This is a genomic window from Micromonospora sp. DT15, assembly GCF_049841475.1.
GTDB lineage: Bacteria > Actinomycetota > Actinomycetes > Mycobacteriales > Micromonosporaceae > Micromonospora.
On sequence record NZ_JBNCKJ010000004.1, the window covers coordinates 223,952 to 337,023 of the forward strand.

Consider the following 113,072-nt stretch of genomic DNA (forward strand, 5'->3'; position numbering starts at 1 on the left):
AGCTCGATCGTGATCATCGGTGCCTGGCTCTCGCCCGCCAGCCGCACCAGCGTCTTCGCCACCCGACCGGGCAGGTCGAGGAAGACGTGGTCGGCGTTCTGCTCGGTGAGCCGGCGGATCAGCCCGCCCAGTGAACGCATCACCGCGTCCAGGATGCGGGGGTTGGAGTGCACCAACTCCATGAACGCGCCCCGCGAGAGCGCGAGCGCCGCGCAGTCCTCGATGGCCTCCGCCGAGGCGGACCGGGTGGACGCGTCGAGCAGGGAGACCTCACCGAGCACGTCCGGTGGACGGATAACCGACAGCACGGCCCGCTCGCCGGTGGGTGCGGTCCGAAAGACCGCCACCGCGCCGCGGCGCAGCACGATCAGGGACTCGCCGGGATCGTTTTCCACGAAGAGCAGTTGGCCCTTGCGGTAGGTGCGCGGGACGGCGGCCGCGATGACGCGCTGCCGCACCTCGGGCTCCAGCCCAGCGAACATCTCGACACCCGTGAGCGCGTCACCCGGCTCCGGCAGGCGAACCTCCACGGCCCAACCCCTCCCCCGGTCATGGACCACAATTCGCTCACCGGGCGAACCTGATGGGCCCCGACAAGGTGAACTGACACCGATTCGGCGTCCGGTAGCGGTACACATCAGATCATGACGGTCCGGTCGCTTGCTGTACACCCCTCGAAGCACTTCCGTGACCGTCACGGTCTGCGACGCGCCGTACGCGAGGTGTCGCGGCGGCGTGCTCCACCGTCGGACGGGCCCCGCCGGACGCGGCCGGGCGGCGGTGGGCGAGGATGCCCGGAATGGTCTACCGCTACTTCTACGACTGCGAGTTCATCGAGGACGGCACGACCGTCGACCTCGTCTCGATCGGTGTCGTCGACGAGTACGGCCGCGAGTTCTACGCGGTCTCCACCGAGTTCGACGACTCCCGCGCCGTGCCCTGGGTTCGACGCAACGTGCTCGACAAGCTGCCCTCCCCGGCGGACCGGGCCTGGCGCTCGCGTGAGCGCATCCGCGACGACCTGTACGACTTCCTGATGGAGCCGATCCGGGACCGGCCGGGGGAGCAGCTGGAGCTGTGGGCCTGGTTCGCCGCGTACGACCACGTGGTGCTCGCCCAGCTCTGGGGCGCGATGCCGGCGCTGCCCCGGGAGATCCCCCGCTACACCAAGGAGCTGCGGCAGCTCTGGGACGACCGGGGCCGGCCGCCCCTGCCAGACGCGGACGCGGCCCGGCACGACGCTCTGGTCGACGCCCGGCACAATCTGGCCCGCTGGCGGGCGATGACCGCCCGTTGAGTGGTGGCCGCGCCGCCGTAGGTTTGACCGGTTCTGTCCCGGGCAACGGTTCGACCAGCCGAGCCGAGGGAGATTGCCATGAGCCACCAGCCGAGCAGCGCCGCGGAGGCACGCGCCCGTGTCACCGGCCTGGCCCGGGCCGCGCGGATCTGCATGCTCACCACGACTGCTCTGGACGGGCGCCAGGTGAGTCGCCCGATGGGGCTCCAGGAGGTCGAGTTCGACGGCGAGCTGTGGTTCTTCGCCTACGCCGACTCGGCCAAGGTCCGCCAGCTCCGGGTGAACCCGGAGGTCAACGTCGCCTTTTCCGACCAGAAGCACAACGCGTGGGTGTCGATCTCCGGCACCGCCACCGAGGGGTTCGACCGGGACCGGGCCGAGCGGCTGTGGAACCCGCTGCTCAAGGCGTGGTTCCCCGACGGGCTGGACACCCCCGGTCTGACGCTGATCAAGGTGCACGCCAGCTCCGCCGAGTACTGGGACTCGCCGAACAGCACCGTGGTGAACCTGCTCGACTACGCCAGGGCCGCGGTCACCGGCCGGCCGCCGCAGGCCGGCGAGAACCATGAGGTGACCTACTGACCGGGGGCGGGTGCCCGGGGCGCGCTGTCGTCGTACCGGCGGGCCGACTACAGTTCGCAGTGACGGCCCGCCCCGGGCCGGCAACGGCGCCGATGGTCTGACCTGACACATACCCTGGGGCATATCGGGCTTTACCTGATGCTCCAGGAGGATGAGCGGATCATGCGTATCGGCGTGCTCACCGGCGGCGGCGACTGCCCCGGTCTCAACGCGGTCATCCGGGCGGTGGTCCGCAAGGGCGTCGCCACTTACGGTCACGAGTTCGTGGGCTTCCGGGACGGCTGGAAGGGCCCGCTCGAGGGTCTGTCCCGCCCCTTGGACATCGCCGACGTTCGCGGCATTCTGCCCCGCGGCGGCACCATCCTCGGCTCGTCCCGGACCAACCCGTTCAAGATCGAGAACGGCGTCGAGCGGATCAAGGACAACCTCGCCGCCCAGGGCGTGGACGCGCTGATCGCGATCGGCGGCGAGGACACCCTCGGCGTGGCCACCAAGCTCTACGAGCTGGGCGTGCACGTCGTCGGCGTGCCGAAGACGATCGACAACGACCTGGGCGCCACCGACTACACCTTCGGCTTCGACACCGCGGTCAACATCGCGATGGAGGCCATCGACCGGCTGCACACCACTGCGGAGAGCCACCACCGCACCCTGGTCGTCGAGGTGATGGGCCGGCACGCCGGCTGGATCGCCCTGCACGCCGGCCTGGCCGGTGGCGCCAACGTGATCCTGCTGCCCGAGCGTCAGTTCGACGTCGACCAGGTGGCCGGCTACGTCGAGAAGCGCTTCCAGCACCAGTACGCCCCGATCGTCGTGGTCGCCGAGGGCGCCCAGCCGCTCGACGGCCAGATGGTGCTCGCCAACCAGGAGCTCGACTCGTTCGGCCACGTCCGCCTCGGCGGCATCGGCCAGTGGCTCGCCGAGCAGCTGGAGGCCAAGACCGGCAAGGAGGCCCGCACCGTGGTGCTGGGCCACATCCAGCGCGGTGGCACCCCGACGGCCTTCGACCGGGTGCTCGCCACCCGCCTGGGCCTGCAGGCCATCGACGCTGTCAACGACGGCGACTGGGGCAAGATGGTCGCGATGCAGAGCACCGACATCGTCCGGGTGCCCCTCGCCGAGGCCACCCGCGAGCTGAAGACCGTGCCGCTGGAGCGGTACGCCGAGGCTGAGGTCTTCTTCGGCAGCTGATCGATCGTCGGCGGCGCGGCGGGCCTGCGGGTCCGCCGCGCCGCGACCCAATGCGAGGGGGTACGGGCCGACATGTCAGCCGGAGTGCACACGGTCGCGGTGATCGGCGCGGGCAAGATCGGTGAGCTGATGCTCTCCGGGCTGCTGCGCTCGGGATGGCCTGTGGACCGGCTGCTGGCCACCGCCCGCCGACCCGCTCGCGCGGAGGAGCTGACCGCCCGGTACGGCGTACGGGTGGTCGACAACCTGACCGCGGTGGACGAGGCCGCTGTGCTCGCGGTCTCGGTCAAGCCGCAGGACGCCGCCGCGCTCCTCGACGAGATCGGCCCCAAGGTGCCGGCCGACAAGCTCGTCATATCGCTCTGCGCCGGTCTGCCCACCAGCTTCTTCAGCCGCCGGTTGCCCGAGGGCACCCCGGTGGTGCGGGTGATGACCAACACCCCGGCGCTGGTGGACGAGGCGATGACCGCGATCTCGGCCGGCGAGCACGCCACCGGGGCGCACCTCACACTGGCCGAAGAGATGTTCAAGCCGCTCGGCCAGACGATCCGGGTGCCCGAATCACAGCAGGACGCTGTCACCGCGCTCTCCGGCTCCGGCCCGGCCTACTTCTACCTGCTGGTCGAAGCCATGATCGACGCGGGGATCCTGCTCGGGCTGCCCCGTCAGGTGGCGCACGAGTTGATCGTGCAGACCGCGATCGGGTCGGCGGTGATGCTGCGCGACTCCGGCGAGCACCCGGTCAAGCTGCGCGAGGCGGTCACCTCGCCGGCCGGCACCACCATCTCCGCGATTCGTGAGCTGGAGAAGCACGGCGTACGCGCGGCGCTGCTGGCCGCGCTGGAGGCCGCCCGGGACCGCGCCCGCGAGTTGGCCGCACAGGCCGACTGAGCGATCGGGGCGCCTCACGAGGCCGTGCGTGCCGCATACTGGCCCGGTGTTCACACTTGCCCAGGCCCGGCACCTGGTGGCCACCCTGCAGCCGCGCGTCGACGAGTTGATCCGGGTCCGGGCCGACCTGGCCGAGTTGCGCGCCGACCTGGGCGACCACGGCATGAGCGCGCTCGGCGGTCTGGCTGAGGTCAAGGCACTGGAAGCTCGGTTGCACGCCGTCGTCGACGAGCTGCACCAGCACGACATCCAGGTCAAGGGCATCGCCCCGGTGCTGCTCGACTTCCCCGGCGAGCGGGCCGGCCGCGCCGTGCTCTGGTGCTGGCTGGAGGGCGACTCCGACGTGCGCTGGTACCACCGGGCAGAGTGCGGCTTCGCCGGCCGCCGCCCCCTCTGACCCCTCGCGCCTCACCCGCTTGATCCACTCGGGTTCATGGAAACCGCGGTGTTCGAGCGCGGCGGACGCCTCGACTTCCGTGAACGCGAGTGGATCAAGGTTGCGCGACTCAGCCTGCGGCGGACGTCGGCAGGACCGGGTCGGGGGCATCGGTCACCGCGAACACCACAACGTTGTCGACGTAGTGGCCCCGCCGCCGGTCGAAGTCGCCCCCGCAGGTGACCAGGCGCAGCTCCGCCCCGGGCGTCGGGCCGTACACCACCGCTGTCGGAAACTGGTCCTTGCGGGTACGCAGCGACCCGGTCACCCGGAACGGCAACCGCTGCCCGCCGCGCCACACCTCCACCAGGTCGCCGGGTCGTAGCTCGCCGAGCCGGGCGAAGACCGCCGGGCCGCGTCGGGAGTCCAGGTGCCCGGCGAGGACGGCCGGACCGGTGTCGCCCGGGGCCGGGCCGCCGCCGTACCAGCCAGCGGTGTGGAAGTCGGTCGGCGGAATCAGCACGCCGGCGCGGTCCAGACCGAGCACTGTGAGCGGTGAGTCGACGTCGATGCGCGGTACGCGTACCCGCGTGGGTGGACCGTGTGGCGTGGGCGCGGCGGCCACCGACGGGCAGTCGTCGCCGCAGCCGGGGTGCCAGCTCGCCACCGGTGGTGGCGGGCCGGTGGTGGCCAGCCCGACCCCGGTGCCGGCGGCCAGGCAGACCGCCGCGCCGGCCGCGACCAGCGCGGCCAGCGGTGTCCGGCGCTCACGGTGCCGCCGGATCGACGGGTCCGGCCCGGCGCTCACCAGGTGGTGCGCCGCCGCCGACGCCAGAGCAGCAGGGCCACCGCGCCGGCCGCCGCGGCCAGACCGCCGGCCACCAGGGGGTACGCGTCGAGCCCGCCCCCGGCGGTGCCACCGGCGCCGGTGTCCACCCCGCCGGCCGGGACGACGGTGCCGCCCTCGGCGTCGCGGCGCAGCTCGGCGGTGAGCCCGCCCTGTTTCGCGTCGAGCACCAGCAGCGAGTAGACAGCGCCGCCGGTGAGCCGCACCTCGGCGTCGGTGCTCGGCCCGCCGGCGCCCGTCAGCTTCAGCCGCCAACTGCCCGGCTCGACCTGCTGGTAGTCGGTCGTGGTGGCGAACTGCACCCCGTCGGCGATCGTCGGACCGTTGGCGGCGGCCACGTCGAGCACCGGGGTCCGCACCGAGGCCTGTACGACCCGAACCTTGGCGCGGCCGTCGGTGGGGGCGCTGAGATCGTCGTTGAGCACCCGCAGGCCGAGGTCGGCGTGCCGCCCGACACCGGCCACGGTGAACGCGTCCCCGCTGGTCACCGCGACCTCGGTGGTGAGCACCGGGGGGGCGCTGGCGGGCGCGCCGGCCTCGCGCATGGCCACCGCGTACCGGCCCGGCGCGAGTTCGAGGTAGTCGGAGACCACGCCGTAACCGACCCCGGGGAAGACCTGCGGCTTCGCCGCGCCCGGCGCGGCAAGGTAGACGTCCACCGCCGGGGTGTCCGGGGACAGGTGCGCGAGCCGGACGTATCCGACGGTGTCCGCACCGGTCGCGGCGTTGGCCGGCACCGGAATGGCGGCGGTGGCGAGGGCGGTGCCGAGCAGGAGCGCGCCGGAGCCGGCCAGCAGCCGGCGGGGCACGGTACGGAGCGTGTGCATGTCGCCTCCGGGGGGCACGTTCGGTGAGCGGGCGGCAACCCAGAGAACAGGGTCCCGTGAACAGGACTGTGACGCAAGTTGCCACAGCGATCTTTTTGTCGCTCGCACTGCTGTAACCCCCACCCCGCGCCCCCGCGCCGCCGCTCCCTCAAGATCCGCGCAACTCCGGGGATATTGCTGTGTCTGGTCGTCTTGAGGCAGCAACATCCCCGAAGTTGCGCAGGTTCAGGGCCCACCCGTGAAACCCGTTCTTCCGGAGGCAGAAGTGAGGGCGTTTGCGTCTGCTCACGTGTGGCTACTGAGCAGCAGTGGTGACGAAGGTCGATGCGGCAGGGGACACCTGGTTCCGGCGATCCCGCTGGCGGGTGCTGGCCCGGGTGGCCTGCGCGGGACTGGTGGTCCTGCCGGCCTTCGCGGTGCTCAGCGTCGTGTTCGGCAACGCCTGGTACCACCCGCTTCCGCACGGGCCGATACTCCTGTGGGCGGCGATCCGCTACCCCCTGCAACTACGACGTCAGGGCGGGCTGCCACTCCGGCTGACCCGCGACTTCCTCGAACTGACCCTGCCTTCCGGCGGGACGGTGCAGGTCGACTGGGCCGGCCTGACCCGAGCCGAGGTACGCGGCCGGATCAGCCCGACCCTGATCGTCGACATCGCTGATCGGGATCGGACCCGGCCGGTGCTGGACCGCTGGGGCTGGGGTCGCGTGGGCGTGTGGAACCGGGCGCGCGGGCGGAACTCGCAGGAGGTCCACCTGTCAGTGGTTGCCGTCACGCCGAACGTCGACCGCTTGCGCACCGAACTGGCGCACCGGGTGGCCGGCGTCGCGGAAGAGTCGTCGCCCGACCCCACGACCTGACTCCGCGCAAGCCCCGCGCCGGCCGTTGCCGGGCCCCCGGGACACGCGACGACAAACTCGCCGCCGCCCTCCGCACGACCACCAGGTAGGCGGTCGCGGGCAGGGCGGCGGCTGGCCCTGCTCAGCGGGTGGCGGCGGCCACGGCGGCGCGTACCTTCGCGGCGTCGCCCGGGGCCGGGTGATCCCAGTCGGTCGGGCTCGCGGAGTAGAGCGTGCCGTACGCCGGGGTGTCCGGCTGGTAGCGCCACCCCTCGGCCAGCGGGCCGACATCCACCGCGTCGTAGCCGATCTGGTCCAGGAAGGCGGTCACTTCGGCCTTCGCGGCGGCGTCGTCACCGGCGATCGCGAGGGCGCTGCGGTCGGCCGCGCCGGTCGGCCGGGAGAGCGCGGCCAGGCCCTTGAAGTAGATGTTGTTGAAGACCTTGACCACTCGGGAGTCCGGCAGGTGTCGCTGGAGCAACTCGCTGCTGGTGGTCTCGCCGGAGTCCAGTTCCGGGAAGGTGCCATCGCGCTGCGGGTAGTAGTTGTTGGTGTCGATGACGACCTTGCCGGCCAGCGGTTCGACGGGCACCGCCCGGTACGCCTTCAGTGGGACGCTGACGACCACCAGGTCGCCCACCTGCGCGGCGTCCTGCGCGGTGCCGGCGCTGGCGTGCTCGCCCAGGGTCTCCACCAGGTCGGTGAGGGTCTCCGGGCCCCGCGAGTTGCTCAGCACCACGTCGTAGCCGGCGTCGACGGCCAGCCGTGCCACGGTGCCGCCGATGTTGCCACTGCCGATCAGTCCCACAGTTGTCATGCTCGTTCCCAACTCCGTCCACCCACGACGCATTCCCGACCAGACTGGTGGGTTATTCTGGTCACCCGCTGCCGGTAGCTGCGCAGCCTGCTCGCGATCGTCGCCGGCCCGGCGGATGCCTGGTCGCGCTGCGGGCCCGCCCGCCCAACGTACTGCTCACGCCGACCGCGAACCGGCTCTCCGAGGACCTGCCACCCTCCGGTGCGTCCCGGCGTCGGGAGGCCCGGCTCAGGGGGTGGGGAGGGTCTTCTCGATGGCTGCGCGCAGGTCGTCGGAGTCGGGCGCGACAGTGGGGGCGAAGCGGGCGGCGACCGAGCCGTCCGGGGCCACCAGGAACTTCTCGAAGTTCCAGCGCACATCGCCGGTGTGCCCGTCGGCGTCCGGGGTGTTCACGAGCGCGGCGTAGAGCGGGTGCCGGTCCGGGCCGTTGACGTCGACCTTCTCGGTCAGCGGGAACGTGACCCCGTAGTTGACCTGGCAGAAGTCGCTGATCTCGGCGGCGCTACCCGGCTCCTGCCCGGCGAACTGGTTGCACGGCACGCCGAGTACCACGAGGCCCTGGTCGGCGTAGGTGTCGGCGAGCGTCTGGAGGCCGGCGTACTGCGGGGTGAGGCCGCAGCGGGAGGCCACGTTGACGACCAGCATCGCCTTGCCGCGGTGGCGGGCCAGGTCGGCGGGGCCGCCGTTGAGGGCGTCGATCGGGATGTCGAAGACGGTCATGGGCCGAGGTTACGCGTCGGCCGCCCGTCGACCCGGGGTGGGCGCAGCGTACGCACTCCGTGCACCAGGAGAAATCGAAACATGCGCATCTTGACGAACTGATGACGGCGTGAGTACCGTCTCACCATCTCTTTTGGAAAGTTTCCTAACAGTTCGGGAGACGCCGCATGAAAAGATCGCTCCGCCGGGCCCTCTGGGCCGGTGCCGTGGTCGCCGTGACCGTCGCAGCGGTGCCGGTGACCACCGCGTTCGGCGCCGGCACGGTCACCACCTCCTTCACCAAGGCGCAGGACTGGGGGACCGGTCACGAGACGAGGGTGACAGTCACCAACGGCTCCAGCGCCACTGTCACCACCTGGCGCATCGAGTTCGACCTGCCGTCGGGCACCACCATCAGCAGCGCGTGGGACGCCGACGTCACCAGCAGCGGCAACCACTACGTCGCGGTCAAGAAGAGCTGGGCCGGCGGCATCGCGCCCGGCGCCTCGTTCAGCTGGGGTTACAACGGCACCGGGGCCTTCAAGGCGCCGCTGAACTGCACCATCAACGGTGCCGCGTGCGGCGGCGGAACGACCCCGCCGACCACGACTCCGCCGACCACCACCCCGCCGACCACGACGCCCCCCACAACGCCTCCACCCACCACTCCGCCGCCGACCACTCCGCCGCCGAACACCGGCGGCAAGAAGGTCGTCGGCTACTTCGCCGAGTGGGGCGTCTACGGGCGCAACTACCACGTCAAGAACATCCAGACCAGCGGCTCCGCCGCCAAGCTGACCCACATCCTGTACGCCTTCGGCAACACCACCGGTGGTCGCTGCTCCATCGGCGACAGCTACGCCGACTACGAGAAGGCGTACACGGCGGCGGACAGCGTGGACGGCGTCGCCGACACGTGGGACCAGCCGCTGCGCGGCAGCTTCAACCAGCTGCGCAAGCTCAAGCAGCTCAACCCGCACCTCAAGGTGATCTGGTCGTTCGGTGGCTGGACCTGGTCCGGCGGCTTCACCCAGGCCGCGCAGAACCCGGCCGCGTTCGCCGAGAGCTGCTACAACCTGGTCGAGGACCCGCGCTGGGCGGACGTCTTCGACGGCATCGACGTCGACTGGGAGTACCCCAACGCCTGCGGTCTGACCTGTGACACCAGCGGCCCGAACGCGTTCAAGAACGTGATCGGCGCGCTGCGGTCGAAGTTCGGGTCCAGCGCCCTTGTCACCGCCGCCATCACCGCGGACGGCAGCAATGGCGGCAAGATCGACGCCACCGACTACGCCGGCGCCATCGGTAACCTCAACTGGCTGATGCCGATGACGTATGACTACTTCGGCGCCTTCGCGGCCCAGGGTCCGACGGCACCGCACTCGCCGCTCACCTCGTACACCGGCATCCCGCAGCAGGGCTTCAACTCCGATGCGGCGATCCAGAAGCTCAAGAGCAAGGGCGTCCCGGCCAACAAGCTGCTGCTCGGCATCGGCTTCTACGGCCGGGGCTGGACCGGTGTCACCCAGGCCGCTCCGGGTGGCAGCGCCACCGGCGCGGCGCCGGGCACCTACGAGGCCGGCATCGAGGACTACAAGGTCCTGAAGAACACCTGCCCGGCCACCGGCACGATCGCCGGCACCGCGTACGCCAAGTGCGGCAGCAACTGGTGGAGCTACGACACCCCGTCGACCATCAACGGCAAGATGACGTACGCGAACAACCAGGGCCTCGGTGGCGCGTTCTTCTGGGAGCTCTCCGGTGACACGAGCAACGGCGAGCTCATCGGCGCCATCAAGGGCGGTCTCGGCTGAGCCGAGGGCCGACGCACCACCCACACGGCGGGAAGGGACCCGCACCGTCCCTTCCCGCCCGTGACACAGCGGCCCGGCCGACGCCCAGCGCGTCGACCGGGCCGCCGCCGTTGGGCTCGTACAGCCGGATGTGGCAGACTCGCGGCTCGGCACGTCTCGATCTCACCGCCGACGGAGGTGATCATGCGACCGATACACAGCAGGCTGGCGGCGACCGCCGCCGGGCTGATGCTGCTGCCGGTTGCCCTGGTCGGCTGCGGGATCGGCGACAAGGACGAGGAGAAGTCGGCCCCCAAGCCGGCCCGGGCCCCCGCCGAGGAGGCCGCCACCCGCTCCCGTGAGCGCGTGCAGGCGTACCTCGACGCCATGACGGCCAAGGACGTCGCTGCCGGCCGCAGCCAGCTCTGCGCTCTGCTGCACGACGGCTTCGACCGTGGTGCCACCGGCCCCAACGGTGACTTCGCCGACCACTTCCAGGTGCCGGAGGCGGCCATCACGGACATCCGGTCCGGTCCGCTCGGGCAGGAGGTCCGCGTCTCGGTCTCGGTCGCGGTCGGCAAGCGCACAGTCGTCCGGCCGTTGGTCTTCACCGTCACCCGCGACGGCAGCGACTGGTGCATCGCCGGGGAGGCGCCGGACAAAACGACGGTCGCCAGCCCGACGCCGACCGGTGTGGTCCCCTCGCCCGCGTCCTGACCAGCGCCCGGCAGATTGATCTCCCATCTGCCGGAACCGTCCCCCTCGCCGCCCGGTCACCCCGACCGTCGCCGTACGCTTTCTGTCATGCGCCATGAGTGGCATCAGCTGAGCCATCCCGCGGTGGGCAGCCCGGGCCTGCAGACCAGCCGACCGACGATCGATTCCGCCGAGGACGCCGCGCTCGGTCTGGACCGATGGCGGGAACTGCCCCGCGAGCAGGTCCCGCCGTGGTCCGACCCGGCCGCCGTGGCCGCGGTCTGCAAGGTCCTCGACACAGTGCCGTCGGTCGTCGCGCCCTACGAGGTGGACCAGCTCCGGCAGAAGCTCGCCCTGGTCTGCGAGGGCAAGGCGTTCCTGTTGCAGGGTGGTGACTGCGCCGAGACGTTCGTGGACAACACCGAGAGCCACCTGCTGGCCAACGCCCGCACCCTGCTCCAGATGGCGATCGTGCTCACCTACGGCGCGTCGCTGCCGGTGGTCAAGGTCGCGCGGGTCGCCGGGCAGTACACGAAGCCCCGCTCGCTGCCGACCGACGCCCGCGGCCTGCCCGCGTACCGCGGCGACATGATCAACTCGCTGGAGGCCGACCCGGCCGCCCGGGTCGCCGACCCGCAGCGCATGATCCGCGCGTACGCGAACTCGGCGGCGGCGATGAACATGCTCCGGGCGTACCTCGCCGGCGGGCTCGCCGACCTGCACGCCGTGCACGACTGGAACAAGGGCTTCGTGAAGAACTCCCCGGCGGGGGAGCGTTACGAGGCGATCGCCCGGGAGATTGACCGGGCGCTGGCCTTCATCCGGGCCTGCGGCATGACCGACGACGAGGCGCTGCGCACCGTCACGCTCTACTGCTCCCACGAGGCCCTGGCCCTGGAGTACGACCGGGCGCTCACCCGGGTCTCCGACCGTCGGGCGTACGGGCTCTCCGGGCACTTCCTGTGGATCGGCGAGCGCACCCGGCAGATCAGCGGCGCGCACATCGACTTCATCTCCCGGATCGCCAACCCGATCGGGGTCAAGCTCGGCCCGACCACCTCCCCGGACGAGGCGATCGAGTTGTGCGAGAAGCTCAACCCGGACAACATCCCCGGTCGACTCACCCTGATCAGTCGGATGGGCAACCACCGGGTACGCGACGCGCTGCCGCCGATCGTCGCCAAGGTCACCGCCGCCGGGGCCAAGGTGGTCTGGCAGTGCGACCCGATGCACGGCAACACGCACGAGTCGTCCAACGGCTACAAGACCCGGCACTTCGACCGCATCGTCGACGAGGTGCTCGGCTACTTCGAGGTGCACCGAGGGCTGGACACCCACCCCGGCGGCCTGCACGTCGAGTTGACCGGCGAGGACGTCACCGAGTGCCTCGGCGGCGCCCAGGGGATCGAGGATCTCGACCTGCCCGACCGGTACGAGACCGCCTGCGACCCCCGACTGAACACCCAGCAGTCGTTGGAGTTGGCCTTCCTCGTAGCGGAAATGCTGCGTGGCTGAGCTTGCGGGCCCGCAGTCGGCAGTCGGAGGATGACCATGGCTGACGCGAGGAGTGAGCTTGCGAGCCGGCAGTCGGCAGTTGAAAGGGATGACAGTGCCTGATTTTTTCGTGGACCTGCGGTCCGACACGGTGACCCGACCCACCGCCGGGATGCGGGAGGCGATGGCCGCCGCTGAGGTCGGTGACGACGTCTACGGCGAGGACCCGAGCGTCAACGCGCTGGAGGCCGAGGTCGCCGCGTTGTTCGGGCACGAGGCGGCGCTGTTCGCCCCGAGTGGCTCGATGGCGAACCAGATCGCCCTGCAACTGCTGGTCCCGCCCGGCGACGAGTTGCTCTGTGACGCCGACGCGCACGTGGTCACGTACGAGATCGGCGCCGCGGCCGCGTACGGCGGGATCTCCTCGCGGACCTGGCCCTCGGTGGGCGCGGACATCGACCCGGAGGTGGTGGCCGGGATGATCCGGCCGGACGGTTACTTCGCCGTCCCCACCCGGGCGATCGCCGTCGAGCAGACCCACAATCGCGGCGGCGGCGGGGTGATTCCGCTGGCGACCCTGCGGGATCTGCGCGGGGTGGCTGACGAGGCGGGCGTCGCGCTGCACTGTGACGGCGCCCGGATCTGGCACGCGCACGTCGCCGACCGGGTGCCACTGATCGAGTACGGCCGGCTCTTCGACACGCTGTCGGTGTGCCTCTCCAAGGGTCTCGGCGCGCCGGTCGGTTCGCTGCTGGTGGGCAGCGCGGACAAGATCGAACGTGGCCGGCTGATCCGTAAGCGGATGGGCGGGGGCATGCGCCAGGCCGGCATTCTCGCCGCCGCCGGTCGCTACGCGCTCGCGCAGCACATCGACCGGTTGGCCGACGACCACGCGAAGGCGGCCCGGCTCGCCGAGGCGGTGGCGCCGTTCGGTGTGCTGGCCACCACTGTCCGTACCAACCTGGTCGCGCTGGACCTCACCAAGCACACCCTGGACGCCCGGGCCCTGGCCGCCGCGGCGCGGGCCGAGGGCGTACTGATCTCCGTGCTCGGCCCTCGTACCGCCCGCCTGGTCACCCACCTGGGCCTCAGCGACGCGGACATCGACCGCGCCCTGGCAGCCCTACCCCGCATCCTCGCCGCCGCCTGAAAACCCCACCCCACCCACCTCGGCCCCTCCCACCCCCGGTGATCATGAAGTTGTTGCCACTCGGATCGGCGTGTCATGGCAATAACTTCATGATCACCGGGCGGGTGGGGGCGCCGGGGGAGGGGAGGGAGGCGCTGGGGGCGGGGCGGGGCGGGGCGGGGTGGGGTGGGTCAGGGGTGGGACAGGCGGGTGAGGGTGGCGATGTCGGCGGCGTGGCCCACGTGCTTCTCGCTCGGGGTTTCCACGACGATCGGGACGCCAGCGGTCGCCGGGTGCGCCATCAGCTCGGCAAAGGCGGGCTCGCCGATGCTGCCCTTGCCGATGTTCTCGTGCCGATCCCGGGTGGAGCCGCACAGATCCTTCGAGTCGTTGGCGTGAATCAGCCGCAGCCGGTCCGCGCCGACAGTGGCCACCAGGGTGTCCAGGGTCGCCGTCATGCCGCCCTCGGCCGCCAGGTCGTGGCCGGCCGCCCAGGCGTGGCAGGTGTCGAAGCAGACCCCGAGCATGGGGTGCCCGTCTACCGCGTCCAGGTAAGGCCCGAGCTGCTCCACCCGGGAAGCCAGTGAGCGGCCACCGCCGGCGCTCGGCTCGACCAGCAACATCGGCCCGCCGGCGTCGGCAGCCCAGTCGAGCAGCGGCAGCAGCACCTCGCGGACCTGTCCCATCGCCGCCTCGGCGTGCCCCTCGTCCACCGAACTGCCCGCGTGGAACACCACCCCGCGCGCACCGATCGCCACGCCCCGACGAAGCGCGTGCGCCAGCGTCTGGCCCGACTTCTCGACAGTGGCAGGGGTGGGCGAGCCGAGGTTGACCAGCAGAGCGGCGTGGATGAACGCGGGAATGCCCCGCTCGGCGCAACCGTCGCGGAACAGCGCGTCCTGCACCGGGTCGCCGTCGGGCAGTGCCCAGCCTCGCGAGTTGGAGACGTAGACCTGCACCACCTGCGCGCCGGTCGCGTCGGCGTACGGCAGGGCAGCCTTCGCCAGCCCACCCGAGGTCGGAGTGTGCGTGCCCACCGGCCGCACGGAGATCGTCGGCATCAGAAGCACGTCAGGGTGACCGGGGTGCCGGGCGCCACCTGCGAATTCTCGCCCGGGATCTGGATCCGGACCACGGCGTTCGGGTTGATCGCCATCGTCACCGGGAAGCCCTGGCCCTCCAACGCCTGCTTGGCCTGCTGGCACGGCAGGTCGATCACCCGCGGCATGGCGAGCAGCGGTGGCCCCTTGCTGACGTCCAGCTTGACCTCGGTGCCCTTCTCCACACCGGCGCCATCGGCCGGGCTCTGGCCGAGGATCTCGTCCCTCGGCTTGTCGGATTCCTTGTAGGTCTCCTTCAGCACCAGGTTGAGCTGGGCCAGGGTCGTCCGGGCGTCGGTCAGGCTCTTGCCGACCAGGTTCGGCACCGTCACCGGCGCCCTGCCCCGACTCAGAATGAGCGTGACCTTCGCACCGGGTTTGACCTCGGTGCCGACCTTCGGTGAGCTGTCCACCACGACCCCGGCCGGCAGGCTGTCGTCGTAGCGGGGGGTGCCCTTGGCCACCACCAGCTTCACGTTGACCAGGTCCGCCTCGGCGAGCTCGAACTCCTTGCCGATCACGTCCGGTACGGGGAAACGCTCCGGACCGAGGGAGAGGGTCAGGGTGATCGTGCCACCCTTGAGGATCTCGGCGGCGGAGGCCGGGTTCTGCTCCAGCACGCTGTCCTTCGGGGCCTTCTCGTCGAAGCGCGGCTCAGCGTACGCGACGAGAAGCCCGGCGCGGTCGGCCCGCGCCTGCGCATCGGCCTTGCTCAGGCTCACCAACTGCGGAGCGTCCGTGTAGCGGCCGACACCGAACCACCAACCCCCGAGCGCGGCCACCAGGCCCAGCGTCACGACCACGGCCGCGACGGCCAGCCGGCCACGAGGGCTGCTCAGCAGCGTGCTGCGCAGCTCGGCGAGCCGGGCGCCCAGGCCCTCCGCCGGCTCCGGGGCAGCCCGGCGCCGCCCCGGCCCCTGGCTGCTGGCGCCCTCGGGCAGGCGTGCCCACGACGGGCGGTTGGGCGGCTGGAGCGTCGCGACCATCATGGTCGGCTGAGAGAGCGACGGTGCGTCACTGACCGGGCTGAGTACCGCGGTGTGGCTGTTGGCGTCGCCCAGACGATCCCGGGCCACCTGCACCTCGGTCAACAACGCGCCGGCGTCCGCGGGCCGTGCTCCCGGGTCGCGGCGGGTGGCCCGCTGCACCAGGTCGTCGAGGACCGACGGCAGGCCCGGCACCAACGTCGAGGGCGCCGGCACGTCCCGGTCGACGTGCTGCCAGGCGACGTCCACCGGGCGGTCCCCGTCGTACGGCACCCGACCGGTGAGCATCTCGAAGAGCACGATGCCGGCCGAGTAGACGTCGGTGCGCGGATCGGCGCGGCCCTCGGTGACCAGCTCCGGGGCGACGTACGCCACGGTGGCCATCAGCTGGTTGCCCTGCTCCTCGTCGGCGCTCGCCTCGACCGCCCGGGCCAGCCCGAAGTCGGCCACCTTCACGACGCTGTCGACCAGGTTGGCGACGCCACCGGTAGGCGCCTCCGCGACCAGCACGTTCTCCGGCTTGACGTCGCGGTGCACGAGACCGGCCCGGTGAGCGGCGGCGATCGCGGCGAGCATCTGCTCGGCGATGGCCAGCGCCTCGTCCGAGTTGAGCCGGCGTCGCTCGGCCAGCACGTCCCGCAGCGTGCGGCCACGGACGTACTCCATGACCAGGTACGGGAGGCCGGCGTGCGTGCCCTGGTCGTAGACCGCCACCACGTTCGGGTGGGTCAGCCGGGCGATGGTCTTCGCCTCGTCGGTGAACCGGGCCACGAAGTTGGCGATCCGGGCCCGTGCCTCGCTCGCCTGGGTCGGGTGAATGATCTTGACAGCGACGGTGCGCTCTAGGCGTTCGTCGGTGGCGGTGTACACGGTCGCCATGCCACCACGGGCCACGCGACCGCGAATGCGGTAGCGCCCGTCGATCAGCGAGCCCAGCAACGTGTCGGCGACCTGAGTGTCCATCGGCAGGCAGTCTATGTGTCCAGAGGGTGAAGGATGAACAGGATGCTACAGCCGTACGCCGAACCGGTCCGTCCCGCCGCGTTCCCCGCCCCTTGTTCGCTGGTCAGCGGCGATCAGGAAAGAGGACGCGGAGGGGCCGCCCGGGGTGCCGGTGGCTCGTCGCGGCGGCGGCGTGGCAGGGTGGTCGGGTGACCGAACCCGTACCCGACCAGGCCGCGCCCGGCCTGGAGCTCGCCGGCCCCACCGACCCGGCCGACTGGTTGACCCTGCCCGACGTCGCCGAACGCCTCGACGTGTCGATCAGCAAGGTGCACCAGATGATCCGTGACCGGGAGCTGTTGGCGGTCCGCCGCGACGGCGTCCGCCGGATCCCAGCGGACCTGGTTGCCAACCAGACCGTGCTCAAGCACCTGCCCGGCGTGCTCAATCTGCTCTCCGACAACGGCTACGACGACGAGGCAGTCCTGCGCTGGCTCTACGAGCCGGACGACACCCTGCCCGGCGCCACCCCGGCCGCCGCCCTCTCCGGCGACCAGGCCCGCGAGGTGAAACGCCGAGCCCAAGCCCAAGGCTTCTAGCCCCCACCCCCGCACCCGCCCCACCGCGCTTCGCGCCTTCCGGCGTTGATCATGGGGTTGGCGGCGCGGTACGCCGAGGCGAAGGTCGCCAACCTCATGATCAACCCGGCGAGGCGGCGGGTGGGGGGCGGCCCGGTGGGGCAGCCCGGCGGGGCGGGTGGGGGCGGGTGGGATTAGTCGGCTCGGCGGGTTGCGGCTATGGCCAGGTCGACCAGGGCTTGGCGGGCCTCGGTGTCGAGGTCGACGGCGGTCAGGGCGGCCAGGGCGGCGTCGGTGAGTGTGGCGATCCGCTGTTCGGTACGGGCCAGCGCCCCGCTCCCCGAGATCACCTCGCGGAGCCGGGCCACCCCGTGCTCGTCCAGCTCCGGGTCGCCGAGGTGGCCGAGCAGCAGCTCGCGGCCCGCGTCGTCGGTGGCCTCCACGGCCGCCGCCACCAGGTAGGTGCGCTTGCCCTCGCGCAGATCGTCCCCGGCCGGCTTGCCGGTCAACGTCGGGTCGCCGAAGACCCCCAGCACGTCGTCGCGGAGCTGGAACGCCTCGCCCAGCGGCAGCCCGTACGCCGAGTAGGCCGTCCGCACGTCCTCCGGCGCGTCGGCCAGCGCGGCGCCGAGCAGCATCGGACGCTCGACGGTGTACTTCGCGGACTTGTACCGGGCGACCTTGCTGGCCCGCTCCACCGAGGTGTCCCCGGTGACCTGCGTCAGCACGTCGAGGTACTGCCCGACGGTGACCTCGGTGCGCATCTCGTCGAAGACCGGCCGGGCCCGGGCCAACGACCACAGGTCCAGGCCGGCGGAGTGCAGCAGTTCGTCGGACCAGACCAGACACAGGTCACCGAGCAGGATGGCCGCGGCGTCGCCGAAACCGTCCGGGTCACCGCCCCAGCCGGCCTCCCGGTGCCGGGTGGCGAACCGTCGGTGTACCGCGGGCTCGCCGCGTCGGGTGTCGGAACGGTCCATCAGGTCGTCGTGGATCAGGGCGCTGGCCTGGACGAACTCCAGCGCGGCCAGGGCGGTCAGCACCTGGTCGCCGTCCAGCCCGCCGGCCCCCCGGAACCCCCAGTAGGCGAATGCGGGACGCAGTCGCTTGCCGCCGCCGAGCACGAACGCCTCGAGCGCCTCGGCCACCGGACCCAACGCGTCGTCCACGGCGGCGAGCCGGACCCGTTGGCCGGCCAGGAACTCGGTGAGAGCCTTGTCGACCCGCTGCCGCAGGCCGGCGCGGTCGACGGGGGACACGGGAGCAGCGTGGGTCACGCCCCGACGCTAGCCGGTCGTCCGTTCTCGTGCTCCACCGCCACGCGTAGTCCCGCCGGTGCGGCCGGTGCGGCCGGGACCCGTCCGCCCAGCCGGACGCGCGCCGGCCGCCGCGGTGCGGCCCGGCCCGGTGGCCCGCGTCGAGCCGGCCCGACGGGTGGCCGCGGCGGCCTCCGCGAGCACCACCAGCGGCACGTCCAGGACGACGGCGAGCCAGCCGAGCCAGAACCCGCCCGGCACGCGCCGCTGTCGTTCCCACCGGGAAACCTCGTGCCGACTCAACGTCGGCACCCCGGCGGCGGCACACAACTCGGCGGCGGCTCGCTGCTGGCTCCAGCCACGGGCCAGTCGGCACCGGGCCAGCAGCGGCCCGAGCTGCGCGGGACGCGGCGATGCGGGCGGGATCATGAGTCCTCCTGGCGGGCGTCGGTGCGGCGACGACCCACCCGTCCGACCGGACGGACCGGCGTCACCGCTCGGTTGCTGACCCCCGCGCGAGACCTGGCCACCCCCGCCGCCCCTCCCGCACCGTCCCTTTCTACCTCGGAGGTACGACGCCTTCCGCCGTCAGGTCGGGGGCGCGCGGTGCGCACCCTCCGCCGGCTCACGGCGGACTCGGCGACACCGCTCACCGGCTCCCGGCGGGCCGGACGACGCAGCTCCCCAGGCCGGGCGACGCAGCTCCCCAGGCCGGGCGACGCAGCTCCCCGGGCCGGGCGACGCAGCCCACCGGGCCGGACGACGCCGCCCTCGGGGCCGGGTGGCACCGCCGCTGGGTGGGAAGGGCCTGGGTCCTGGTGCCATCGACCGCTAGAGTCGGGTCGTGGCGCTCGGTCTTCCCTCGACACTCCCCAATCCGCAGCCGGCGATCGGGGAGCTCATCCGTGAGCGCCAACCGACCTTCTCGTTCGAGTTCTTCCCGCCCAAGACCGAGGCGGGGGAGCAACTGCTCTGGCAGGCCATCCGCGAGCTGGAGTCCCTGCGCCCGTCGTTCGTGTCGATCACGTACGGCGCCGGCGGCTCGACCCGGGACACCACAGTGGCGGTGACCGAGCGGATCGCCACCGAAACGACACTGCTGCCGATGGCCCACCTGACCGCGGTCAACCACTCCGTCGCCGAGCTGCGGCACGTGGTTGGCCGGCTCGCCGGGGTGGGGGTGCGCAACGTGCTGGCCGTTCGTGGTGACCCCCCGGGCAACCCGGGCGGTGAGTGGATCCGCCACCCCGAGGGCGTGGACTACGCCGAGGACCTGGTCCGGCTGGTGCGCGACGCCGGCGACTTCAGCGTCGGCGTGGCGGCCTTCCCGTACAAGCACCCCCGTTCGCCCGACGTGGCCAGCGACACCGCCCAGTTCGTCCGCAAGTGTCGGGCCGGCGCGGAGTTCGCGGTCACCCAGATGTTCTTCGACGCCGACGACTACCTGCGGCTACGTGACCGGGTGGCCGCTGCTGGCTGTGACACCCCGATCCTGGCCGGTGTGATGCCGGTGACCCAGTTCAGCACCATCGAGCGGTCCGTGCAGCTGTCCGGTGCGCCGTTCCCGCCGGCGTTGGCGGCCCGCTTCGAACGCGTCGCCGACGACCCGGACGCCGTCCGTCGGCTCGGCATCGAGCAGGCCAGCGAGATGTGCCGCCGACTGCTGGACGAGGGCGTGCCGGGGATCCACTTCATCACCCTCAACCGGTCCACCGCGACCCGCGAGGTCTGGCAGAACCTGAAGGCCGGCGCCCGCGTGTGAACGCTGCGCTTGCGACACCTGTTGCCCGGCACGACGGTTGATCCGTGGTGGGCACACAGCTGAACTGGGATCAGTACGCCACGGCGTGGGCGCGGTTGCACGGCGGGTTCGACCCTCGGGTCGCCGCGCCGGTGGTGCGCGCCTGGCTGCGATTCGCGTACCACGTCGGATACGTGCTGGGTCGACTGCGGGTCAGCCCCACCGCGGTCACCGTGGCCGGGGTGCTGCTCTGCTTCTGCGTACCGTTGCTGGTGGGCCGGCCGGGGGACGGGCCGTTCCTCGGCGCGCTGTTCGTGCTGCTCGCCGCCGTGGCGGACAGCGTGGACGGTGCGGTGGCGGTCGCCACCGGCCGCACCACCCGGCTCGGCTACGTCTACGACTCGGTCGCCGACCGGCTCGGTGAGGTGGCGTGGTTGCTGGCCTTCTGGCTGGTGGGCGCGCCAGGTGGGTTGGTGGTCGCGGGCGGCGCGCTGTCCTGGTTGCACGAGTACGTCCGGGCGCGGGCGGTCGCCGCCGGCATGCGGGAGATCGGCGCGGTGACGGTGGGCGAACGCCCCACCCGGGTCTCGGTGGCGCTGGCCGGCTTGCTGGTCGCCGGGCTGGCCGGGCTGATCGAGCCGGACCTGGCCGCTGGCACCATCACCATGGCGACAGCGGTCTGGGTGCTGCTGGCCGGTTTCGGCCTGGGGCAACTGCTCTCCAGCATCCGTCGCGCCCTGCTCGACGCCGACTGAGCGGCCGGGCCAGCCCGGCTCGACGCCGGGTCTACCAGGCGGGGCCGATCTCGTCGGCGACGATCTGCGCGGAGAGGGTCACCATCGGCAACCCACCGCCCGGGTGGGTGGATCCGCCCACCAGCCACAGTCCGTCAACCGGGCCCCGGTTCGCCGGGCGCAGTAGCCCACCGGCGGTGCCGTAGATCGACCCCCCCGGTGCGCCGGTCGCCACGTCCAGGTCGGCCGGGGTGCGGATCTCGCGGAACAGCAGCCGGTCGCGCACGTCCACGCCGCGCCGCGCCAGCACGTCCAGGATCCGGTCGGCGTACGCGTCGGCCAGCCCCGGGCGTCGCCAGTCGACAGCGCCCGCCGCAGTGCCCTGTCGGGCGGCGTTGACCAGCACGAACCACGCCTCGTGTCCGGCTGGGCGGACCATCGGGTCGTCGGCGACTGTGACGAACACCGCCGGGTCGGCCGCCGGCCGGGCCCGTACACCGCGCCCGGGGTCACCGAAGACCGCGTCGAACTCGGCGTCGTAGTCGTCCGGGAAGAAGACGTTGTGGTGGGCCAGCCCGGTGCTGCCGGAGACGCCGAGCAGCAGCACGAAGCCGGCGAGGCTGCGGTCGGTCAGCGTGGCCAGCCGACGCGGGTGCGGCAGCAGGTCACGGTAGACGGTGAGCGCGTCCACGTTGGCCACCACCACGTCGGCGGGTACCGGGGTGGTGACGCCGGCGAGGCGTACCCCGTGCACCCGGCCGCCGGTGGCGTCGATCCGGGTGACAGTGGCGTCGGTCTGCACGACCACGCCGAGGTCCAGGCAGCGGGTCAGCAGCGCGTCGGCGAGCGTGCCCAGACCACCGCGCAGGTACCAGCCGCCGAAGGCCAGCTCGGCGTAGGGGACCGCGACCAGCGCCGCCGGTGCCCGACGTGGGTCGGCACCGGTGTAGGTGGCGTACCGGTCCAGCATCATCCGCAGCCGCGGATCGGACAGGTGCCGGCGGCCGAGGCCGCGCAGACTGCGGCCCGGGGCGATGGCGGCCAGGTCGCCGACGCGCCAGGCCAGCGACGCGAGGTCGCGGGGAGAGTCGACGGTACGGCGCAGGATGTCCCGTGAGGAGGCGTTCCACACCCGCGCCGCCCGGCGCCACAGCCGCTGCCAGTCGGCCGCCCCCCGGTCACCGAACGCGGCCCCGATCCGGGCGGTGAACTCCTCCGGGTCGGCGCACGAGTCCAGGGTCGGGCCACCATCGGGAAAGACGTGCCGGACGATCGTGTCCAGTGGAACCAGGTCCAGGTATTCGTCGAGCTTCGCCCCGGTCGCCTCGAACAGGTCGTGGAAGACCTCGGGCAGGGTGAGCAGGCTCGGCCCGGTGTCGAAGTGGAACGACCCGGCCGGGGTGTCGTGCGTGTAGCGGCCGAGCTTGCCGCCGACCGTGTCGGCCCGCTCGAAGACGGTTACCTGGTGCCCGGTGGCGGCCAGCCGGGCGGCGGTGGCGAGGCCACCCACCCCGGCGCCCACGACCACGATCCGCGCCATGCCGCGTCCTCCCTAGCTGACCGGGCGGCCCCGCCAGGTCAGGCGGCGTCGCTTTCGCAGATGGTACGACCGCAGGGTCAGCCAACCGAGGACCACGACCGACACGGGGTGTGCGAGCGCGTCGGGCCACCACCGGCCACCTGTCGCGCGGGCGGTGAGCACCCGTCCGGCCACCCCGAGCACGTACGCGGCCAGACCCACGGTGGCCACCATCGGTGCGCCGGCCGCCGCACCCGTCAACGCGATCAGTGGTGGGGCGGTGTAGAGCAGCAGCAGCGCCGCCACCACGGCTGCCGCCGCGCCCGGGTGCCCGAACGACGCCCAGAGCGACTTCGAGTACCCGTCGCGCAGTTGCGGCCAGTCGTCGTACATCCGGCAGGTGGCCAGCCGGGAGCCGTCGGCCAGGGCGATCCGCCCACCGGCCCGCTTGACCGCCCGGGCCAGCTCGACGTCCTCCAGGATCTTGTCGGCGACCGCGGCGTGCCCGCCGGCGGCGTTGTAGCCGCGCCGGTCCACCACCAGGAACTGCCCGCCCGCCGCGGCCAGCGACGGCCGCGACGAGCGCTCCATCGCGCGTAGCGGCAGGAAGGTCAGCCAGAGCCACTGCAGCAGCGGCTGCACCAACCGGTCGCCGGCCGTCGCCACCACGATCCGGGGGTACGGCGACAGCAGCGTCGCCCGGGCGGCGCGCAACTCGGTGACGGCAGCGGCCACGGCGTGCGGGGCGAGCACCACGTCGGCGTCGACGAAGGCCAGCGCGGTGGCGTCCGGGTCGGCCCGGGTGGCCAGCTGCCAACAGGCGTGCGGCTTGCCCAGCCAGCCCGGTGGTGGGGCGACCCCGGTGAGCAGCGTGACCCGGGGGTCGTCGCCGACCACCGCGCGGACCACGTCGGCGGTGCCGTCGGTGGACCCGTCGTCGAGGACCACGACGCGCAGCCCGGGTACGCCGCGCTGGGCCAGCAGGGCACGCAGGCAGGGCGTGACCCGGGTGGCCTCGTCGCGCAGCGGCAGCAGCACGGTGACCGGCTCGTCGACGTCGTCGGGCCGGTCGGTGGGTCGGCGCAGCCACCGGGTGGCGTTGAGCCAGGTGTGCCCGGTCAACGCGGCGACGGCGATGAGCAGGGCGAGCAGGACGGTCATCGGGTCGCGTCGACGCCGGGGCGGTGTGGCTGGTGGGCCTCCCGACCGGGGTCACCGCCCCGGCGGGCACGCAGGAGGGTCACCGCCAGGGGTACGGCGGTCACCGCCATGCCGGCCGCGCCCCAGAGCGCCGAGGCGGGCAGGTCGAGGAAGACGGCGTGGGCCAGGATGCTGGAGAAGTACGTCCACAGGTAGAGCGCGAGCATCGGGTGGTCCCGCCGATCGGTGTGTTCGGCGGCCGGCCCGGCCAGCGGGCGCAGCGCGCTCATCATCAGCACCGCGAAGAGCAGCCAGCCCAGATAGTTGCTGACCGGGATGCCGGCCAGGCCGGGCAGGGCCGGGGTGGCGTCGCGCCAGACCCAGTAGCCCTCGGCCACCATCTGCGGGTCGAGGAAGAGGTCCCAGGCGGCCAGCCCCACGGTGGCCAGCGCGATCCGCCCCACCCATCGACCCACCGTCGGCCCGCTGCCGTCGGCTGTCGGTCCGCTGCCGTCGGCAGTCACGGTCCTGCCGCCGGTCAGTCGGACCGCCGCCAGCCAGGCCGGCCAGGCCATCCAGGTCCAGGCCAGCGGAATGATCAGCGGCACGCCGGCCAGCTTGGGACCCAGCTCTCCGGAGTAGTCGTAGCTGCCGAACGGCACGCCGGTGGCCACCCCGATCGCCTCGATCGCGAACCCGCCGCCGGTGGCCACCGCGACCAGCGCCGCCGCCACCCGTGGGCCCCGGCTGAGCAGCGCGTGGCCGACCGAGAGCAGCCAACCGAGGACGACGGTAGCCACTGTGAGCCCGGCCCGGGTGGCGCCGGTGGTGAGCGGGTAGCAGATCTGGGCGAGGACCAGAACGGCGAGCAGCGTCCAGGAGATCCGCCGGGTCATGACGCCGGTGGCTCGAGCGGCAGATCCCGACCGAGTACGCCGAACGGTCGCTCGTCGCCGGGGAAGTGGAAGTCGCGCAGCACGTCGACGAAGCCGAACCGTCGGTACAACCGCCAGGCCCGCGAGGTCTGCTCGTCGGCCTCCGGGGTGGACAGCAGCACGGTGTCGCCCTCCGCCATGCCGAGCAGCGCGCGCAGCTGACCGGTGCCCAGGCCGTGCCCCTGCGCCGGCGGCCGGACGTGCAGCTCGACCACCTCGAAGCAGTGGGTGAGCCAGCGCGTGCGGGTCGGGGCGTTCAGCGCGCGGTGCACCTGGTCGTGCCACCACTGACCGGAGGCGCCCAGGTAGCCGTAGCCGAAGCCGGCGAGGTGACCCTCACTGGTCAGGCTGGCGACCGCCCGGAAACCCGGTCGGCGGACGTGGGTGGCGATGTAACCGCGCCGGGCCTCCAGCAGGTCGGTGCGGTATCCCATCGCCTCGCCGTAGACGGCCACCACGTCGTCCAGCCGCCGGACGAGATCGTCCGGCGTCCAGCGCACCAACCTCATGCCCGTCCACCCTTCACCGTTTCCGGGCCGCCGTCGACGACCCATCCGAGCACCGACCGGTCGCCGACCACGTCGCGCACCTCGAACCGGGCGAACAGTTCCTCGGCGTACCAGCCCGCGGTGGGGGTTCGCATGATCGCCGCCCGGTGCTCCGGGTGACGGTACGCGAACGCCACCAGGTCCGTCGGGTCGCGCCACACGCTCACCGTGCCCTGCCAACCCAACGGGGCCTCTCCGACCCCGAACCGGGCCAGCAGCCCGGGCGCGTCGCGCAGAGCGGCGGCCACCGGCGGGATCGCCCGCCAGAAGGTGGCCGCCCGGCGGGCCCGCAGCCGGGCCCGGGTCAGTGCCAGCACCGGGCCGGTGACCCGGCCGCCCGACGGGTCGCCGAACGGCCGCTGGCCGGACCACTCGCCCCGGCTGGTCAACGGGCGTAGGTCGATTCGTGCCTGGGCGTGGGCGATGCGCGCCCAGGCCCGCCCGACCGGAGAGTCGTCGAAGCCGGCCGCCGCGGCGGGGGAGTCCCAGACGGTCAGCGCCGCCCACCGGGTCAGGTCGGCGTCCCGGGGCCCGAAGTCGGTGCCGGTTCCGGTGCCCAGCAGCTTGCCGAAACGAACGCCGGGGAAGGCCCGCAACCGGCGGGGGTCCACCGCCATCCGGGTCAGCGCCCGGGGCAGCGCGCCAGGGGAGGTCCGCCACACGTGCAGCGTGACCAGCTCCGGAGCCGCGCTGACGTCGCCGCTGTGCCTGCTGGTTCGCTCGTTTGCGCCACCGCTTCGCGGCGGTGCGAACGTGTCGCTGCTGTGCCTGCTGGTTCGCTCGCTCCGCTCGCTCACGCCACCTCGGCGGGGGTGCCGGCGGTGACCCGCAACAGCTCGGGGTAGGTGGTCGGGAAGACCGCCTGGGGTACGCCACCCGCGGCCCAGATCTCCGGGTACGCCGCCAGCGCCGTGTCCACCAGGGTGCGCAGCGGGTGCGGGTGCCCGAGTGGGGCGACCCCGCCGATCGGCTGCCCGGTGTGGGCCCGGACGAACTCCGGGGTGGCCCGACGCAGTCGGGTGACGCCGATCGATGCCGCCAGGCCGGCGGTGTCGACCCGGTGTGCGCCGGAGGTGAGGACGAGCAACGGCGTGTCGTCCGCGTCGAAGATCAGTGAGTTGGCGATCTGGCCGACCTCGACGTCGAGCGCCTCGGCGGCCGCCGCGGCGGTGTGCACCGCGTCGGGCAGCAGACGGACCACGCTGGGCTCACCGGCGCCGTCGAGGGTGCCGGCGGCGGTGAGCGCGTCCTGCACCGCCCGTACGTTCGGGTGTGGCTGCATCCCGCCATTCTTCCCGGTCCGTTGGTGGCCGGTTCAGTCGGCCGGCACGCTCGGCGCGTCACACGTTGCATTTTCGTCGGAGGGGAGGTGTACTGTCAGCAGCAGTTAGAACGAGTGTTCGATTGCCTCGAACGCCCGTTCCAACCAGCCGGAGCGCGGCGTTTCGCGGCGCCACCTCCGGGCGGTGCGGCTCCGCGGGCCGCACCTGGGTTTCCGGGCAGTCGCGAGCCTGGTCCCCATTAGGCAGGAGCGTCGCTCGCCGCCCACGACCCCCGGGCGGCGGGCGACGCACCCGCCGGTCCGCCGGCCGGGTGTGGTGTGGGGAAGCATCCACACCCGGCCGGCCACACCCGGTGCGTCTTCCTCCGCACCACCCCGACCTCGGCGTCTCGTCGGTGGCATCAGCCGCCGCAGTGACGTCTCGGCCACGTGGAGGAGAGACACCCATGCCGACCAACCCGGCTCAGGCACCGACGGTGCCGGCGCACGTGCTGCCGCACCGCACCCCCGCCCAACTCCTCACGTTGGCCCGCCGTGGGCTGGTCGAGGCCGGCCAGACCCGACCTGACGGTCTGCGCTACGCGGCTGCCCACCTGGCCGCCCTGCGCGCGGCGGCAGCTCTGCTCGCCGCCCGGGCCCGCCCCGCGCCGAGTCGACGCAACCGGATCACCAGTGTCTGGGTCCTCCTCTGCGCCGTCGCTCCGGAGCTCGACGAGTGGTCCCGGTTCTTCGCCGCGGGGGCCAGCAAGCGCGCCGCCGCCGAGGCCGGCATCCCCCGGGTGGTCAGCGCCCGGGAGGCCGACGATCTGCTCCGCGCTGCCGAACAGTTCGTCACGGTGGTGGAAACCGCGCTCGGCGTGGCCCACCAACCGGCCCTGGACGGCCTCGCCGCCTGATCCCGCCGTGCCACCGGCCGCCCCGCGAGGGGAGCCGGGCGGCCGGTGGCATGGCGTGCCGGTCCTGATCTGATCCACAGCAACGACGGGGGAGTTGGTCCAATGGCGGGCCGCATGGTGGCTGGTTCCGCCGCGCTGGCCGATCTGGTGCGGCCGGCGAGCGCGCCCGACCCGGTCGGTGGCCACCGGGTGCTGCCGGTGGTGCCCGAGCTGATCGGTCTGCTGCCCAACCGGGGCCTGCGCCGGGGCAGCACCATCGCGGTCGCCGCCGGCCAGCCCCGCCGCAGCGGTGGCACCTCGCTGATGCTGGCCCTGCTCGCCGAGGCGTCCCGGGCCGGCTCGTGGTGCGCCGTGGTCGGGGTGCCGACGTTCGGCGCGGGCGCGGCGGCTGAGCTGGGCATCGCCCTGGACCGGCTGGCCCTGGTGCCGAATCCCGGCCCCGAGTGGGCCACCGTGGTCGCCGCGCTGATCGACGGGGTGGACGTCGTGGTCACCACCGTGCCGGCCTCGGTCTCCGCCTCGGTCGCCACCCGGTTGGCCGCCCGGGCCCGGCAGCGCGGCAGCGTGCTCGTCCCGTACGGCCGGTGGGACGGCGCGGACGTGACGCTGCAGGTGGTCCGGGGAGTCTGGGAGGGTCTCGGGCTGGGCCGGGGGCGGTTGCGCCGCCGGGAGATCACCGTCTCGGCGCGCGGGCGCGGGGCGGCTGCCCGGCCCAAGGAGATCAAGGTCTGGCTCCCGGGTGACGAGTTGACCCGGGTGATCCCTCGTACGCTGCCGTCGCCCGTGGGCCGATCGGCCGCGCCACTCGCGCTGGTCGGTCAGGGGTGACCGGCGCGCCGGCACGCACGCTGCTGCTGTGGTGCCCGGACTGGCCGGTGCTCGCCGCCGAGATCGTCGACGGGGTGCCGGCGACCGGCCCGGTCGCCGTGCTGCACGCCAACCGGGTGGTCGCCTGCTCCGAGCGGGCCCGTGCCGAAGGGGTGCGTAGAGGGCTGCGCAAGCGGGAGGCACAGGGGCGCTGTCCGCAGCTCACCGTCGTGGAGTACGACCCCGGCCGGGACGCCCGGGCGTTCGAACCGGTGGTCGCCGCAGTGGAGGAGTTGGTCGCCGGCGTCGAGGTGGTCCGTCCGGGCGCCTGCGCGGTGGCCGCCCGGGGGCCGGGCCGTTACCTCGGCAGCGAGGAGGCGGCCGCTGAGCGGATCATCGAGCATGTGGCGCAGTCGTGCCTGGTGGAGAGCCAGGTCGGCATCGCCGACGGGGTGTTCGCGGCCGGGTTGGCCGCTCGCGCCGGCCGGGTGGTGGCACCGGGTGGGACACCGGAGTTCCTGGCCGGGTTGCCGGTCGAGGCGCTCGGGCGGTCGGCGCTCGCCGACCTGCTGCGCCGGCTGGGAGTACGCACCCTCGGCGACTTCGCCGCCCTGCCGGCCGGCGACGTGCTGGCCCGGTTCGGGTTCGACGGTGCGCTGGCTCACCGGCTGGCCGCCGGGCGGGACCACCGCCCACTCGCCGTCCGGCAGCCGCCGGCCGACCTGACGGTGACCGCGGAGCACGACGACCCGATCGACCGGGTCGACGCGGCGGCGTTCGTGGCCCGGGCGTTGGCCGAGCAACTGCACGAGCGGCTGGCCGGGCACGGCCTGGCCTGCACCCGGCTCGGCATCGAGGCGGTCACCGAGCATGGGCAGGAGCTGCACCGGGTGTGGCGGCACGATGGTCTGCTCACCGCCGCGGCCATCGCCGACCGGGTGCGTTGGCAGCTCGACGGGTGGCTCTCCGGCAGCAACGGCCGGGCCGGTGCCCGACCGGCCCGGCCGACGGCCGGCATCATCCGACTGCGACTGATCCCGGACGGGGTGATCGCCCAGGCCGGTCTGCAGGCCGGCCTCTGGGGGGAGACCGGCGAGGAGCGGGAACGCGCGCACCGGGCGTTGAGTCGGGTGCAGGGCATCCTCGGCCCGGAGGCGGTGGTCACCGCGGTGCTCGGTGGTGGGCGCGCGCCGGCCGACCAGGTGCGACTGGTGCCGTGGGGCGACGAACGCGTCCCGGCCCGGCCCGAAGCTCCGCCGTGGCCGGGCCGGCTGCCGCCGCCCGCGCCGGCGGTGGTGCTGCCCAGTCCGCTCGCCGCGACCGTGCACGACGCCGCTGGCGAGCCGGTAGTGATCAGCGCGCGGTTGGCGGTGAGCGCCGCGCCCGCCCGACTGGTGGTCGGCACCGGTCAGCCAGCGGAGATCGTGGGTTGGGCCGGGCCGTGGCCGGTGGACGAGCGGTGGTGGGCGCCGGCCGAGGCCCGCCGCCGGGCCCGGTTCCAGGTCAGCCTGGCCGACGGTGCTGCCCTGCTGCTGGCCGTCGAGGCCGGGCAGTGGTTGGTGGAGGCGATCTATGACTAAGTCAGGTCGATCCCTGCCCGGCATCGGCTGGCTCCGCGCTGGCCGGGGAGCAGATGTCCTGATGAGCGTGATGACTCACAGACATCTTGATGCCTGTGAGTCATCACGCTCATCGCACCTCTCGCCGCCGTCGGGGCGACCGCCGTCGTGTTCGTCGTCGACCCGGTCGCCCAGCACCCCTCGGCCGAGCAGTACCGGGCCGAGCAGTACCGGGCCGAGCAGTACCGGGCCGAGCAGTACCGGGCCGAGCAACGTGGCCGGAGCGGCCGGATGAGCTTCCACAACCCGAAGATGCCCTGGTCGGAGCTGGAGCGGGTGCTCTCCGGGCGGGCCGGAGACAAGCGGGGAAGCCGGGGCGAGCGGCACCTGCACGTGGTGGACCCGCTCGCCGTGGACGCCGACGGCGGCGACTCCCCGGCCTGGAGCCGCCGCCGCGAGCAGTACCAGCCACCGGAGCTGACCCGCCCCGACGGCGTGGTGCCCTACGCGGAGCTGCACGCGCACACCAACTTCAGCTTCCTCGACGGCGCCAGCCACCCGGAGGAGCTGGCCGAGGAGGCGGCCCGGCTGGGGCTCACCGCGCTCGCCGTTACCGACCACGACGGCTTCTACGGGGTGGTCCGCTTCGCCGAGGCGGCTCGTACGCTGGGCCTGCCGACCATCTTCGGCGCGGAGCTGTCCCTCGGCCTGCCCGGCCCGCAGAACGGCGAGCCCGACCCGCACGGCGCGCACCTGCTGGTGCTCGCGCACGGCCACGAGGGGTACGCCCGGCTGGCCACCACCATCGCCCGCGCCCAGCTGCGCGGCGGGGAGAAGGGCCGCCCGGATTACGGGGACCTGGAGGAGGTCGCCGCCGAGCTGCGTGACCATGTGCTGGTGCTGACCGGCTGCCGCAAGGGGCACGTGCCGGGGGCGCTGCTCACCGAGGGGGTGGACGCGGCGGCCCGCGAGTTGGACCGGCTGACCGCGCTCTTCGGCGCGGAGACGGTGGCCGTGGAGCTGACCGACCACGGTCATCCCGTCGACGCCGACCGTAACGACGCGCTCGCCGAGCTGGCCGCCGCAGCCGGGTTACCGACGGTGGCCAGCAACAACGTGCACTACGCCAGCCCTGGCCGGCGTCGGCTGGCCACCACCGTCGCCGCGGTCCGGGCCCGACGCAGCCTGGACGAGATCGATGGCTGGTTGCCCGCGGCGGCCACCGCCCACCTGCGCAGCGGCGCGGAGATGGCGGCCCGGTTCGCCGCGTACCCGGGTGCGGTGGCGCGGGCCGCCGAGTTCGGCGCCGAGTTGGCCTTCGACCTCCAGCTCGTCGCGCCGCAGTTGCCGGCGTACCCGGTGCCGCCGGGGCACACCGAGATGAGTTGGCTGCGGAAGCTGACAGCTGACGGGGCGCACGAGCGCTACGGGCCGCCGCAGGCGCACCCGACGGCGTACGCGCAACTCGAGCACGAACTGAACATGATCGAGGAGCTGGGTTTCCCCGGCTATTTCCTCGTGGTCTACGACATCGTCACGTTCTGCCGTGACCAGGACATCTACTGCCAGGGGCGGGGTTCGGCGGCCAACTCGGCGGTCTGCTACGCGTTGCGGATCACCAATGTGGATGCGGTCCGGCACCAACTGCTCTTCGAGCGGTTCCTCGCCCCGGAACGGGACGGCCCACCCGACATCGACGTGGACATCGAGTCCGACCGCCGGGAGGAGGTGATCCAGCACGTCTACACCCGTTACGGCCGGGAGCACGCCGCCCAGGTCGCCAACGTCATCTCCTACCGGCCCCGGTCGGCCGTGCGGGACGTGGCCAAGGCGTTCGGCTACTCCCCGGGGCAGCAGGACGCCTGGAGCAAGCAGATCGACAGGTGGGGTTCGGTCGCCACTGTCGATGTCGAGAACATCCCCGAGCAGGTGGTGGAGTACGCCAACGAGTTGCAGACGTTCCCGCGGCACCTGGGCATCCACTCCGGCGGCATGGTGATCTGCGACCGGCCGGTGATCGAGGTCTGCCCGGTGGAGTGGGGGCGGATGCCCGGGCGCAGCGTCCTGCAATGGGACAAGGACGACTGCGCCGCGGTGGGCCTGGTCAAGTTCGACCTGCTCGGCCTGGGCATGCTCTCCGCCCTGCACTACGGCTACGACATGATCGGGTCCCGGCTCGACCTGGGCGACATGACCCTGGACGACCCGGAGGTCTACGACATGCTCTGCCGGGCCGACTCGGTAGGGGTGTTCCAGGTGGAGAGCCGGGCCCAGATGGCCACCCTGCCCCGACTCAAGCCCCGCGAGTTCTACGACCTGGTGGTCGAGGTGGCGCTGATCCGTCCCGGCCCGATCCAGGGCGGTTCGGTGCACCCGTTCATCCGCCGCAAGAACGGCCAGGAGCCGGTGACCTTCGCGCACCCGCTGATGCGCAACGCCCTGGAGAAGACCCTGGGTGTGCCGTTGTTCCAGGAGCAGCTGATGCAGCTCGCCATCGACCTGGCCGGCTTCGACGCGGCCGAGGCCGACCAGTTGCGCCGGGCGATGGGCGCCAAACGGTCGGTCGAGCGGATGACCCGGATCGCCGACCGGCTCTACGCCGGGATGGCTGAGCGGGGCATCACCGGTGAGCTTGCTGACGACGTCTACCGCAAACTCACCGCGTTCGCCAGCTACGGCTTCCCGGAGAGCCACGCGATGAGCTTCGCCTACCTGGTCTACGCCAGCTCCTGGCTCAAGCGTTACCACCCCGCGCCGTTCCTGGCCGCGCTGCTCAACGCCCAGCCGATGGGTTTCTACTCGCCGCAGACCCTGGTCGACGACGCCCGCCGGCACGGGGTGGAGGTCCGTCGTCCGGACATCAACGCCAGCGGGGCACTTGCGGTGCTGGAGTCCACCCCGGAGACCCGGTGGGGCAGCGGGCCGGGGGAGCCGCCGCACGCCTGGGGGCTGGGCGGCCCCGCCGTCCGGCTCGGCCTGTCCAGTGTGCGCACGCTCGGTGCCGACGTGGCCGAGCGGATCGAGGCCGAACGGGTCGCCGCCGGGCCGTACCGGGACATGCCGGATGTGGCCCGGCGGCTCGGTCTCACCGCCGCGCAGTTGGAGGCGTTGGCCACCGCGGACGCCTTCGCCTGTTTCGGGCTGACCCGGCGGCAGGCGCTGTGGGCCGCCGGTGCGGCGGCCCAGGACCGACCGGGCCGGTTGCCCGGCACGGTGACCGGCGCGGCCGCGCCCACGCTGCCCGGGATGGAGGCGGTGGACCGGCTGGTCGCCGACGTGTGGGCCACCGGGTTGTCGCCGGAGAGCCACCCCGCCCGTTTCATCAGGGGTCAGCTCGACGTGCTCGGCGCGGTGCCGATCGCCCGGCTCGGCCGGGTGGAGCCGGGGCAACGGATCCGGGTCGGCGGCATCGTCACCCACCGGCAACGTCCGGCGACCGCGGGCGGGGTCACCTTCCTCAACCTGGAGGACGAGACGGGGATGCTCAACGTCACCTGTTCGCCGGGGCTGTGGCAGCGCTACCGGCGGGTGGCGCGGACCAGTGCCGCGCTGGTGGTCCGAGGGCGGTTGCAGCGGCACGAGGGGGTGACCAACCTGGTCGCCGACCGACTGGACGCCATCGAGCCACCGGTGCGTCCGGCCTCCCGTGACTTCCGCTGATTCAGTGATCCACATTACGGTTTCCCGAGCCGTCGAGCGGGAGACTCGTCCCGAGCGGGCAGAGCGGCCCGTGATTCGTGAGGGGGAACGACAGTGACGGGAAATCACGCGTACACCGGTGGAATCGCCAACGCCCGGCGGACCCGACTGGGCACCGGCTGGGTGCCGTCGCACCTCGCCGACCCCCGCGAGTACGAGGTGACGAACGGTCCGGTGGCCAACGAGCGCCGGTCCCGGGCGGAGGACGAGGCCGAGGGCACCGAGGCCTGACCGGCCGCCGCGCCACGCACCGATCGGGCGTGTGGTGGGCGCCCCCGCCACACGCCCACACCACCACCGGGCCGAGTGACTAGGCTCGGCCGGGTGGAGCAGACCCGAGGCCGGTTCGCCGAGCCGCCGCTGACACCCCGCACCGCCGTGATCTGGTCGGTGCTCCGTGCCGAGCTGGACCGGCGCGGCGACGCCGAGCTCACAGTGCTGGACGTGGGCGGCGGCACCGGTGGTTTCGCCGTTCCGCTGGCCCGCGCCGGGCACCGGGTCACCGTCGTCGACGCCAGCCCCGACGCGCTTGCCGCGCTCACCCGCCGCGCCGCCGAGGCCGGGGTGGCCGACCGGATCGCCGCCGTGCAGGGCGACGGTGACGCCCTCGCCGGGCTGGTCGAGCCGGCCGGCGTCGACCTGGTGCTCTGCCACGCCGTCCTGGAGGTTGTCGACGACCCGACGCCGGTGGTGACCGCGCTGGCCACCGCGCTGCGCCCGGGTGGCGCGGCCAGTGTGCTGGTGGCCGGCCGGGCCGCCGCCGTGCTGGGCCGCGCGATGAACGGGCACCTGGACGTCGCTACCACAGTGGCCGCCGATCCGGCCGGCACCGCGGGCCCGCGCGACACGCTGCGCCGACGCTACGACGCCCCCGGCGCCGCCGCGCTGCTCGCCGCCGCCGGGCTGGTGGTCGAGGAGATTCACGGGGTACGCGTGCTGGCCGACCTGCTGCCGGCCGCTGTCGCCGACGGGCAGTCCGCGGCCGTGGTCGAGCTGGAGCGTGCGCTGGCCGCCCAACCGCCGTACCGGGACCTGGCCGCCCAACTGCACCTGTTCGCCCGCCGGCCGGCATGATCGCCGAGGCCGGTGGCCAGCCGGCACCGCTGGAGATCCTCGGGCCGGGCCACGGCGGCGGCCGCCTCGCCGACGTGCTGCCCAGCGCGCTGGCCGTGCTCGGGGTGCCCGGCTCGACCGACCCGCTCGGGCTCCGACCCGCGCTGGCCGGGGTACGCCGGATCGCGGTGCTGCTCGTCGACGGGCTCGGCTGGTACCAGCTGCCGACCGCGGCGCCGTACGCGCCGACTGTCGCCGGGCTCGCCGCGACCGTGGCCCGGCCGCTCATCGCCGGTTTCCCGTCCACCACCCCGACCAGCCTGGTGTCGCTGGGCACCGGTGTCGCCCCGGGCGCGCACGGCGTGCTCGGCTTCACCGTGCGGGTGCCCGGCACCGATCGGGTGCTCACCCACACCGACTGGGCCGCCGATCCGTCGCCGCTGTGCTGGCAGCCGGTGCCCACCCAGCTGGAGCGGGCCCGCGCCGCCGGGGTCACGACGAGCGTGGTGAGCCGGCCGGAGTTCGGCGGCAGCGGGTTGACAGTGGCAGCCAACCGGGGTGGCGACTTCCGGGGCGCCGCCGGCGCGGACGCGGTGGCCACCGCCATGCTGGCCGCGCTGGCCGCCGGGGCCGGGCCCACACTGGTCTCCGGCTACCACGCCGACCTGGACCGGCACGGCCACGTCAGCGGCGTCGACTCGGCACCCTGGCGGGTCGCCGCGACCGAGGTGGACGCCCTGGTCGCCCGACTGGTCGACGGGCTGCCGCCGGACGCGGCGCTGCTGGTGACCGCCGACCACGGGCAGCTCGACATCCCTGCCGCGCACCGCTTCGACCTGGACACCGATCCGCGACTGCGCGCTGGCGTGCGGCTGGTGGCCGGCGAGGCCCGGGTCCGCTACCTGCACGTCGAGCCGGGCGCGGTGGACGACGTGCGGGCCGCCTGGTCGGAGGTGCTGGGCGCCACGGCCCGGGTACGCACCCGCGACGAGATGGTGGCCACCGGCTGGTTCGGGCCGGTGGCCGAGGAGCACCTGGGCCGGATCGGCGACGTGGTGGTGATCTGCAACGACACGTACGCGGTCATGGCCAGTCGCACCGAGCGGCCGATGGCGTCGAAGTTGGTGGCCTACCACGGGTCGGACACCGCCGCGGAGCTGACAGTGCCGCTGCTGGTCGTCAGGGGCTGATCCCGGGGGCGGTTCGGCCCGCTGGCCGATGGTGGTGTCGTACCTCCGGGTTAACCTGCCGGGATGGGCCGCAGCCAGTCGTTGCCCCGGGGCGACGATCCGCGCTTCGGGCCGGACGCCGACGACTCCGCCAGCCCGATCCTGCACGTCGACATGGACGCCTTCTTCGCCGCCGTCGAGGTGCGCCGTCGCCCAGAGCTGCGCGGCAGGCCGGTGGTCGTCGGCGGTGTCGGCCCGCGCGGGGTGGTCAGCTCGGCCAGCTACGAGGCCCGCCGGTACGGCGTCCGCAGCGCGATGCCGACCAGTCAGGCCCGGGCCCGCTGCCCCCACGCGGTCTACCTGCCACCGGATTTTTCCGCCTACACGGCCGCCTCCCGGGCCGTCATGCAGATCTTCCGGGACGTCACGCCCCTGGTCGAGCCGCTCTCCCTCGACGAGGCGTTCCTCGACGTGACAGGTGCCCGTCGGCTCTTCGGCTCCCCTGCCACCATCGCTCGGCTGATCCGCCGCCGGGTCGCCGACGAGCAGGCGCTGACCTGCTCGGTCGGGGTGGCGCCGACTAAGTTCGTGGCCAAGCTGGGTTCCACCCGGGCCAAGCCGGACGGCATGCTGGTCGTGCCCCCGGGGCAGGTGCTCGATTTTCTGCACCCGCTGCCGGTGGACGCCCTGTGGGGGGTGGGGGAGCGCGCCGCCGAGGCGCTCCGCCGGCTCGGCCTGACCACAGTCGGCGACCTCGCCGAGGCGCCGGTGGGCATGCTCCGCCGAGCCGTCGGTGCCGCTTCGGCGTCGCACCTGCACGAGTTGGCCTGGGGGCGCGACCCGCGCGGGGTCAGCCCCGAGCACGTCGACAAGTCGATCGGCGCCGAGGTGACCTTCGACGTCGACGTGGCCGACCCGTTGGAGATCCGCCGTGCGTTGCTGGCGCTCAGCGCGAAGGTCGGTGTCCGTTTGCGCGGCTCCGGGCAGGTCGGGCGCACCGTCTCACTCAAGGTCCGGCTGGCCGACTTCCGCACGGTCAGCCGGTCTCGCACCCTCGACGTCCCCACCGACACCGCCCGCGAGATCTTCGACACGGTCTGGGCGCTCTACACCGCATTGGACCCGGGCGAGCGGATCCGACTCGTCGGTGTCCGGGTGGAAGGGCTCGCCCCGGCGCAGGGCGCTCCCCGGCAACTCACCCTCGGCGCGCCCGAGCGCGGCTGGCGCGAAGCGGAAGCTGCCGCGGACGCCGCCGCTGCCCGTTTCGGGCGGTCCGTCATAGGTCCGGCCAGTCTGATGGGCGACCGTGATCCCCGTCGAAACGAAAATCCACCCCGCCCATAGGTCGTCCCGCTTTCCGACGCGCGACCCCCCTCGTAGACTTGCGGGTAAGCAGCCGGTTGGCTGCCACGGTCTGACGGCCCGAATGGGCCCGACCAACGTGACCGGGGAGGAGTGCCGTGCCGCTCTCGGAGCACGAGCAGCGGCTGTTCGAGCAGATCGAGCGGTCGCTTGCCGAGGACCCCAAATTCGCCTCGGCCGTGCGCGCCAGCGATCCGCGCTTCCATGCGCGGCGTCGCCTGCTCGTCGCCGCCGGCGTCATCATCGCTGGCTTGGCTCTACTGGTCTATGGCGCGGTGATCAAGACTCCACCACTGGCGGTGGCGGGCTTCGTCGTCATGCTGGCGTCGGCCGCGTTCGCGGTGCAGTCGCACCGGCGGGCGCAGTCACCCGACCTGCACGTGGTGGGCGGCACGACGAGTCGTCGTCGTCCCCGCGGTGGCCGATCCGGTCGCCGGTCGTCAATCCTGGACCGCATGGAGGACAGGTGGCGGCAGCGCCCGGAGGGGCACCGCTGAGCCGGTCCCGCCGCTGAGGCGGACCGTACGCCGCGACGAGCGGTCGCCGGGCACAGCCCCCGGCGACCTCCGTCGTATCCGCACGCCCTCTACCGCTGCCCGCCCCGCCGGCTCCCGGCTCGCGCCGCGCCGCCCCGCCGGCTCCCGGCTCGCGCCGCGCCGCCGCGCTGGGCGCGCCGCCGCGCTGGGCGCGCCGCCGCGCTGGGCGCGCCGCCGCGCTGGGCGCGCCGCCGCGCTGGTCGCGCCGCCGCGCTGGTCGCGCCGCCGCGCTGGGCGCGCCGCGCGCCGGCAGCCCTCGCATGATCAGGTGATGAAAAGTAGGTCTCTGGGACGTTCCGTGCCTACTTCTCATCACCTGATCTTGCTTCTCATCACCTGATCTTGGAGACGCTGAGCCGGGCGCAGGGATGCCGGGCCGGGCTGGGGCGGCGGCGGGTGGGCCGCCGCCGTCCCCTGCCAGGGAACCGGTCGGTCAGCGAGCTGCCCGGCCGGCCAGCAGCCGTCGAGGGTTCCACCGCAGCAGTCGGTACCGGGCCTGCCCGGTCAGCGCCACCATCCGGCTGGAACTGTCGGCCATCGTGGTGCGCCAGCGCAGCAGCACCGAGGGCGGCAGCACGGCGGCGCGCAGGCGGGTCCGTCGGTCCGCCCGTGTCGCGAGCGCCGCACGGACCGCGCGCAGCGCCGGCAGCAACGGCTCACCGGTCAGCGGATCCCGCGCGTAGCGGGCCCGCTCCTCCGCCCGGCCGAGCAGCCGCGCCGACCCGATCGCGTCGTCATCGTCGAGGGAGTCCCGGACCAGCCGGTCCGCGGTCGCCCTGGGCGTCTCGGTCGCATCGACAGGGACCCGGAAGTCCACAAGCGTGTCGAGCAGCTCCGCCCAGGCGGCGTGCGCGTCCGCGCGGGCCCGGTTGGCGTCCGCGCTGACCACCACCGGACGTGTCCCCGGCTCGCTGTCGCCGTCGACAGTGGCGGAGGCCATCGCCCCGCTCGCCGCGCGGCCACTGCGTCGGCGGCGCAGGGCCATCCGGCGCAGCGCGGGCACCGCGAGCAGCACCAGCAGGGCCACCAGCCCCGCTGCCCACCAGGGCCAGACCGGTGGCTGCTCGTTCGGCGTCGTCCCGCCGAGAGAGAGCCCGTCGTCGGTGTCCCGGTCGGAGTTGTCCGGGCCGGTCGGCTCCGTCGAGGTGCCCGGGTCCGTCGGGGCGCTCGTGGCGCCGGAGCTCGGGCTGGTCGCCTCCGGCGCGTCAGTGTCCGGTGCCCAGGCCGACCGGGTGGAGCCGGGCACCCCGTACGCCGGGGTGGCGTCGAACGGCACCCAACCGGCCCCGTCGAAGTAGACCTCGGTCCAGGCGTGCAGGTTGAGGTTCGTCAGCGTGAAGGTGTCACCGTCGCGCTTGCTGCCGTTGGTGAACCCGAACGCCACCCGGGCCGGAATGCCGGCCGAGCGGACCAGCCAGGCCATCGCGGCGGCGTACTGCTGGCAGTAGCCCACCTTGTTGGTCAGGAAGTTGACGATGTCCTGACCGCTGCTGCCGCTCTCGGTGCTCAACCGGTAGCTGAAACCGTTGTCCGCCGAGAAGTGCTGGTAGATCGCCAGCACCCGGTCGTAGTCCGTGCGCTTGCCCTGGATCAGCCCCTTGACCAGCTCCTCCACCTCGGGCACCGGCCCGGGGGTGGCGGTCATCTGTCGGCGTACGGGGTGCTCGGTCGGCAGTGATCGCGCGGCCCGCAACGCCTCGGGCGTGAAGGTCGAGCGAACGTAGTCGAAGGAGTACTTCCGACCGCGGGAGTTCTCCCGGTTGGAGAAGACGACCTGCTGGTTGGCGTCGTAGAGCCAGTTGTCGCTGAGGTCGTCGGCGCGGGTCGGTTCGGCGTACACCGGCATCAGCGCCATGCTCAGACTCTTGGTGACCTCGACGGTCGCCTGGTAGGTGGTCTGCTTCACACCGGGACCGGCCCGGTCGGCCGGGTTCGGCAGGTCCCGGTTGACCGACCGGCCACTGGGGCTGCGCGCCTGGAAACCAGCGGGTCGTAGCTCGTCGGCGACTGCGTAGCGCAGGTAGAACGGGTTCTGCTCGGACGTCTTGACCTTCACCAGGTCGGCTACCTGGGACTGGTTGAGCTGGCCGGCGAGCGAGGCGAACAGGTCGATCCGACCCGACGTGCCGCCCGAGCCGGACCCGTTGCCGGTGCCGTTGCCCGGCCCTCGGCTGAGCGAGTCGAGCAGCCCGCCGGTCATGCCGGGCACCGCCAGCGGCAGCACCACCGCCAGGGCCACCCCGACCGCCGCGAGCCGGCGGCCGGCGGATGCCAGCGGAGAGGCCTCCCACACGTCGACGTCGCGGCCATCGCCGGTGAACCGCCGCCCGAAGCGGCGCACCCGGTCGACGTTGTCGGTGACGAGCAGCCAGAGGTAGCCAGCGGCGCCCACCACGAACGGCACGGCGGGGACGCTGTCCACGTAGACGGCGACCGGCACCGAGTAGATGGCGAGCATCGGCAGCCCCGCCAGCGCGGGCCGGCGCAGCCCCACGGCCAGCACGTCCACCAGCACGGCGACCCCGCCGACGCCGAGCACGGCGATGAACAGCAACGGGTCGGTGTCCGGGACCTCGACCCCGTACGAGCGCATGTCCTGCATGGAGCCGGCGAGCAGGTCGCCGAAGTAGGCCAACGTGCCCGGCGTGGGCAGGATCGCGAACAGCTCCTGGCCGCTGGGGAACAGCCAGGTCAGGGCGAGCATCAGCCCGGCCAGCATGCCCAGCACCTGAGCCCACAGCGGTGCCCGGGCGAGGCGGGTCAGCGCGGCCACCCCGGCCACCACGGCGACCGCGATGATGGACTCGATCAACCACGTCCAGCCCTGGAAGATGGCCGACAGCGGCGCGGCGGCCAGCAGCGTGGCAGCGGCCGCCACCAGGCCGATGTTCCGACTGCTGATCATGAGGGGAGCCTTCCGTTCATCGCACACCGCCGGCGACCGTCTCGGCCAGCGCGGCCCGCAGGGCGAACCCCTGGGCGCCCCGACCGACCTGCGGCCACAGCGCCGGCAGCCGGCCGCCGTGGTCGACGCCGACCACCCGCCAGCCACTCTGCAACATGGCGAGGACGGCGGCGGCGTGGGCGTGCTCCGCCTCGTTCCGCGCCTTCTCCGGCAGGCTGAGCCAGGTGGAGCTGTTCAGGAGGAAGCCGACACAGGTGGCGCCGTTGCCCCGCAGCCCGGCCAGCACCTCCGCCTCGGCGACGCTCACCGTGCCGAACAGGCCGATGATCAGACCGCCGTCGGCGCGTTGGCGGACCCGCTGCACGAGGCCGGTGACCTCGGCACGCTGGTCCAGTCGGACCTCCGCGAGGTGATCGAGCAGCGTGCCGTCCCCGCCGGCCTCCGAGGCGTCCACATCTGCCCCCGAGCCGGTGACCAGGCGCAACTTGTAACCGGCCTGCCGCAGGTGGACGGCGATGCTCGCGGCGGCCGAGACCGACCACTCGAAACTGGCGGTCGGCCCCTCGCCCCGGTGGCCGTACGCCCGGGTGTCCAGGACGACGGTGGCCCGGCTCTCCCACGGCTGCTCCTCGCGGCGCACCATGAGCTCACCGGTGCGGGCGGTGGACTTCCAGTGCACCCGGCGCAGGTCGTCGCCGCGCCGGTACTCCCGGGTCGCCGCGTCGTCCTCGCCGTGCACCGCCACCGAGCGGGCCCGGCTGTCGCCGCTGCCCGCGTACTCCCCGGGAAGCCGGACCGACGGCAGCGGGGTGACCTGCGGGATGACCGTCAGGTGGTCGGTACTGGGGAAGGAGCGGGTGAGTTCACAGAGGCCGAACGGGTCGGTCATCCGGACGACCAGCGGGCCCACGTCGTAGCGGCCCCGCACGTCGGCCCGCACCGTGTACGCCACCGAGCTGGCCTGGTGTGCGCCGAGCCGCTCCAACACCACCCGGGGCCGGCTGCCCAGCGCGTAGGGCAGCCGGTCCTCCAGGAGCAGGGTGCCGGTCGGCAGCCGGGAGAGGTTCTGTAGGCGCAGCACCACCCGGGAGTTGGCGCCGACCGGAACCCGGTGCGGGTCCAGCGAACGGTTGCAGGCCAGCTTGTAGCGGCTCCGCCCGACGTAGGCGGCGGCCAGCAACGGCAGGATGGCCAACAGCACAGCCACCCGGAGCAGGTCCTTCTCGCCGAGGATGCCGGCTGAGATCGCCGCCGCGACCGCAGCGGCAAGGAAGGACCGCCCGCGGGTGGTCAGCCCGCGTAGCCCGGCACGCACGTCATGGCCTCCGCGGCTCGTAGGGTGCGCGACCGTTGCCGGTGGCGGGGGGCCGGGTGTCGTACGGATTGCGCTGCCTGTCGTGTGGCAGCGGCAGGCGGTGCACCAGCTCGGAGACGATCGCGTCGGTGGTGCGCCGGGCGAGCTGCGCGTCGGCGGTCGGGATGATCCGGTGGGCCAGCACCGGCACCGCCAGGGCCTGCAGATCGTCGGGGAGAACGTAGTCGCGGCCCTCCAGGGCGGCGACCGCCCGGGCGGTGCGCAACAGTTGCAGGGTCGCCCGGGGGGACGCGCCGAGCCGGAGGTCGGGGGCCTCGCGGGTGGCGGTGACCAGGTCGATCGCGTACTGCTTGACCGCGTCCGCCACGTGCACCTGCCGGACGGTGGCGATCAGCTGTCGGACGATGGCCGCGTCGGAGACCGCGCGCAGCTCGTGCAGCGGGTCGGTGCCGCCGTGCCCGTCGAGCATGGCCAGCTCGGCGTTGGAGTCCGGGTAACCCATCGCGATGCGGGCGGTGAACCGGTCGCGCTGCGCCTCCGGCAGCGGATAGGTCCCCTCCATCTCGATCGGGTTCTGAGTGGCGATCACCATGAACGGGGTCTGAAGCTGGTACGTCACCCCGTCGACGGTGACCTGCCGTTCCTCCATGCACTCCAGCAACGCCGACTGGGTCTTCGGCGAGGCCCGGTTGATCTCGTCGCCGACCACCAGGTTGGCGAACACGGCACCGGGGCGGAACTCGAAGTCGTGCGTCTCCTGGTTGTAGACGCTGACCCCGGTGACGTCGCTGGGCAGGAGGTCGGGGGTGAACTGGATCCGTCGCACCGTGCAGTCGATGGACCGCGCGAGGGCCTTGGCAAGCTTGGTCTTGCCGACACCCGGGACGTCTTCGATCAGGAGGTGACCCTCGGCGAGCAGGACGGCAAGGGCGAGCCGCACTGTGGCGGTCTTACCCTCGATGACCTGCTCGATGTTGGCCACGATGGCCTCGCTGGCGGCTCGGAACTCGTCGTGCGGCAACAGGCCGCCCACCTCGTCCCAGGTCTGTTGTGTCACGGGCCTCCTCCTCGTCGCCGTCACGGCAGCTCTGTAGAGAGCACCTGGACCCGCCGTTGGGTTCGCGACGTCGAGCCTCGTTTGCCGCAGGAATCTCACTAGTCTCTCAGGCTAACCATGTTTGTCGTTATCGCCGACCCCCGCAGGTAGTCCGTCGGTTACGCACCGATATTCGCCAGCTCGGGGGAACGGGTTCGACACCGCCCGGGGGCCGGCAGGGCACACCGTGGAAGAGGTACACTGCGGGCATGGCCGGAGTCTTCCTGCTTCTTACCGGGCCGTGCTGATGCGCTGAACCCAGCGACAGCACGGCGGCCCCTCCTGCGCGAGGGGCTTTTTTGTGCCCTCCGCCGGCCCGGCCCGGTGGTGCCGAGACGAAGCGAAGCGAAGCGAGGAGAGACGATGAGTGAGGCAGCCGCACCGGCGGGCGACATCCCCCCGTTCCGGTACACCGCGGCCCTGGCCGACGAGATCGAGATTCGTTGGCAGGACACCTGGGCGCGCGAGGGCACCTTCCACGCACCGAACCCGACCGGCCCGCTGGCCGATCCGACCCACCCACGCGCCGGCGCGGAGAAGCTGTACGTGCTGGACATGTTCCCGTACCCCTCCGGAGCGGGCCTGCACGTCGGCCACCCGCTGGGCTACATCGGCACCGACTGTTACGCCCGCTACCAGCGGATGGCCGGCCGCAACGTGCTGCACGCGATGGGCTTCGACGCGTTCGGCCTGCCGGCCGAGCAGTACGCGGTGCAGACCGGCACCCACCCCCGGACCACCACCGTCGCGAACATCGAGCGGTACAAGGCGCAGCTGCGCCGGCTGGGGCTGGCGCACGACGAGCGCCGCTCGGTGGCCACCATCGACACCGACTTCTACCGCTGGACCCAGTGGATCTTCCTGCAGATCTTCAACTCCTGGTACGACAGCGACGCTGGCCGGGCCCGTCCGATCGCCGAGCTGATCGCCGAGTTCGAGGGCGGTAACCGGCCCACCCCGGACGGCCGCGCCTGGGCCGAGCTGAGCGTTGCCGAGCGCCGCCAGGTCGTCGACGACCACCGCCTGGCGTACGTCTCGCAGGCGCCGGTGAACTGGTGCCCGGGGCTGGGCACCGTGCTGGCCAACGAGGAGGTCACCGCCGACGGCCGTTCCGAGCGGGGCAACTTCCCGGTCTTCAAGCGCAACCTGAAGCAGTGGATGATGCGGATCACCGCCTACGGTGACCGGCTGCTGGACGACCTGGACAGCCTGGACTGGCCCGAGCCGATCAAGCTGATGCAGCGCAACTGGATCGGCCGCTCCCAGGGCGCGCACGTCGACTTCCCGACCAGCGCGGCACCGGTGCGGGTGTTCACGACCCGTCCGGACACCGTCTTCGGGGCCACCTACATGGTGCTGGCGCCCGAGCACGAGCTGGTCGACACGCTGGCCCCGGTTAACTGGCCGGACGGGACGAGGGACGCCTGGACCGGTGGGCACGCCAGCCCTCGGGAGGCCGTCGAGGCGTACCGCAAGGCGGCGGCCGCCAAGACCGACGTCGAGCGGCAGTCCGACACCAAGGAGAAGACCGGCGTCTTCATCGGCGCGTACGCCACCAACCCGGTCACCGGTGGGCAGATCCCGATCTTCATCGCCGACTACGTGCTGGCCGGCTACGGCACCGGCGCGATCATGGCGGTGCCGGCGCAGGACGAGCGGGACTGGGCGTTCGCCGAGGTCTTCGAGCTGCCCATCGTGCGTACCGTGCAGCCGGCGGAGGGCTTCGACGGCAAGGCGTACACCGGGGACGGCCCGGCGATCAACAGCGCCGCGCCCGAGCGCGGCCTGGACCTGAACGGCCTGGGGGTCGCCGACGCCAAGGCGGCGATCATCGCCTGGCTGGAGGCGAACGGGCACGGCACCGGCGCGGTGACCTACCGGCTGCGCGACTGGCTGTTCTCCCGGCAGCGTTACTGGGGCGAACCGTTCCCGATCGTCTACGACGAGACCGGCGCGGCCATCGCCCTGCCGGAGGAGATGCTGCCGGTCGAGCTGCCGGAGGTGGACGACTTCTCCCCGAAGACGTTCGACGCCGACGACGCCGGCAGCAACCCGGAGACCCCGCTGTCGCGGCGGCGCGACTGGGTCGAGGTCGAACTGGACCTGGGTGACGGGCCGAAGCGCTACACCCGGGAAACCAACGTGATGCCGCAGTGGGCCGGCTCCTGCTGGTACGAGCTGCGCTACCTGGACCCGACCAACAGCGAGCGGTTCGTCGACGCGGAGAACGAGCGGTACTGGATGGGCCCGCGCGGCGACGGCGACTGCGGCGGCACCGACCTGTACGTGGGTGGCGCCGAGCACGCCGTGCTGCACCTGCTGTACGCGCGGTTCTGGCACAAGGTGCTGTTCGACCTGGGGCACGTGTCGTCGTTCGAGCCGTTCCGCAAGCTGTTCAACCAGGGCATGATCCAGGCGTACGCGTACACCGACTCGCGCGGCAGCTACGTGCAGGCCGAGGACGTCATCGAGCGCGACGGCGCGTACTACCTGGAAGACCTGGTGGTCAACCGCGAGTACGGCAAGATGGGCAAGTCGCTGAAGAACGTGGTGACCCCCGACGACATGTGCGCCGCGTACGGCGCTGACACCTTCCGGGTGTACGAGATGTCGATGGGCCCGCTGGAGGTCTCCCGCCCCTGGGAGACCCGGGCGGTGGTCGGGTCGTACCGGTTCCTGCAGCGGGTGTGGCGGGCCGTCGTGGACGAGCAGACCGGCGCGCTGCGGATCACCGAGGACCCGGCCGACGAGGCGACCCGCCGGCTGCTGCACACGGTGATCGACGGGGTCCGTGGTGACATGGACGGCATCCGGTTCAACACCGCGATCGCCAAGCTGATCCAGCTGACCAACGGGCTGACCGGCCTGGCGGCCACGCCCCGCGAGGTGGCCGAGCCGCTGGTGCTGATGGTGGCGCCGTTCGCCCCGCACCTGGCCGAGGAGCTGTGGCGCAAGCTGGGCCACGACACCTCGCTGACGTACGCGGACTTCCCGACGGCCGATCCGGCGCTGCTGGTGGCCGACACGGTTACCTACCCGGTGCAGGTCAACGGCAAGGTCCGCGGCCGCGTCGAGGTCCCCGCCGACGCCTCCGAGGAGAGCGTGCGCGCGGCGGCCCTGGACGCGGTGGCGACGACCCTGAACGGCAAGGAGCCGCGCAAGGTCATCGTGGTCAAGGGCCGGATGGTCTCGGTAGTCGCCTGACAACGGTGCCCCGCGTCGTGAGCGGCACGCACCGTGACGTCCGCCGAAGCGAACACTGGAACGAGCGTGATGACTCAGAGACATCAATATGCCTCTGAGTCATCACGCTCCGACTCGTCCGCCGTCCGTCTGACGCCCGGCGGCGACTCCTCGGTCAGGAGCACGAGGGCAGCGGTGCCAGGCGGTCCAGGCGCAGCAGCGAGTACGCGTTCGGGGGTATCTCGGCCGCCCGGGTCTGCTCGGCCCTCCGCCGCGGGGTCAGACCGGCATGCGACGGCGGCGGCGTTCGGCGCGCCACCACTGGTGGACGAGGACCAGGCTGGCGATCAGGCCGAGGCTGGCCGGGGCGGCGGCGTACCAGTTGACGTGGCCGGGGGAGCTGACCGCCGCGCCGATCGCCGCGTACCCGAAGGCGGTCGGCGCGGACGCGATCACGCTGCCGGCCAGGAACGGCAGCACTCGGGCGCCGGTCGTGCCGTAGCCGTAGCTGACCAGACCGAAGCCGGCGATCGGCAGCAGTCGGACGGTCACCACACCGAGCACGCTCTGCCTGGCGAACCAGCCGTCGAGGCGGGCCAGTCGACCGCGGACGCGTTCGGCCACGAACTCCCGACCGAGCAACCGGCCGACAGTGAACCCGATCGCCGCCGCCACCAGCGCGGCGCCCAGGGCGTACGCGGCGCCTTCCAACGGACCGAAGATCGCACCTGCGGCGAGCGTGATGAAGGTCCGGGGCACCAGCGCGACAAGCAGCAGCGCACCACCGAGGATCGCCGCCACCGGGGCGAGGTCGCCCAACCGGTCGGCGACCAGCGGCAACTGCGCCGGGTCCGGGCGGGGCACCAGCAGCAGCAGTAGACCGCAGCCGCCGATCAGCAGCACGAGCAGGGCGAACCGGGCGGCCGACGGCTGCCGGAGCAGCCGCCGGACGGCACGGATCATGCCCGAGCGGCGGCCACCGCGGAGCGGCGCTCGTTGCGGAGCCGGTCCGACCAGGTGTCGTCCAACGGCGGGAGCTGGTGTGCCCCGGTGGCCCAGCGCAGCAGCAGGTCGGCCAGGGCCGGGTTGCGAGCCAACGCCGGCCCGTGCGAGTAGGTGCCCAGCAGCTTGCCGCGCCACGCACCCTCGGTGGCGCTGTCGTTGCCGACCCCGGCGGTGACCCGAGCCAGCGGGGAGACCTCCGGACCGAGGTGGGTGCGGCCGCCGTGGTTCTCGAAACCAGTCAGCGGGGGCAGGCCCAGCCGGGGGTCGATCTCACCGGCCAGCTCGCCCACGGCCCGGCTCTCGCCCCGGTCGGAGTGGAGGTCGAGCAGCTCCAGCCCGCGGCACTGCACACCCTTGGCGAAGAACGAGGTGCCGAGCAGTTGGTAGCCGGCGCAGACGCCGAACACCACCGAGCCCTGGGCGACGGCGCGGTGCAGGCCGCCGTCGGCCAGCAGCCGCTGGGCGCCGAGCGCCTGCGGGCCGTCCTCGCCGCCACCGACCAGGTAGATGTCGGCGGTCGCGGGCAGCCGTTCGTCGGAGCGCACCTCCAGCACCTCGACCGGCATCCCACGCTGACGGGCCCGCCGGGCGAGGATCAGGGCGTTGCCCCGGTCTCCGTACGTGGAGAGCAGGTCGGGGTAGATCCAGACGATGCGCAGACTCTCAGATGACACGGTCCAACTCCGCTCGGATGTCCTGGAACGCGGTGTAGTTCGCGATGACCTCCAGCCGCCCGGGCGGGACCGACCGGAGTGCGTCGTCGAACGTGCGGACGTGCTGGAACGGCACGTCGTTGACGTCCAGTCGAACCGCCAGGTCGTACGCCCGGTCGCCGGTGATCAACACCTGCCGGCCCCGGAGCGGGGCGAAGTCGACGTCGTAGAGCCAGGAGGTGTCCAGACCGTCGGGATCGCGCGCGTTGATGGAGAGCAGGGTCGGCGCGTTGTCGGCCATGTCGAACGCCTCCAGCCAACTGGCCGGGTTCTTGGCCAGCAGCAGCCGGATGTTGCGCCCGTCCTTGTCGACCTGCGCGTAACGGCCGGCCACCGAGGTGACGATGCCGAGGCGGGACACCGCGTCGACCGGGCGGACGCCGAACTCGGCGGCCACCGCCAGCGCTGTCGCCGCGTTGCCGAGGTTGACCTTGCCGGGCAGTTGGAGGGAGACCTTGTGCCAGGCACCGGTGGGATCGAGCACGCCCTCGTCCTCGACGACCCAGTGCGGCTCCGGTCGGCGTAGCGGACAGCCGGTGCACCACCACTGCTCGCCGGAGCGCTGGATGGTGGAGCCGCACTCCGGGCAGACCCAGGAGTCGTCGTGCCACCGTTGGCCGGCACTGAACCACGTCACGTGCGGCGGGTTGATGCCCCGGGCGGGGTCACCCGGTGGGGTGGCGGCCCACACGACCAGCGGGTCGTCGGCGTTGGCCACCACCCGTACGTTGGTGTGCCGGACCAGCGCCGCACGCCAGAGCTGCGCCATCATGGCGACCTCCTTGGCGCGGTCGAGCTGGTCGCGGGAGAGGTTCAGCAGCGCGACCACGTGCGGCTCGGTCGCCTCCAGCACCTGCGCCAGGTAGTGCTCGTCGACCTCCAGCACCGCGTACGGGGTGCTGCCGGCCTTGGCCAGCGCCGAGGTGTGCCCGCTGGGCATGTTGGCGCCGAACGAGTTGGTGGCGACCCGGCCGAGCACGCCGACCGCGGCGGAGGTCAACCGGGTGGTGGTGGTCTTGCCGTTGGTGCCGGAGACGAGCGCGATCGCGCGCCCGGCCGACAGGTGGGCGAGCAGGTCCGGGTCGATCTTGAGGCCGATCCACCCGCCGATCACTGAACCGTCGCCACGGCCGGCCGCCCGGGAGAGCGCCGCGGCGGTCCGTGACACGGAGCTGGCCACCTTGGCCCGTAGGGGCATTTTCGCGTCCGTCACGCGAGCGAGGTTACCGGACCGCCGGCCTCACCAGATCGCCGCCGACGGTGAACCGTTCGGCCGTGGTGACCGCGCGGGCGGCCGGGTCGGCGTCCCCCGGACGGAGTCGATCAATGTCGGAAAGCGGACCACGCCGAGGGGCGGCTGAAGCCCTCCACTCCGCTCCACCCCCTGTGACGTGCGGTTTTGCCCCGGGGTAGGGCGCGCCACGCGGGCGAATTTGGTTGCGGGTGGAGGGAAGTGGAGTAGAGTGGGGACCAATGGTGAGGCCGGGAGGGCTCACCGGCCCGGGGGGTCAGCGGCGCCGCGAACGCCGCTCAAGGGCGAGGGGGTTGGGCCGATGTTTCTCGGCACCCACACTCCGCGCCTGGACGAAAAGGGCCGGTTGATCCTTCCGGCCAAGTTTCGGGATGAGCTGGCGGGGGGTGTCGTGGTCACCAAAGGGCAGGAGCGCTGCCTCTACGTCTTCCCGACCCCTGAGTTCCAGCGGATCGCGGAGCAGTTGCGCGCACAGCCGATGACCCACAAGGCGGCCCGGGCCTACAGCCGGGTCTTCTTCGCCAGCGCGCACGACGAGGTTCCGGACAAGCAGGGCCGGGTGACCATTCCGGCTCACCTGCGTGCCTACGCCGCGCTGGACCGCGAGTTGGTGGTGATCGGCGCGAGCACGCGGGTGGAGATCTGGGACAAGGTCGCCTGGGAGACCTACCTCGCCGAGAGCGAAGACGACTTCGCCGACATCGAGGAGGGGGTGCTGCCCGGCGGTCTGTAGGGCGGTAACGGCGCCCGACGTACTGCGAGATCTCCAGCCGCTTTCGAGTTCCTGGCATCACTTCCCCGGTGCCAGGCGCACGATCCAGTCATTGGGCGACGGTCCGGTGTCAGGCGGGAGCGGATGGGGATCTGGCGGTACGACGGCAGCGCCGTCCGACGACAGGCGCACGAGAAGAACGGACGTTTCAACCAGTGGGGGTCATCATGGGGGAGTTGCGCGGCACGCACGTGCCGGTGCTGCTCGAGCGGTGTCTCGAGCTGCTGGCCCCCGCGCTGGGTCGAGGCGGCCGGACGGTCCACGTCGACGCGACGCTCGGTCTGGCCGGGCATGCGGAGGCGGTGCTCGAGGCGCATCCGGAGACGGTCCTGATCGGGCTCGACCGGGACACCGAGGCGCTCGCTCACGCGCGGGTCCGGCTGGCCCGGTTCGCCGACCGGGTGCACCTGGAGCACGCCGTCTACGACGAGTTGCCGGACGTACTGGACCGGCTGGGCTATCCGGCCATCGACGGGATCCTGTTCGACCTGGGTGTCTCGTCGTTGCAGTTGGACGCGCCCGACCGAGGGTTCGCCTACGCCCAGGACGCGCCGTTGGACATGCGGATGGACCAGACCCGGGGGGTTACCGCCGAAGAGGTGGTCAACACGTACGCGCATCCGGACCTGGCCCGGGTGCTGCGGGTCTACGGCGAGGAGAAGTTCGCCGGCCGGATCGCCTCGGCGATCATCCGGCAGCGGGAGCGGGCCCGGATCACCTCGTCCGCGCTGCTGGCGGAGCTGGTTCGGGATTCCATTCCGGCACCAGCCCGACGAACGGGCGGGCACCCGGCAAAGAGAACGTTTCAGGCTTTACGGATCGAGGTAAACAGAGAGCTGGCAGCGCTGGAGACAGCGTTGCCATCTGCACTCGACGCACTGACCGTGGGCGGTCGCATGGTGGTCCTGTCCTACCACTCGCTGGAGGACAGGCTCACCAAGGCGGCCCTCACGGACCGGGTCCGCAGTAAGGGCCCGATTGACCTCCCGGTCGAGCTCCCCGGGTCCGGTCCGACGTTCCGGCTGCTCAGCCGTGGCGCCGAACTGCCGGGGGAGGCGGAGGTCGCCGCGAACCCGCGGGCCGCCTCGGTGCGGCTGCGGGCCGCGGAGCGACTCGATCCGAACGCGACAGAGCAGGGGCGGACCGACCGCGAACGGTCTCGCCGACGGGTGAAGGGAATGCACCAACCGGGCACGGGGTCCGCCTGATCCGTGGGGGGTCAGGGGCACCGGGACGGCTAGAGGGACGGACGTTGAGGGGGAGGGACATGAGCATTGACAAGCGCGACCGCCGGGACGTCACCGGCGGCGGGCAGCGCGCACCGCGGTCGGGGGGCCGGACCGCGGCGGAGCGGGCTCCGCGCCTCGGTAACGGTACGTCACGCATCGATCGAACGAATCGGCAGGGGGAGACTCGCGCCCGGGGGGCGCGCGAGTTCCCGACTCAGGGCACCGCCGCACTGCGACCGGTCGAGAAGGCCGCCAGCGCCACCAGTGCCCGGCCGCCGCGGCTGCGGGTGGCGCCGCCGCCGCCGATCTCGGTGCCGCGTGCGCCGTTCGCGGCGCTGATCGTGGTGCTGGTGGTCGGCGGGGTGCTGGGCATTCTGGCGGTCAACACCAAGATCAATGAGAACGCGTTCCGGCTGGAGCGGTTGCAGCAGCAGCAGGCTCGACTGGACCTGGAGAAGCAGGAACTGGACAAGCAGATCGCCGACTTCGAGGCGCCGGGCAACCTGACCGCCGAGGCACGGCGGCTGGGCCTGGTTGATGCCGGCGAGCCGGGCTACATCCGACTGCCGGACGGGAAGACCATCGGTGTGCCGCAGCCGGCGAACGGCCAGCCGTCGGTGACCAGCCAGGGTGCGGGAGGCTGACCGGTGCCACCAAGGTCGGACGAGCCGCGCCGGGACCCTACGGGGTCCCGGCGCGGTTCTGCGCGTGACGCCAGGCCCGCCGACGGTGAGCCGCGCACCGGCGAGCCGGGCATCGGGGGCATCTCCGGCGCCCGGGCGTACACCCCGAGGGGCCGGACCGTCCGCGAGGAGCGCGGCACGCCGGCGCGCGGTCAGGGCGCCGAGCAGCGGCGCACGCCGCGCAGCACCCGGTCCGGCGACCCGTTCCGGCCGGCGTTGCAGGTGCTCGACGGCGGTCGGGCCGCCGCCCGGGCCGGCCGGCGCGACGCTCCGGCCGCCGGACGCGGTGGGGTGGTACGCACCGTCGTACCGCGTACCCCCCGTGGCCCGGGTGGCGACGAGCCGCCGCCGCGTCGCCGGACCACGCCACGCGCGCCGCGGCGCACCGACCGACCGGCGGCCCGGCGGCCCGCGCGCAAGCCACGACGTCCGCCGAAGCTGGCCGACTCGCGGCTGCGGCTGCGGCTGGGCACAGTGCTCGCCCTGACGCTCTTCGCCACCATCGGGATCCGGCTGATCTTCCTCCAGACGGTCGACGCTCCGGCGTACGCCGGGGGCGGCATCAGCGACCGCCTCCGCACCGTCGAGCTGCCGGCGCCGCGGGGCGCGATCTACGACAGCACCGGCGCGCCGCTGGCCCGCAGTGTCGAGGCACGGTACGTGTACGCCGACCCGACCGAGGTGGAGGATTCGGCCGCCGTCGCCAAGGCGCTCTCCCCGCTGCTCGGCATCGCGGTGTCGAAGCTCGTCGAGCAGATGAAGCCCCGCAAGCTGGACGACGGCAAGCCGTCCCGATTCGTGTACCTGGCGCGGGGAGTGGAGATCTCCACCGCCAAGCGGGTGCAGGCGCTGGAACTGTCCGGCATCGGGGTGCACCGCGACGAGCGCCGTGAGGTGCCCGGTGGTGACCTGGCGGCCAACCTGATCGGCTTCACCAGTCAGGACATGGTCGGGTTGGAAGGGCTGGAGGCCCGCTACGACGACGTGCTCGCCGGTCAGGACGGCAAACGGGTGTACGAGGCCGGCCTCGGCGACCTCGCCGCGCCGATCCCCGGTGGCTACAGCCGGACTACTCAGGCCAAGCCGGGCAGCTCGCTCGCTCTCACCCTCAACCGCGACCTTCAGTTCCGAACCCAGCAGATCCTCAGCGCGGGCATGGCCAAGGCGCCGGGCGGCACCGGCGCGGCAGTGGTCATGGAGATTCCCTCCGGCGCGGTCCTGGCGCAGGCCAGCAACCCGACGTACAACGCGGCGAAGCCGACGCCCAGCGACCCGGTGGCCCGGGAGGACGCCGCGACCAGCTTCGTGGTCGACCCCGGCTCGGTGCACAAGGCCATCACCTACGGCGCGGCGTTGCAGGAGGGCGTGATCACGCCGGACACCACGTTGCCGATCGCCAACAGCATCGAGATGGGCGACACCTGGTTCTCCGACACACACCCGGCTGACGGCAGGCGGATGAGCGTGCCGGGGATGCTCGCCTACTCGTCGAACGTCGGCACCATCACCATCGCCGAGAAGCTCGGCCGGGACCGGCTGATCGACTACCAGAAGCGGTTCGGGCTGGGTAAGCCGACCGGCGAGGGGATGCCCGGGGAGGCCAGCGGGCGACTGCTTCCGGCCGACGAGTGGAGCGGGTCGTCGCGCGGGTCGGTGCCGATCGGGCACAGCGTCGACGCCACGCCGTTGCAGATGGCCGCCGCGTACGCCGCCATCGCCAACAACGGCACGTACGTGCAGCCGCACCTGGTCAAGGAGGTGATCGGCCCGGACGGCAAGCGCACCCCCGCGCCGGCCCCGGTGACCCGGTCGGTGCTCAGCCCGCAGAACGCGGCGGCCCTGCGCACCATGCTGGAGGCGGTCACCACCGTCGACGGCGCCACCGGTGTCACCGCAGCGGTCCCCGGTTACCGGGTCGCCGGCAAGACCGGGACCGGGTGGCGGCTGGTGAACGGCAAGAAGCAGCCCGGTGAGGTGTCCTCGTTCATCGGCATGGCCCCCGCCGAGAACCCCCGCTACGTGATCGCCGTCTTCGTCTACGCGCCCAACGGCGGGGGCGCGGCGATCGCCAATCCAGCGTTCCGCGACATGATGCAGTTCACTCTGCGTCACTACCGCGTGCCACCCTCGACCGGCGGATCCGCGCCCAAGTTCGTGGTCTATCCGCGCTGAGCAGCGATGGCGGGACATCATCGGTGAGTGCCGACGAACCACCGGGGCGGCTGTGCGGCCGGAACCGGACGACCGGGTAGGGTCTGACGCCGTGCCCGGCAATCCACGTCCACGTACCGTGACCGGAGTCCGGCTCGGTGATCTCGCCGTCCGGCTCGCCGTCGACCTTCCGGCGGACGCCGCCGCGGTGGTCGTCTCCGGGGTCACCCACGCCAGCCAGGAGGTTCGCCCCGGCGACCTGTACGCGGCGCTGCCCGGTGCCCGTCGGCACGGGGCGGAGTTCGCCGCCGGTGCCGTCGAGGCGGGTGCCGTGGCGCTGCTGACCGACCCGGCGGGTGCGGAGTTGGCGGCGGGAACCGGCCTGCCCGCCCTGGTGGTGCCCGACCCGCGTGCCGTGCTCGGCGAGCTGGCCTCGGCCGTGTACGGCGACCCGACCGCCGACCTCACAGTGATCGGGGTGACCGGCACCGCGGGCAAGACGTCCACCGCGTACCTGATCGAGTCGGGGCTGCGGGCCGCCGGGCACACCACCGGGCTGGTCGGGACTGTGGAGACCCGCCTCGGCGATCTGGTGATCGACAGTGTGCGCACCACCCCCGAGGCGACCGACCTGCACGCCATGCTGGCCACCGCCCGCGAGCGTGGGGTCACCGCCGTGGTCATGGAGGTCTCCAGCCACGCGCTGGCCATGGGCCGGGTGGGCGGGGTCCGGTTCGCCGTCGGTGGTTACACCAACTTCGGCTCCGACCACCTGGACTTCCACGCCGACAGCGACGACTACTTCGCCGCGAAGGCCCAGCTCTTCGACGGGCGCTGCGCGGTCGAGGTGCTCAACCACGACGACCCGGCGTTGAAGCCGCTGCTCAAGCCAACCACCGTCACCTACTCGGCGGCCGGTGAGCAGGGCGCTACCTGGTGGGCGGACGGTGTGGGCGGCGAGGGGTACGCGCAGCGGTTCACCGCACACGGCCCGGACGGCGTGGCAGTGTCCGCCGGTGTCGCGCTGCCCGGCCGGCACAACGTGGCCAACGCGCTGCTGGCCATCGCCGCACTCGTCGGCGCCGGGGTGGACCCGGTGACCGCTGCGACCGGTGTGGCTGCCTGCGGGGGCGTTCCAGGCCGGCTGGAGCTGGTCGACGTCGCCGCGCCGGTGCGCGGGGTGGTCGACTACGCCCACAAGTCGGACGCGATAGTGGCCGCGCTTGCCGCGCTGCGCGAGTTGAGCGCCGGCCGACTGATCTGTGTGATCGGCGCCGGTGGGGACCGGGACCGGGGCAAGCGGCCGGTGATGGGTGCCGCCGCGGCGGAGGGAGCCGACGTGGTGCTGGTGACCGACGACAACCCGCGCACCGAGGATCCGGGGGAGATTCGCGCCGAGGTGCTGGCCGGGGCGTACCGGGCCGGCACGGCCGCCCGGATCATCGAGGTGGCGGGCCGCCGCGCCGCTATCGACGAGGCGGTGCGGCTGGCGGAGCCGGGCGACGTGATCGCGCTGCTCGGCAAGGGCCACGAGCGCGGCCAGGAGGTGGCGGGTCAGGTGCTTCCGTTCGACGACAGCATCGAGTTGGCCGAGGCGCTGCGGGCCCGCTTCGGGGACCTGGCGGGTCAGCGGTGATCACGCTGAGCCTGGCCGAGGTGGCCGCGGCGGTCGACGGGCGGCTGGTGGCCGCCGACCCGGCCACCACAGTGACCGGTTCGGTGGAGTTCGACTCGCGCAAGGTGGGGCCCGGCTCGCTCTTCGTGGCCTTCCCGGGGGAGAAGGTCGACGGGCACGACTACGCGGCGACCGCGATCCAGGCCGGCGCGGTGGCGGTCCTCGGCAGCCGAGAGGTGCCCGGGGTGCCGATGGTGCTTGTCGACGACGCCCTGACCGCGATGGGCCGACTGGCCCGCGCGGCGGTGGACCGGCTGACCGGGCTGACCGTGATCGGCGTGACCGGCTCGTCCGGCAAGACCACCACGAAGGACCTGATCGGGCAGCTCACCTCCCGGCTCGGGGCCACTGTCGCGCCACCCGGCTCGTTCAACAACGAGCTGGGGCACCCGTACACCGCCCTGCGGGCCGACCCGGACACCCGTTACCTGGTGATGGAGAAGGGCGCGCGCGGAATCGGGCACGTCCGTTACCTGTGCGAGCTGGTGCCGCCCCGGATCTCCGTGGTGCTCAACGTCGGCACGTCGCACATCGGCGAGTTCGGCTCGCAGGACGCCATCGCCGTGGCCAAGGGCGAGCTGGTCGAGGCGCTGCCGCCGGACGGGCTGGCCGTGCTGAACGCCGACGACCCTCTGGTGGACGCGATGGCGGGCCGCACGCAGGCCCGGGTGGTCCGCTACGGCGAGGCGTCCGACGCCGACGTGCGCGCCGAGGACGTCACGCTCGACGAGCGGGGACACGCGTCGTACACCCTGGTCACCCCGGAGGGGCGCGCGCCGGTGCGGCTCCGACTGGCCGGCCGCCACCAGGTCTGGAACACCCTCGCGGCGGCGGCGGTCGCCCGGGAGCTGGGCATGCCGCTGGGCGAGCTGGCCACGGCCCTCGGCGAGCTGGGGCTGGTCTCGACCCGACGGATGGACGTCTTCGACCGCCCCGACGGGGTGACCGTGATCGACGACTCGTACAACGCGAACCCGGCCTCGATGGCGGTAGCGGTGCGGGCGCTGGCGAGCATGGGCCAGGGGCGGCGTACCGTCGCGGTGCTTGGTTACATGGCCGAGCTGGGCCCGTTCGAGTACGACGGCCACGCCGAGGTCGGCCAACTCGCGGCCGAGCTGGGTGTCGACCGGCTGCTCGTGGTGGGTGAGCCGGCCGCGCCGATCCACGAAGGCGCGACAGCGGTAGCAAACTGGGGAGGAGAGTCGGTGCTGCTCACCGATCAGGCGGCGGCCGTCGAGGTGCTGCGCAGCGAGCTACGACCGGGCGACGTCGTCCTGGTCAAGGGCTCCCGGTACCGGACCTGGGAGGTGGCCGACGCACTGCGCGCCGACGCCGGTGGGGAGCCGACCCGATGAGGGCGGTCATCGTCGCCATCGGGGTGGCCTTCCTCGTCTCGCTCTTCTGCACCCCGATCGCGATCAAGGTGTTCACCCGGCTCAAGGCCGGTCAGCCGATCCGGTCGGACGGCCCCGCCATGCACCAGGGCAAGAAGGGCACGCCCACGATGGGTGGCGTGGTCTTCATCCTGGCCACTGTGATCGCGTACGTGGCCGGGCACCTCGCCCTGACCACGCTGCCGGATCAGCAGATCGCCCAGGTGGAGCCGACCATCACCGCGCTGGTGCTGCTGGGGCTGATGGTCTTCTCCGGCGCCGTGGGTTTCCTCGACGACTTCCTCAAGGTACGCAAGCGCAACAGCGCCGGGCTGAACAAGCGCGGCAAGTTGCTCGGGCAGATCCTGGTCGGTGCGGTCTTCGGGGTGATCGCGCTGTGGTTCCCGAGCACCATGACAAACGGTTCGGGCCTGGCGACAAACACCGAGACGGTGGGCAGCACCACGCTGAGCTTCATCCGGGACATCGACTTCCTGGAGGTCAGCAAGGTCGGCGCGGTGATCATCTTCATCTTCGTGGTGATGGCCGCGACGAACGGCGTCAACCTCACCGACGGCCTGGACGGCCTGGCCACCGGCGCGTCGGTGATGGTGCTCGCCGCGTACGCGCTGATCGCGTTCTGGCAGTACCGGCACTGGTGCGCCGACCCGAACTACACCCAGCCGTACTGCTACGAGGTCCGCGACCCGTTGGAGATCGCGTTGATCGCCGGGGCGGCGGCGGGAGCCTGTGTGGGCTTCCTCTGGTGGAACACCTCCCCGGCGCGGATCTTCATGGGCGACACCGGGGCGCTGGGGCTGGGTGGTCTGATCGCCGGCATGGCGATGTCCACCCGCACCATCCTGCTGCTGCCGATCATCGGCGGGCTCTTTGTGATCATCACGATGTCCGTGGTGATCCAGATCATCTCCTTCAAGACCACCGGTAAACGGGTGTTCCGAATGTCCCCGCTCCAGCACCACTTCGAGTTGGCCGGCTGGAGCGAGGTCAACATCGTGGTGCGCTTCTGGATCATCGCCGGCATCGGCGTGGCCATCGCCCTGGGCCTGTTCTACAGCGAGTTCCTCGCCAACATGACCTGATCCGCAGGGACCAACACCCCGCGCCCATCCCCTCATCCCGTCGATCTTGCACTTTCGGCTGGCGGAACGTCCTCTCCTGCGTGTTTTGCCGGTGCACAAAGTGCAAGATCGACGCGGGAGGGCGGCGTGGGGCGGCGTGGGGGCGGGTTCGACACGCCCGGTGAGGCGTTGTGGGGCGGTGGGGCGTGTTCAGCGGTGATGATGTCGGGGTGGGGGAGGAAATCGGCACCGAGGATGAGACTGTCGGACGACCGCGACGGTCGCCGAGCGCGGCGCGTACACCGGTGGCTGCCGGGGCGCGCGGTTCGGAGCGCGGCGCGGCGGCCCGCGAACCCGGACCCGGGGCACGGGAGCCCGGGGCGGCGGGACGGGGGCCGGAGGCCGTAGCGGCGACACCGCCGCGCGGGTTCGACGCGGCCGGCGGGCTCGCCGCGCTGCGCGGCCTGCTGGACCGGCCGCTGACCTCCTACTACCTGCTGCTGTCCTGCGCCGGCCTGCTGCTGCTGATCGGGCTGACCATGGTCTTCTCGGCGACCAGCGTGAAGGACTACGCCGAGGACGGCAACGCCTCGGCCTCGGTGACCAAGCAGGCCATCTTCGCGGTGATCGGCATCGGCGCGTTCTGGGTCTGCCAGCGCCTGCCGGCCAGCACCTACCGCTCGCTGGGGCGGCCACTGCTGTTCGTCTCGGTCGCCCTCCTGGTGGTGCTCAACCTGCTTGTCGCGATCGCCCGCCTGACCAAGCAGGAGTCGGCCAGCTTCGGGCCGGTCGAGGCCCGGCTGAACTGGCTGTTCGTCGGCGGAATCCAGCTACAGCCCTCTGAGTTGGCCAAGTTCGCGATGGTGCTCTGGGGTGCGCACCTCGTCGCCCGAAAGGGCGCCGCGCTCGGGTGGTGGCGCGAACTGGCCACCCCGCTCTTCCCGGTCGTCGGCCTGCTCTTCGTCCTGGTCGGCTACAACGACACGGGCACGATGCTCTGCCTGCTGGCCCTGGTCGTGGGCCTGCTCTGGGCCGCCGGGGTGCGGATGCGGGTCTTCGGGGCCCTGGCCGCGGCCGGGCTGGTCGGGATCGGCCTGCTCGTGGCGGTGGCCTCACTGGGCGCCGGCTCCGGCGAGCGCGGCGCGGACAACTACCGCCTCGCCCGGCTGGACATGTTCTTCAATCCACCGGACCCGGAGACCTGCAAACTCAACGACTGCCTCCAGTTCTACCAGGGGCGGCTGGCCATCGAGCACGGTGGCTGGTTCGGTGTCGGGCTGGGCAAGGGCAGCCTGAAGTGGGACTGGCTCCCCGAGGCGCACAACGACTTCATCTTCGCGATCATCGCCGAGGAGCTGGGCGTGATCGGGTGCGTCGTGGTGCTCAGCCTCTTCGCGGTCCTCGCGTACACCGGTTTCCGGATCGCCCGGCGGGTCGACGACCCGTTCCGCCGGCTCGCCGCCACCGCCGTGACCACCTGGCTGGTCAGCCAGGCCGTGATCAACATCGGTGGGGTGGTGGGGCTGCTGCCGATCACCGGTCTGCCGTTGCCGTTCATCTCCGACGGTGGAAGTGCCCTGGTGGTGACGTTGGCCGGCATCGGCATGCTGGCGTCCTTCGCCCGCGCCGAACCCGATGCGGCCAGAGCACTGCATGCCCGTCCGCCGGCCCGGTGGGTCCGACTACTCTGGGCCCCGTTGCCGCCGCTTCCCGGCCGGCGTCGCCGGCCGGCGACGCCGCCCGCTGGCCGAGGGTCCGTACCCCGGTCCCGCGAGCGGCGCCATGACGATCAGGCCGCGCCGCGCGGGGTCCGACAGGACCGAAGCCGCGGTGGTACGGCGAGCGAGAGGAGACGCTGATGGGTCCGCTGCGTTCGGTGGTGCTCGCGGGAGGTGGCACCGGGGGGCACGTCTACCCGCTGCTCGCCTTCGCCGACTGCCTGCGCCGACACGACCCGGGCGTCCGGATCACCTGCCTCGGCACACCACGGGGCATGGAGAACGACCTGATCCCGCCGCAGGGCTACGACCTGCGGCAGATCCCGGCGTACCAGCTGCCCCGGTCGGTCAACATGAACCTGGTCCGCACCCCGGGTCGGATGTGGACCGCGGCCCGCGCCGCGGGCAAGGTGATCGACGAGGTGCGCGCCGACGCGGTCGTCGGCTTCGGCGGGTACGTCTCGGTGCCGGCCTACCTGGCCGCGTGGCGCCGCGAGCTGCCCATGGTGATCCACGAGGTGAACGTGCCACCGGGCGTGGCCAACAAGCTGGGCATGAAGTTCACCAAGAACGTGGCCGTCGGCTTCCCGAACCAGCCGAGCCAGGCCGAGTCGCTGCGGGACGCCACAGTCGTCGGTGTGCCGCTGCGCCGCGCCATCGCCGGTCTGGACCGGTACGCGCTGCGTAACGCCGCCCGCGCCCACTTCGGGCTCCGCCCGGACCTGCCGGTGCTCTTCGTGTCCGGCGGCTCGTCCGGTGCCCGCTCGATCAACCTGGCGGTCTCCGGGGCGGCCAAGGAGCTGGCCCGCAACGGCGTGCAGGTGCTGCACGTGATGGGCGCCCGCAACGAACCGGTGCCGATCCCCACCGACCTGCCGGTGCCGTACGTGACGCTGCCGTACCTGTCCGAGATGGAGCTGGGCTACGCCGCCGCCGACCTGATGCTGGCCCGGGGCGGGGCGATGACCGTCGCCGAGGTGGCCGCGATCGGGCTGCCCACGATCTACGTGCCGTACCCGCACAGCAACCAGGAGCAGCGGCGCAACGCGCTGCCCGTGGTGGAGGCCGGCGGTGGGCTGCTGGTCGACGACGCGGAGCTCACCCCGGACTGGCTGGAGCGCACAGTCATCCCCCTCATCCGTGATCCACAGCGGCTCTACAACATGGGTGCCGCCGCCGGGTCCTACGGCCGGCGCGACGGCGACGAGGCGCTGCGTTCCTTCGTGCTGGCGGCGGTGGCCCGATGACCGCGCAGTTCACCCCGGCCGGCACGCTCACCGCCGAGGACCTGGGCGCCGTCCACCTGATCGGAGTGGGTGGGGTGGGCATGCTCGGCGTGGCCCGGCTGCTGCTCACCCGCGGTATCCGGGTCTCCGGCAGCGACCTGCGGGAGTGGCCCTCGCTGGCCGGCCTGCGGGCGCTCGGCGGCACCATCCACCTCAGTCACGAGGTGAGCAACCTCGACGGCGTGGACACGGTCGTCTACTCGTCGGCCATTCCCCAGGACCACCTGGAGCTGGTCGAGGCGCGTCGGCGCGGCCTACGGGTGCTGCACCGCTCGGAGGCGCTCGCCGCCGCGATGACCGGCCGTCGGGCGGTGGCCGTCGCCGGTACGCACGGCAAGACCACCACCACCTCGATGGTGACGATGGTGCTCCAGCAGGCCGGTGTGGACCCGTCCTTCGTGATCGGTGGGGAGATCTCCGAGGTCGGTTCGGGCGCCCACCACGGCACCGGCGAGCACTTCGTGGTCGAGGCGGACGAGAGCGACCGCTCGTTCCTCATCTACCGCCCGTACGTCTCGATCATCACGAACGTCGAGGCGGACCACCTGAACACCTACGGCGACTACGCGACGCTGGAGGCGGCGTTCGTGGAGTTCGCCCGCCTCACCGACCCGGACGGGTTCATCATCACCTGCGTCGACGACCCGGGCGGTCGGCGGTTGGCCGAGAGCCTGCGGTCCGAGGGACGACGGGTGTTCACCTACGGCGAGGCCGCCGACGCCGACCTGCGGTTGACCGAGATGGTCTCCTCCGCGCGTGGAGTGCGCTACCTGGCCGCGATCGACGGGCGGTCGCTGGGCGAGTTCCGACTGCCGGTGCCGGGCCGGCACATGGGGCTGAACAGCGCCGCCGCGGTGCTGGCCGCGTACCTGCTGGAACTGCCGCTGGAGGCGGCGGAGGCCGCGCTGGCGGTCTTTCCCGGGGTGCGACGGCGCTTCGAGCGCAAGGGTGTCGCGGACGGCGTGCTGGTCTACGACGAGTACGCCTACCACCCGACCTCAATGACGTTGGCGAACCAGACGTTGCGCGAGGTCGCCGGGGATGGCCGGCTGATCGTCGTCTTCCAGCCGTACCGGCTGTACCGCACCCGCGACAACCAGGCGGAGATCGCCGAGGCGCTGGCCATCGCGGACGAGGTGGTGCTCCTGGAGGTCTTCGGGCCGGGTGAGTTGCGTCAGCCCGGCGAGGGTTCGGCGGCACTGATCGCGGCGGTGGATCTGCCCGCCGACCGCAAGGTCTTCGTGGAGTCGTGGGAGCAGGCCCCGATCGAGGTGGCCCGTCGCGCCCGCTCCGGGGACGTGGTGGTCACCATGGGCGCCCCGCCGATCTCGCTGATGGGCGACGAACTGCTGGCGGCCCTAGGTGAGCGTGCGGCCGGCTCGGCACCGACAGCGACCGTCGACCCGGTGGCCACCACCCCGGCGATCGGTGATCCGGTGCCGGGTGGGGCGACATCCGGCGGCGACGGCGCGGCTCTCGGTGGCACTGCCGTGCCCGGCGGCTCGGCGCCCACGGCCGGATGAGTCCCGGCCCGGCCCGAGGGCGGACCAGCGCCGCCGACGGTGGCGCTCAGCGCCGCGGTCCGGCCCGGCGGTGGCAGTTGGTCCGGGCGGGCCGCGACGCGGTGCCGCCCTCGACCCGCCGGTTCATGGCCCGTGCCCGGCAGCGTCGCATGCGTGCGGCGCTGCCGTGGGCGGTGGCCGCCGGCGTGCTCGCCCTGGCCGGGCTGGTCGCCTGGACGGTGCTCGGCACCGGGCTGTTCGGTGTGCGGGAGGTGCGCGTGGAGGGTGCCGACCTGGTCACCCCGGTGCAGGTGCACGACGCGGCAGGGGTGCCGGACGGAGTGCCGCTGGCCCGGGTGGACCTGGCCGCAGTCGCCCGTCGGGTCGGTGCGCTGCCGGCGGTGGAGCGGGCCGCGGTCTCCCGGGACTGGCCCGGCGCGCTGGTGGTGCGGGTGACCGAGCGGACAGCGGTGGCGGTGGTGCCGCAGGGCGAGGTGTTCGCCCTGATCGACCGGAGCGGGGTGGCGTTCCGGACGGTGGAGCGACGCCCGGCGGACCTGCCACAGGTGACTGTGGCTCGCCCGGCCGCCGACGACCCGGGCACCCGGGCCGCGCTGGAGGTGCTCGTCGCGCTGACGCCGCAGCTGCGCGCGGAGCTGGTGGACGTGAACGTGGCGGGGCTGGCCCGGATCAGCCTGCGGTTGCGCGGCGACCGGACGGTGGTCTGGGGCGACGCAACCCGGGGTACGGACAAGGCTCGGGTGGCCACCGCGCTGCTCGACGAGGACGCCGACCGGATCGACGTGAGCGCGCCGGATGTGGTGACCTTTCGTTGACCAGGGAGCGTGCGCGGCGTGACCCGTGGCGCTCCGCGCGGCGACACGCCGCCCGGGTCCTTGGCTCATGGCGCGGTGGCGCTTACGTTGCCCCGAAGAGCTTCAGTGGTTGACATAACTGTAAGCCTCTAGTAGAGGGTTAGGGTTCATCCCTGATCCTCGTTGGAGACAGCTGTCGTCGGCCGCTGGTCTGGCCACGCCGTAACCGGTCGGCCGAAGCCAATCTCGAAGGAAAGGACCGGAGATGACACCTCCGCACAACTACCTGGCGGTCATCAAGGTCGTCGGCATCGGGGGTGGCGGCGTCAACGCCGTCAACCGGATGATCGAGGTTGGGCTCAAGGGCGTCGAGTTCATCGCGATCAACACCGATGCGCAGGCGCTGCTGATGAGCGACGCCGACGTCAAGCTCGACGTCGGTCGGGAGCTGACCCGCGGCCTGGGTGCCGGGGCCAACCCGGACGTCGGGAAGAACGCCGCCGAGGACCACCGCGACGAGATCGAAGAGGTGCTCAAGGGCGCCGACATGGTCTTCGTGACCTGCGGCGAGGGCGGCGGCACCGGCACCGGCGGCGCGCCCGTGGTGGCCAACATCGCCCGCAAGCTCGGCGCGCTGACCATCGGCGTGGTGACCCGGCCGTTCTCCTTCGAGGGCAAGCGCCGCCAGGTGCAGGCCGAGACGGGGATAGACGAGCTCCGCAACCAGTGCGACACGCTGATCGTCATCCCGAACGACCGGCTGCTGGCCCTGGGCGATCGCAACATCAGCATGATGGACGCGTTCCGTACGGCCGACCAGGTGCTGCTCTCGGGTGTGCAGGGCATCACCGACCTGATCACCACCCCGGGTCTGATCAACCTGGACTTCGCCGACGTCAAGAGCGTGATGAGCGGCGCCGGCAGCGCGTTGATGGGCATCGGCAGCGCCCGCGGCGAGAACCGCGCGGTCGAGGCGGCCGAGGCGGCCATCTCCAGCCCGCTGCTGGAGCAGAGCATGGACGGCGCGCGGGGCGTGCTGCTCTCCATCGCCGGCGGCTCCGACCTGGGCCTGTTCGAGATCAATGACGCCGCCCAGCTGGTCACCGACGCGGCTCACCCGGACGCCAACATCATCTTCGGCGCCGTCATCGACGACGCGCTCGGTGACGAGGTGCGGGTGACTGTCATCGCGGCGGGCTTCGACGGTGGCACGCCCGCGTACAAGGCGGCCGAGCCGACCCGCAAGACCAACACCAACCAGCCGGCACCGCAGAGCACCCCGGCGCCTGCGCCGGCCACCAACCCGGCTCCGGCCCAGTCGCCGCGTCGCGTGCTCTTCGACGACGTGGACGTTCCCGACTTCCTCAAGAACGGGTCCTGAGCACCGCCGATGACCGACAGCTCAGCCACGGTACGACCAGATCGGCACGCCGAACTCGCGGCCGGTCTGGCCCAGGTCCGGTCCCGGGTCGATGACGCCTGCGCGCAGGCCGGCCGGGACCGTTCCGAGGTGACCATGATCGCGGTGACGAAGACCTACCCGGCCAGTGACGTGTTGGCGCTGGCCGGGCTCGGGGTGACCGACATGGGGGAGAACCGCGACCAGGAGGCAGCCGGCAAGGCCGACGAGGTGGCCGCCGCCGGGGTGCGTCCCCGCTGGCACTTCATCGGTCAGTTGCAGCGCAACAAGGCCCGCTCGGTGGTCCGCTACGCCGACGTGGTGCACTCCGTCGACAGTGTCCGGCTGGCCCGGGCGTTGGCAACCGCGACAGCGGACCGGCAGGAGCCGCTCGACGCTCTGGTCCAGGTGAGCATCGACGGCGACGCGGCCCGGGGCGGCGCGCTGCCCGGCTCGGCGGATCCGGCCGCCGGTCTGGAGTCGGTGGCCGAGGCGGTCGCCGACGCGCCGGGGTTGCGTCTGGTCGGCCTCATGGCTGTCGCTCCGCTGGGGTGGGAGCCGGAGCGGGCGTTCGCCCGGCTCGCGGAGGTCGCCGACGCGTTTCGGGCTGTCCATCCGGGAGCCACCGCGCTGTCCGCCGGTATGAGCGGGGATTTCGAAATAGCGATCCGTTACGGCGCGACACATGTCCGCGTCGGTAGCGCGTTGCTCGGAATGCGTCCCACGCTGCGGTAGCCTGACCGCGAGACAAGCAAATTACATCAGTGTTGTTTCAGGGGCGGGCGTCTCCCGGTCGGGGGTCGTGGCGCGCGACGCGAATCGCGCGCCGGGGGGATTGCTGTTCCGGTCCGATGGGCATGGTTGTCCACTCGCGACGGGCGACATGGCACGGGGGCGCGTGCCGCACGGCGGACGGAAGGGCGCGGGATGGGTGCACTGCGCAAGGCGGGGGTCTGGCTCGGTCTGGTCGAAGAAGACGACGAGCGGGCCTACGACGACGGTGGCTACGACAAGGGTGGCTACCGCGACTCGCGGTACCGGCAGAGCCGGTACGCCGAGGAGTTCGCCGACGACGACGAGGACGACGCCGAGGAGCCGCCGGCTCCGCGGCCGCGCGACAGCGGGCGGGGCCGACTCTCCGAGCGGTCGAGCACGCGGTTGAGCGAGTCCGAGCGCGGCGACGGTGAGCGGCCGGAGCGGATCGAGCGGTCCAGCGTCCGGTCTATCACCCGGTCGTCGGCGGGCGAGACCTCCGGTGCGCTGACCTACCACACTCGGGACAACCTGGCCCTCGCGCCGCAGGTCACGTCGCGTGAGCGGGCCCTGCCCGAGGAGGAGCAGCGTTACCAGATCACCACGCTGCACCCCACCACCTACCGGGAGGCGCGCACCATCGGTGAGCACTTCCGCGACGGTGTCCCGGTGATCATCAATCTCACCGAGATGGATGAGGCGGATGCCCGCCGTCTGGTGGACTTCGCCGCCGGGCTGGCGTTCGGCCTGCGCGGTACGATCGAGCGCGTGACCAATCGGGTGTTCCTGCTCTCACCGGCTAACGTCCAGGTCACCGCAGAGGACAAAGCCAAGATCGCTGAGGGCGGCTTTTTCAGTCTGAGTTGATCCCGCCCGACCCGAGGGACGTCGCTGACCGTGTTGTCGATCTTACTGCAAGTGCTGTACCTGATCCTTTATGTCTTCCTGCTCCTTCTTCTGTCCCGGTTCGTGTTGAGCGCCGTCCTCCAGTACGGCCGTCGCTGGCAACCGGGGCGTGGAGCATCGGCAGGATTGGAATCCGTGTGGAGCGTCACTGATCCCCCTCTCAACGCGTTGAGGCGTGTGATCCCTCCGCTGCGAATTGGTACCGTGAGCATCGACCTGGCCTCCCTTGTGCTCCTGGTTATCCTGTTCGTGCTGATGGAGTTCGTGTTAGGGCCGTCGATCAGGGCATCTGCCTGATGACCGACGCGCTTTCGCGGCCGCAACTGACCCGAGGAGTTTCGATGCCGCTGACCCCGGCCGACGTCCACAACGTCGCCTTCAAAAAGCCGCCGATCGGCAAACGGGGGTATGACGAGGAGGAGGTCGACGCCTTCCTGGATGAGGTTGAGCGCGAGCTCGCCCGCCTCATCGAAGAGAACAACGAGCTGCGCGCCCAGGTGGAGCGCGGCGGCCGTGGCGGCGCCCCCGCCGGCCCCGGCGGCGACGCCCGACTGGCGGCGGAGCTCAACGATGTCAAGGCCCAACTGGACCGGGTGCAGCGCGACAAGTCGGCGGCCGAGCAGGCTGCCCGCGCGATGCAGGCCGAGCTGGAGCAGGTCCGCTCGACCGGCGGCCCGGCCGGCGGCGTCACCGGTGACGGTGAGCAGCAGGCCCTGCGCGTGCTGATGATGGCCCAGCGCACCGCCGACGACCACGTGTCCGACGCTCGCCGCGAGGCCGACCAGCTGTTGTCCGAGGCTCGCGGCAAGGCCGAGGAGGTGACCCGGGAGGCGCGCGCCAAGGCTGACGCCCTTGAGCGGGACGCCCGCCAGCGGCACCAGGAGGCCATGGGCGGCCTGGACGCCAAGCGCACGGCGCTGCAGAAGCACATCGAGGAGCTCAAGCAGTTCGAGCGCGAGTACCGCACCCGGCTCAAGGCGTACCTGGAGAGCCAGCTGCGTGACCTCGACGGTCGTGGCCAGGGCCTCGAGGCCGAGATGACCCGCTCCGAAGCCGGCCGGGTCGCTGGCGGCAACGGGCTGGCCGCAGCGGGTCTCGCTGGTTCGTACGGCGGCGGCGGGCGCTCCGGCGCCCTCGAAGCCGGACGCTGAGCACCGGCCGGCGATCGCTGTCCGCCAATGGTGACGGTCGCCGGCCAGGCCTGGACGGTTCGACGCGGCGGGGGTGAGCCGTGATAGTCGCAAGTCTCCTGCTCATCCTCGTCGCGGTGGTGCTACTGGTGCTCGGCCTGGCCGGTGGCTCCAGCTTCTTGTTGGTCATCTCCATCGCGGCCAGTCTGCTGGCCGCCGTGGCGTTGGTGGTGGGGGCCCGCCAGGCAGCCGCCAACCGCGCCATGGCGGATCCCGGCCGGACCGACCGGCGAAACCCCGACGCGCCCCGTACGGCCAGCCAGGCCACACCGGGTGTCGCGTACGGGCCGCCGCTGGTCGAGCCGGAGGTGCCGGTCCAGCACGTGCCCACGACGTTTGGTACCGGCGGCACCGGGTGGCGGCAACCACCCGAGCCGCCGGTCGACCATGCGCCGCCGATTGATGAGGTGTCGCCGGTCGACCCGCCGCACATCGAGGACGCGTCGCCGATGGTGAGTGCCGCGGACGAGGTGCCCGCGCGGGCCCGGCCGGTCAGCCCGGCGTCGCCCCTCGCGGCGTCGACCGGCGACATGTTCGACCCGGCGGTCGCGGCGGTCGACGAGCCGGCCGCCCAGCAGATCACGCCCGCCGAGGCGGCCCGGGTGGCCCGACTGCTCGACGCTGTCGAGGTCGTCGACGGCCGCCCCCGTTACCACCTGGACGGCTGCCCCCACCTGATCGGCTGGCAGCCCGAGACGTTGCCGGTCGCCGAGGCCGTGGACCTCGGTTTCACCCCGTGCGCGCACTGCGCGCCGGCGACCGCTCTCCTCGCCGACGCCCGTCCGATCTGAACCGGTGCCGGTGCCCGCGCAGGACACGCTCACAGTGGCGGTACGGGTGAAGCCCGGCGCATCCCGGGACCGGGTGGGTGGCCGCTTCGACGGCCCGCACGGGCCCGCCCTCGTGATCGCGGTCCACGACCCGGCCGTCGACGGGCGGGCCACCGAGGCCGCCCGGCGGGCGTTGGCCGGCGCGTTGGGCGTCCGGCCGGCCGTCGTGTCGCTGCGCGCCGGCGCGGCCAGCCGGGACAAGCTCTTCCTCGTCGATCGACCCGGCCCGGACCTGCCCGAGGTGCTGCGCCGTCTGCGCGACGGATCCGCCGAGTGAGGACAGCCCAGGCAAGGCAGCCGTGACTCCCGGGTTGGACATCGCCCTGCTGCTCGGTGCGGCAGTGCTGCTGGTCGCTGTCGGCGCGGTGCGACTCTCCACCCGGCTCGGTGTGCCCAGCCTTCTGGTCTACCTGGCTCTGGGCGTGGCGATCGGCGAGGGCGGGTTGGGCATCCGTTTCGACGACGTCGAGCTGACCCGGACCCTCGGCTTCTGCGCGCTGATCGTGATCATCGCGGAGGGCGGGCTCACCGCCCGGTGGACCACGCTGCGCCCGGTGCTCGGGCTGGCCTCCGCACTCTCCACTGTCGGCGTGGTCGTCAGCATCGTTGTGGTCGGCGTGGCCGTGCACCTGCTGCTGGGGCTGGACTGGCGGTTGGCGCTGCTCTACGGGGCGGTGCTCTCGTCCACCGACGCGGCGGCCGTCTTCGCCACTCTGCGCCGACTGCGGTTGCCGCCCCGGCTGGTGGCGACCCTGGAGGCCGAGTCGGGGATGAACGACGCCCCGGTGGTGCTGCTGGTGGTGCTGCTGTCCCACCGGGGTTTCGCGCACCCGTGGTGGTACGAGGTCGCGCTGGTCTGTTACGAGCTGGGCGTCGGTGCGGCGGTGGGCGTTGCCGCTGGCGTCGCCGGCACCTGGGCGCTGCGCCGGGCCGCGCTGCCCTCGGCCGGGCTCTACCCGATCGCCGCGGTGGGCATCACGGTGCTGGCGTACGCCGCGGGGGCCGTTCTGCACGCCTCGGGCTTCCTCGCCGTCTATGTGGCCGGGGTGTTGCTGGGCAATGCCCGCCTGTCGCACCGGCAGGCGATTCTCGGTTTCGCGGACGGGTTGGCCTGGCTCGCCCAGATCGGGTTGTTCGTGCTGCTCGGGTTGCTGGCCTCGCCGGGCCGGCTGGACGCGGCGGTGCTGCCCGCGGTGGTCGCCGGGCTGGCTCTGGTGCTCCTGGCCCGACCGTTGTCGGTGGCCGTCTCGGCGTTGCCGTTCCGGGTCGGGCTTCGGGAACAGGCGTTCCTGTCCTGGGCCGGGCTGCGCGGGGCGGTGCCGATCGTGCTGGCCACCATTCCGCTCTCCGAGCGGGTGCCCGGCGCGGAGCGGCTCTTCGACGTGGTCTTCGTGCTGGTGGTGATCTTCACGTTGGTGCAGACCGGGACGTTGGGGCCGTTCGCCCGCCGGTTGCGGGTGACCGCGCCGGCCGAGGCCGCCGAGATCCACGTGGAGACCGCGCCGCTGGAGCGGATGCGGGCGGACCTGCTCCAGGTGGAGGTGCCACCGGGCTCACGACTGGCCGGGGTGCACGTCGACGAACTGCGCCTTCCGCTGGGCGCGTCGGTGACCCTGGTGCTGCGCGACGGCGTGGGCTTCGTGCCCGCACCCGACACCCGGTTGAAGACCGGCGACAGTCTGCTGATCGTGGCGACCGCCGGGGTGCGGGACGCGGCGGAACGGCGGCTGCGGGCGGTCAGTCGGCGGGGTCGTCTGGCCCGATGGTTTGGTGAGTACGGAGATGAGGTGCCCAATTGATCTGCTAGCGTTCCCTTTGCCCCAGTTAGGCAGGGCTAGGGGCTGTTAGACGGTGCGACGGTGCGGCACGTTGTCGGACGCCTGTACGTTCCGTATTCTTGCCAACCTCGGGAGTGCGCGGCCATCGTCGCCGTGCGCCCCTTTTCGTCCATAGGGGACGCCTTTGTCGGCGCCCCCTGACCAGGCGCCGCGGACCGCGCGGTTCCCCGGCCTAGGGAGCGACCCATGGCGAAGCCATCCGACACCAGGACCGCCGGGCGCAAGCCCGTGGCGAAGGCCACCCGCAGCACGGCGGAGACCGAGAAGATCCGTGCGGCGCTGGCGGCGCGGCGGGACGAGCTTCGTGCCGAGTACGATCAGACGCTGAGTGAGATCACCGAGCTGCAGCGCGATCGGCTGACCGACTCGGCCGGGGACGACCAGGCCGACACGGGCACCAAGACGCTCGAGCGGGAGCAGGAGATCTCTCTCGCCAACAGCATTCTGGAACGGATCACGCAGGTCGAGCGCGCTCTGGAGCGCCTCGACGAGGGTGGTTACGGCTGGTGCGAACGGTGCGGCAACCCGATCCCGGTCGAGCGCCTCGCCGCCTTCCCGTCGGCCACCCTGTGTGTGACGTGCAAGCAGCTGGAGGAGCGTCGCTGAGGTCCGTTCCCCGGCGGCGATGAGACGGTGAGCGATCACCGCCAAGACTGTCGATGGGGAGCGCATGACCGCAGTACCGTCCGCCGAACCCGGCCGCACCGATCCGGGCGGCGGCACCCGCCGGCCCCGGGCCGTCGCGATCCTCGCCGGGGTCGCCCTGGTGGCCCTGCTGGCCGACCTGGTCACCAAGCACCTCGCGCTGGCCGCGCTGACCGACCGGGAGCCGGTCCGGCTGCTCGGCGGGTTCGTCTACCTGAGCCTGACCCGCAACAGCGGCGCGGCCTGGAGCATCGGCGCGGACCACACCTGGGTCTTCCCACTGATCACCATCGGTGTGGTCGGCTGGATCGTCTGGATGGCCCTGCGGCTGCGTTCGCTGCCCTGGGCGGTCTCGCTCGGCCTGGTGCTCGGTGGCGCGTTGGGCAACCTCGTCGACCGGATCTTCCGCGCGCCGTCCCCGTTCCACGGGCACGTGGTCGACATGATCAGCCTCTTCGACCCGTACGGCCAGGTCTGGCCGGTGTTCAACCTGGCGGACAGCTCGCTGGTCTGCGGCGTGCTGCTGGCCGTCCTGTTGGAGCTGACCGGCCGCCAGCGTGACGGCCGGCGGGCGGGGCGCGACGGCGACCCGGCCACGACGGACGCCGCCGCGCCGGGCACCGAGCAGCGGGAGCGGGCATGACCTCGGCGTTCGCCGCTGGCGGCGACCACCGTTCCCTTCCGGTTCCGGACGGCCTCGACGGCATGCGCCTGGACCAGGCCGTGTCCCGCCTGTTCGGGCTCTCCCGCACCGCCGCCGCGGCCCTGGTCGATGCCGGGGACGCGCTGGTCGACGGCTCCGCCCGGCCCAACTCGCACAAGGTCAAGGCCGGCTCCTGGCTGGACGTCACGCTGCCCGCCCCGGTCGCGCCGCCGACGGTGGTGCCGCAGGCGGTGCCTGGCCTGCGGGTCGTCTACGCCGACGACGACATCGTCGTGGTCGACAAGCCGGTCGGGGTGGCCGCCCACCCGAGCCCCGGGTGGACCGGGCCGACGGTGATCGGCGCGCTCGCCGCGATCGGGCACCGCATCTCCACCAGTGGCGCCGCCGAACGCCAGGGCGTGGTGCACCGGCTCGACGTGGGCACCACCGGGATCATGGTGGTGGCCAAGAGCGAGCAGGCGTACACGGCGTTGAAGCGGGCCTTCAAGTACCGCGAGGTCGACAAGGGCTACCACGCGGTGGTGCAGGGTCACCTGGACCCGCTGCGGGGCACCGTCGACGCGCCGATCGACCGGCACCCCACCCACGACTACCGCTGGGCTGTGGTGTCCGGCGGCAAGCCGAGCATCACGCACTACGACACCCTGGAGGCGTTCCCGGCGGCGAGTCTGGTCGACGTCCGGCTGGAGACCGGCCGGACCCACCAGATTCGGGTGCACTTCTCCACCCTGCGGCACCCCTGTGTGGGTGACCTCACCTACGGCGCCGATCCCACCCTCTCGGCCCGTCTCGGCCTGGCCCGACAGTGGCTGCACGCCCGCGAACTGAGCTTTGTGCACCCCCGAACGGGGGACGAGGTCCGGTTCGTCAGCGACTACCCTGACGACCTGGAACGTGCGCTTCAGATCCTGCGTGACTGAGCGGCGACCGCCCGACACCGTTTCACAGAGGGGATCCCGCCCGTGCGCGCCGGCAACCTGCTGCGGCAGCTGGACCAGCGGTTGCTGCCGCCGCTGACCCGGGCGGTGGCCCGGCTGGCCGACCGGTCGGCGCGCTCCGGCGTGCTCAGTTGGGCCGCGGTGCTCTCCGCGGCGGCGGTGTTGGGCACTGCCGTCTGGGCCGTCGACGACAGCCCGGTCGGCGACCGAACTGTCGGTGAGGTCACCCGGGTCGGCGTTGCCGACGGCGACTCCGTTCCCGGCTACCTGCGGTCCGCCGCGGCCGACCTGGCGGCGCTGCCCGCGTCCGCCCCGGCCGCCGAGGGCGGGACGTACGCGCTGGTCACGCTCGACGCCTACCTGCCTCCGCAGCGGCTGGCGACGGTGCTCGGCGACGTGGGGGTCTCCACCGTCTTCGGGCGGGTTCCGCTGCCCGGCCGGCAGACCGAGATCGTCAAGATCCCCGCGCTGCGGGTGCCCGACGACGTGGTCGCCGGCATGGAGCAGGTGGCGGCCCGCAAGGAGACCGAGGCCGCCGACTACCGGGCCAGGGCGGCCGCCGTCGACGGCGACGGGGTTGGCGAGCGGGAGTTGCGGGAGCAGTACGTCAGCGGCGCCGACGTGGCCGCCGCCGAGGCCGCCGCGTACCGCACCGGCTGCGCCTGCGTCTACGCGGCGGTGGTTCGCGCGACGCCGGTGGCGCTGCGCGGTGTGGCGGCCCGGCCGGACGTACGGGCGGTCGACCCCGCCCCCGAGGTCTACCGGCTGGACCGGACGGTCTTCACGCCACCCCTGCCGGAGCAGCGTGACGTGGTGCGCCCTCCGGCCGACACGGGGCCGAGCCCCGTACCGACCCGGTCCGAACGGCCAGCGCCGATGATCAGCGCCCCGGCACCGTCGGCCTCCGTGGGCGAATCGTCGGAACCCGCACCAGTCGTGACGATTCCGTCACCCGAACCGTCGACGCCGGAGCCCACCGAGTCGACGCCGCCGAGTGTCACCACCTCGCCGGACGCCACCCTCGCCGAGCCGTTGACGCCATCGCCGTCGTCGTGATCTGCGCCGGCTGGTGTGCGCTCTGAGGTGTGGTCCGAATAGGGTTGGGTTCGTAGCCTGTCAGACAGAGATCGATGGCGCTGGGAGGGCGGGCCGTGGAGGGCAGTGAGACCGGCTGGGGCCGGCCGGCCGAACCAGCGCCGCGGTGGCGCGCGTTGTTGGACCGTGCCCGGCTGGGCGGTCGCGGCGCGGAGCAGACCGAGCCGGAGCGGCGTGGCGAGGAACCGCCGCCGGACCCGCTGCCACGGCGTGCGGCCCCCAACGGCTACGCCGGGCGGGCACCTGCCATCGGGCATCCGGCGGACCTGTCGTACGGCGCGGAGCCTGCTTACCGGGCCGAGGCGACCTACCGGGTCGACCCCGCGTACCGGGCCGAGCCGGACTACCGGGCCGAGCCCGCGTACCGGGCCGAGCCGGGTTATCGGGCCGAGCCGGACTATCGAGCGGAGCCGGCGTACCGGACCGAGCAGCCGGACTACCGCGCCGAGCCGGGTTACCGGGCCGAGCCGGGCTACCGCGCCGAGCCGGAGTACCGCGCGACGCCCGGCTACCGGGCCGAGCCGGACTACCGGGCGGACCCGGCTTATCGGGCCGAGCCCGGTTATCGGGCCGAGCCGGACTACCGCGCCGAGCCGGCGTACCGGGCCGAGCCCGAGCCGCCGGCACGCGGCCCCGACCCGGTCCCGTCGCGCTACGCGTTGCTGGACAACGGCTACCGACCGGGCGACCCGTCGGTGGAATCGCGGTACGCCCTGCTGGAGACCGGCTACCAGCCGGAGACCGGCTACCCGGCCGCCCCGCCGCCGCCCCCGCCGGTCGCCCCCCCGCCCCCGCCCCCGCCCCCGCCGCCGGTCGCCGTGCCCGTCCCGCCACCACCCGCCCCGGCGGTCGGCTCGGCGGTCGCCGAACGTGCCTACCCGGCCCGGGTCGAATGGCGTCCACCGGCCGTCGACCAGGAGCAGGAGCGCGCCAACGGGGTGCTCCAACGGGACCTCGGCACGCCCCGGGTGTTCGCCTTCGCCAACCCCAAGGGCGGAGTGCACAAGACGACCGCCACAGTGCTCGCCGCGGCGACGGTCGGCAGTGTGCGCGGCAAGGGTGTGCTGGCCTGGGACGACAACGAGTTGCGCGGCACCCTCGGCCTGCGCGCCGGCAGCGCCCGGCACGCCCGCACGATCCGGCACCTGATCAGCGACCTGGCCCAGATCGAGATCCTGGAGGGCGCGACCCTGCTGGACCGGCTGGACGACTACCTGCGGCACGCCTCCGACGGCTCGTACGACGTGCTGGCCGGCGAGGAGAGCCCGCGCTTCGCCCAGCGACTGGACCAGTTCACCGTCCGACGGGTGCTGGAGCTGCTGCGGCGCACCCACGACGTGGTCTGCGTCGACACCGGCAACAACGTGGAGAGCCCCAACTGGCGCACTGTGATGCAGGCCGCCGACCAGCTGGTGGTGACCACAGTGCCCCGGGAGGACGCGGCGTTCAGCGCGGACTGGATGCTCGACCTGCTGCACGAGGAGGGCATGGGCGAGTTGGCGGACAACGCGATCACCCTCATCTCCTGCCCGACCCCGGGTCGCTCGACGCTCCAGGACGACCTGGAGCGGCACTTCGCCACCCGTACCAGGGGCGTTGCCGTCGTACCGTACGACCCGGCTCTGGAGACCGGGTCGTCGATCGAGTACCACCAGCTCCAGCCGGAGACCCGGCAGGCGTGGCTGCGGGCCGCCGCGATGATGGTGGAGCCGTTCGCCCGGTGAGCTGGTCTGCCGCCACCGGAGCCCCGGCCGGGCACCGGGCCTGAGAGGATCATCGGGTGAGCCCGGACAACCCCGACCGTGAGCGGCCCGTCGACGAGCCCGACCAACCCACGCCAGCCCGTACGCCGGACGCGACACCGCCGGAGGTCGACCCGTCGGCCGGTACAGCGCCGGGCGAGTTCGGTCCGGGTCACCTGCCGCCCTCGGCGGCGTACGGGAGCTCGCTGGAGCTGCGGTTCGACGAACCGCGTCGTCCGCTGCGTGCCCTGGCGACGGTGCTGGGCGCCGTGCTCGCGCTCGCCGCGCTGGGTGTTCCGCTCGGGCTGCTCTGGGCCGCGCTCGCGCCGGACACCCCGGTGCTCAAGACCGCCGAGGGGGCGATCTACGCCGAGCCGCAACCGGAGCAGCCGATCGCCGCCGACGGCTGGTTCAGCCTGCTCGGCCTCGCCTTCGGGCTGCTTGTGGCCCTCGCCCTGTGGTTCGTGCTGCGACGGCGGCGCGGCCCGGTCGGGTTGCTCGCCGCGGTGCTCGGCACCCTGGTCGCCGCGCCGGTGGCCTGGCAGGTGGGACGGCGGATCGGTCTGGCCACCTTCGAACGGCTGCTGGCGACCGCCCCGGCCGGGCAGGCCTTCAGCAAACCCGCCGACCTGCGTGCCGGTGGCGTGGACTGGCTGCTCGGCGTGCTGCCGGTGCCGCACGGCAACCTGCTGCTGCCGGCGTTCGGGGCCGCGGTCATGTACACACTGCTGGCCGGCTGGTCGCGGTGGCCGGGGCTACGCCCCGAGCCCGAGCCGGGGGAGTTCAGTTGGGTGTCGGCGGGGACGCCAGCTCCGACAGCGGCACCGGAACCGCCCGCACCTGACGCAGCAGAGCCGCCTCGCGGTTGAGCAACCGCAGCTCGGCGCGGAGCCGGGAGGCGGTGTCGTCGATCGCCAGCAGCCGTTGCCGGTCGTCGACGGTGAGCGCCGCGGTCGCCGCCACCAGGTGCGAGAGCACTGTCGGGTCCTCCGGCAACTGCTCGGAGATCTCCTCCGGGTCGGACCGGATCAGGCCGAGGTACTGCCGGAACACCGCGATCACCCGCGCGGCCAGCAGATCGGCCACCTCGTCGGGGCCGCCCGGGTCGGGCAGCCACTCGACGTCGGCGGTCAGGTAGGGCTCGGCGCTGTCGTCGACCTCGGCGATCCGGAAACGACGCCGACCGACAGTGACGATGTCGAAGCCACCGTCGGTCAACTCGGTCACCTGGCGCAGCTCGGCGGTGCAGCCCACCTCGTGCAGCGTCACCTCGCCGACGCCCGACGTGGCCGCGGCGCCGGCGGGACCGGCGGGCGCGACCTCCCAGCCGGCCTGGATGGCCACCACGCCGAACTCGCGCGGGGCACCGTCGGGCAGGCCGACCAGGTGTCGGACCAGCGCCCGGTAGCGCTCCTCGAAGATGTGCAGCGGCAGCACCAACCCGGGAAAGAGCACCGTTGCGAGCGGGAACACCGGCAGCCGTGCGGTCACATGGTCGAGCCTAACCAATCTCGCCCGCGGTGGCGTGGCCCGGCTCACCGTCCCGGCGTACGGGCGGCTCGGGTGGGCGTCGGGCGGGCCGCCTAGACTCGCAAGGGTGCTGAATCGGATCGACCTGCGCGACGGTCTCGGTGACCCGCGCCGTCTGCTGCCCCGTGCCCAGCTCGACGTGTCCGTCGCCGTCGAGCGCATCCGTCCTCTGGTGGAGGCGGTCCGTGAGCATGGGTACCCGGCGATCCGGGAAGCGAGCGAACGGTTCGACGGCATCTCCCCGGAGGTGCTGCGGGTGCCGGTCGAGGCGATCACCGAGGCGGAGGGGGTGCTCGACCCGGCGGTGCGTGCCGCGCTGCTGGAGTCCATCGCCCGGGCCCGCCGGGTGCACGCCGACCAGCGGCGCACCGATCACGTCACCCAGGTGGTGCCCGGCGGCACTGTCACCGAGAGGTGGCTGCCGGTCGACCGGGTCGGCCTCTACGTGCCCGGTGGCCTGGCGATGTACCCGTCGACGGTGGTGATGAACGTGGTGCCCGCCCAGGCGGCCGGGGTGCGCTCGCTGGTGGTGGTCAGCCCGCCGCAGAAGGACAACGGCGGCCTGCCCGATCCCCGGGTGCTCGCCGCGTGCGCGCTGCTCGGCGTCGACGAGGTGTACGCCGTGGGCGGGGCCCAGGCGGTGGCGATGCTGGCGTACGGCGCGGCGGTGGACCCGGCCGGTGAGCTGCGGTGCGACCCCGTCGACCTGATCACCGGCCCCGGCAACATCTGGGTGACCGCCGCCAAGCGGCTGCTGCGCGGCGTGGTCGGCATCGACGCCGAGGCCGGGCCGACCGAGATCGCCATCCTGGCCGACGACACCGCCGACCCGGCGCACGTGGCCGCCGACCTGATCAGTCAGGCCGAGCACGACCCGCTCGCCGCGAGCGTGCTGGTCACCCCGTCGGTGGCGCTGGTCGAGGCGGTCGAGGCGGAGCTGGCCCGGCAGGTGCCGGCGACCAAGCACACCGAGCGGGTCACCACGGCGCTGACCGGTGAGCAGAGCGGCGTGGTCCTGGTCGACGACCTTGAGGCCGGGCTGCGGGTGGTCGACGCGTACGCGGCCGAGCACCTGGAGATCCAGACGGTCGACGCCCGGGAGTGGGCGCTGCGGGTCCGCAACGCCGGGGCGATCTTCGTGGGCGCCTGGTCGCCGGTGTCGCTCGGCGACTACTGCGCCGGCTCCAACCACGTGCTGCCCACCGGCGGCTGCGCCCGGCACTCCTCCGGCCTGTCCGTGCAGTCCTTCCTGCGCGGTGTGCACCTGATCGAGTACACCGAGGCCGCGCTGCGCGACGTGGCCCCGCACGTGGTCACCCTCGCGAACGTGGAGGACCTGCCCGCGCACGGCCAGGCGGTCCAGGCCCGCTTCCCGGGAGGGTCGGCGTGACCAGTCTGGACGACCTTCCGATCCGCGACGACCTGCGGGGGCTGTCGCCGTACGGGGCGCCGCAGTTGGACGTGCCGGTGCGGCTCAACACCAACGAGAACTCCCACCCGGTTCCGGAGCCGGTGGTCGAGGCGATCGGTAAGGCGCTCGCGGCCGAGCTGCGCGAGCTGAACCGCTACCCGGACCGGGACGCGGTGGCGCTCCGCGCCGACCTGGCCGACTATCTCGGGCACGGGCTCACCGTGGAGCAGGTGTGGGCGGCCAACGGCTCCAACGAGATCCAGCAGCAGCTGCTCCAGGCGTTCGGGGGGCCGGGGCGCACCGCGCTCGGCTTCGTTCCGGCGTACTCGATGCACCCGCTGCTGGCCCTCGGCACCGGCACCCGGTGGGTGCCCGCCGCGCGCGGCGTCGACTTCGGGTTGACCGCCGAGGAGGCGGTCGCCCAGGTCCGGGAGCACCAGCCGGACGTGGTCTTCCTCTGCTCGCCGAACAACCCCACCGGCACCGCACTGGACCCGGCGGTGATCGCCGCGGTGCTCGACGTCGCGCCCGGCATGGTGGTCGTGGACGAGGCGTACGCCGAGTTCGCCCGTCCCGGGACGGTCAGCGCCCTCGCGGTGCTGCCCGGCCACCCGCGGCTGGTGGTCACCCGGACGATGAGCAAGGCGTTCGGCTTCGCCGGTGGCCGGCTGGGTTACCTGGCCGCCGACCCGGCGGTGGTGCGGGCGGTGCAGCTCGTCCGTCTGCCGTACCATCTCTCCGCGCTCACCCAGGCCGCCGCACGCGCGGCGGTGGCGCACCGCGACGCCCTTCTCGGTACGGTGAGCGCGATCATGGCGCAGCGGGACCGGATCGTGGCGACGCTGCGCGAGCGGGGGTTGCGGGTCGCCGACAGCGACGCCAACTTCGTGCTCTTCGAGGTGGGCGGCGACCAGACCGTCGTCTGGAACGCCCTGCTGGCACAGGGGGTGCTGGTTCGTGACGTCGGCCTGCCCGGCTGGCTGCGGGTGACCGCCGGCACCGCCGCCGAGACCGACGCCTTCCTTTCTGCAATGGAGACTTCGCAATGAGTCGGACCGCCCGGGTGGAACGGATCACCAAGGAGACCAAGGTCCTCGTCGAGATCGATCTCGACGGCACCGGTGCCGCCGAGATCAGCACCGGCGTCGGCTTCTACGACCACATGCTGCACCAGATCGCCCGGCACGGCGGCTTCGACCTGACCGTGCGCACGGTGGGTGACCTGGAGATCGACGCGCACCACACGATCGAGGACACCGCGTTGGCGCTGGGTGCCGCGTTCGACCAGGCGCTGGGCGACAAGGCCGGCATTCGGCGGTACGGCTCGGCCACGGTGCCGATGGACGAGGTGCTGGTCCGGGCCGCCGTGGACCTCTCCGGTCGGCCGTACGTGGTGCACGACGAGCCGGTGCTCGCCCCGTACATCGGGCCGGTGTACGCGACCAGCATGACCCGGCACATCTGGGAGTCCTTCGGTCAGGCGGCCCGGGTCACGCTGCACGTCGACGTGCTGCGGGCGGCCCGTCCGGGTGGTCACCCGGACGCGCACCACGTGGTGGAGGCGCAGTTCAAGGCGGTCTCCCGCGCGTTGCGCGAGGCCACCTCGATCGACCCGCGTTCCGCCGGAGCGATCCCGAGCACGAAGGGCGCGCTCTGATGAGCGCGAGGAGTGCAGCGCAGCGGAGCCCCGCAGTCGCGAATGGAAGGTGGCTCTGATGAGCGCGAGGAGTGCAGCGCAGCGGAGCCCCGCAGTCGCGAATCGAAGGTGGCTCTGATGAGCGCGAGGAGTGCAGCGCAGCGGAGCCCCGCAGTCGCGAATGGAAGGGGGCTCTGATGGGCGCCGCGTTGCCGACGTTGCTGCTGATCCTGGCCGGGGTTCTGGTGGGCGGCACCTGGTCGCTCTACCGGCAGGGCGCGCCGAAGGCCGCCGTGCTGATCACCGCGGGGCTCGCGGTGCTCGCCACTGTCGCCGGCGTGCTGCGGCTGCTGCCGGAGAACGGGTGATCGGGGTGACGACATGAGTGACGTGGTGGTGCTCGACTACGGCTCGGGCAACCTGCGCTCGGCGGAGCGGGCGTTGGCCGCCGCCGGAGCGGACGTCCGGGTGACCGACGACCTGGCCGCGGCGGCTGCCGCCGACGGTCTGGTGGTGCCGGGTGTGGGCGCGTACGCGGCGTGCATGGCGGGGATCGAGGCGCTGGGCGCCGGTCCGGTGATCGCCGAACGGGTGGCTGCCGGCCGGCCGGTGCTCGGCATCTGCGTGGGCATGCAGGTGCTCTTCGAGCACGGTGACGAGCATGGCGTGGTGACCAAGGGGCTGGGGCTGCTGCCCGGCGGGGTGACCCGGTTGGCCGCCGCCCGGTTGCCGCACATGGGCTGGAACACGGTTCGGGCTCCGCGGGAGTCGGTGCTGTTCGCCGGGTTGCCGGAGCAGAGCCGGTTCTACTTCGTCCACTCGTACGCGATGGGCGACCCGGCGGCGTTGGTCGCTGCCGGTGCCACTGTGACCACCGCCCACCACGACACGGATTTCGTCGCGGCGGTGGAGCGTGGCTCGTTGTCGGCGGCCCAGTTCCACCCGGAGAAGTCCGCCGACACCGGTGCCGCGCTGCTGCGCAACTGGCTCGCCACGTTGCCCAGCGGTGACTGAGCGCCGTCGCGCGGTGCCCGAGCAACGGGCGTCGCGGTGAGCCGGGAGCGCGCCCGCCGACGGGCGGAGCGGGAGGCGGAGCAGGCCCGGGAACGGGCGGTCCGGCAGCGTCAGGTCGCCCGCCGGCAACGCCGTCGCGCGGTGGTCCGCAGTTTGACGCCGCGGCTGCGGCGGGGTCGCTCCGGCCGGCTGGCCCGGCACACTAGGGGTGAGCGGGCCGCGATCGTGCTGCTCACCGGCGCGGCGTTGCTCCTGATCTGGACGTTTGTCGACAACCTGGCGTTGCGTATCGCGCTGATCGCGCTCTTGCTGCTCGTACTGCCGGCGATCGTGGTGATCGCCCTGGACCGTCGTACCTGATCGAGGAGAAGACCTTGAGCCTCACCCTGTTACCCGCCGTGGATGTCGCTGACGGCCGGGCCGTCCGGCTCGTGCAGGGCGCCGTCGGAAGCGAGAGCATCTACGGCGACCCGTTGGACGCGGCGCTGGCCTGGCAGCAGGACGGCGCGGAGTGGATTCACCTGGTCGACCTGGACGCGGCGTTCGGTCGGGGCACCAACGCGCACCTGCTCGCGGAGGTGGTGCGCCAGTTGGACGTGAAGGTGGAGCTCTCCGGGGGCATCCGTGATGACGAGTCGCTGCGCGCGGCGCTGGGCACCGGAGCGGCCCGGGTGAACATCGGGACCGCCGCCCTGGAGGACCCGGTCTGGTGTGACCGGGTGGTCGCGGAGTACGGCGACCGGGTGGCCATCGGGCTGGACGTGCGGGGCAACACCCTGTCGGCGCGGGGTTGGACCCGCGACGGTGGTGACCTGTACGAGGTGCTGGAGCGGTTGGACAAGGCGGGCGCGAGTCGGTACGTGGTGACCGACATCACCAAGGACGGCACGATGCGCGGGCCGAACCTGGATCTGCTGCGCGAGGTGTGTGCCCGTACGGACCGGCCGGTGATCGCCTCGGGTGGGGTGTCCACCCTGGACGACCTGCGGGCGTTGGCGAGCCTGGAGTCGGCCGGGGTGGAGGGCGTGATCGCGGGCAAGGCGCTCTACGCGGGTGCCTTCACTGTGGCCGAGGCGTTGCGGACGCTGGCCGAGGCATGACGACGACGCGGCTGGGGTCGGGCGGCCCGTGGGAGCAGCGCTACGGGTACTCCCGGGTGGTCCGGGCCGGTGAGTGGGCCTGGACGGCCGGTTGCACGGCGACTGTGGACGGCCGGGTCGTGCACGTCGGTGACCCGGCCGCGCAGATGGCGCAGGCGCTGCGGATCGGGCTGGCGGCGCTCGCCGAGGTGGGTGCGGAGCCGGGGGACGTGGTTCGGACCCGGATGTACGTGACGGACCGGCTGCACGCCGACGAGGTGGGCCGGGCGCACAACGCTGTCTTCGGCGCGGTCCGGCCGGCCGCCACCCTTGTGGTGGTGGCCGGTCTGCTGGACCCGGAGCACCTGGTCGAGGTGGAGTTGGAGGCGTACCTCGGCGATCGCTGAGGTGACCGCCCTCGCGGCCCGCCGGGTGATCCCGCAGGCCGATAAGTTGTGCACAACTTAATTGTGGGCTACGGTTCAGTGGTGACGGATGACCTGGTGCTGCGCCGGCAGGTGTGCTTCGCGCTCTACGCCGCGTCGCGCGCACTGACCGACGTCTACCGGCCGATCCTCGACGAGGTCGGGTTGACCTACCCGCAGTACCTGGTGCTGCTGGTGCTCTGGGAGCGTCCCGACGACGCCCCGACGGTGTCCGAGTTGGGCGCCGAGCTGCGGCTGGACTCCGGCACGCTCTCCCCGCTGCTCAAGCGGCTGGAGGGGGCGGGCCTGGTGGTGCGGCGGCGGTCGGCCCGCGACGAGCGGCGGGTCGAGGTGGGCCTCACCGAGCAGGGCCGGGCGCTGCGCGAGCGGGTCTGCGATGTCCCGCTGCGGATCGCGCAGGCCACCGGGCTGGGCTTCGGCGAGCTCGTCGCGCTGCGCGACACCCTCACCCGGGTAACCGACACCATCCACCGACAGAAGGAGCAGTGACCACCATGCAGGTTGTCTACACCGCGTCCGCGACCGCCACCGGCGACGGCCGGGACGGCCACGTCGAGACCTCCGACGGCACGTTCGCACTCGACCTGGCAGTGCCGAAGGAGATGGGCGGCGCGGGTGGCGCGGCCAACCCCGAGCAGCTCTTCGCCGCCGGTTACGCGGCCTGCTTCCACAGCGCGCTGCGGCTGGTGGCCCGCCGGGCCAAGGCCGACGTGACCGGTTCCGTGGTCGGCGCCGAGGTGGGCATCGGCCCGAACGGCAGCGGCGGCTTCGGGCTCACCGTGCAGCTCGTCGTCGACCTGCCCGCCGCGCCCCGCGAGGTCGCCGAGCAGATCGTCGAGCAGGCCCACCAGGTCTGCCCGTACTCCAACGCCACCCGTGGCAACGTCGACGTCACCCTCACCGTCCGCGAGACCCTGGCCGCGTGACCTCGCGGCCCCAGGCCCCCATCCGCGGACGAGAGGACGACCACCCCGTGACCAGCAACCGCGAGATCCACCTGGCCAGTCGCCCCCAGGGCTGGCCCACCGAAGACACCTTCCGGCTCGTCGAGACCGAGGTGCCGACGCCCGGACCGGGCCAGATCGTGGTCCGCAACCAGTACATGTCCGTCGACCCGTACATGCGCGGACGGATGAACGACGTCAAATCGTACGTGCCGCCGTTCGCGCTCGACGCTCCGCTCGACGGTGCCGCGATCGGTGAGGTGGTGGCCAGCGAGGCGGCCGACGTCGCCGTCGGGACCACAGTCCTGCACGGGCTGGGCTGGCGGGAGTACGCGCTGCTCGACGCCGCAGCGGCCCGCCCCGTCGACCCGAGCATCGCCCCGGTCAGCGCGTACCTGAGCGTGCTCGGCATGATCGGTTTGACCGCGTACGCCGGGCTGCTGGAGGTGGCCGCGATGAAGCCCGGCGAGACGGTCTTCGTCTCCGCCGCGGCCGGCGCGGTGGGCAGCCTGGTCGGCCAGATCGCCAAACTCAAGGGCGCCGGCCGGGTGATCGGCAGTGCCGGCTCGCCGGCCAAGGTCGAACGGCTGCGGGCGCTGGGCTTCGACGCCGCCTTCGACTACCACGACGGGGTCCGCGAGTCGCTGCGGGCGGCAGCCCCGGACGGTGTCGACGTCTACTTCGACAACGTCGGCGGCGACCACCTGGAGGCCGCCATCTCGGTCATGAACCTGCACGGTCGGGCCGCCATCTGCGGCATGATCTCGCAGTACAACGCCACCGAACCGTCGGCCGCGCCGCGCAACCTGGCGCTGGTCATCGGCAAGCGGCTCACCCTGCGCGGCTTCCTGGTCAACGACCACAACGACGTGCGGGCGGCGTTCGTGCGCGACGTCTCGGGCTGGCTGCGCGACGGCACGCTGTCCTACGACGAGACGATCGTGGACGGCATCGAGAACGCCCCGTCGGCGTTCCTCGGCCTGCTGCGCGGCGACAACCTCGGCAAGATGCTCGTTCGCGTGTGACGCAGACCTCTCTCGCGGCGGTCGACCCGATCGGGTCGACCGCCGTGCCGCGTGCGGAGGATAGGCTCGCGGCATGACGGTGGCGGTACGGGTGATCCCCTGTCTCGACGTGGACGCCGGGCGGGTGGTCAAGGGGGTCAACTTCCTCGACCTGCGTGACGCCGGCGACCCGGTGGAGCTGGCCGCCGCGTACGACCGGGCCGGCGCGGACGAGTTGACCTTCCTCGACGTCACGGCGTCCTCCAGCGACCGGGGCACCATGCTCGACGTGGTGCGCCGCACCGCCGAGTCGGTGTTCATCCCGCTGACCGTCGGCGGCGGCGTCCGGCAGGTCGCCGACGTGGACACGCTGCTTCGCGCCGGTGCGGACAAGGTCGGCGTGAACACCGCCGCCATCGCCCGTCCGGAGCTGCTCGCCGAGATCGCCGACCGGTTCGGCAGGCAGGTGCTCGTGCTCTCCCTCGACGTGCGGCGGTCGCCGAACGGCGGCACGCCCAGCGGCTTCGAGGTCACCACCCACGGGGGTCGGCGTGGCACCGGCATCGACGCCGTGTGGTGGGCGCACCGGGGCGCCGAGTTGGGCGCGGGGGAGATCCTGCTCAACTCGATGGACGCCGACGGCACCAAGGCGGGCTTCGACCTGGAACTGATCGCCGCGGTGCGCGCGGTGGTGGACGTGCCGGTGGTGGCCAGCGGGGGCGCCGGTGAGGTGGCCCACTTTCCGCCGGCGATCGGCGCCGGCGCGGACGCGGTGCTCGCCGCCAGCGTCTTCCACTTCGGAGAGCTGACCGTCGCCGAGGTCAAGGACGCGCTGCGCCTCGGCGGCCACCCGGTGCGCTGAGCAGCTCAGCGCTCGCCGGAGTGCCCCTCCGGTGACCGACGCGGGGTGGGAATCGAACGGACCGCGTACTCCTGGACGGCGGCCGCGTGGTCGGCCTCGTCCAGGATCCAGTCCGCGCTGCCGGGCGCGTGCCGGCGGGTCAACACACCCTGCACGGTGTCCACTGTGGTCGCCACACCCGCACGCGGGCGGGTACGCCACAGCTGCTCACCCTCGGCGGTGATCCGGAACCAGCCGTCGGCGACGCTGACCAGCCCGGCGCCGACCAGCCGCTGGACCGCGGCCTCCACCTCGTGTCGCTGCGGAATCGCATGGTTGAGGTGGTCGGCTGTGGAGAGCACGTCGGTCAGGCGGACGCCCTCCGGCCGCCGGCTTGTCGCCGACCGACGGTGCCGTCCGGCGCCGCTCGCGATGACGAGCGACACGAAGATCCAGGCGTCGTTCCAGCGCCAACCGTTCTCCCCCATGCACAGATGATGACGGCGCGCGTCGCGGAAGGGAACACCCACCCACGAACCGGTGCGCGGTACCACCCCCACGTACCGGTTCGCGAACGGTCGGTGAGGTTCAGCCGGCCGGGGCAGCCGGCGCGGAGTTGCCCGGCGGGGGCGCGGCAGTGTCCGGTGCGGCGGCCTCCGGCACGGCGAACAGCGGGATGAAGAACTGGGCCAACGGACCGATGGCCAGTGCGTACGCGACGGTCCCCAGACCGACGGTGCCGCCGAGCAGCCAGCCCAGCGCCAGCACTGTGACCTCGATGACGGTGCGCACCAGTCGGATCGACAGGCCGGGTCGGCGGGCCACGTACCCGGTCATCAGACCGTCGCGGGGGCCGGGCCCCAACCGGGCGCCGAGGTAGAGAGCGGTGGCGGCGCCGTTGGCGACGATCCCGCTGACCAGCATCGCGATCCGGACGCCGAGCGGCCCGCCCGCGGGCAGCAGGACCAGTGTGGCGTCCACGACCAGGCCGATCACCACGACGTTGCTGACCGTGCCGAGGCCGGGGCGCTGCCGCAGCGGGATCCAGAGCAGCAGGACCAGCGCACCGACGGCGATGGTGACAGTGCCGAAGGAGAGCCCGGTCCGCTTGGAGAGCCCCTGATGGAACACGTCCCACGGGTCGAGGCCCAGGCCGGAGCGGATCATCAGGGCCATGCTGACGCCGTAGACAATGAGCCCGAGGTAGAGCTGGACCAACCGTCGAACCGGCCGGTGTCGCAGATTGCCAAGCAGTGCCATGCGTGCCACCCTAGGTGCCAATCCTCGTCGAGGAAGATGCCAATATTCGAGGAGTGGCTATGACCGGGCAGGTGCGCGGCGTCCAATTGGCCCGTCTGCTCGGGCAGTGGCATGCCCTGCCGGGCCGCCGCCGCAGCCCCGACTACGCCGCGCTGGCCGGCTCGGTGCGCGGGCTCCTCGCCGACGGCCGGCTGCCGCTGGGCGTCCGCCTCCCGGCCGAACGGGAGCTGGCCGAGGCGCTGCGGATCAGCCGGACCACGGTGACCGCCGCCTACCGGCAGCTACGCGAGACCGGGCACCTGGCCAGCCGGCGGGGCGCCGGCAGTTGGACGATGCTGCCCGGCAACCACCGGGTGGCCAGCACCGGCCTGTGGACCCCGCTGGACGACCGGGAGATGCTCGACCTCGGCGTCGCCGCGCTGGCCGCACCGCCGCAACTACTCTCGGCCGCGCGGGCCGCAGCCGAGGACCTGCCCCGCTACCTGAGCGGGGCCGGTTACCACCCGACCGGCGTCATCGAGCTGCGCGAGGCGGTGGCCGACGCGTACACCGCCCGGGGTCTGCCCACCTCGCCCGACCAGATCATGGTCACCAGCGGCACCCAGCACGCACTGGATCTGGTGCTGCGGCTCGCCCTGACCCCGGGCGGCACCGTGCTGGTCGAGTCCCCGACCTACCCCAACGCCCTCGCCGCTCTGGCCGGCCGTCGGGCCCGGATCAGCACCCACGGGCTGGCCGCCGACGCAGGCTGGGAGCCCGACCTGCTGCTGGGCACTCTCCGACAGACCCGGCCCAAGCTCGCCTACCTGATTCCCGAGTTCCAGAACCCGACGGGGCACCTGATGCCCGCCTCGCTGCGCGAGCGCGTGGTGGCCGCCGCGCACGCTGTCGGCACCGATCTGATCATCGACGAGTCCTTCGTGGACCTGTCGATGGACGGCACCGAGGTGCCACCCCCGGTCGCCACCTACGACCGGCACAGTCGGGTGATCAGCATCGGCGGGATGAGCAAGCCCTACTGGGGTGGCCTGCGGATCGGCTGGGTGCGCGCGTCCGCGCCGCAGGTGCAGCGGCTGGCCGCCGTGCGGGTCGGGGTCGACATGGCCAGCCCGGTGTTGGACCAACTGGTCGCGGTGCACCTGCTCGCCCACGCCGAGGCCATCGTCGCCGACCGTCGCGTCCAGTTGGCCGTCCAGCGGGACGCCCTGCTCGGCGCGCTGGCGCACCAACTGCCGGAGTGGCGGGTCACCGTGCCACGGGGTGGCGTGACGCTGTGGGCCGAGTTGGACGGCCCGGTCTCGAGCGCGTTGGCCCGGGCCGCGGAGGAGGTCGGCGTACGGCTGGCCCCTGGCCCCCGGTTCGGGCTGGACGGCACCCTGGAGCGCTTCCTGCGGCTGCCCTTTACCCTGCCCGCCGCGGACCTCGTGGAGGCCGTCGGGCGTCTCGCGGCGATCCGCTACGACCTGGACCGGGCCGGCCGCCAGCGGTGGCGCGAGCCGTCTGTCATCGCCTGAGCCAGCGCCGAACCACCAGCGGCATCCGCTGGCACCATTATGCCGGGAATGCGTCTTCCGCCCCAGCTCGGCTGCCAGACTCCCCTGGTGGGCCAGGACAGCGGGACACGCGGGGTCCGCCGCAGTGCGCCGGGCTCGCGGGCGACCCCGCTGGAACTCTTCTACGACCTGGTCTTCGTCTTCGCGTTCCTGCACGTCACCACGGCCACCGCCGGCAATCCGACCGCCCGTGGCCTGGTCCAGTGCCTGGTGCTGCTGGCCCTGCTCTGGTGGTGCTGGTCGGCGTTCGCCGTGCTGGGCAACCTGATCCGTACCGACCAGGGGATCGTCCCGGCGGTCGGCTTCGTCACCATCGCCGCCGCCTTCGTGCTGGCGCTGAGTCTGCCGAAGGCGTTCGTCGACCGTCCCGGTGGGCTGTTCGGTCCGCTGGTCTTCGCGACCTGCTACTTCCTCGTCCGTGTGAGCGAGAGTGTGATCTTCCTGTGGATCGGCCGCCGGAACCGCGACGTGCGTCGACGCTGGCAGCTGCTCGCCCTGCCGGCGGTCGTGGCCACGGCCCTCATCGTGGTCGCCGGGCTGCTGCCGCAGCGGCTCTTCGACGGAACAGCCGAGTCGGTGGCCCGCCTGCTGTGCTGGCTCGCGGCCCTCGGCGTGGAGTACGGGGCCGGCCTCGCGCTGCGGGGCACCGGGTGGACAGTGCTCTCCGCCGGGCACTGGGCGGAGCGGCACGGTCAGATCGTCCTGATCGCTCTCGGTGAGGCCATCATCGCACTCGGGTTCAGTCCCAGCGAAACAGCTGGTCTACCGCTGACCTGGCCGGTGCTGATCGCCGCGGTGCTCGGCATCGCGGTGGCCGCCGCGATGTGGTGGGCGTACTTCGACACCCTGGCGCTCGGCATGGAACAGACCCTGCACCGCACCCGCGACCCGGACGCGCGCGCCATCCTGGCCCGGAACGCCTACAGCTACCTGCACCTGCCGGTCATCGCCGGCGTCATCCTGTTCGCGCTCGGGCTCAAGGGGCTGATCCACGAAGGCGCCGATCCCACCACACCGAGCTGGGGCGTTCCGCTGCCGAGCTTCGACCTGCTGGCGCTCTACGGTGGGGTCGCGCTCTACCTGCTCGCGCTCATCGTGCTCGGCCGGCGGATGCTCGGCGCCCCCCGCTGGCCCACGATCGGCGGGATCCTGCTGCTGATTGCGCTGGTGCCGGCTGCCGGGTCGCTACCCGAGCTGATCGCCTTGGCCATGTTGGCCCTCGCCGCGGCGGTGGCGGTGGCGGCGCAGACGGTTGTCGACTCCCGGCGCCGGGCCGGGGTCCGGCAGATGGCGTTCGAGGAGCAGCTCGCCGCGGAGGAGGAGCACACGAGGTGGCGGGGTCACCACCTGTGAGGGTCCCGTGCCGGCTTCCTCGCCGGCACGGGACCCTCGGTCGGCTCAGAGTTCGGCGAGGGTGCCGGCGTACATCTTGTCGATCTCGGTGGCGAAGTTGCTCTCCACCCCACGCCGCTTGATCTTCAACGACGGGGTGATCTCGCCGTCCTCGATCGTCAGGTCGCGCGGGAGGATGGCCACCTTCTTGATGGTCTCCCAGCGGTTGAGCTTGGAGTTGAGCTGGGCGACGTACTCCTCGACCATCGTCTGGGCCTCAGCCGACGCGACGATCTCGGTGTAGCTGCGCCCCTCCAGCGGGCCGCCGGCGACCCAGCCCCGGATGGCGTCCGGGTCCAGGGTGACGAGCATCGTGCAGAAGTTGCGGGCCTGACCCACAACGACTGCCTGCGAGGTGTACGGGCAGATGGCCTTGAACATGCCCTCGATGTGCGACGGGGCGATGTACTTGCCGCCCGAGGTCTTGACCAGGTCCTTCTTGCGGTCGGTGATGCGGAGGTAGCCCTGCTCGTCCAGGGTGCCGATGTCACCGGTACGGAAGAAGCCGTCCTCGGTGAACGAGGCGGCGGTCTCCTCCGGCAGGTTGTGGTAGCCGCGCATCACCGGCCGACCCCGCACCAGGATCTCCCCGTCGGTGTCGATCTTGCACTCCAGGTCGCCCATGGCCCGGCCCACGGTGCCGATCCGCAGCCCGGCCGGCGGGTTGACGAAGTTGCCCGCGCTGGTCTCGGTCAGGCCGTAGCCCTCGGAGATCGGCAGGTTCGCGGCGGCGAAGAAGGTGGCGATCTCCGGGCTGAGCGGCGCGGCACCGGACACCAGCACCCGCATCCGGCCGCCCAGACGGGCCTGGAGCTTGCTGAACACCAGCTTCTCGGCCAGCCCGTAGCGCACCTTCAACCCGGCCGGCACCGGCTTGCCGGCCTGCTCCAGGGCGATCTTCTCCTTGCCGACGCCGACGGCCCAGCCGAAGATCTTCGCCTTCGCGCCGCCGGCGCCCTGCGCGGTGGTCACTGCCTTGTTGTAGACCTTCTCGAACACCCGGGGAGCGCCGCACATCAGCGTCGGGCGGATGACCGAGAGAAGCTCGACCAGCTTGTCCACCCGCCCGTCGACGTAGGTAGGCAGGCCGACGTGGATGGCGCCGCAGAGCAGGGTCTTGCCGAACGAGTGGGCCAGCGGCAGCCACAGGTACTGCAGGTCGTCGTCGCGCAGCAGCCCGACCTCCGCCTGCGCCACCGCCTCCCAGCACCAGCCGCCGTGCAGCAGCTCGACGCCCTTGGGCTGGCCGGTGGTGCCGGAGGTGTAGATCAAGGTGGCCAGGTGGTCCGGGCCGATGCCGGCCACCAGCATGTCGATCAGCTCCGGCTCGGCGGCCAGCGCCTGGGTGCCGCGCTCCTCCAGGTCGGCGAGCGTCAACTGCGCGACAGCGGCGTCCGGGTCGGCGGCGCCGTCGAGAAGCACCACGTGGGTGAGCGCGGGCAGGGTCGCCCCGGCGATCTTCGCCGCCTGGGCCGGGTTCTCCGCGAACAGCACCTTCGACCCGGAGTCGGCGATGATGTACGTCGCGTCGGCCGGCTCGGTGGTCGGGTAGACGGTGGTGGTCGCGCCGCCGGCACACATGATGCCGAGGTCGGCGATCACCCACTCCAGCCGGGTGTTGGCGAGGATCGCGACCGGGTCCTCCTGGCCGACGCCCAGGCCGTGCAGGCCGGCGGCGACCGCCTTGGCGCGCTGACCGACCTGAGCCCAGGTCAGCCAGGCAGGCCCCGAGTCGTCGGGGTTCGGGGACGCGAACGCGTGCCGGTCGGGGGTGGCCGCCACACGCTTGAGGAACATGTCCGGGATGGAGCGGTACGGTACATCGAGAGCCATCGCTGTAGCCGCCTTCGGGGGTGGTGGCGTGACGGTCGTCACGTCATGATGGTTACCGAACAGTATTGCCTGTCACCGTGCATCGGCTAGCCCTGGTGATCGTCCGGCCGGCCCATCTCACCAACCGGTACGGCCGATCAGGCGTACCGGGCAGCCACCACTGACCAGTCGTAGGTGGCCCGGACCCAGTTGCGCCGAGCGGCCAGGGCGTCGCGGATCCCGTCGTCGTCGGTGGTCCGCAGCGCCTCCTCCGCGTCCAGATACGTCGCCAAGCCCTGGTTGAACCGGTGTGCCGCACTCCGAAGCGCCGTCACCTCGTCCGCGTCGCTGCCCTGGGCGAGCACCGTGACGAGGTTGTGCGCGTCCGGGCCGGCCTGGCTCTCCTTGCCGTAGGAGAAGAGGTCGTTGCACCAGCAGACCAGGTCCACCGCCAGCAGGTCCAGGGCAACCAGCCCCGGGTTGGCGCGCTGGGTCGGCCCGGTGGGCCGCGTCGACGCCAGGTCGGTCAGGGTGAGGCAGGGATGCACGCCCCCGATGTGCCGGCGTAGCTGCACGTATTCCGCCACCTCGGGTACCCGCCCACGCTCCCGGTTGCCCGCCTCCCAGAGCAGCGCCAACAGGTACTCGCGCATCTGGCTGACGAACCGCAGCAGCAGCCCGGCGTGATCGTACAGTCGGGTCCGGCGGCAGAGGTCGTGCAGCGCGTCACCCAGTGGCCCGACGGCGGGCGGTGCGACGTACGGGTCACCACACCGGTCCAGCACGTCGAGCAGTGTGCTGATCGCCGGCCCCAGCCGGACCGGGTCGGCACCGAGGCCGTCCTCGTCGCAGGCGTCGTCCATGACGAAGAGCCAGCTGATCAGGTCAGTGAGCAGCCGCAGGCCCTCCACCGAGCCGTCCAGGCAGGCGCGGCCGGCCAGTCCGGCGGCGTCGGCCCGTTCCAGGCGGTGCGCCCGTTGGCTGGAATCGACCAGCCCGAACGTGCGCGCCCAGTCGATGCTCTCGCCCGCTACCTGGTCGGTGGCCCCGTGGCGTCCCGTGGGAAACGGGGGCTCCCGTAGCGCCGAGATCGCGAAGTCCCGCACAGTGAGCCCCCACTCCGTGCCGCCCGGCGCGGAGCGGCGCGGTGAAGCGTACGGGAGGAAGTATCTGCATGTTTCGCTGGGTGTGGGAAACTCCACACTCGCTTGGTGACCGTTTACGTACAGGCAGTCACCTTCCCAGGTCGGCGGACCGCAGTCGCCGAGCCGCCTCCGCCGAGCCGTTCAGCTGGACCCGGGCCACCCGTTGTCGGCCGGAGAAGAACAGCACCAGCTCGGCCGGGGCCCCGACCAGGCGCAGTGGCTCCCCACCGCGACCGAGGGAGACCTCCCCGTGGCCGGGCGCCTGCACGTAGAGGTCCGCCGGAAAACGCCGCAGTGCCAGCCGGGCCATCGGGGCCGCGCGTTTCCAGAGAGCGCCCTGTAGGCCGGTGGACAGATCGCGCGGCTGCCACCCGGAGCCAGCCCGCCGCACGTCCTCGTGATGGATGAAGAACTCCATCGTGTTGGCCACCTCGTCGGTCAGCGGATTGCTGACCGGGCTCCACAGCGGCGGTCGGCGCACCTGTGCCACCAGCTCGGGGTAGGGCCGTGCGGCGAGTCGTCGACGGACCCGCTCGGAATAGCCGCGCAGCGGCGGCAGCACGATGCCACCCGCCGCGTCCGGACGGCGCTCCCGCAGCACCAGATGCGCGGCGAGGTCGCGGGTCGCCCAGCCCTCGTTGACAGTAGGGGCGTCCGGCCCGAGGGCCAGTAGAAGATCGGCCAGCGCCTCGCGCTCGGCTCGGGCGTACCGCGGCATGGCCCGATCGTAGGCCCGGTGGACCGTCGGCGCGCGGCGGCGGACGCCGGTCGGCACCTGCGGCACGCCGCCGTCCGGTACGTGATGGTCGACATATGCAGTCAGGGTCGGCGGCACTGGCCCCAAGCGGTAAGGATGAGGGAGATAATTGCGGCTTACGGCGGGGGAGAGCGTGGCGAGCAAGACAAGTCGGGACGTTCTCAGTCGAGGGCTGGGCGTCCTGCGGCAGGCGATCCGTGAGCAGCCGCGGATCTTTTCGGTGGCGGTCGTCGGCAGCGTGCTCTTCGGCGGGATGATCATTGTCAGCGCCCGGGTCGTCGGGTCGGTCATCGGTGAGGTGGCGCTTCCGGCCATCGAACGCGGCGAGGTGGGCGCCGGCGCCCTGGCGCTGGCAGCGGCCGCGTTGTTCGGGATCAGCGTGCTGCGGGTGGCGGGCATCGTCGGCCGCCGGCTCGGCGCCGGCTACATGCAGTACCGCCTCCAGGCCTCCTACCGCCGCAGGGTGACCCGTCGGTACCTGGAGCTGCCGCTGTCCTGGCACCACCGCAACTCCACCGGCACCCTGCTGTCCAACGCCAACTCCGACGTGGAGGCGGCCTGGTACCCGATCGCGCCGCTGCCGTTCGCCGTCGGCACGTTGGTGATGCTGGTCGGCGCGATCGTGTCGCTCTTCGCCACCGACTGGGCGCTCGCCCTGGTCGGGCTCGCGGTCTTTCCCGCCCTGTTCGCGCTCAACGTCGTCTACTCCCGCCGGATGGCCCCCCGGCAGGCCCGGGCGCAGCGCCTGCGCGCCGAGGTCAGCGGCATCGCCCACGAGAGCTTCGACGGTGCCCTGGTGGTCAAGACGATGGGCCGCGAGGCCCAGGAGACCGCCCGGTTCGCGGGCCGCGCCGGCGAGCTGCGTGACTCGCTGATCGCGGTCGGTCGGCTGCGCGGCATCTTCGACCCGCTGCTGGAGACGCTGCCCAGCCTCGGCACCCTGGCCGTACTGGTGGTCGGGGCGTTCCGGTTGCGTCAGGGCGCGATCAGCGTGACCGAGCTGGTCAGCGTGGCCTTCCTCTTCACCGTGCTGGCCTTCCCGGTGCGGGCCATCGGTTGGGTGCTGGCCGAGCTGCCGCGCAGCGTCGCCGGCTGGGACCGGGTGCGCCGGGTGCTCGACGCGACCGGCGAGATGCCGTACGGGCAGCGGGTGCTCGACCCGGACGGCGCCGGCCCGGCCACCCTCACCTTCACCGACGTGCACTACTCCTACCCGCCGGCCGAAGCGCACCCGCCCGGAGCACAGGTCCTCGGCGAGGTCGGCTTCACGGTGCCGTCCGGTCGGACGGTGGCCCTGGTGGGGCCCACCGGCGCCGGCAAGTCCACCATCGCCTCGCTGGCGGTGCGTCTCGTCGACCCGGACTCCGGCACCGTCAGCCTGGACGGCGTGGACGTGCGCGAGCTGACCTCCGCGTCGTTGGCCGGCACTGTGGCCCTGGTCGCCCAGGTGCCCTTCATCTTCGACGACACGGTCCGCGCCAACATCGCCCTCGACCGTCCCGGTGTCGACGACGAGGTGGTCTGGGCGGCGCTGCGGCTGGCCGAGGCGGACGGTTTCGTCGCCGCGCTGCCCGACGGTCTGGACACCATGGTCGGCGAGCGGGGCACCTCGCTCTCCGGCGGTCAGCGGCAGCGGCTCACCCTGGCCCGCGCACTGGCCGGTCGACCGCGCCTGCTGGTGCTCGACGACGCGACGAGCGCTGTCGACCCGCGAGTGGAGGCGGCCATCCTGGCAGGGCTGCGGTCCTCGACCACGCAGACGGGCGTTCCCGCCGCGTCGATCCTGGTGGTGGCGTACCGCCGGGCCACCATCGCGCTCGCCGACGAGGTCATCTACGTGGAGCAGGGACGGGTGGTCGCCCGGGGCACCCACAGCGAGTTGTTGGCCACCGTGCCCGGCTACGTCGACCTGGTCACCGCCTACGAGCAGGCCGAGGTGGAGCGGGCACAGGAAAGTTCCTACGGCGACGACGTGGCGCCGCTGCCGTCGGGCCTGGAGATCGAGGTGGACCGGTGAGCGCGAGGAGTGCAGCGAAGCGGAGCCCCGCAGTCGCGAACGAAAGGCGTGCCCGGTGAGCGCGAGGAGTGCAGCGAAGCGGAGCCCCGCAGTCGCGAACGAAAGGCGTGCCCGGTGACGTCAACGGTGAACAAGGATGAGCCGGAGGCCCGGCAGGAGACGACCTGGCAGACGCTGCGTCGGGGCCTGGCGCTCTCCCCGGAGCTACGGATCGGTCTGGCCGGCACGTTGGCCCTGGCGTTGGTCTACATGGTGGGTCGGGTCGCCGTGCCGGTCGCTGTGCAGCAGGGCATCGACCGGGGCCTGGTCGGTGGTCTGAACCTGAACGTGGTGTGGACGGTGGTGGCCGTCACCGCGGCGATCCTGACGGTCACCACGATCTGCGGCTACCTGATGATGCGCCGGCTGTTCACTGTCAGCGAGACGGCGCTGGCCAACGTCCGGACGCGCGCGTTCCGCCACGTGCACGACCTGTCGATGCTGCACCAGCAGTCGGAGCGACGCGGTTCGCTGGTCTCGCGGGTCACCAGCGACGTGGACCAGATCACCCAGTTCCTCCAGTGGGGCGGGGTGATCCTGCTGGTCAACCTCGGTCAGCTGGTGGTCACCACAGCCGTCATGCTGGCGTACTCCTGGCAGTTGACACTTGTGGTGCTGGCCGCGTTCCTGCCGGCGGTGTTCGTCATCCGGCAGTTGCAACGTCGCCTCGGCGGCGCGTACGCGACGGTGCGTCAACGCACCGGGACGTTGCTCGGCGCGATCGGCGAGAGCGTGGTGGGCGCGCCGGTGATCCGGGCGTACGGGATCGCCGGGCGCACCGAGCGACGGTTGGACGAGGCGATCGACAGCCAGCGGCTGGCCCAGCAGCGGGCGATCCGGATCAGCATCGTGGGCAGCTCGGTCGGGGAGTTGGCGGCAGGGTTGGCGCTGGCCGGCGTGGTGGTGCTCGGCGTGCTGCTGGGGGTGGACGGCACGCTGTCGATCGGCCAGCTGACGGCGTTCCTCTTCCTGGTGACGCTCTTCATCCAGCCGGTGCAGATCGCCACCGAGGTGCTCAACGAGGCGCAGAACGCGATCGCCGGGTGGCGTCGGGTGCTGGACGTGCTGGACGTCGCCCCGGACGTGGCCGACCCGGGTGAGCAGGGGCGGGAGCTGCCGGGCGGGCCGCTGGACATCCGGTTCGCCGGTGTGCGGTTCGCCTATCCGGGTGGTCCGCCGGTGCTGCACGACATCGATCTGGAGATCCCGGCGAAGAGTCGGGTGGCGGTGGTCGGTGAGACCGGCAGCGGCAAGACCACGTTCGCCAAGTTGCTGACCCGGCTGATGGACCCGTCGGCCGGGGCGGTGCTGCTGTCCGGGGTGCCGCTGACCGACGTCCGGTTCGGCTCGCTGCGCTCCCGCGTGGTGATGGTGCCGCAGGACGGGTTCCTCTTCGACGCGACGGTGGGGGACAACGTCCGGTTCGCCCGTCCAGAGTTGACCGACGAGCAGTTGAGCGCCGCCTTCACCGAGCTGGGCCTGTCGGACTGGCTGGAGGGTCTGCCGGCGGGCCTGGACACCCCGGTCGGGGAGCGCGGTGAGGCGCTCAGCGTCGGGGAGCGGCAGCTTGTCGCTTTGGCCCGCGCGTACGTGGCCGACCCGGACCTGCTGGTGCTCGACGAGGCGACCAGCGCGGTGGACCCGGCGACCGAGGTGCGGTTGCAACGGACGCTGGACGCGGTGACCCGGGGCCGGACCACTCTGGCCATCGCGCACCGGCTCTCCACGGCGCAGGCTGCCGACGAGGTGATCGTGGTAGACCGGGGTCGGGTGGTGCAGCGCGGCCCGCACGACGAGCTGGTTCGTGACGCCGACTCGGTGTACGGCCTGCTCTACGCCTCCTGGCTGGAGCAGACCCGGTGAGGTGCGGCGGCGTGGTGGACGCAGGCGGGCGGGTGCTCTAGGCTCCGGGTTAGGTAAGCCTAACCTTCGAAGGAGGTCGCGCCCATGCGGCCCAACTCCGCCGAGATCGTTCGTACCCTCGTCGCCGGCCGCCTGCCCGGCCTCGTGCACCTGGCCCACCGGCCGGGCCCGCACCACGCCCGGCACGTCACCGACTCGGACGGGCGGGTGCTGCTGCTGGTGCCGGTGGCCAGCCACCTGGCCGCCGCCCTGCAACCGGCCGCCGGGGGCAGCGACGTCGCTGTCGTGCTCGACGTGCTCGACCTGCCGCCCGCCGCCGGTGCGCCCGGCCTGGGTCGCGCCTGGGTGTCCGGCTGGGCGGCCGAGCTGCGCGGCGACGAGGCCCGCCACGCGGCGGTCGAGTTCGCCGCGGTCGAGCCGACCGGCGACCTGCTCGACCTGGGCACCCGGTTCCGGCTGTTCCGCTTCGAGGTGGTCGAGGTTCGCTGGGAGCGGGCCGGCGTCGTGCACCGGATCGACCCGGTGGAGTACGCCGAGGCCGAGCCGGACCCGGTGCACCCGGTCGAGGCCCGGCTGCTCGCCGACCTCGCCGAGTGCCACGGCGCCCAGGTGACGGAGTACCTGCGCCAGCAGCTCGGGTTGACCGAGCAGACCCCGGACGGGCCGCCCCGGGTGGTGCGCATCGACCGCTACGGGCTGGTGGTGGCCCTCGGCCGACCCGGCGCCCGGCGTCGGGTCCGGCTGGCCTTCCCGGGCCCGGTGACCGACCCAGCCGACCTGCCACAGCTGCTCCCACCGCTACAACCAACCGTCAACGCCCGCCCCCCGCACTAACCGCCCCGCGCCCCACCCCAGGCTCGCGCCGATCTTGCAGTTTTGGTTGTCGTTACGCGTGGTGTGTCCCTTTGGTCGGGACAGAAAGTGCAAGATCGCGGGGGTGTTCGAGGTTGAGCGGGGCGTTGCCGGGTCAGGTTGGCAGCGGGCCGGTGAGGTAGCGCTGGATCGTGGGGCCGATCGCGGCCACCAGGGTTTCCGCGTCCGCCGAGGCGACCGGCTCAAGGCGCACCACGTGTCGCATCATGGCCAGGCCGATCATCTGGGTGGCCACCAGGGAGCCCCGCAGCGGTAGCTCGACCGGGTCGACGTCGAGATTCTCCAGCACCCTACGCAGCACCTGGGTGGTGACGAACTCGCGCAGCAGTCGAGCGGTCCACTCGTTGCTCACCGCGGAGCGCAGCAGCGCCTGTGCGGCGCTGCCGGCCGGGGAGTCCCAGACGCCGAGGAAGATGCGCACCATCCGCTCACCGACGGCGTCCCGGTCGCCGGCGAGCACCCTCGGCACCAGTTGACCGGGGTCGACCGGAAAGTTCATCGCGGCAAGGAAGAGCTGGTCCTTGCTGCCGAAGTAGTGGTGCACGAGCGCCGGGTCGACCTGCGCCGTGCCGGCGATGCCCCGGATCGAGGCGGCGTCGTAACCACGTTCGGCGAACGCCGTCCGCGCCGCGTCGAGAATCGCCTCCCGGGTGCCCGGGTTGCCGGGTCGCCGGCCGGTCCGCCGCGTCATCGCCGCCCTTCGTTCGTCCGCCTCGGCCCGTCGTCCCGGCCCGGCCACGCCGGGGTCGGCTGCCGCGCCGGCCGCCGCCCCCCAGCGCTGGCGGTCAGCCGCTGCGTCGGCGCAGGGTGGCCGCCGCGAGCACCAGCGCCAGCACCACCGCGCCGAGAACCACGGCGACGTCGCGCCACATCCGGCCGGTCGGTTCGGCGTGGGCGCCGACCTCCTGCAACGCCTCGATGGCGTACGACAGGGGGAAGGCGTCGCTGAGCGCCTGGAGCCAGCCGGCCATCTGGTCACGGGCCACGAACAGCCCGCAGAGCAGCAGTTGGGGGACCACCACGACTGGCAGGAACTGTACTGCTTGGAACTCGGTGCGCGCGAAGGCACTGCACAGCAGCCCGAGGGCGACGCCGAGCACGGCGTCGAGCACGGCGATCCCGAGTACCAGCCCGATGCTGCCGGCGGTCTCCAGATCGAAGATCCAGTACGCCACCGCGGCGGCGACGGCGGCCTGCACGGCGGCGGCCAGCCCGAACGCGATGCCGTACCCGAAGAGCAGATCGAGCTTGCCCAGCGGCGTGGTGAGCAGCCGCTCCAGCGTGCCCGAGGTGCGTTCCCGCAACATGGCGATGCTGGTCACCAGAAACATGATCACGAAGGGGAAGATGCCGAGCATCACCAGCGCGATCCGGTCGAAGGTGGTGGGTTGGCCGGGCGGGGTCGGTTGGTCGGCGTACATGAAGTAGACCAGGGTGAGCAGGACGGCCGGCACCACCACGAGCAGCGCGATGGTCCGCCGGTCGTGCCGGAGCTGACGGAGGATACGCCCGGTGGTGGCGGCGAGAATTCGCGCGTTCATGCTGTCTCCCGGGCGGCTGTCGCGTCGGTGCTGGTGGAGGCGGCCTCGCCGGCCCGGATGAGCCGCAGGAACGCCTCGTCGAGGTCGTCCACACCGGCGGCGGCGCGGATCGCGGCAGGGCTGTCGTCGGCGATCAACCGCCCCTGGCGGATCAGCAGCAGTTGGTCGCAGCGTGCCGCCTCGTCCATCACGTGGCTGGATACCAGCAGGGTGGTGCCGGCGGCGGCCATCGCGTGGAACCGGGCCCACAGATCGGCCCGCAGCACCGGGTCCTGGCCGACGGTCGGCTCGTCGAGGATGACCAGCTCCGGCTCCCCGACCAGGGCACACGCCAGCGAGGCTCGGCTGCGTTGACCACCGGAGAGGGTGCCGACCAGTTGACCGGCGGCCTCGGCCAGCCCGACGTCGCTGATCGCCCGGTCTGCCTCGGCGCGCCCTCGCCCGTACAGGGCCGCGAAGTAGCGGGCGTTCTCCCGGACGGTCAGGTCGGCGTAGACGCTCGGTGCCTGGGTCAGGTAGCCCACCCGGTGCCGCAGCGCGGGGGTGCCCGCCGGTTGACCGAGCACGGTGACCGTCCCGCCACTGACCAGTTGCACCCCGACCACCGCCCGCATGAACGTGGTCTTGCCACTGCCACTGGGGCCGAGCAGCCCGGTGACCGCGCCGCGCGGGACCCGGCAGCTGATGCCGTCCAGCACCCGCCGCCCACCCCGGTCCACGACCAGGTCTCGGACGGCTATCGCATCGTCCATCACGCACCTCCACAGAAACTCATCACCTGTTGAACTCAACGCTAGATGAAATCCCGCGCCGGGCGCAACGCCCGCGCCGACGTCCGGCCCAACCGTCGCGCGGAGCGTGAGAACGGGCAGTAGGCTCCGGACCGGACAGGAAGTCCGCCAACGGGCATTGCGCGCCGATCGGACGTACGGCACGATGGCGCGGTGGGTCACGCTCCGTTACCGGATAGCGGTTTTCTTGAGGATTGGGCCGTGCGGTTGCGGCAGGCCGCTGAGCGGCCGGTGGTCGGCATCCTGTTGCGCGGCAGCCACGCCCGCCGCGCCGCCACCGCGCACAGCGACGTCGACCTCGACGTGTTGGTCGGCGGTGCCCCGTACGCGGCCCGCCGGGCCTACCTGGACGAGTCCGCAGGCCAGGTCACTCACGTCTCGGTGGCCGCCCGGGACATCCGGTCCTGGGTGCACCGTCTGGGCGAACCGGCCGACTGGGCCTTCGGGCTGCCGGTCACCGCGCCGGCACGGCTGCTCTGGGCCGACCCGCACTGGCGGCCCCGGATCGACCTGCCGGTGCTCTGCCAGCCCGCCGAGCCGCCCCGACTGGAAGAGATGATCGCCACGCTGGGTAAGGCCGCCGCCGCCCGCGCGGCCAGCGACCGTCTCGGGGTCCGGCTCGCCGTCGCCGACCTGGCGCGGCTCTGCCCCTCGGTCCTGCGGCCGGCCAACCCGTCCGTGCGGGTCCACTCCCGCCGGGCGGCCTTCGCGGCGGCCCTGGAACTGCCGGTGGCGCCACCCGGCTACCGGACCGACATGGTGCTCTGCCTCGGGCTGCGCCCAGGCGCGACCGGGCAGCTCTGGGCCGCCGCCGTACGGCTGGTCGCCGGCACGCTGCCGTTGATCAGGCCGTACGCCGAGGAGATCGCCGACACGGCCGGCGCGGACCTGGCCGCCGCCCTGGTCGACGGCCGGCTGGACCGCTACGTCGCCCAGCTGGCCCGGCCAGCCGGGCCCTTGTCGCAGTCCGGGCCCCTGTCGCAGTCCGGGCCCCTGTCGCAGTCCGGGCCCTCGTCGCAGCCTCAGCCCTCGTCGCAGCCCTGGCTCTCGGGGCCTTCGGCGCAGCCGGGGCGGGAGCGGTCGGCGGTGCCCGCGCCGCGTGCGGGAGAATTCGTGACTGTGCCCGTACCTGATCCGCCGGTGACCGGCGTTCCCAGCGATCCGAACGAGCTGGCCGCGCCCGCGACGGCGCGCCCGTCCCGGCTCGACCCGGCCATCGCGGCCCAGTTGCGCCGCACCGCCGACGGTCTGGTCGCCGCCGTGGTGCGCGCGCACGACTCCGGTGAGGTGCTGATGGTCGCCTGGATGGACGACGAGGCGTTGCACCGCACCCTCACCACCGGCCGGGCCACCTACTGGTCGCGCAGCCGCCGCGAATACTGGGTCAAGGGCGCCACCTCCGGGCACCACCAGTACGTGCGGTCGGTCGCCCTGGACTGCGACGGGGACGCGCTGCTGGTGAGCGTGGACCAGGTCGGCGCGGCCTGCCACACCGGCCACCGGACCTGCTTCTTCACCGAGCTGCCCGTCTCTACTCCGGAGGCACTGCCATGACCGACGGCACCGTCAGCCCCGACCTGGCCACCTTCACCGAGCTGGCCGCCGACTGGCGGGTGGTGCCGGTCACCCGGCGGCTGCTGGCCGACGCGGAGACCCCGGTCGGGGTCTACCGGAAGTTGGCCGGTGGACCGGGCACGTTCCTGTTGGAATCGGCCGAGCAGGGTGTCGGCTCGGCCGGCATGGCCTGGTCGCGGTACTCGTTCATCGGCGTACGCAGCAGCGCCACCCTGATCGCGCGCGACGGCGTGGCGACCTGGCTCGGCCAGCCGCCGGCCGGGCTGAGCACCGAGGGTGACCCGGTGCGGATGCTGCGCGAGACGGTGGCGGCGCTGGCCGGCCCGGTCGGGGACCCGTCCGACGGTCTGCCGCCGCTGACCGGTGGCATGGTCGGCTACCTCGGCTACGACCTGATCCGGCGCTTCGAGCGGTTGCCCGAGCTGACCGAGGACGACCTGGGCGTCCCTGAGCTGGGCATGATGCTCGCCACCGACCTGGTGGTGCTCGACCACTACGACGGCTCAGCGATCCTGGTCGCCAACGCGGTGCTGCCGCCGTTGGACGCACCGGACCGCGCCTCGCAGGTCGCCGCCGCCTACCACCACGCGGTGGGCCGGTTGGATGCGATGACCACGGCGCTGTCCCGGCCCATCCCGCCGATGATCTCCACGGTCGAGCGTCCGCCGGCCGGCGAGGTGCTCTGCCGTACGCCCGACGGCGGCTACCCGAAGGCGGTGGACGCGGCCAAGGAGGCGATCAGGGCCGGTGAGTGCTTCCAGATCGTGCTCTCCCAGCGCTTCGAGCGGACGACCCACGCCGACCCGCTGGACGTCTACCGGGTGCTGCGCACCAGCAACCCCAGCCCGTACATGTACCTGCTGCGCTTCGACGGGTTCGACATCGTCGGCTCGTCCCCCGAGGCGCACCTGAAGGTCACCGGGGCCGCGGACGGGCAACGGCGGGCGTTGTTGCACCCGATCGCCGGCACCCGGCCGCGGGGCGGCACCCCCGCGGCCGACGCCGCCCTCGCCGCCGAGCTGCTCGCCGACCCGAAGGAACGAGCCGAGCACGTGATGCTTGTCGACCTCGGCCGCAACGACCTGGGTCGGGTCTGTCAGCCCGGCAGCGTGGAGGTGCCCGAGTTCGCCACCATCGAGCGCTACAGCCACGTGATGCACATCGTCTCCACCGTCACGGGCACGCTGCGTGACGACCAGAGTGCCTTCGACGCGTTGGCCGCGACCTTCCCGGCCGGCACGCTCTCGGGGGCGCCCAAGGTGCGCGCCATGGAGATCATCGAGGAGTTGGAGCCGGTCCGTCGTGGCCTCTACGGCGGCACCGTCGGCTACTTCGGCTTCGGCGGCGACCTGGACATGGCGATCGCCATCCGGACCGCGCTCATCCGCGACGGCCGCGCCTACGTCCAGGCCGGGGCGGGGGTGGTCGCCGACTCGGACCCGGCCGCCGAGGACCAGGAGACGCGGAACAAGGCGGCGGCCGTGCTGGCCGCGATCGCAGCCGCCGAAACCCTCCGGCCGGCTCGGTGAGCGCGGCGGCGAAGTGGTGCCTGGCAGTCGCTGACGATGGGATGAGCTCGTGAGCGGCGGGGAGCGGTCCGTCGTGGGCCGGCGCGCGTTGACGTACGCCGTGCTGCTCTGCCTGGCCGGCGCGGGCCTGGCGCTGTGGGCCGCGACGCGCGGTTGGTCGGTCGAGCTGACGGTACGTCCGGCGCCGCTGCCGCCGGTGCGTGACACCCGCAGCGGCGCGAGCCTGCTGCCCTGGCTGCCGGCGTTGGCCCTGGTGACCCTGGCCGGGGGTGGCGCGGTGCTGGCCACCCGGGGCCGCCTGCGTCGGGTGCTCGGGGCGCTGCTCGGCGTACTCGGTCTGGCCGTGGCGGCCGGCGGCGGGTACGGGCTGGTGGCCGACGTGAGCGGCGTTGTGAGCCGGCAGTGGCCGGCGCTGTGCCTGCTCGGCGGTCTGTTGGCCGCCGGTGGAGGCTGGTGGACGGCGGTGCGTGGCGGTGACTGGCCGGCGATGGGCGCCCGGTACGAGCGTCCGGCGCGGAGCGCGCCGCAGGACGCGCCGGCGCAGAGCGACCCGACCGGGCCGGCGACGCCGTTGGCGGGGCGTCGGACCACCGAGGCGTGGGACGCGCTGGACCGGGGCGAGGACCCGACGGCCGACTGACGCGGAGGGCGTCAGCCGACCGGCTGGCGCTCCCATTGGGTGCGGCTACTGGCGGCGCGGGCGGCGGTCAGCTCTTCGACCAGGCGGTTGAGTTCGGCACGCTGGTCGGCGCGGGCCCGGTCGGCGCAGACCGCTTCCCAGGCGTTGCCCCGTGCTGTCCGCATCCGTCCCTCGCCCACCACGGCCCGTTCCACGGTGTGCACCACGCCGACGGCGAGCGATGCCACCGTCCGCGAGATCGTGGTCAGTCCGATGGTCGGGTGCGGCTCGGAAATGCTCATGATCACCTCGCGCGAGGAGTTGCGACGGTCGGGGCAGGCGCGCCATCGAGTCTGCCTGAGGACGATGCTCACCCGTCGACGTTTCGCCGCGGTGACCGCCCGGTCAACTGTCTCGCCTCGGCCGTGACCAGGACCGTCCGGCAAACCTTGAGCTTGCTCACAACATCGACTGGCGTCGTTGCTGTCGCGCGCCGAGCGGTAACTGGTGGCATGATCGATGGATCGGCCGCGGTCTGACCGTGGCCGCCGGGCTCCATACCGCGTGACGGTGATCGATACCGGAGGTGGCGCTGCGTGACAACCCCTTCACGGCAAGTCGGCCATTATGCCGCAGCCCTTTTCGTGAGCAGCGCCATACCCCCGGCATTCGGCGTCGGTCGGCTGCCCCTAGCATCGGCCCATGACGCCCGGAGAGGGGAGTCCGTTCGTGACTGCTGAGCATGCGCACGCGGAGGGGGACGAGGCCGGCCAGGCAGCGTCCGTAAGCGTGCTCGACGAGATTCTGGCCGGCGTGCGTGAAGACGTCGCCCGACGCCAGGAGCAGGTTCCGCTGGAGCGGATCCGTGAACTGGCAGCGGCGGCGCCGCCGCCCATGGACGCGTACGCGGCGCTGCGCAAGCCCGGCGTGGCCGTGATCGCCGAGGTGAAGCGTTCGTCGCCGTCCAAGGGCCGGCTGGCCGAGATCGCCGATCCGGCCGACCTCGCCGTCGACTACGCGGCCGGTGGGGCGCGGGCGATCAGCGTGCTCACCGAGGGGCGCTGGTTCGGCGGTTCGCTGGACGACCTTGCGGCCGTCCGTGCGGCGGTCACCGTGCCGGTGCTGCGTAAGGACTTCGTGGTCTCCAGCTATCAGATCCACGAGGCCCGCGCGCACGGCGCCGACCTGGTTCTGCTGATCGTCGCCGCACTCGAGCAGAACGTCCTGATGGGCCTGCTGGAGCGGATCGAGTCGCTGGGCATGACCGCTCTGGTCGAGGTGCACGACGAGGAAGAGGCCGACCGCGCGTTGGAGGCCGGCGCGCAGGTGATCGGGGTCAACGCCCGTGACCTGCGTACCCTGGAGGTCGACCGGTCGGTGTTCGAGCGGATCGCGCCCGGCCTGCCCAGCAGCGTCGTCAAGATCGCCGAATCCGGCGTTCGTGGCCCGCACGACCTGATCCGGTACGCCTCCGCGGGCGCCGACGCGGTCCTTGTGGGCGAGGGCCTGGTCACCCAGAAGAGCCCCCGCGAGGCGGTCGCCGAGTTGGTCAACGCCGGCAACCACCCGGCAACGCCCCGGCCGGTGCGCTGACCCCGCGCCGGGCTGACGTCCCACCGAGAGGATTCCCGATGAGCGCCGACGCGCTGGCCCCGGTGGCCGGCCCGCAGCCCGACTCCGCCGGCCACTTCGGCCGCTTCGGCGGTCGGTTCGTTCCCGAGGCCCTGGTGGCCGCGTTGGACGAGCTCGACGGGGCGTGGCGTACGGCGATGGAGGACGAGTCCTTCCGGGCGGAGTTCGGCGCGCTGTTGCGCGACTACGCCGGCACGCCGTCGCTGCTCTACGAGGCCCGGCGGTTCTCCGCGAAGGTCGGCGCGCGGGTGTTGCTCAAGCGCGAGGACCTCAACCACACGGGTGCGCACAAGGTGCGCAACGTGCTCGGCCAGGCGCTGCTCACCAAGCGGATGGGCAAGACCCGGGTGATCGCGGAGACCGGCGCCGGCCAGCACGGTGTCGCCACCGCGACCGCCGCCGCCCTGTTCGACCTCGAGTGTGTGGTCTACATGGGCGAGGTCGACACCGAGCGGCAGGCGCTCAACGTGGCCCGGATGCGGATGCTCGGCGCGACGGTCGTCCCGGTCACCAACGGCTCGCGCACCCTCAAGGACGCGATGAACGAGGCGATGCGCGACTGGGTGGCGAACGTCGACGAGACGCACTACCTGATCGGCACCGCCGCGGGCCCGCACCCGTTCCCGGCGATGGTGCGCGACTTCGTCCGGGGCATCGGTGACGAGGCCCGTCAGCAGTGCCTGGACCTCACCGGCGGGTTGCCGGACGCCGTCACCGCCTGCGTCGGCGGCGGCTCCAACGCGTTGGGCATCTTCCACGCGTTCGTGGGCGACGAGGCCGTTCGGCTGTACGGCTTCGAAGCCGGTGGCGACGGGGTGGCCACCGGCCGGCATGCGGCGAGCATCACCGGCGGGTCGGCCGGGGTGCTGCACGGCACCCGCACCTTCGTGCTCCAGGACGCCGACGGGCAGACCCTGGAGTCGCACTCGATCTCCGCCGGCCTGGACTACCCGGGCGTCGGACCGGAGCACGCGTGGCTGCACGACACCGGCCGGGCGAACTACCTGCCGGTCACCGACGACGAGGCGATGGCCGCGTTCGAGCTGCTCTGCCGTACCGAGGGCATCATCCCGGCGATCGAGAGCGCGCACGCGCTCGCCGGCACCGTCGCGCTGGCTCCGAAGCTCGCCGCTGAGCTGGGCCGGGAGCCCACCATCGTGGTCAACCTCTCCGGGCGGGGCGACAAGGACGTGCACACCGCCGGCGACTACTTCGGCATCCTCGACAAGGAGCGGTGAGATGAGCCGGATCGGGGTGGCCTTCGACAAGGCCCGCGCCGACGGACGGGCACTGCTGGTCGGCTGCATGCCGGCCGGTTTCCCCACCGTCGAGGGCAGCATCGCCGCGATGACCGCCATGGTCGAGGCCGGCGTCGACGTGATCGAGGTGGAGATTCCCTACTCGGACCCGGTGATGGACGGGCCGGTGATCCAGCGGGCCAGCGACATCGCGCTGGCCGGTGGCGTACGCACCGCGGACACGATGCGCGTCATCGAGGCGGTGGCGGCCACCGGCGCCCCAGTGGTCACCATGACCTACTGGAACCCGGTCGAGCGGTACGGCGTGGACGTCTTCGCCCGTGACCTGGCCTCCGCCGGCGGCACCGGTCTGATCACCCCGGACCTCATCCCTGACGAGGCCGACGAGTGGCTGGCCGCCTCGGACGCGCACGGGCTGGACCGCACCTTCCTGGTCTCGCCGTCGTCCACCGACGCTCGGCTGGCGATGACGGTGCAGCACTGTCGCGGCTTCGTCTACGCGACCGCCGTGATGGGGGTGACCGGCGCCCGGGCGCGTACCTCCGACGCCGCCCCGACGCTGGTCTCCCGGGCCCGCGCGGTCACCGACCTGCCGATCGGCGTCGGCCTGGGTGTGGGTACCGGCGCTCAGGCCGGCACCGTCGCTGGTTACGCCGACGGGGTGATCGTGGGCAGCGCGCTGGTCCGGTGTGTGCTTGACGCGCCCACCGAGGCCGACGGGCTGGCCGCCCTTCGCACGCTCAGCGCCGAACTCGCCGAGGGCGTTCGTAACCCCACCCGCTGAGCCCGCGTCGCCCAGCCCGGCTCAACCCGGCCCGGCGCACCGCGCGTCCTGGTCGGCCGTCGGCCGGCCGTCCTCGGCTGGGCGGGCCGTCGGCAGCGACGCGGTGGCGACGGAGCCGGGTGCACAGTCGATGTCGCGGAGTACGCCGAAGCGGCCGTCGGTCACGTCGGTGACGGCGGCTCGGGTGAGCGGGGTGACCACCTCGGGCAGCGCGTCGGGGGAGTGCCAGGACAGTCGGCAGCCCGGCGGTGGGTCGGTGGCGGGTTGGACCCCGGCGGCGCGGGCCCGGAACACGTGCACGAGGACGTCCGGCAGCGGGCCGGCGCGTCCGGCGGCGGCCTCCCCCGACGGGCGGCTCACCTGGTAGATGCCGACCAGGCCGGTCAGCTCGATGTCCCAGCCGGTCTCCGCGCGAATGTCCCGTACCGCCGCCCGCACCGGGCTCTCGGCCGGGCGCAGCCGCCCACCGGGCAACGCGTGCCGGCGGTCCCCCCGACCCTGCTGGCAGAGCAGCACCCGACCGGTGTCGTCGGTGACGACCGCGGCGACCGCCCAGGTGAGCGCGCTCATGGACAAAGAGCCTACGGCGGCGCAAACCAGAAGTCACCGGGATGCGCCCTCCGGCGGCCCGGGGTGCCGCTGCGGGGGTGTGCAGCGGTAGCGTGTGCACCCGTGACCCTCGCCTCGCTCTCCCCCCAGGCGGCCCTGCCCAGCCCCAGCACCGCGGTCTGGCAGCTCGGGCCGGTGCCGATCCGGGCCTACGCGCTCTGCATCATCGCCGGCATCGTGCTGGCCTGCTGGGTGACGGAGCGCCGGCTGCGGCAGCGCGGCGTCGCGCCCGGCGCGGTGCTCGACATCGCCGTCTGGGCGGTGCCCGCCGGCATCATCGGCGCCCGGATCTACCACGTGATCACCTCACCCGAGAAATATTTCGGGGCCGGTGGTGACCCGATGAAGGCGTTCGCCATCTGGGAGGGCGGTCTCGGCATCTGGGGCGCGGTCGCCGGTGGCGCGGTCGGTGCCTGGATCGCGGCCCGACAGCTCGGCATTCCGTTCGGCGTGGTGGCTGACGCGCTGGCCCCCGGGCTGCCGCTGGCCCAGGCCGTCGGCCGGCTCGGCAACTGGTTCAACAACGAGCTCTTCGGTGGCCGGACGACCCTGCCGTGGGGTCTGGAGATCCACCGGATGGACCCGGACAACCCCGGGCACGCCCTCCGCGACGACGCCGGACAGCCGATCCTCGAACCGGGCCTCTACCAGCCCACTTTTCTCTACGAGTTGCTGTGGAACATCGGCGTCGCCGCTCTGGTCCTCGTCCTCGACCGCCGGTTCAAGCTGGGCCGGGGCCGGGCGTTCGCGCTCTACGTGATGGGTTACACCGTCGGCCGGTTCTGGATCGAGCTGATGCGCACCGACGAGGCCAACCAGATCTTCGGTGTCCGGCTCAACGTCTGGACCGCCGCACTGGTCTTCCTCGGCGCCCTGATCTACTTCGTACGGGTGCGTGGCCCTCGGGACTACCTGATCCCGCTCGGCCCGGCGGGGACGACGACCCCGCCCCCCACGTCCGACCTGTCCCAGGTCGACCTCTCCGAGCGGGAGACCCCCGCGCGGGCCGCCGCGCCGGAGGGCTACCGGGTGGTGAGCGAGGAGCAGTACGCGGCCTGGCAGGACACCGGCGTCGTACCGCCGGCGGACGACGACTCCGGGCCGGATGACGGCGAGCCGTCCGGCGACGCGGCCGCCGACGACCTCGCGCCGAGCGACGACGAGCCGGCGGACGCTCCGTCGGCCGTTCGCACCGACCGGGCCGACGCCACTGGCGCGCGTCCCGCCGACCGGGACAGCTGAGCGACACCGATGCGAAGCGCGGTGGTGGTCGGCGCAGGGGTCGGTGGCCTCGCGGTGGCCGGCGCGCTGGCGCGTTCCGGCTGGCAGGTCACCCTGTTGGAACGCGCCGAACGGGTCCGCCCCGAGCCCACCGCTGTGGTGCTCTGGCCCAACGGTGTCCGCGCGCTCCAGGCCCTCGGCCTCGGTGCCGGCCTGGCCGCCATCGCCACCCCGTTGCCCGACGGCGGGGTTCGTCGCCCGGACGGGCACTGGCTCGTGCAGCCCCGGCCCGTTCCGGCCGACCGGATGCCGGTGGTGGTGCACCGGGAGGATCTGCACGACGCGCTGATCGCCGGCCTCGGCGAGCGGGTCGAGTTGCGGACCGGAGTGACGGTGCGCCACGTCCGCGTCGAGCCGGGCGAGCGGCCGGGCGTCAGCGACGGGCGGCACACCATCGAGGCCGATCTGGTGGTGGCCGCCGACGGCACCGACAGCGGCATCCGCCGCCAACTCGCGCCCGAGTCCCGGGTGGTCAGCTCCGGATGCGCCGCCTGGCGGGCCGTCATCCCCTGGTACCAGGCACCTCGGCTCCCCGACGATCAGCCGTTGGCCGGCGAGATCCTCGGCGCGGGTTACCGGTTCGTGGCCGCGTCGCTGGGCGAGCGGGGCTCCTCGGGCGGGTCCACCCGGGGCGGCATCTACTGGGTGGCCACCGCCGCCGGCGCGCCCCGCCCGGAACCACCGGAGACCCAGCTCGCCCTGCTGCGCCGCTGGTACGCGGGCTGGCCCGCGCCGGTCGGCGCGCTTCTCGACGCCACCAACCCGGCCGACCTGGTCCAACAGGAGGTTCGCGAGCTGCGCCCGCTGCCCCGGGCGTACGGCTTTCCGGTCGGGCCCGGTGGGGTGGTGCTGCTCGGCGACGCGGCGCACGCCATGCCGCCGCACCTCGGGCAGGGCGCCTGCCTGGCGTTCGAGGACGCCGCGACGCTCGCGTCGCTGCTGCGGGAGGCTCGGCTGCCCGACGCCGTCCAGACGTACGACCGGGTGCGCCGCCCCCGGGCCGCGACGGTGGTCCGGCAGACCCGGCGGATGTCGGCGGTGCTCCAGACCCGGGGCCGGTTGGCGCTGCGCGCCCGGGACGCCGCACTGGGCACGATCAACTCCCGACTGCTCTCCAGCGCCGCCGCCTCCGCCGCCCAGTGGCGCCCACCGACCTGACCTCGGCCGCGACGCAGGTCGGTGGAGCGGGGCAGCTCAGGGGATGAGGGCGGCGGGTTCCGCGATGCAGGCGGTGCCGATTCGGCGGAAGCCGACCCGCAGGTAGACCCGCGCGATCTCTTCGCTGCCCGCGGAGAGAAAGACCAGCTCGGTGCCGGCGGCGAGGAGTTCCCGGGCCAGGGTGGCGGTGAGCGCGGCGCCCAGCCCGCGTCGTCGGGCGGACGGCAGGGTGGCCACCCCGGCGACCTCCGCGACGTCGTCCACCCGCATCGCCATGCCGCTGGCCAGCGCGCCCTCGGTCGGCGTGCCGGCCAGCGCGGAGATCCGTCGCCCGTCGGCGATCCGGACGCGCTCCTCCTCGAGCGCGGCCAGTTCGAGTTCGGTGACGGCGGCGTCGCGTTCGGCCGGACCCGCCTCGCCGGGCGCGGTGCCGGCGGCGGCGAACGCCACCGCTGCCACGGCACGCCGTGCCGCGACATCGGCGGCAAAACCGGGGGAGTCAGCGGCCAGCACCCGCACCGCCGCGTCGGAGAGCGTCGCCGGGTCGGGCAGCGCGCTCGGGTCGAGCACCATCAGCGGCGCCTCCAGCACGCTGAGCCCCGCCGAGCGGGCCACCGCCAGCAGCTCCGGGGTCGTCTCGTGCACCCACTCGAAGGCCTCCGGCAGGCCCAGCTTCCGCTGGCGCTCGCGGACCGAGACCACGTCGGCCAGCGACGGCGGCTCGGTGGCGTCGATCCGGGGGCGGGCATAGAACGGCCAGCCGGCGCCTTCGCGGACGAACAGCACCAACCCGCCATGCTCCTCCGCAGCGGCGACGTCGCGGGGCACCGCGTCGTAGAAGCGTTCCAACCGGTCGAAGACGTGCCTGTGTAGCGGATCCACCGCGCGAGACTACACGTCCCAGCCTGTGGACGGTGTGATCAATCTCGGGTGGCCGTGCGACCCCGGCCCTAACGTAGACTCAATAGACCCACGGGCCGACGTCGTCCCCACCATGATCCAACCTGAGTGACGACAGGAGGCCCGGTGGCTCAGCCGTACGCGGACACAGAACAGCCGCACCCCCACAGCCCGCAGGCGTCCCCGACGCCCCACCCCCGTCCGTCCGCCCAGGGTCTCTACGACCCAGCGCAGGAGCACGACGCCTGCGGCGTGGCCTTCGTGGCGGACCTGCACGGCCGGCGTTCACACTCGGTCGTCGCCAACGGGCTCGGCGCGCTCTGTCGGCTGGACCACCGGGGCGCCCGAGGCGCGGAGCCGAACACCGGCGACGGTGCCGGCATCATGATCCAGGTGCCCGACGCGTTCCTGCGCGCGGTGGCCGACGTCGCGCTTCCCCCAGCGGGCGAGTACGCCACCGGGCTCGTCTTCCTTCCCGACGACGATGCCGCCGAGGCGCGTGCCCGCCGGGTCGTCGAGAAGTACGCACTGGTTGAGGGCGCCGATCTGCTCGGTTGGCGGGACGTGCCGATCGACCCGAGTGACCTGGGTGAGACCGCCCTGGCGGCGATGCCCCGGGTCCGGCAGCTCTTCCTGGCGGCGCACCGCCTCACCGACACACCCGACGGGCCGGCCGGCTCCCCGCTGCGCGGCCTCGAGCTGGACCGGGTGGCGTTTTGTCTGCGTAAGCAGGCCGAGCGGGAGACCGCCGAGCGTGGCGTTCCGGCGTACTTCCCGTCGTTGTCCAGCCGCACCATGGTCTACAAGGGCATGCTCACGCCCGACCAGTTGCCGGCGTTCTACCCGGACCTGCGCGACGAGCGGGTGGACAGCGCCATCGCGCTGGTGCACTCCCGCTTCTCCACGAACACCTTCCCGTCCTGGCCGCTCGCGCACCCGTACCGGTTCATCGCCCACAACGGCGAGATCAACACGATCCGGGGCAACCGCAACTGGATGCAGGCCCGCGAGGCGCTCCTGCGCTCGCCGAACGTGCCGGGCAACATCCGGCGGGTCTTCCCGGTCTGCACCCCCGCGGCCTCCGACTCGGCGAACTTCGACGAGGTCCTGGAGTTGCTGCACCTGGCCGGGCGGAGCCTGCCGCACGCGGTGCTCATGATGATCCCCGAGGCGTGGGAGAACGACCCGGGGATGGACCCGGCCAAGCGCGCCTTCTACCGCTTCCACGCCAGCCTTATTGAGCCGTGGGACGGCCCGGCGTCGGTGGCCTTCACCGACGGCGAGATCGTCGGCGCGGTGCTGGACCGTAACGGGCTGCGTCCGGGGCGCTGGTGGCAGACCGACGACGGGCTCGTGGTGCTCGGCTCCGAGGCGGGCGTGCTCGACCTCGACCCGGCCCACGTGGTCGCCAAGGGGCGGCTCCAGCCGGGCCGGATGTTCCTGGTCGACACCGTGGCCGGGCGGATCGTGCACGACGAGGAGATCAAGTCCGAGTTGGCCGCCGCCCAGCCGTACGCCGAGTGGCTGCACGCCGGGCTGATCGAGCTGAACGACCTGCCGGCGCGCGAGCACACCGTCTACACGCACGACTCGGTGCGCCGCCGGCAGCAGACCTTCGGCTACACGCAGGAGGAGCTGAAGATCCTGCTGGGGCCGATGGCCCGCACCGGCGCCGAGCCGCTCGGCTCGATGGGTACGGACAC

General features: G+C 72.7%; 106 protein-coding genes and 2 pseudogenes (2 of these 108 running past the window's edge). 75 read left to right on the forward strand and 33 right to left on the reverse strand.

Translation table 11 applies throughout. The features are described 5' to 3' along the window. Positions 1–530, reverse strand: the 5' portion of a protein-coding gene (locus ACLQ3F_RS11270) for a Crp/Fnr family transcriptional regulator (protein ID WP_091407574.1). The gene continues 163 nt to the left of window position 1, outside the view; only the first 530 of its 693 coding nucleotides appear in the window; its start codon is at positions 528–530; its stop codon lies off the left edge, out of view. Positions 531–799: 269 nt separating this feature from the next. Here ACLQ3F_RS11270 and ACLQ3F_RS11275 point away from each other — a divergent pair, with 269 nt between their 5' ends. The 5 genes from ACLQ3F_RS11275 to ACLQ3F_RS11295 all read left to right on the forward strand — a co-directional run bounded on the left by ACLQ3F_RS11275 (position 800) and on the right by ACLQ3F_RS11295 (position 4,358). Beyond that, a complete protein-coding gene (locus ACLQ3F_RS11275) occupies positions 800–1,297 on the forward strand; it encodes a polyadenylate-specific 3'-exoribonuclease AS (protein WP_091407578.1) in 498 nt (165 codons plus the stop codon). Between the two features lie 78 nt (positions 1,298–1,375). Next, positions 1,376–1,879 carry a pyridoxamine 5'-phosphate oxidase family protein gene (locus ACLQ3F_RS11280; protein ID WP_425848461.1) on the forward strand — a complete coding sequence of 168 codons (504 nt, stop codon included), beginning with the start codon at positions 1,376–1,378 and terminating at the stop codon, positions 1,877–1,879. A gap of 162 nt (positions 1,880–2,041) precedes the next feature. After that, entirely contained in the window at positions 2,042–3,070 is a 1,029-nt protein-coding gene (locus ACLQ3F_RS11285; RefSeq protein WP_091408060.1) for a 6-phosphofructokinase, read from the forward strand. Between the two features lie 72 nt (positions 3,071–3,142). Continuing rightward, positions 3,143–3,961, forward strand: coding sequence for a pyrroline-5-carboxylate reductase (gene proC / locus ACLQ3F_RS11290; RefSeq protein ID WP_425848464.1), 819 nt, complete (start codon positions 3,143–3,145; stop codon positions 3,959–3,961). Positions 3,962–4,007: 46 nt separating this feature from the next. Then, complete coding sequence (locus ACLQ3F_RS11295) at positions 4,008–4,358, forward strand: DUF2203 domain-containing protein (RefSeq protein WP_357199709.1); 351 nt, start codon at positions 4,008–4,010, stop codon at positions 4,356–4,358. 109 nt (positions 4,359–4,467) lie between these two features. On the opposite strand, the gene ACLQ3F_RS11300 is transcribed toward ACLQ3F_RS11295, so the two are convergent. Then, a complete protein-coding gene (locus ACLQ3F_RS11300) occupies positions 4,468–5,145 on the reverse strand; it encodes a class F sortase (RefSeq protein WP_425848466.1) in 678 nt (225 codons plus the stop codon). After that, the gene (locus ACLQ3F_RS11305) at positions 5,142–6,011 is read right to left on the reverse strand and encodes a DUF4397 domain-containing protein (protein ID WP_425848467.1); all 870 of its coding nucleotides are present in this window, start codon (positions 6,009–6,011) and stop codon (positions 5,142–5,144) included. The genes ACLQ3F_RS11300 and ACLQ3F_RS11305 overlap by 4 nt, the downstream gene beginning before the upstream one ends. Before the next feature lie 311 nt (positions 6,012–6,322). On the opposite strand from ACLQ3F_RS11305, the gene ACLQ3F_RS11310 reads away from it, so the two are divergent. Further along, entirely contained in the window at positions 6,323–6,871 is a 549-nt protein-coding gene (locus ACLQ3F_RS11310; protein ID WP_425848469.1) for a hypothetical protein, read from the forward strand. Between the two features lie 121 nt (positions 6,872–6,992). Here ACLQ3F_RS11310 and ACLQ3F_RS11315 read toward each other — a convergent pair whose 3' ends face one another. Both ACLQ3F_RS11315 and ACLQ3F_RS11320 read right to left on the reverse strand, forming a co-directional pair. Continuing rightward, entirely contained in the window at positions 6,993–7,667 is a 675-nt protein-coding gene (locus ACLQ3F_RS11315) for an NADPH-dependent F420 reductase (RefSeq protein WP_357199724.1), read from the reverse strand. 228 nt (positions 7,668–7,895) lie between these two features. Continuing rightward, a complete protein-coding gene (locus ACLQ3F_RS11320) occupies positions 7,896–8,387 on the reverse strand; it encodes a glutathione peroxidase (protein WP_357199727.1) in 492 nt (163 codons plus the stop codon). Positions 8,388–8,554: 167 nt separating this feature from the next. On the opposite strand from ACLQ3F_RS11320, the gene ACLQ3F_RS11325 reads away from it, so the two are divergent. From ACLQ3F_RS11325 to ACLQ3F_RS11340, 4 genes are all read left to right on the forward strand, one after another. Continuing rightward, positions 8,555–10,180: a glycosyl hydrolase family 18 protein gene (locus tag ACLQ3F_RS11325; protein ID WP_425848472.1), complete on the forward strand. Its 1,626-nt coding sequence runs from the start codon at positions 8,555–8,557 to the stop codon at positions 10,178–10,180. A 183-nt stretch (positions 10,181–10,363) separates the two neighbouring features. Then, positions 10,364–10,876 (forward strand): nuclear transport factor 2 family protein, encoded by a 513-nt coding sequence (locus ACLQ3F_RS11330; RefSeq protein ID WP_357205692.1) that lies wholly within the window; start codon positions 10,364–10,366, stop codon positions 10,874–10,876. 87 nt (positions 10,877–10,963) lie between these two features. Next, positions 10,964–12,370, forward strand: coding sequence for a class II 3-deoxy-7-phosphoheptulonate synthase (locus tag ACLQ3F_RS11335; protein ID WP_091407607.1), 1,407 nt, complete (start codon positions 10,964–10,966; stop codon positions 12,368–12,370). A gap of 88 nt (positions 12,371–12,458) precedes the next feature. Next, positions 12,459–13,499, forward strand: coding sequence for a threonine aldolase family protein (locus tag ACLQ3F_RS11340; protein ID WP_425848474.1), 1,041 nt, complete (start codon positions 12,459–12,461; stop codon positions 13,497–13,499). 170 nt (positions 13,500–13,669) lie between these two features. On the opposite strand, the gene ACLQ3F_RS11345 is transcribed toward ACLQ3F_RS11340, so the two are convergent. Next, positions 13,670–14,539, reverse strand: a complete 870-nt coding sequence (locus ACLQ3F_RS11345) for a deoxyribonuclease IV (RefSeq protein ID WP_357205686.1) — start codon at positions 14,537–14,539, stop codon at positions 13,670–13,672. Next, positions 14,539–16,527, reverse strand: a complete 1,989-nt coding sequence (gene pknB, locus ACLQ3F_RS11350; RefSeq protein WP_425848478.1) for a Stk1 family PASTA domain-containing Ser/Thr kinase — start codon at positions 16,525–16,527, stop codon at positions 14,539–14,541. Before pknB ends, ACLQ3F_RS11345 begins: the two co-directional genes overlap by 1 nt. 188 nt (positions 16,528–16,715) lie before the next feature. Here pknB and ACLQ3F_RS11355 point away from each other — a divergent pair, with 188 nt between their 5' ends. Next, complete coding sequence (locus ACLQ3F_RS11355) at positions 16,716–17,105, forward strand: Rv2175c family DNA-binding protein (RefSeq protein ID WP_357205680.1); 390 nt, start codon at positions 16,716–16,718, stop codon at positions 17,103–17,105. 173 nt (positions 17,106–17,278) lie between these two features. On the opposite strand, the gene ACLQ3F_RS11360 is transcribed toward ACLQ3F_RS11355, so the two are convergent. Next, positions 17,279–18,361 (reverse strand): polyprenyl synthetase family protein, encoded by a 1,083-nt coding sequence (locus tag ACLQ3F_RS11360; RefSeq protein WP_425848482.1) that lies wholly within the window; start codon positions 18,359–18,361, stop codon positions 17,279–17,281. Positions 18,362–18,370: 9 nt separating this feature from the next. After that, a complete protein-coding gene (locus ACLQ3F_RS11365) occupies positions 18,371–18,769 on the reverse strand; it encodes a helix-turn-helix domain-containing protein (protein WP_425848485.1) in 399 nt (132 codons plus the stop codon). 415 nt (positions 18,770–19,184) lie between these two features. Between ACLQ3F_RS11365 and metF the strand changes: the two genes are divergently transcribed. Beyond that, on the forward strand, positions 19,185–20,102 hold the full coding sequence (gene metF, locus ACLQ3F_RS11370) for a methylenetetrahydrofolate reductase [NAD(P)H] (protein WP_091407621.1): 918 nt from the start codon (positions 19,185–19,187) through the stop codon (positions 20,100–20,102). A 44-nt stretch (positions 20,103–20,146) separates the two neighbouring features. Next, positions 20,147–20,836: a CDP-alcohol phosphatidyltransferase family protein gene (locus tag ACLQ3F_RS11375; RefSeq protein ID WP_112582773.1), complete on the forward strand. Its 690-nt coding sequence runs from the start codon at positions 20,147–20,149 to the stop codon at positions 20,834–20,836. A 31-nt stretch (positions 20,837–20,867) separates the two neighbouring features. Here ACLQ3F_RS11375 and ACLQ3F_RS11380 read toward each other — a convergent pair whose 3' ends face one another. From ACLQ3F_RS11380 to ACLQ3F_RS11405, 6 genes are all read right to left on the reverse strand, one after another. Continuing rightward, a complete protein-coding gene (locus ACLQ3F_RS11380; protein ID WP_425848488.1) occupies positions 20,868–22,355 on the reverse strand; it encodes a phytoene desaturase family protein in 1,488 nt (495 codons plus the stop codon). A 12-nt stretch (positions 22,356–22,367) separates the two neighbouring features. Then, positions 22,368–23,495, reverse strand: a complete 1,128-nt coding sequence (locus ACLQ3F_RS11385) for a glycosyltransferase (protein ID WP_357205667.1) — start codon at positions 23,493–23,495, stop codon at positions 22,368–22,370. After that, positions 23,492–24,370: a carotenoid biosynthesis protein gene (locus ACLQ3F_RS11390; RefSeq protein ID WP_425848491.1), complete on the reverse strand. Its 879-nt coding sequence runs from the start codon at positions 24,368–24,370 to the stop codon at positions 23,492–23,494. Before ACLQ3F_RS11390 ends, ACLQ3F_RS11385 begins: the two co-directional genes overlap by 4 nt. Next, positions 24,367–24,918 carry a GNAT family N-acetyltransferase gene (locus tag ACLQ3F_RS11395; protein ID WP_355007690.1) on the reverse strand — a complete coding sequence of 184 codons (552 nt, stop codon included), beginning with the start codon at positions 24,916–24,918 and terminating at the stop codon, positions 24,367–24,369. The genes ACLQ3F_RS11390 and ACLQ3F_RS11395 overlap by 4 nt, the downstream gene beginning before the upstream one ends. After that, positions 24,915–25,634 (reverse strand): monooxygenase, encoded by a 720-nt coding sequence (locus ACLQ3F_RS11400; RefSeq protein ID WP_425848730.1) that lies wholly within the window; start codon positions 25,632–25,634, stop codon positions 24,915–24,917. The genes ACLQ3F_RS11395 and ACLQ3F_RS11400 overlap by 4 nt, the downstream gene beginning before the upstream one ends. 116 nt (positions 25,635–25,750) lie before the next feature. Continuing rightward, positions 25,751–26,239 carry a YbaK/EbsC family protein gene (locus ACLQ3F_RS11405; RefSeq protein ID WP_355007689.1) on the reverse strand — a complete coding sequence of 163 codons (489 nt, stop codon included), beginning with the start codon at positions 26,237–26,239 and terminating at the stop codon, positions 25,751–25,753. 446 nt (positions 26,240–26,685) lie between these two features. On the opposite strand from ACLQ3F_RS11405, the gene ACLQ3F_RS11410 reads away from it, so the two are divergent. From ACLQ3F_RS11410 to ACLQ3F_RS11450, 9 genes are all read left to right on the forward strand, one after another. After that, the gene (locus ACLQ3F_RS11410) at positions 26,686–27,135 is read left to right on the forward strand and encodes an SAV_6107 family HEPN domain-containing protein (RefSeq protein WP_007463070.1); all 450 of its coding nucleotides are present in this window, start codon (positions 26,686–26,688) and stop codon (positions 27,133–27,135) included. 102 nt (positions 27,136–27,237) lie between these two features. After that, positions 27,238–27,963: a hypothetical protein gene (locus tag ACLQ3F_RS11415; protein WP_425848494.1), complete on the forward strand. Its 726-nt coding sequence runs from the start codon at positions 27,238–27,240 to the stop codon at positions 27,961–27,963. Then, complete coding sequence (locus ACLQ3F_RS11420; protein WP_425848497.1) at positions 27,960–29,522, forward strand: DNA polymerase Y family protein; 1,563 nt, start codon at positions 27,960–27,962, stop codon at positions 29,520–29,522. The genes ACLQ3F_RS11415 and ACLQ3F_RS11420 overlap by 4 nt, the downstream gene beginning before the upstream one ends. A 270-nt stretch (positions 29,523–29,792) precedes the next feature. After that, complete coding sequence (locus ACLQ3F_RS11425) at positions 29,793–33,161, forward strand: error-prone DNA polymerase (RefSeq protein ID WP_425848733.1); 3,369 nt, start codon at positions 29,793–29,795, stop codon at positions 33,159–33,161. A gap of 93 nt (positions 33,162–33,254) precedes the next feature. Continuing rightward, entirely contained in the window at positions 33,255–33,431 is a 177-nt protein-coding gene (locus tag ACLQ3F_RS11430) for a hypothetical protein (protein ID WP_167492956.1), read from the forward strand. Positions 33,432–33,506: 75 nt separating this feature from the next. Then, positions 33,507–34,274 (forward strand): methyltransferase domain-containing protein, encoded by a 768-nt coding sequence (locus ACLQ3F_RS11435; protein ID WP_425848499.1) that lies wholly within the window; start codon positions 33,507–33,509, stop codon positions 34,272–34,274. Continuing rightward, the gene (locus tag ACLQ3F_RS11440) at positions 34,271–35,443 is read left to right on the forward strand and encodes an alkaline phosphatase family protein (protein ID WP_425848502.1); all 1,173 of its coding nucleotides are present in this window, start codon (positions 34,271–34,273) and stop codon (positions 35,441–35,443) included. Before ACLQ3F_RS11435 ends, ACLQ3F_RS11440 begins: the two co-directional genes overlap by 4 nt. A 63-nt stretch (positions 35,444–35,506) precedes the next feature. Beyond that, on the forward strand, positions 35,507–36,766 hold the full coding sequence (locus tag ACLQ3F_RS11445; RefSeq protein ID WP_425848504.1) for a DNA polymerase IV: 1,260 nt from the start codon (positions 35,507–35,509) through the stop codon (positions 36,764–36,766). Between the two features lie 116 nt (positions 36,767–36,882). Further along, positions 36,883–37,281, forward strand: coding sequence for a DUF3040 domain-containing protein (locus ACLQ3F_RS11450; RefSeq protein WP_030334542.1), 399 nt, complete (start codon positions 36,883–36,885; stop codon positions 37,279–37,281). Between the two features lie 472 nt (positions 37,282–37,753). On the opposite strand, the gene ACLQ3F_RS11455 is transcribed toward ACLQ3F_RS11450, so the two are convergent. Genes ACLQ3F_RS11455 through ACLQ3F_RS11465 form a run of 3 tightly spaced genes read right to left on the reverse strand, consistent with a single transcriptional unit; the run spans position 37,754 to position 42,597 of the window. Continuing rightward, on the reverse strand, positions 37,754–40,225 hold the full coding sequence (locus ACLQ3F_RS11455; protein WP_425848507.1) for a transglutaminase TgpA family protein: 2,472 nt from the start codon (positions 40,223–40,225) through the stop codon (positions 37,754–37,756). Between the two features lie 16 nt (positions 40,226–40,241). After that, on the reverse strand, positions 40,242–41,540 hold the full coding sequence (locus ACLQ3F_RS11460; RefSeq protein WP_357206159.1) for a DUF58 domain-containing protein: 1,299 nt from the start codon (positions 41,538–41,540) through the stop codon (positions 40,242–40,244). Position 41,541: 1 nt separating this feature from the next. Next, positions 41,542–42,597, reverse strand: a complete 1,056-nt coding sequence (locus tag ACLQ3F_RS11465) for an AAA family ATPase (RefSeq protein ID WP_355007681.1) — start codon at positions 42,595–42,597, stop codon at positions 41,542–41,544. A gap of 402 nt (positions 42,598–42,999) precedes the next feature. Here ACLQ3F_RS11465 and leuS point away from each other — a divergent pair, with 402 nt between their 5' ends. Continuing rightward, entirely contained in the window at positions 43,000–45,840 is a 2,841-nt protein-coding gene (gene leuS, locus ACLQ3F_RS11470) for a leucine--tRNA ligase (RefSeq protein WP_425848511.1), read from the forward strand. Between the two features lie 258 nt (positions 45,841–46,098). Here leuS and ACLQ3F_RS11475 read toward each other — a convergent pair whose 3' ends face one another. Genes ACLQ3F_RS11475 through ACLQ3F_RS11485 form a run of 3 tightly spaced genes read right to left on the reverse strand, consistent with a single transcriptional unit; the run spans position 46,099 to position 48,735 of the window. Further along, on the reverse strand, positions 46,099–46,782 hold the full coding sequence (locus tag ACLQ3F_RS11475; RefSeq protein WP_425848513.1) for a TVP38/TMEM64 family protein: 684 nt from the start codon (positions 46,780–46,782) through the stop codon (positions 46,099–46,101). Then, positions 46,779–47,498 (reverse strand): type 1 glutamine amidotransferase, encoded by a 720-nt coding sequence (locus ACLQ3F_RS11480; protein ID WP_355007678.1) that lies wholly within the window; start codon positions 47,496–47,498, stop codon positions 46,779–46,781. Before ACLQ3F_RS11480 ends, ACLQ3F_RS11475 begins: the two co-directional genes overlap by 4 nt. Beyond that, on the reverse strand, positions 47,488–48,735 hold the full coding sequence (locus tag ACLQ3F_RS11485) for a MurT ligase domain-containing protein (RefSeq protein ID WP_355007801.1): 1,248 nt from the start codon (positions 48,733–48,735) through the stop codon (positions 47,488–47,490). Before ACLQ3F_RS11485 ends, ACLQ3F_RS11480 begins: the two co-directional genes overlap by 11 nt. 355 nt (positions 48,736–49,090) lie before the next feature. Between ACLQ3F_RS11485 and mraZ the strand changes: the two genes are divergently transcribed. The 25 genes and pseudogenes from mraZ (at position 49,091) to ACLQ3F_RS11610 (ending at position 75,944) form a co-directional block, all read left to right on the forward strand. Continuing rightward, on the forward strand, positions 49,091–49,522 hold the full coding sequence (gene mraZ, locus ACLQ3F_RS11490) for a division/cell wall cluster transcriptional repressor MraZ (protein ID WP_030488958.1): 432 nt from the start codon (positions 49,091–49,093) through the stop codon (positions 49,520–49,522). A 206-nt stretch (positions 49,523–49,728) separates the two neighbouring features. Then, a pseudogene (gene rsmH / locus ACLQ3F_RS11495) lies at positions 49,729–50,839 on the forward strand (16S rRNA (cytosine(1402)-N(4))-methyltransferase RsmH). After that, positions 50,829–51,434 (forward strand): hypothetical protein, encoded by a 606-nt coding sequence (locus ACLQ3F_RS11500; RefSeq protein WP_357259632.1) that lies wholly within the window; start codon positions 50,829–50,831, stop codon positions 51,432–51,434. Before rsmH ends, ACLQ3F_RS11500 begins: the two are co-directional and overlap by 11 nt. Positions 51,435–51,437: 3 nt before the next feature. Then, positions 51,438–53,645 carry a peptidoglycan D,D-transpeptidase FtsI family protein gene (locus ACLQ3F_RS11505; RefSeq protein ID WP_425848517.1) on the forward strand — a complete coding sequence of 736 codons (2,208 nt, stop codon included), beginning with the start codon at positions 51,438–51,440 and terminating at the stop codon, positions 53,643–53,645. Between the two features lie 52 nt (positions 53,646–53,697). Then, complete coding sequence (locus ACLQ3F_RS11510) at positions 53,698–55,260, forward strand: UDP-N-acetylmuramoyl-L-alanyl-D-glutamate--2,6-diaminopimelate ligase (protein ID WP_357259625.1); 1,563 nt, start codon at positions 53,698–53,700, stop codon at positions 55,258–55,260. Beyond that, on the forward strand, positions 55,257–56,654 hold the full coding sequence (locus tag ACLQ3F_RS11515) for a UDP-N-acetylmuramoyl-tripeptide--D-alanyl-D-alanine ligase (RefSeq protein ID WP_425848520.1): 1,398 nt from the start codon (positions 55,257–55,259) through the stop codon (positions 56,652–56,654). The genes ACLQ3F_RS11510 and ACLQ3F_RS11515 overlap by 4 nt, the downstream gene beginning before the upstream one ends. Next, positions 56,651–57,775 carry a phospho-N-acetylmuramoyl-pentapeptide-transferase gene (gene mraY / locus ACLQ3F_RS11520; RefSeq protein ID WP_030334519.1) on the forward strand — a complete coding sequence of 375 codons (1,125 nt, stop codon included), beginning with the start codon at positions 56,651–56,653 and terminating at the stop codon, positions 57,773–57,775. The genes ACLQ3F_RS11515 and mraY overlap by 4 nt, the downstream gene beginning before the upstream one ends. 434 nt (positions 57,776–58,209) lie before the next feature. After that, positions 58,210–59,613, forward strand: coding sequence for an FtsW/RodA/SpoVE family cell cycle protein (locus ACLQ3F_RS11525; RefSeq protein WP_425848734.1), 1,404 nt, complete (start codon positions 58,210–58,212; stop codon positions 59,611–59,613). Further along, positions 59,613–60,719, forward strand: a complete 1,107-nt coding sequence (gene murG, locus ACLQ3F_RS11530) for an undecaprenyldiphospho-muramoylpentapeptide beta-N-acetylglucosaminyltransferase (protein WP_425848523.1) — start codon at positions 59,613–59,615, stop codon at positions 60,717–60,719. Before ACLQ3F_RS11525 ends, murG begins: the two co-directional genes overlap by 1 nt. Further along, entirely contained in the window at positions 60,716–62,281 is a 1,566-nt protein-coding gene (gene murC, locus ACLQ3F_RS11535; RefSeq protein ID WP_357202571.1) for a UDP-N-acetylmuramate--L-alanine ligase, read from the forward strand. The genes murG and murC overlap by 4 nt, the downstream gene beginning before the upstream one ends. Next, positions 62,278–63,096 carry a cell division protein FtsQ/DivIB gene (locus ACLQ3F_RS11540; protein ID WP_357202568.1) on the forward strand — a complete coding sequence of 273 codons (819 nt, stop codon included), beginning with the start codon at positions 62,278–62,280 and terminating at the stop codon, positions 63,094–63,096. Before murC ends, ACLQ3F_RS11540 begins: the two co-directional genes overlap by 4 nt. 244 nt (positions 63,097–63,340) lie before the next feature. Continuing rightward, positions 63,341–64,456 (forward strand): cell division protein FtsZ, encoded by a 1,116-nt coding sequence (gene ftsZ / locus ACLQ3F_RS11545; protein WP_091407710.1) that lies wholly within the window; start codon positions 63,341–63,343, stop codon positions 64,454–64,456. 9 nt (positions 64,457–64,465) lie between these two features. Then, positions 64,466–65,209 carry a YggS family pyridoxal phosphate-dependent enzyme gene (locus ACLQ3F_RS11550; RefSeq protein ID WP_425848526.1) on the forward strand — a complete coding sequence of 248 codons (744 nt, stop codon included), beginning with the start codon at positions 64,466–64,468 and terminating at the stop codon, positions 65,207–65,209. Between the two features lie 192 nt (positions 65,210–65,401). Beyond that, the gene (locus tag ACLQ3F_RS11555) at positions 65,402–66,094 is read left to right on the forward strand and encodes a cell division protein SepF (RefSeq protein ID WP_357202563.1); all 693 of its coding nucleotides are present in this window, start codon (positions 65,402–65,404) and stop codon (positions 66,092–66,094) included. Between the two features lie 30 nt (positions 66,095–66,124). Further along, entirely contained in the window at positions 66,125–66,430 is a 306-nt protein-coding gene (locus ACLQ3F_RS11560; RefSeq protein WP_030334503.1) for a YggT family protein, read from the forward strand. 44 nt (positions 66,431–66,474) lie between these two features. After that, entirely contained in the window at positions 66,475–67,284 is an 810-nt protein-coding gene (locus ACLQ3F_RS11565; RefSeq protein WP_355007668.1) for a DivIVA domain-containing protein, read from the forward strand. 80 nt (positions 67,285–67,364) lie between these two features. Next, positions 67,365–68,114: a hypothetical protein gene (locus ACLQ3F_RS11570; protein ID WP_425848529.1), complete on the forward strand. Its 750-nt coding sequence runs from the start codon at positions 67,365–67,367 to the stop codon at positions 68,112–68,114. A 4-nt stretch (positions 68,115–68,118) separates the two neighbouring features. After that, positions 68,119–68,430, forward strand: coding sequence for a DUF167 domain-containing protein (locus tag ACLQ3F_RS11575; protein ID WP_425848530.1), 312 nt, complete (start codon positions 68,119–68,121; stop codon positions 68,428–68,430). Between the two features lie 22 nt (positions 68,431–68,452). Then, on the forward strand, positions 68,453–69,952 hold the full coding sequence (locus ACLQ3F_RS11580; protein ID WP_425848533.1) for a potassium/proton antiporter: 1,500 nt from the start codon (positions 68,453–68,455) through the stop codon (positions 69,950–69,952). Positions 69,953–70,177: 225 nt separating this feature from the next. Continuing rightward, complete coding sequence (locus tag ACLQ3F_RS11585; RefSeq protein ID WP_091407724.1) at positions 70,178–70,597, forward strand: TraR/DksA family transcriptional regulator; 420 nt, start codon at positions 70,178–70,180, stop codon at positions 70,595–70,597. 64 nt (positions 70,598–70,661) lie between these two features. After that, the gene (gene lspA, locus ACLQ3F_RS11590) at positions 70,662–71,279 is read left to right on the forward strand and encodes a signal peptidase II (protein ID WP_357202549.1); all 618 of its coding nucleotides are present in this window, start codon (positions 70,662–70,664) and stop codon (positions 71,277–71,279) included. Continuing rightward, a complete protein-coding gene (locus ACLQ3F_RS11595; protein WP_357202546.1) occupies positions 71,276–72,220 on the forward strand; it encodes an RluA family pseudouridine synthase in 945 nt (314 codons plus the stop codon). The genes lspA and ACLQ3F_RS11595 overlap by 4 nt, the downstream gene beginning before the upstream one ends. A gap of 42 nt (positions 72,221–72,262) precedes the next feature. Further along, on the forward strand, positions 72,263–73,294 hold the full coding sequence (locus tag ACLQ3F_RS11600) for a hypothetical protein (protein ID WP_357202543.1): 1,032 nt from the start codon (positions 72,263–72,265) through the stop codon (positions 73,292–73,294). Positions 73,295–73,389: 95 nt separating this feature from the next. Beyond that, positions 73,390–75,057, forward strand: a complete 1,668-nt coding sequence (locus ACLQ3F_RS11605; protein WP_425848536.1) for an AAA family ATPase — start codon at positions 73,390–73,392, stop codon at positions 75,055–75,057. Positions 75,058–75,113: 56 nt separating this feature from the next. After that, complete coding sequence (locus ACLQ3F_RS11610; RefSeq protein WP_425848538.1) at positions 75,114–75,944, forward strand: DUF2567 domain-containing protein; 831 nt, start codon at positions 75,114–75,116, stop codon at positions 75,942–75,944. On the opposite strand, the gene ACLQ3F_RS11615 is transcribed toward ACLQ3F_RS11610, so the two are convergent. Continuing rightward, positions 75,859–76,566: an LON peptidase substrate-binding domain-containing protein gene (locus ACLQ3F_RS11615; protein WP_425848541.1), complete on the reverse strand. Its 708-nt coding sequence runs from the start codon at positions 76,564–76,566 to the stop codon at positions 75,859–75,861. The two genes, ACLQ3F_RS11610 and ACLQ3F_RS11615, sit on opposite strands and share 86 nt — an antisense overlap. 106 nt (positions 76,567–76,672) lie before the next feature. Between ACLQ3F_RS11615 and hisD the strand changes: the two genes are divergently transcribed. The 12 genes from hisD to hisF all read left to right on the forward strand — a co-directional run bounded on the left by hisD (position 76,673) and on the right by hisF (position 85,001). After that, a complete protein-coding gene (gene hisD, locus ACLQ3F_RS11620; RefSeq protein ID WP_357259618.1) occupies positions 76,673–77,995 on the forward strand; it encodes a histidinol dehydrogenase in 1,323 nt (440 codons plus the stop codon). Continuing rightward, entirely contained in the window at positions 77,992–79,065 is a 1,074-nt protein-coding gene (locus ACLQ3F_RS11625) for a histidinol-phosphate transaminase (RefSeq protein ID WP_355007658.1), read from the forward strand. Before hisD ends, ACLQ3F_RS11625 begins: the two co-directional genes overlap by 4 nt. Beyond that, on the forward strand, positions 79,062–79,673 hold the full coding sequence (gene hisB, locus ACLQ3F_RS11630) for an imidazoleglycerol-phosphate dehydratase HisB (RefSeq protein ID WP_030334475.1): 612 nt from the start codon (positions 79,062–79,064) through the stop codon (positions 79,671–79,673). Before ACLQ3F_RS11625 ends, hisB begins: the two co-directional genes overlap by 4 nt. Before the next feature lie 176 nt (positions 79,674–79,849). Beyond that, on the forward strand, positions 79,850–80,020 hold the full coding sequence (locus ACLQ3F_RS11635) for a hypothetical protein (RefSeq protein WP_198041444.1): 171 nt from the start codon (positions 79,850–79,852) through the stop codon (positions 80,018–80,020). A 13-nt stretch (positions 80,021–80,033) separates the two neighbouring features. Beyond that, the gene (gene hisH, locus ACLQ3F_RS11640) at positions 80,034–80,666 is read left to right on the forward strand and encodes an imidazole glycerol phosphate synthase subunit HisH (protein WP_357202529.1); all 633 of its coding nucleotides are present in this window, start codon (positions 80,034–80,036) and stop codon (positions 80,664–80,666) included. 36 nt (positions 80,667–80,702) lie between these two features. After that, complete coding sequence (locus ACLQ3F_RS11645) at positions 80,703–81,026, forward strand: hypothetical protein (RefSeq protein WP_355007656.1); 324 nt, start codon at positions 80,703–80,705, stop codon at positions 81,024–81,026. A 14-nt stretch (positions 81,027–81,040) separates the two neighbouring features. Continuing rightward, positions 81,041–81,766 (forward strand): bifunctional 1-(5-phosphoribosyl)-5-((5-phosphoribosylamino)methylideneamino)imidazole-4-carboxamide isomerase/phosphoribosylanthranilate isomerase PriA, encoded by a 726-nt coding sequence (gene priA, locus ACLQ3F_RS11650; RefSeq protein ID WP_425848545.1) that lies wholly within the window; start codon positions 81,041–81,043, stop codon positions 81,764–81,766. Then, positions 81,763–82,152, forward strand: coding sequence for a RidA family protein (locus ACLQ3F_RS11655; protein ID WP_357202523.1), 390 nt, complete (start codon positions 81,763–81,765; stop codon positions 82,150–82,152). Before priA ends, ACLQ3F_RS11655 begins: the two co-directional genes overlap by 4 nt. 81 nt (positions 82,153–82,233) lie before the next feature. Next, on the forward strand, positions 82,234–82,680 hold the full coding sequence (locus tag ACLQ3F_RS11660) for a MarR family winged helix-turn-helix transcriptional regulator (protein ID WP_396793984.1): 447 nt from the start codon (positions 82,234–82,236) through the stop codon (positions 82,678–82,680). Positions 82,681–82,685: 5 nt separating this feature from the next. Next, positions 82,686–83,117, forward strand: coding sequence for an organic hydroperoxide resistance protein (locus ACLQ3F_RS11665; RefSeq protein WP_355007798.1), 432 nt, complete (start codon positions 82,686–82,688; stop codon positions 83,115–83,117). Positions 83,118–83,164: 47 nt separating this feature from the next. Further along, the gene (locus ACLQ3F_RS11670) at positions 83,165–84,160 is read left to right on the forward strand and encodes an NADP-dependent oxidoreductase (protein WP_425848547.1); all 996 of its coding nucleotides are present in this window, start codon (positions 83,165–83,167) and stop codon (positions 84,158–84,160) included. Positions 84,161–84,233: 73 nt separating this feature from the next. Continuing rightward, positions 84,234–85,001, forward strand: a complete 768-nt coding sequence (hisF, locus tag ACLQ3F_RS11675) for an imidazole glycerol phosphate synthase subunit HisF (protein ID WP_357196935.1) — start codon at positions 84,234–84,236, stop codon at positions 84,999–85,001. Between the two features lie 5 nt (positions 85,002–85,006). Here hisF and ACLQ3F_RS11680 read toward each other — a convergent pair whose 3' ends face one another. After that, on the reverse strand, positions 85,007–85,468 hold the full coding sequence (locus ACLQ3F_RS11680; protein ID WP_357196937.1) for a hypothetical protein: 462 nt from the start codon (positions 85,466–85,468) through the stop codon (positions 85,007–85,009). Between the two features lie 100 nt (positions 85,469–85,568). Further along, positions 85,569–86,240 (reverse strand): YczE/YyaS/YitT family protein, encoded by a 672-nt coding sequence (locus ACLQ3F_RS11685; protein WP_355007650.1) that lies wholly within the window; start codon positions 86,238–86,240, stop codon positions 85,569–85,571. A 59-nt stretch (positions 86,241–86,299) separates the two neighbouring features. On the opposite strand from ACLQ3F_RS11685, the gene ACLQ3F_RS11690 reads away from it, so the two are divergent. Beyond that, positions 86,300–87,754: a PLP-dependent aminotransferase family protein gene (locus ACLQ3F_RS11690; RefSeq protein WP_425848551.1), complete on the forward strand. Its 1,455-nt coding sequence runs from the start codon at positions 86,300–86,302 to the stop codon at positions 87,752–87,754. Between the two features lie 48 nt (positions 87,755–87,802). After that, complete coding sequence (locus ACLQ3F_RS11695) at positions 87,803–89,146, forward strand: low temperature requirement protein A (RefSeq protein ID WP_425848553.1); 1,344 nt, start codon at positions 87,803–87,805, stop codon at positions 89,144–89,146. Between the two features lie 45 nt (positions 89,147–89,191). Here the strand turns inward: ACLQ3F_RS11695 and ACLQ3F_RS11700 are convergent, their stop codons facing one another. The 3 genes from ACLQ3F_RS11700 to ACLQ3F_RS11710 all read right to left on the reverse strand — a co-directional run bounded on the left by ACLQ3F_RS11700 (position 89,192) and on the right by ACLQ3F_RS11710 (position 92,860). Further along, positions 89,192–91,018, reverse strand: a complete 1,827-nt coding sequence (locus ACLQ3F_RS11700) for an AMP-dependent synthetase/ligase (protein ID WP_357196949.1) — start codon at positions 91,016–91,018, stop codon at positions 89,192–89,194. Between the two features lie 137 nt (positions 91,019–91,155). Beyond that, entirely contained in the window at positions 91,156–92,103 is a 948-nt protein-coding gene (locus ACLQ3F_RS11705) for a terpene synthase family protein (RefSeq protein ID WP_425848556.1), read from the reverse strand. A gap of 127 nt (positions 92,104–92,230) precedes the next feature. After that, on the reverse strand, positions 92,231–92,860 hold the full coding sequence (locus ACLQ3F_RS11710; protein ID WP_425848558.1) for a TIGR03085 family metal-binding protein: 630 nt from the start codon (positions 92,858–92,860) through the stop codon (positions 92,231–92,233). 172 nt (positions 92,861–93,032) lie between these two features. On the opposite strand from ACLQ3F_RS11710, the gene ACLQ3F_RS11715 reads away from it, so the two are divergent. The 3 genes from ACLQ3F_RS11715 (at position 93,033) to ACLQ3F_RS11725 (ending at position 97,652) form a co-directional block, all read left to right on the forward strand. After that, the gene (locus ACLQ3F_RS11715; protein ID WP_425848561.1) at positions 93,033–94,916 is read left to right on the forward strand and encodes an ABC transporter ATP-binding protein; all 1,884 of its coding nucleotides are present in this window, start codon (positions 93,033–93,035) and stop codon (positions 94,914–94,916) included. Between the two features lie 114 nt (positions 94,917–95,030). Then, on the forward strand, positions 95,031–96,818 hold the full coding sequence (locus ACLQ3F_RS11720; RefSeq protein WP_357196961.1) for an ABC transporter ATP-binding protein: 1,788 nt from the start codon (positions 95,031–95,033) through the stop codon (positions 96,816–96,818). A gap of 84 nt (positions 96,819–96,902) precedes the next feature. Then, positions 96,903–97,652 carry a DUF2470 domain-containing protein gene (locus ACLQ3F_RS11725; protein WP_357196964.1) on the forward strand — a complete coding sequence of 250 codons (750 nt, stop codon included), beginning with the start codon at positions 96,903–96,905 and terminating at the stop codon, positions 97,650–97,652. Between the two features lie 133 nt (positions 97,653–97,785). Here the strand turns inward: ACLQ3F_RS11725 and ACLQ3F_RS11730 are convergent, their stop codons facing one another. From ACLQ3F_RS11730 to ACLQ3F_RS11740, 3 genes are all read right to left on the reverse strand, one after another. After that, complete coding sequence (locus tag ACLQ3F_RS11730; protein WP_425848564.1) at positions 97,786–98,382, reverse strand: TetR family transcriptional regulator; 597 nt, start codon at positions 98,380–98,382, stop codon at positions 97,786–97,788. A 94-nt stretch (positions 98,383–98,476) separates the two neighbouring features. Further along, positions 98,477–99,232 carry an ABC transporter permease gene (locus ACLQ3F_RS11735; protein ID WP_357196970.1) on the reverse strand — a complete coding sequence of 252 codons (756 nt, stop codon included), beginning with the start codon at positions 99,230–99,232 and terminating at the stop codon, positions 98,477–98,479. Then, positions 99,229–99,984 (reverse strand): ABC transporter ATP-binding protein, encoded by a 756-nt coding sequence (locus ACLQ3F_RS11740; RefSeq protein WP_425848566.1) that lies wholly within the window; start codon positions 99,982–99,984, stop codon positions 99,229–99,231. Before ACLQ3F_RS11740 ends, ACLQ3F_RS11735 begins: the two co-directional genes overlap by 4 nt. Positions 99,985–100,578: 594 nt before the next feature. Here ACLQ3F_RS11740 and ACLQ3F_RS11745 point away from each other — a divergent pair. The 4 genes and pseudogenes from ACLQ3F_RS11745 to ACLQ3F_RS11760 all read left to right on the forward strand — a co-directional run. Continuing rightward, positions 100,579–100,863: pseudogene (locus tag ACLQ3F_RS11745) on the forward strand (phosphoribosyl-AMP cyclohydrolase); the annotation flags it as partial. A gap of 279 nt (positions 100,864–101,142) precedes the next feature. Continuing rightward, entirely contained in the window at positions 101,143–101,577 is a 435-nt protein-coding gene (gene hisI, locus ACLQ3F_RS11750; RefSeq protein ID WP_393222836.1) for a phosphoribosyl-AMP cyclohydrolase, read from the forward strand. Then, positions 101,574–103,127, forward strand: coding sequence for an anthranilate synthase component I (locus ACLQ3F_RS11755; protein ID WP_355007639.1), 1,554 nt, complete (start codon positions 101,574–101,576; stop codon positions 103,125–103,127). The genes hisI and ACLQ3F_RS11755 overlap by 4 nt, the downstream gene beginning before the upstream one ends. 49 nt (positions 103,128–103,176) lie before the next feature. Further along, positions 103,177–103,767, forward strand: coding sequence for a Trp biosynthesis-associated membrane protein (locus ACLQ3F_RS11760; protein ID WP_357196977.1), 591 nt, complete (start codon positions 103,177–103,179; stop codon positions 103,765–103,767). 11 nt (positions 103,768–103,778) lie between these two features. On the opposite strand, the gene ACLQ3F_RS11765 is transcribed toward ACLQ3F_RS11760, so the two are convergent. Next, positions 103,779–104,048: a hypothetical protein gene (locus ACLQ3F_RS11765; protein ID WP_357196980.1), complete on the reverse strand. Its 270-nt coding sequence runs from the start codon at positions 104,046–104,048 to the stop codon at positions 103,779–103,781. Between the two features lie 487 nt (positions 104,049–104,535). Between ACLQ3F_RS11765 and trpC the strand changes: the two genes are divergently transcribed. Genes trpC through trpA form a run of 3 tightly spaced genes read left to right on the forward strand, consistent with a single transcriptional unit; the run spans position 104,536 to position 107,421 of the window. Then, positions 104,536–105,339 carry an indole-3-glycerol phosphate synthase TrpC gene (gene trpC / locus ACLQ3F_RS11770; protein WP_030334428.1) on the forward strand — a complete coding sequence of 268 codons (804 nt, stop codon included), beginning with the start codon at positions 104,536–104,538 and terminating at the stop codon, positions 105,337–105,339. 38 nt (positions 105,340–105,377) lie between these two features. Further along, entirely contained in the window at positions 105,378–106,616 is a 1,239-nt protein-coding gene (gene trpB, locus ACLQ3F_RS11775; RefSeq protein ID WP_357196983.1) for a tryptophan synthase subunit beta, read from the forward strand. A gap of 1 nt (position 106,617) precedes the next feature. Further along, the gene (trpA, locus tag ACLQ3F_RS11780; protein WP_350861148.1) at positions 106,618–107,421 is read left to right on the forward strand and encodes a tryptophan synthase subunit alpha; all 804 of its coding nucleotides are present in this window, start codon (positions 106,618–106,620) and stop codon (positions 107,419–107,421) included. Between the two features lie 21 nt (positions 107,422–107,442). On the opposite strand, the gene ACLQ3F_RS11785 is transcribed toward trpA, so the two are convergent. Continuing rightward, positions 107,443–107,991: an NUDIX hydrolase gene (locus ACLQ3F_RS11785; RefSeq protein ID WP_425848570.1), complete on the reverse strand. Its 549-nt coding sequence runs from the start codon at positions 107,989–107,991 to the stop codon at positions 107,443–107,445. Positions 107,992–108,093: 102 nt separating this feature from the next. On the opposite strand from ACLQ3F_RS11785, the gene lgt reads away from it, so the two are divergent. Continuing rightward, positions 108,094–109,272: a prolipoprotein diacylglyceryl transferase gene (lgt, locus tag ACLQ3F_RS11790; RefSeq protein ID WP_425848572.1), complete on the forward strand. Its 1,179-nt coding sequence runs from the start codon at positions 108,094–108,096 to the stop codon at positions 109,270–109,272. A 9-nt stretch (positions 109,273–109,281) separates the two neighbouring features. Further along, complete coding sequence (locus tag ACLQ3F_RS11795; RefSeq protein ID WP_357222586.1) at positions 109,282–110,469, forward strand: FAD-dependent oxidoreductase; 1,188 nt, start codon at positions 109,282–109,284, stop codon at positions 110,467–110,469. 36 nt (positions 110,470–110,505) lie between these two features. On the opposite strand, the gene ACLQ3F_RS11800 is transcribed toward ACLQ3F_RS11795, so the two are convergent. Then, positions 110,506–111,351: a GNAT family N-acetyltransferase gene (locus ACLQ3F_RS11800; RefSeq protein ID WP_357196994.1), complete on the reverse strand. Its 846-nt coding sequence runs from the start codon at positions 111,349–111,351 to the stop codon at positions 110,506–110,508. A gap of 144 nt (positions 111,352–111,495) precedes the next feature. On the opposite strand from ACLQ3F_RS11800, the gene gltB reads away from it, so the two are divergent. Next, on the forward strand, positions 111,496–113,072 hold the 5' end (the start) of the coding sequence (gene gltB / locus ACLQ3F_RS11805) for a glutamate synthase large subunit (protein ID WP_425848575.1). The gene runs 3,136 nt beyond the window's last position; 1,577 of the gene's 4,713 nt are visible here — the first part of the coding sequence; the start codon lies at positions 111,496–111,498; the stop codon falls past the right edge of the window.

Excerpts from the sequence above, each read along its gene's own strand:
- ACLQ3F_RS11275 (WP_091407578.1), top strand. The coding sequence starts at position 800 with ATGGTCTACCGCTACTTCTACGACTGCGAGTTCATCGAGGACGGCACG.
- ACLQ3F_RS11280 (WP_425848461.1), top strand. The coding sequence starts at position 1,376 with ATGAGCCACCAGCCGAGCAGCGCCGCGGAGGCACGCGCCCGTGTCACC.
- ACLQ3F_RS11285 (WP_091408060.1), top strand. The coding sequence starts at position 2,042 with ATGCGTATCGGCGTGCTCACCGGCGGCGGCGACTGCCCCGGTCTCAAC.
- proC (WP_425848464.1), top strand. The coding sequence starts at position 3,143 with ATGTCAGCCGGAGTGCACACGGTCGCGGTGATCGGCGCGGGCAAGATC.
- ACLQ3F_RS11305 (WP_425848467.1), bottom strand. The coding sequence starts at position 6,011 with ATGCACACGCTCCGTACCGTGCCCCGCCGGCTGCTGGCCGGCTCCGGC.
- ACLQ3F_RS11315 (WP_357199724.1), bottom strand. The coding sequence starts at position 7,667 with ATGACAACTGTGGGACTGATCGGCAGTGGCAACATCGGCGGCACCGTG.
- ACLQ3F_RS11320 (WP_357199727.1), bottom strand. The coding sequence starts at position 8,387 with ATGACCGTCTTCGACATCCCGATCGACGCCCTCAACGGCGGCCCCGCC.
- ACLQ3F_RS11325 (WP_425848472.1), top strand. The coding sequence starts at position 8,555 with ATGAAAAGATCGCTCCGCCGGGCCCTCTGGGCCGGTGCCGTGGTCGCC.
- ACLQ3F_RS11330 (WP_357205692.1), top strand. The coding sequence starts at position 10,364 with ATGCGACCGATACACAGCAGGCTGGCGGCGACCGCCGCCGGGCTGATG.
- ACLQ3F_RS11335 (WP_091407607.1), top strand. The coding sequence starts at position 10,964 with ATGCGCCATGAGTGGCATCAGCTGAGCCATCCCGCGGTGGGCAGCCCG.
- ACLQ3F_RS11340 (WP_425848474.1), top strand. The coding sequence starts at position 12,459 with ATGACAGTGCCTGATTTTTTCGTGGACCTGCGGTCCGACACGGTGACC.
- ACLQ3F_RS11345 (WP_357205686.1), bottom strand. The coding sequence starts at position 14,539 with ATGCCGACGATCTCCGTGCGGCCGGTGGGCACGCACACTCCGACCTCG.
- pknB (WP_425848478.1), bottom strand. The coding sequence starts at position 16,527 with ATGGACACTCAGGTCGCCGACACGTTGCTGGGCTCGCTGATCGACGGG.
- ACLQ3F_RS11365 (WP_425848485.1), bottom strand. The coding sequence starts at position 18,769 with ATGATCCCGCCCGCATCGCCGCGTCCCGCGCAGCTCGGGCCGCTGCTG.
- ACLQ3F_RS11380 (WP_425848488.1), bottom strand. The coding sequence starts at position 22,355 with ATGGCGCGGATCGTGGTCGTGGGCGCCGGGGTGGGTGGCCTCGCCACC.
- ACLQ3F_RS11385 (WP_357205667.1), bottom strand. The coding sequence starts at position 23,495 with ATGACCGTCCTGCTCGCCCTGCTCATCGCCGTCGCCGCGTTGACCGGG.
- ACLQ3F_RS11390 (WP_425848491.1), bottom strand. The coding sequence starts at position 24,370 with ATGACCCGGCGGATCTCCTGGACGCTGCTCGCCGTTCTGGTCCTCGCC.
- ACLQ3F_RS11395 (WP_355007690.1), bottom strand. The coding sequence starts at position 24,918 with ATGAGGTTGGTGCGCTGGACGCCGGACGATCTCGTCCGGCGGCTGGAC.
- ACLQ3F_RS11405 (WP_355007689.1), bottom strand. The coding sequence starts at position 26,239 with ATGCAGCCACACCCGAACGTACGGGCGGTGCAGGACGCGCTCACCGCC.
- ACLQ3F_RS11410 (WP_007463070.1), top strand. The coding sequence starts at position 26,686 with ATGCCGACCAACCCGGCTCAGGCACCGACGGTGCCGGCGCACGTGCTG.
- ACLQ3F_RS11415 (WP_425848494.1), top strand. The coding sequence starts at position 27,238 with ATGGCGGGCCGCATGGTGGCTGGTTCCGCCGCGCTGGCCGATCTGGTG.
- ACLQ3F_RS11425 (WP_425848733.1), top strand. The coding sequence starts at position 29,793 with ATGAGCTTCCACAACCCGAAGATGCCCTGGTCGGAGCTGGAGCGGGTG.
- ACLQ3F_RS11440 (WP_425848502.1), top strand. The coding sequence starts at position 34,271 with ATGATCGCCGAGGCCGGTGGCCAGCCGGCACCGCTGGAGATCCTCGGG.
- ACLQ3F_RS11445 (WP_425848504.1), top strand. The coding sequence starts at position 35,507 with ATGGGCCGCAGCCAGTCGTTGCCCCGGGGCGACGATCCGCGCTTCGGG.
- ACLQ3F_RS11455 (WP_425848507.1), bottom strand. The coding sequence starts at position 40,225 with ATGATCAGCAGTCGGAACATCGGCCTGGTGGCGGCCGCTGCCACGCTG.
- leuS (WP_425848511.1), top strand. The coding sequence starts at position 43,000 with ATGAGTGAGGCAGCCGCACCGGCGGGCGACATCCCCCCGTTCCGGTAC.
- ACLQ3F_RS11475 (WP_425848513.1), bottom strand. The coding sequence starts at position 46,782 with ATGATCCGTGCCGTCCGGCGGCTGCTCCGGCAGCCGTCGGCCGCCCGG.
- ACLQ3F_RS11485 (WP_355007801.1), bottom strand. The coding sequence starts at position 48,735 with ATGCCCCTACGGGCCAAGGTGGCCAGCTCCGTGTCACGGACCGCCGCG.
- mraZ (WP_030488958.1), top strand. The coding sequence starts at position 49,091 with ATGTTTCTCGGCACCCACACTCCGCGCCTGGACGAAAAGGGCCGGTTG.
- ACLQ3F_RS11500 (WP_357259632.1), top strand. The coding sequence starts at position 50,829 with ATGAGCATTGACAAGCGCGACCGCCGGGACGTCACCGGCGGCGGGCAG.
- mraY (WP_030334519.1), top strand. The coding sequence starts at position 56,651 with ATGAGGGCGGTCATCGTCGCCATCGGGGTGGCCTTCCTCGTCTCGCTC.
- murG (WP_425848523.1), top strand. The coding sequence starts at position 59,613 with ATGGGTCCGCTGCGTTCGGTGGTGCTCGCGGGAGGTGGCACCGGGGGG.
- murC (WP_357202571.1), top strand. The coding sequence starts at position 60,716 with ATGACCGCGCAGTTCACCCCGGCCGGCACGCTCACCGCCGAGGACCTG.
- ACLQ3F_RS11540 (WP_357202568.1), top strand. The coding sequence starts at position 62,278 with ATGAGTCCCGGCCCGGCCCGAGGGCGGACCAGCGCCGCCGACGGTGGC.
- ftsZ (WP_091407710.1), top strand. The coding sequence starts at position 63,341 with ATGACACCTCCGCACAACTACCTGGCGGTCATCAAGGTCGTCGGCATC.
- ACLQ3F_RS11550 (WP_425848526.1), top strand. The coding sequence starts at position 64,466 with ATGACCGACAGCTCAGCCACGGTACGACCAGATCGGCACGCCGAACTC.
- ACLQ3F_RS11555 (WP_357202563.1), top strand. The coding sequence starts at position 65,402 with ATGGGTGCACTGCGCAAGGCGGGGGTCTGGCTCGGTCTGGTCGAAGAA.
- ACLQ3F_RS11565 (WP_355007668.1), top strand. The coding sequence starts at position 66,475 with ATGCCGCTGACCCCGGCCGACGTCCACAACGTCGCCTTCAAAAAGCCG.
- ACLQ3F_RS11585 (WP_091407724.1), top strand. The coding sequence starts at position 70,178 with ATGGCGAAGCCATCCGACACCAGGACCGCCGGGCGCAAGCCCGTGGCG.
- lspA (WP_357202549.1), top strand. The coding sequence starts at position 70,662 with ATGACCGCAGTACCGTCCGCCGAACCCGGCCGCACCGATCCGGGCGGC.
- ACLQ3F_RS11595 (WP_357202546.1), top strand. The coding sequence starts at position 71,276 with ATGACCTCGGCGTTCGCCGCTGGCGGCGACCACCGTTCCCTTCCGGTT.
- hisB (WP_030334475.1), top strand. The coding sequence starts at position 79,062 with ATGAGTCGGACCGCCCGGGTGGAACGGATCACCAAGGAGACCAAGGTC.
- ACLQ3F_RS11635 (WP_198041444.1), top strand. The coding sequence starts at position 79,850 with ATGGGCGCCGCGTTGCCGACGTTGCTGCTGATCCTGGCCGGGGTTCTG.
- hisH (WP_357202529.1), top strand. The coding sequence starts at position 80,034 with ATGAGTGACGTGGTGGTGCTCGACTACGGCTCGGGCAACCTGCGCTCG.
- ACLQ3F_RS11655 (WP_357202523.1), top strand. The coding sequence starts at position 81,763 with ATGACGACGACGCGGCTGGGGTCGGGCGGCCCGTGGGAGCAGCGCTAC.
- ACLQ3F_RS11665 (WP_355007798.1), top strand. The coding sequence starts at position 82,686 with ATGCAGGTTGTCTACACCGCGTCCGCGACCGCCACCGGCGACGGCCGG.
- hisF (WP_357196935.1), top strand. The coding sequence starts at position 84,234 with ATGACGGTGGCGGTACGGGTGATCCCCTGTCTCGACGTGGACGCCGGG.
- ACLQ3F_RS11680 (WP_357196937.1), bottom strand. The coding sequence starts at position 85,468 with ATGGGGGAGAACGGTTGGCGCTGGAACGACGCCTGGATCTTCGTGTCG.
- ACLQ3F_RS11685 (WP_355007650.1), bottom strand. The coding sequence starts at position 86,240 with ATGGCACTGCTTGGCAATCTGCGACACCGGCCGGTTCGACGGTTGGTC.
- ACLQ3F_RS11690 (WP_425848551.1), top strand. The coding sequence starts at position 86,300 with ATGACCGGGCAGGTGCGCGGCGTCCAATTGGCCCGTCTGCTCGGGCAG.
- ACLQ3F_RS11695 (WP_425848553.1), top strand. The coding sequence starts at position 87,803 with ATGCGTCTTCCGCCCCAGCTCGGCTGCCAGACTCCCCTGGTGGGCCAG.
- ACLQ3F_RS11700 (WP_357196949.1), bottom strand. The coding sequence starts at position 91,018 with ATGGCTCTCGATGTACCGTACCGCTCCATCCCGGACATGTTCCTCAAG.
- ACLQ3F_RS11710 (WP_425848558.1), bottom strand. The coding sequence starts at position 92,860 with ATGCCGCGGTACGCCCGAGCCGAGCGCGAGGCGCTGGCCGATCTTCTA.
- ACLQ3F_RS11725 (WP_357196964.1), top strand. The coding sequence starts at position 96,903 with ATGCGGCCCAACTCCGCCGAGATCGTTCGTACCCTCGTCGCCGGCCGC.
- ACLQ3F_RS11730 (WP_425848564.1), bottom strand. The coding sequence starts at position 98,382 with ATGACGCGGCGGACCGGCCGGCGACCCGGCAACCCGGGCACCCGGGAG.
- ACLQ3F_RS11735 (WP_357196970.1), bottom strand. The coding sequence starts at position 99,232 with ATGAACGCGCGAATTCTCGCCGCCACCACCGGGCGTATCCTCCGTCAG.
- ACLQ3F_RS11740 (WP_425848566.1), bottom strand. The coding sequence starts at position 99,984 with ATGGACGATGCGATAGCCGTCCGAGACCTGGTCGTGGACCGGGGTGGG.
- ACLQ3F_RS11755 (WP_355007639.1), top strand. The coding sequence starts at position 101,574 with ATGACCGACGGCACCGTCAGCCCCGACCTGGCCACCTTCACCGAGCTG.
- ACLQ3F_RS11765 (WP_357196980.1), bottom strand. The coding sequence starts at position 104,048 with ATGAGCATTTCCGAGCCGCACCCGACCATCGGACTGACCACGATCTCG.
- trpB (WP_357196983.1), top strand. The coding sequence starts at position 105,378 with ATGAGCGCCGACGCGCTGGCCCCGGTGGCCGGCCCGCAGCCCGACTCC.
- trpA (WP_350861148.1), top strand. The coding sequence starts at position 106,618 with ATGAGCCGGATCGGGGTGGCCTTCGACAAGGCCCGCGCCGACGGACGG.
- ACLQ3F_RS11785 (WP_425848570.1), bottom strand. The coding sequence starts at position 107,991 with ATGAGCGCGCTCACCTGGGCGGTCGCCGCGGTCGTCACCGACGACACC.
- ACLQ3F_RS11795 (WP_357222586.1), top strand. The coding sequence starts at position 109,282 with ATGCGAAGCGCGGTGGTGGTCGGCGCAGGGGTCGGTGGCCTCGCGGTG.